This is a genomic window from Paenibacillus sp. CFBP13512, assembly GCF_005233705.1.
Lineage (GTDB): Bacteria > Bacillota > Bacilli > Paenibacillales > Paenibacillaceae > Saccharibacillus > Saccharibacillus nuruki.
In genome coordinates, this window is the sequence record NZ_QGAD01000002.1 from 173,014 (window position 1) to 288,356 (window position 115,343).

Annotated in this window: 98 protein-coding genes and 1 riboswitch (2 of these 99 only partly in view); of the genes, 28 read left to right on the forward strand and 70 right to left on the reverse strand. The window is 40.0% G+C overall.

The annotated features are described in order from the left end of the window. Together cysK and PaeCFBP13512_RS03115 are read right to left on the reverse strand one after the other, a co-directional pair. On the reverse strand, positions 1-756 hold the 5' portion of the coding sequence (gene cysK, locus PaeCFBP13512_RS03110; RefSeq protein ID WP_137221089.1) for a cysteine synthase A. The gene continues 165 nt to the left of window position 1, outside the view; only the first 756 of its 921 coding nucleotides appear in the window; it begins with the start codon at positions 754-756; its stop codon lies beyond the left edge, outside the window. A gap of 35 nt (positions 757-791) precedes the next feature. Beyond that, the gene (locus tag PaeCFBP13512_RS03115; protein WP_069326634.1) at positions 792-1,172 is read right to left on the reverse strand and encodes a MerR family transcriptional regulator; all 381 of its coding nucleotides are present in this window, start codon (positions 1,170-1,172) and stop codon (positions 792-794) included. Between the two features lie 146 nt (positions 1,173-1,318). On the opposite strand from PaeCFBP13512_RS03115, the gene PaeCFBP13512_RS03120 reads away from it, so the two are divergent. Beyond that, on the forward strand, positions 1,319-1,711 hold the full coding sequence (locus PaeCFBP13512_RS03120; RefSeq protein ID WP_137221091.1) for a carboxymuconolactone decarboxylase family protein: 393 nt from the start codon (positions 1,319-1,321) through the stop codon (positions 1,709-1,711). Positions 1,712-1,903: 192 nt separating this feature from the next. Here PaeCFBP13512_RS03120 and mnhG read toward each other — a convergent pair whose 3' ends face one another. The 8 genes from mnhG to PaeCFBP13512_RS03155 all read right to left on the reverse strand — a co-directional run bounded on the left by mnhG (position 1,904) and on the right by PaeCFBP13512_RS03155 (position 9,327). Further along, a complete protein-coding gene (gene mnhG, locus PaeCFBP13512_RS03125) occupies positions 1,904-2,317 on the reverse strand; it encodes a monovalent cation/H(+) antiporter subunit G (RefSeq protein WP_371748101.1) in 414 nt (137 codons plus the stop codon). Beyond that, on the reverse strand, positions 2,271-2,585 hold the full coding sequence (locus PaeCFBP13512_RS03130) for a Na(+)/H(+) antiporter subunit F1 (protein WP_069326637.1): 315 nt from the start codon (positions 2,583-2,585) through the stop codon (positions 2,271-2,273). The genes mnhG and PaeCFBP13512_RS03130 overlap by 47 nt, the downstream gene beginning before the upstream one ends. Next, positions 2,585-3,061, reverse strand: a complete 477-nt coding sequence (locus tag PaeCFBP13512_RS03135) for a Na+/H+ antiporter subunit E (protein WP_069326638.1) — start codon at positions 3,059-3,061, stop codon at positions 2,585-2,587. The genes PaeCFBP13512_RS03130 and PaeCFBP13512_RS03135 overlap by 1 nt, the downstream gene beginning before the upstream one ends. A gap of 8 nt (positions 3,062-3,069) precedes the next feature. Beyond that, complete coding sequence (locus tag PaeCFBP13512_RS03140; protein ID WP_069326851.1) at positions 3,070-4,584, reverse strand: Na+/H+ antiporter subunit D; 1,515 nt, start codon at positions 4,582-4,584, stop codon at positions 3,070-3,072. A 10-nt stretch (positions 4,585-4,594) separates the two neighbouring features. Next, positions 4,595-4,933 (reverse strand): Na(+)/H(+) antiporter subunit C, encoded by a 339-nt coding sequence (locus PaeCFBP13512_RS03145; RefSeq protein WP_069326639.1) that lies wholly within the window; start codon positions 4,931-4,933, stop codon positions 4,595-4,597. Between the two features lies 1 nt (position 4,934). Beyond that, positions 4,935-7,865: a Na+/H+ antiporter subunit A gene (locus tag PaeCFBP13512_RS03150; protein WP_137221093.1), complete on the reverse strand. Its 2,931-nt coding sequence runs from the start codon at positions 7,863-7,865 to the stop codon at positions 4,935-4,937. 193 nt (positions 7,866-8,058) lie between these two features. Beyond that, on the reverse strand, positions 8,059-8,226 hold the full coding sequence (locus tag PaeCFBP13512_RS23350) for a hypothetical protein (protein WP_175425127.1): 168 nt from the start codon (positions 8,224-8,226) through the stop codon (positions 8,059-8,061). 144 nt (positions 8,227-8,370) lie between these two features. Beyond that, positions 8,371-9,327 (reverse strand): helix-turn-helix transcriptional regulator, encoded by a 957-nt coding sequence (locus tag PaeCFBP13512_RS03155; RefSeq protein ID WP_137221095.1) that lies wholly within the window; start codon positions 9,325-9,327, stop codon positions 8,371-8,373. Positions 9,328-9,413: 86 nt separating this feature from the next. On the opposite strand from PaeCFBP13512_RS03155, the gene PaeCFBP13512_RS03160 reads away from it, so the two are divergent. Beyond that, positions 9,414-9,854 (forward strand): VOC family protein, encoded by a 441-nt coding sequence (locus PaeCFBP13512_RS03160; protein WP_137221097.1) that lies wholly within the window; start codon positions 9,414-9,416, stop codon positions 9,852-9,854. A 93-nt stretch (positions 9,855-9,947) separates the two neighbouring features. Here PaeCFBP13512_RS03160 and PaeCFBP13512_RS03165 read toward each other — a convergent pair whose 3' ends face one another. From PaeCFBP13512_RS03165 to PaeCFBP13512_RS23165, 25 genes are all read right to left on the reverse strand, one after another. Beyond that, positions 9,948-11,261, reverse strand: coding sequence for a response regulator transcription factor (locus PaeCFBP13512_RS03165; RefSeq protein WP_069326643.1), 1,314 nt, complete (start codon positions 11,259-11,261; stop codon positions 9,948-9,950). A gap of 41 nt (positions 11,262-11,302) precedes the next feature. Continuing rightward, complete coding sequence (locus PaeCFBP13512_RS03170) at positions 11,303-11,593, reverse strand: hypothetical protein (RefSeq protein WP_137221099.1); 291 nt, start codon at positions 11,591-11,593, stop codon at positions 11,303-11,305. Between the two features lie 4 nt (positions 11,594-11,597). Then, positions 11,598-13,472, reverse strand: a complete 1,875-nt coding sequence (locus tag PaeCFBP13512_RS03175; RefSeq protein WP_137221101.1) for a cache domain-containing sensor histidine kinase — start codon at positions 13,470-13,472, stop codon at positions 11,598-11,600. Further along, a complete protein-coding gene (locus PaeCFBP13512_RS03180; protein WP_137221103.1) occupies positions 13,462-14,472 on the reverse strand; it encodes a substrate-binding domain-containing protein in 1,011 nt (336 codons plus the stop codon). The genes PaeCFBP13512_RS03175 and PaeCFBP13512_RS03180 overlap by 11 nt, the downstream gene beginning before the upstream one ends. Before the next feature lie 231 nt (positions 14,473-14,703). Then, the gene (nikE, locus tag PaeCFBP13512_RS03185) at positions 14,704-15,513 is read right to left on the reverse strand and encodes a nickel import ATP-binding protein NikE (RefSeq protein ID WP_137221105.1); all 810 of its coding nucleotides are present in this window, start codon (positions 15,511-15,513) and stop codon (positions 14,704-14,706) included. 20 nt (positions 15,514-15,533) lie between these two features. After that, positions 15,534-16,370 carry an ABC transporter ATP-binding protein gene (locus tag PaeCFBP13512_RS03190; RefSeq protein ID WP_137221107.1) on the reverse strand — a complete coding sequence of 279 codons (837 nt, stop codon included), beginning with the start codon at positions 16,368-16,370 and terminating at the stop codon, positions 15,534-15,536. Between the two features lie 32 nt (positions 16,371-16,402). Next, on the reverse strand, positions 16,403-17,233 hold the full coding sequence (gene nikC / locus PaeCFBP13512_RS03195; RefSeq protein ID WP_137221109.1) for a nickel ABC transporter permease subunit NikC: 831 nt from the start codon (positions 17,231-17,233) through the stop codon (positions 16,403-16,405). Then, positions 17,230-18,174 (reverse strand): nickel ABC transporter permease subunit NikB, encoded by a 945-nt coding sequence (gene nikB, locus PaeCFBP13512_RS03200; protein ID WP_137221111.1) that lies wholly within the window; start codon positions 18,172-18,174, stop codon positions 17,230-17,232. Before nikB ends, nikC begins: the two co-directional genes overlap by 4 nt. Then, on the reverse strand, positions 18,171-19,760 hold the full coding sequence (nikA, locus tag PaeCFBP13512_RS03205) for a nickel ABC transporter substrate-binding protein (RefSeq protein ID WP_137221433.1): 1,590 nt from the start codon (positions 19,758-19,760) through the stop codon (positions 18,171-18,173). Before nikA ends, nikB begins: the two co-directional genes overlap by 4 nt. Positions 19,761-20,023: 263 nt before the next feature. Further along, positions 20,024-20,752, reverse strand: coding sequence for a nucleoside phosphorylase (locus PaeCFBP13512_RS03210; RefSeq protein WP_069326650.1), 729 nt, complete (start codon positions 20,750-20,752; stop codon positions 20,024-20,026). 4 nt (positions 20,753-20,756) lie between these two features. Then, entirely contained in the window at positions 20,757-21,431 is a 675-nt protein-coding gene (locus PaeCFBP13512_RS03215; RefSeq protein ID WP_137221113.1) for a sulfite oxidase-like oxidoreductase, read from the reverse strand. Positions 21,432-21,456: 25 nt separating this feature from the next. After that, complete coding sequence (locus PaeCFBP13512_RS03220; protein ID WP_137221115.1) at positions 21,457-22,380, reverse strand: ABC transporter permease; 924 nt, start codon at positions 22,378-22,380, stop codon at positions 21,457-21,459. Beyond that, complete coding sequence (locus tag PaeCFBP13512_RS03225) at positions 22,380-23,429, reverse strand: ABC transporter permease (RefSeq protein ID WP_137221117.1); 1,050 nt, start codon at positions 23,427-23,429, stop codon at positions 22,380-22,382. The genes PaeCFBP13512_RS03220 and PaeCFBP13512_RS03225 overlap by 1 nt, the downstream gene beginning before the upstream one ends. Beyond that, positions 23,426-24,934: an ABC transporter ATP-binding protein gene (locus PaeCFBP13512_RS03230; protein WP_193555932.1), complete on the reverse strand. Its 1,509-nt coding sequence runs from the start codon at positions 24,932-24,934 to the stop codon at positions 23,426-23,428. Before PaeCFBP13512_RS03230 ends, PaeCFBP13512_RS03225 begins: the two co-directional genes overlap by 4 nt. A gap of 105 nt (positions 24,935-25,039) precedes the next feature. Beyond that, complete coding sequence (locus tag PaeCFBP13512_RS03235; RefSeq protein ID WP_069326655.1) at positions 25,040-26,086, reverse strand: BMP family lipoprotein; 1,047 nt, start codon at positions 26,084-26,086, stop codon at positions 25,040-25,042. Between the two features lie 319 nt (positions 26,087-26,405). Beyond that, positions 26,406-27,452, reverse strand: a complete 1,047-nt coding sequence (locus tag PaeCFBP13512_RS03240; protein WP_206665593.1) for a pectinesterase family protein — start codon at positions 27,450-27,452, stop codon at positions 26,406-26,408. A gap of 16 nt (positions 27,453-27,468) precedes the next feature. Further along, positions 27,469-28,440, reverse strand: a complete 972-nt coding sequence (locus tag PaeCFBP13512_RS03245; protein WP_069326656.1) for a LacI family DNA-binding transcriptional regulator — start codon at positions 28,438-28,440, stop codon at positions 27,469-27,471. A 94-nt stretch (positions 28,441-28,534) separates the two neighbouring features. Then, entirely contained in the window at positions 28,535-30,124 is a 1,590-nt protein-coding gene (locus PaeCFBP13512_RS03250) for an extracellular solute-binding protein (RefSeq protein ID WP_137221119.1), read from the reverse strand. 67 nt (positions 30,125-30,191) lie between these two features. After that, a complete protein-coding gene (locus PaeCFBP13512_RS03255; protein WP_241669256.1) occupies positions 30,192-31,139 on the reverse strand; it encodes a carbohydrate ABC transporter permease in 948 nt (315 codons plus the stop codon). 44 nt (positions 31,140-31,183) lie between these two features. Then, a complete protein-coding gene (locus PaeCFBP13512_RS03260; protein ID WP_069326856.1) occupies positions 31,184-32,077 on the reverse strand; it encodes an ABC transporter permease in 894 nt (297 codons plus the stop codon). Positions 32,078-32,387: 310 nt separating this feature from the next. After that, entirely contained in the window at positions 32,388-33,554 is a 1,167-nt protein-coding gene (locus PaeCFBP13512_RS03265) for a pectate lyase family protein (protein ID WP_206665594.1), read from the reverse strand. Positions 33,555-34,093: 539 nt separating this feature from the next. Next, positions 34,094-35,380, reverse strand: coding sequence for an AAA family ATPase (locus PaeCFBP13512_RS03270; protein ID WP_069326858.1), 1,287 nt, complete (start codon positions 35,378-35,380; stop codon positions 34,094-34,096). Between the two features lie 42 nt (positions 35,381-35,422). After that, complete coding sequence (locus tag PaeCFBP13512_RS03275; protein ID WP_137221124.1) at positions 35,423-36,856, reverse strand: RtcB family protein; 1,434 nt, start codon at positions 36,854-36,856, stop codon at positions 35,423-35,425. Positions 36,857-36,929: 73 nt separating this feature from the next. Continuing rightward, positions 36,930-37,736 carry a nucleotidyltransferase domain-containing protein gene (locus PaeCFBP13512_RS03280; RefSeq protein WP_069326658.1) on the reverse strand — a complete coding sequence of 269 codons (807 nt, stop codon included), beginning with the start codon at positions 37,734-37,736 and terminating at the stop codon, positions 36,930-36,932. An 860-nt stretch (positions 37,737-38,596) separates the two neighbouring features. Next, entirely contained in the window at positions 38,597-38,749 is a 153-nt protein-coding gene (locus tag PaeCFBP13512_RS23165) for a hypothetical protein (RefSeq protein WP_161594197.1), read from the reverse strand. 304 nt (positions 38,750-39,053) lie between these two features. Between PaeCFBP13512_RS23165 and PaeCFBP13512_RS03285 the strand changes: the two genes are divergently transcribed. After that, the gene (locus tag PaeCFBP13512_RS03285; RefSeq protein WP_137221126.1) at positions 39,054-40,256 is read left to right on the forward strand and encodes an acyltransferase; all 1,203 of its coding nucleotides are present in this window, start codon (positions 39,054-39,056) and stop codon (positions 40,254-40,256) included. 147 nt (positions 40,257-40,403) lie between these two features. Here PaeCFBP13512_RS03285 and PaeCFBP13512_RS03290 read toward each other — a convergent pair whose 3' ends face one another. The 8 genes from PaeCFBP13512_RS03290 to PaeCFBP13512_RS03325 form a co-directional block, all read right to left on the reverse strand. Beyond that, positions 40,404-42,140, reverse strand: coding sequence for a sensor histidine kinase (locus PaeCFBP13512_RS03290; protein ID WP_069326660.1), 1,737 nt, complete (start codon positions 42,138-42,140; stop codon positions 40,404-40,406). A gap of 288 nt (positions 42,141-42,428) precedes the next feature. Next, a complete protein-coding gene (locus tag PaeCFBP13512_RS03295; protein WP_137221128.1) occupies positions 42,429-42,737 on the reverse strand; it encodes a hypothetical protein in 309 nt (102 codons plus the stop codon). Between the two features lie 12 nt (positions 42,738-42,749). Continuing rightward, entirely contained in the window at positions 42,750-43,208 is a 459-nt protein-coding gene (locus tag PaeCFBP13512_RS03300; RefSeq protein WP_137221130.1) for a cupin domain-containing protein, read from the reverse strand. Positions 43,209-43,247: 39 nt separating this feature from the next. Next, a complete protein-coding gene (locus tag PaeCFBP13512_RS03305; protein WP_137221132.1) occupies positions 43,248-43,691 on the reverse strand; it encodes an OsmC family protein in 444 nt (147 codons plus the stop codon). A gap of 166 nt (positions 43,692-43,857) precedes the next feature. Beyond that, positions 43,858-44,727, reverse strand: coding sequence for an ABC transporter permease subunit (locus PaeCFBP13512_RS03310; protein ID WP_083243380.1), 870 nt, complete (start codon positions 44,725-44,727; stop codon positions 43,858-43,860). After that, the gene (locus tag PaeCFBP13512_RS03315; RefSeq protein ID WP_137221134.1) at positions 44,727-45,707 is read right to left on the reverse strand and encodes an ABC transporter ATP-binding protein; all 981 of its coding nucleotides are present in this window, start codon (positions 45,705-45,707) and stop codon (positions 44,727-44,729) included. The genes PaeCFBP13512_RS03310 and PaeCFBP13512_RS03315 overlap by 1 nt, the downstream gene beginning before the upstream one ends. Continuing rightward, positions 45,704-46,852 carry a hypothetical protein gene (locus PaeCFBP13512_RS03320; protein ID WP_137221136.1) on the reverse strand — a complete coding sequence of 383 codons (1,149 nt, stop codon included), beginning with the start codon at positions 46,850-46,852 and terminating at the stop codon, positions 45,704-45,706. Before PaeCFBP13512_RS03320 ends, PaeCFBP13512_RS03315 begins: the two co-directional genes overlap by 4 nt. A 25-nt stretch (positions 46,853-46,877) precedes the next feature. Next, complete coding sequence (locus PaeCFBP13512_RS03325; protein ID WP_069326666.1) at positions 46,878-47,384, reverse strand: sigma-70 family RNA polymerase sigma factor; 507 nt, start codon at positions 47,382-47,384, stop codon at positions 46,878-46,880. Between the two features lie 288 nt (positions 47,385-47,672). Between PaeCFBP13512_RS03325 and PaeCFBP13512_RS03330 the strand changes: the two genes are divergently transcribed. Then, positions 47,673-48,698 (forward strand): hypothetical protein, encoded by a 1,026-nt coding sequence (locus PaeCFBP13512_RS03330; protein ID WP_137221138.1) that lies wholly within the window; start codon positions 47,673-47,675, stop codon positions 48,696-48,698. A gap of 65 nt (positions 48,699-48,763) precedes the next feature. Next, complete coding sequence (locus PaeCFBP13512_RS03335; protein ID WP_069326668.1) at positions 48,764-49,006, forward strand: NHLP leader peptide family RiPP precursor; 243 nt, start codon at positions 48,764-48,766, stop codon at positions 49,004-49,006. A gap of 94 nt (positions 49,007-49,100) precedes the next feature. On the opposite strand, the gene PaeCFBP13512_RS03340 is transcribed toward PaeCFBP13512_RS03335, so the two are convergent. After that, positions 49,101-50,996, reverse strand: a complete 1,896-nt coding sequence (locus PaeCFBP13512_RS03340; protein ID WP_137221140.1) for a sensor histidine kinase — start codon at positions 50,994-50,996, stop codon at positions 49,101-49,103. Between the two features lie 349 nt (positions 50,997-51,345). Between PaeCFBP13512_RS03340 and PaeCFBP13512_RS03345 the strand changes: the two genes are divergently transcribed. Further along, positions 51,346-51,606, forward strand: a complete 261-nt coding sequence (locus PaeCFBP13512_RS03345) for a hypothetical protein (RefSeq protein ID WP_137221142.1) — start codon at positions 51,346-51,348, stop codon at positions 51,604-51,606. A 115-nt stretch (positions 51,607-51,721) separates the two neighbouring features. Here the strand turns inward: PaeCFBP13512_RS03345 and rnhA are convergent, their stop codons facing one another. Together rnhA and PaeCFBP13512_RS03355 are read right to left on the reverse strand one after the other, a co-directional pair. Next, positions 51,722-52,393, reverse strand: coding sequence for a ribonuclease H (gene rnhA / locus PaeCFBP13512_RS03350; protein WP_137221144.1), 672 nt, complete (start codon positions 52,391-52,393; stop codon positions 51,722-51,724). A gap of 27 nt (positions 52,394-52,420) precedes the next feature. Then, positions 52,421-53,671 (reverse strand): MFS transporter, encoded by a 1,251-nt coding sequence (locus PaeCFBP13512_RS03355; RefSeq protein ID WP_241669258.1) that lies wholly within the window; start codon positions 53,669-53,671, stop codon positions 52,421-52,423. A gap of 190 nt (positions 53,672-53,861) precedes the next feature. Here PaeCFBP13512_RS03355 and PaeCFBP13512_RS03360 point away from each other — a divergent pair, with 190 nt between their 5' ends. Together PaeCFBP13512_RS03360 and PaeCFBP13512_RS03365 are read left to right on the forward strand one after the other, a co-directional pair. Then, the gene (locus PaeCFBP13512_RS03360; RefSeq protein WP_069326672.1) at positions 53,862-54,347 is read left to right on the forward strand and encodes a hypothetical protein; all 486 of its coding nucleotides are present in this window, start codon (positions 53,862-53,864) and stop codon (positions 54,345-54,347) included. A 15-nt stretch (positions 54,348-54,362) separates the two neighbouring features. After that, the gene (locus PaeCFBP13512_RS03365) at positions 54,363-54,572 is read left to right on the forward strand and encodes a hypothetical protein (RefSeq protein WP_069326673.1); all 210 of its coding nucleotides are present in this window, start codon (positions 54,363-54,365) and stop codon (positions 54,570-54,572) included. A gap of 95 nt (positions 54,573-54,667) precedes the next feature. On the opposite strand, the gene PaeCFBP13512_RS03370 is transcribed toward PaeCFBP13512_RS03365, so the two are convergent. The 4 genes from PaeCFBP13512_RS03370 to PaeCFBP13512_RS03385 form a co-directional block, all read right to left on the reverse strand. Then, positions 54,668-56,737 carry a class I SAM-dependent methyltransferase gene (locus tag PaeCFBP13512_RS03370; protein WP_137221146.1) on the reverse strand — a complete coding sequence of 690 codons (2,070 nt, stop codon included), beginning with the start codon at positions 56,735-56,737 and terminating at the stop codon, positions 54,668-54,670. A gap of 117 nt (positions 56,738-56,854) precedes the next feature. Continuing rightward, a complete protein-coding gene (locus PaeCFBP13512_RS03375; protein ID WP_069326675.1) occupies positions 56,855-58,021 on the reverse strand; it encodes a pectin acetylesterase-family hydrolase in 1,167 nt (388 codons plus the stop codon). Positions 58,022-58,041: 20 nt separating this feature from the next. After that, positions 58,042-59,406 (reverse strand): N-acyl-D-glucosamine 2-epimerase, encoded by a 1,365-nt coding sequence (locus PaeCFBP13512_RS03380; RefSeq protein WP_137221148.1) that lies wholly within the window; start codon positions 59,404-59,406, stop codon positions 58,042-58,044. Next, entirely contained in the window at positions 59,403-60,098 is a 696-nt protein-coding gene (locus tag PaeCFBP13512_RS03385; protein WP_137221150.1) for a M50 family metallopeptidase, read from the reverse strand. Before PaeCFBP13512_RS03385 ends, PaeCFBP13512_RS03380 begins: the two co-directional genes overlap by 4 nt. A gap of 132 nt (positions 60,099-60,230) precedes the next feature. Between PaeCFBP13512_RS03385 and PaeCFBP13512_RS03390 the strand changes: the two genes are divergently transcribed. The 5 genes from PaeCFBP13512_RS03390 to cysC all read left to right on the forward strand — a co-directional run bounded on the left by PaeCFBP13512_RS03390 (position 60,231) and on the right by cysC (position 65,984). After that, entirely contained in the window at positions 60,231-62,180 is a 1,950-nt protein-coding gene (locus tag PaeCFBP13512_RS03390) for a DUF2339 domain-containing protein (RefSeq protein WP_137221152.1), read from the forward strand. Between the two features lie 44 nt (positions 62,181-62,224). Continuing rightward, a complete protein-coding gene (locus PaeCFBP13512_RS03395; RefSeq protein WP_069326679.1) occupies positions 62,225-63,145 on the forward strand; it encodes an AEC family transporter in 921 nt (306 codons plus the stop codon). Positions 63,146-63,292: 147 nt separating this feature from the next. Beyond that, a complete protein-coding gene (locus tag PaeCFBP13512_RS03400) occupies positions 63,293-64,081 on the forward strand; it encodes a peptidylprolyl isomerase (RefSeq protein WP_137221154.1) in 789 nt (262 codons plus the stop codon). A 147-nt stretch (positions 64,082-64,228) separates the two neighbouring features. Beyond that, positions 64,229-64,323: riboswitch (cyclic di-GMP riboswitch) on the forward strand. 41 nt (positions 64,324-64,364) lie between these two features. Beyond that, positions 64,365-65,252, forward strand: a complete 888-nt coding sequence (locus PaeCFBP13512_RS03405) for a hypothetical protein (RefSeq protein ID WP_241669259.1) — start codon at positions 64,365-64,367, stop codon at positions 65,250-65,252. Between the two features lie 126 nt (positions 65,253-65,378). After that, the gene (gene cysC / locus PaeCFBP13512_RS03410; protein WP_137221156.1) at positions 65,379-65,984 is read left to right on the forward strand and encodes an adenylyl-sulfate kinase; all 606 of its coding nucleotides are present in this window, start codon (positions 65,379-65,381) and stop codon (positions 65,982-65,984) included. A gap of 59 nt (positions 65,985-66,043) precedes the next feature. Here cysC and PaeCFBP13512_RS03415 read toward each other — a convergent pair whose 3' ends face one another. The 11 genes from PaeCFBP13512_RS03415 to PaeCFBP13512_RS03465 all read right to left on the reverse strand — a co-directional run bounded on the left by PaeCFBP13512_RS03415 (position 66,044) and on the right by PaeCFBP13512_RS03465 (position 79,095). Continuing rightward, entirely contained in the window at positions 66,044-67,840 is a 1,797-nt protein-coding gene (locus PaeCFBP13512_RS03415) for an ABC transporter ATP-binding protein (protein ID WP_137221158.1), read from the reverse strand. Continuing rightward, positions 67,837-69,042 (reverse strand): nucleotidyltransferase domain-containing protein, encoded by a 1,206-nt coding sequence (locus tag PaeCFBP13512_RS03420; protein ID WP_137221160.1) that lies wholly within the window; start codon positions 69,040-69,042, stop codon positions 67,837-67,839. Before PaeCFBP13512_RS03420 ends, PaeCFBP13512_RS03415 begins: the two co-directional genes overlap by 4 nt. Before the next feature lie 144 nt (positions 69,043-69,186). Beyond that, on the reverse strand, positions 69,187-69,630 hold the full coding sequence (locus PaeCFBP13512_RS03425; protein ID WP_342671968.1) for a lasso peptide biosynthesis B2 protein: 444 nt from the start codon (positions 69,628-69,630) through the stop codon (positions 69,187-69,189). After that, positions 69,620-69,934, reverse strand: coding sequence for a lasso peptide biosynthesis PqqD family chaperone (locus tag PaeCFBP13512_RS03430; RefSeq protein ID WP_083243382.1), 315 nt, complete (start codon positions 69,932-69,934; stop codon positions 69,620-69,622). Before PaeCFBP13512_RS03430 ends, PaeCFBP13512_RS03425 begins: the two co-directional genes overlap by 11 nt. A gap of 26 nt (positions 69,935-69,960) precedes the next feature. Beyond that, positions 69,961-70,935, reverse strand: a complete 975-nt coding sequence (locus tag PaeCFBP13512_RS03435) for an aldolase (RefSeq protein ID WP_069326685.1) — start codon at positions 70,933-70,935, stop codon at positions 69,961-69,963. A gap of 145 nt (positions 70,936-71,080) precedes the next feature. Next, positions 71,081-71,215 carry a paeninodin family lasso peptide gene (locus tag PaeCFBP13512_RS03440; RefSeq protein WP_137221162.1) on the reverse strand — a complete coding sequence of 45 codons (135 nt, stop codon included), beginning with the start codon at positions 71,213-71,215 and terminating at the stop codon, positions 71,081-71,083. Positions 71,216-71,262: 47 nt separating this feature from the next. Beyond that, entirely contained in the window at positions 71,263-71,397 is a 135-nt protein-coding gene (locus PaeCFBP13512_RS03445; RefSeq protein WP_137221164.1) for a paeninodin family lasso peptide, read from the reverse strand. Between the two features lie 45 nt (positions 71,398-71,442). After that, positions 71,443-71,577 (reverse strand): paeninodin family lasso peptide, encoded by a 135-nt coding sequence (locus tag PaeCFBP13512_RS03450; protein WP_137221166.1) that lies wholly within the window; start codon positions 71,575-71,577, stop codon positions 71,443-71,445. A 33-nt stretch (positions 71,578-71,610) separates the two neighbouring features. Next, positions 71,611-73,554 carry an asparagine synthase-related protein gene (locus PaeCFBP13512_RS03455; protein WP_137221168.1) on the reverse strand — a complete coding sequence of 648 codons (1,944 nt, stop codon included), beginning with the start codon at positions 73,552-73,554 and terminating at the stop codon, positions 71,611-71,613. Then, a complete protein-coding gene (locus tag PaeCFBP13512_RS03460) occupies positions 73,551-74,822 on the reverse strand; it encodes a sulfotransferase family protein (RefSeq protein WP_069326687.1) in 1,272 nt (423 codons plus the stop codon). Before PaeCFBP13512_RS03460 ends, PaeCFBP13512_RS03455 begins: the two co-directional genes overlap by 4 nt. A gap of 439 nt (positions 74,823-75,261) precedes the next feature. Continuing rightward, complete coding sequence (locus PaeCFBP13512_RS03465) at positions 75,262-79,095, reverse strand: S-layer homology domain-containing protein (RefSeq protein ID WP_137221170.1); 3,834 nt, start codon at positions 79,093-79,095, stop codon at positions 75,262-75,264. 243 nt (positions 79,096-79,338) lie between these two features. Here PaeCFBP13512_RS03465 and PaeCFBP13512_RS03470 point away from each other — a divergent pair, with 243 nt between their 5' ends. After that, entirely contained in the window at positions 79,339-80,052 is a 714-nt protein-coding gene (locus PaeCFBP13512_RS03470) for an expansin EXLX1 family cellulose-binding protein (protein WP_069326689.1), read from the forward strand. A gap of 79 nt (positions 80,053-80,131) precedes the next feature. On the opposite strand, the gene PaeCFBP13512_RS03475 is transcribed toward PaeCFBP13512_RS03470, so the two are convergent. From PaeCFBP13512_RS03475 to PaeCFBP13512_RS03485, 3 genes are all read right to left on the reverse strand, one after another. Next, on the reverse strand, positions 80,132-81,112 hold the full coding sequence (locus PaeCFBP13512_RS03475; protein WP_137221172.1) for an aldo/keto reductase: 981 nt from the start codon (positions 81,110-81,112) through the stop codon (positions 80,132-80,134). A 182-nt stretch (positions 81,113-81,294) separates the two neighbouring features. After that, positions 81,295-82,275, reverse strand: a complete 981-nt coding sequence (locus PaeCFBP13512_RS03480) for a hypothetical protein (RefSeq protein WP_137221174.1) — start codon at positions 82,273-82,275, stop codon at positions 81,295-81,297. 597 nt (positions 82,276-82,872) lie between these two features. After that, positions 82,873-84,387, reverse strand: a complete 1,515-nt coding sequence (locus PaeCFBP13512_RS03485; protein WP_161594198.1) for a copper amine oxidase N-terminal domain-containing protein — start codon at positions 84,385-84,387, stop codon at positions 82,873-82,875. 137 nt (positions 84,388-84,524) lie between these two features. Between PaeCFBP13512_RS03485 and infC the strand changes: the two genes are divergently transcribed. Further along, positions 84,525-85,007, forward strand: a complete 483-nt coding sequence (gene infC, locus PaeCFBP13512_RS03490) for a translation initiation factor IF-3 (RefSeq protein WP_069326863.1) — start codon at positions 84,525-84,527, stop codon at positions 85,005-85,007. 84 nt (positions 85,008-85,091) lie between these two features. Here the strand turns inward: infC and PaeCFBP13512_RS03495 are convergent, their stop codons facing one another. The 3 genes from PaeCFBP13512_RS03495 to PaeCFBP13512_RS03505 form a co-directional block, all read right to left on the reverse strand. Next, a complete protein-coding gene (locus PaeCFBP13512_RS03495; RefSeq protein ID WP_137221178.1) occupies positions 85,092-88,607 on the reverse strand; it encodes a PAS domain S-box protein in 3,516 nt (1,171 codons plus the stop codon). A 28-nt stretch (positions 88,608-88,635) separates the two neighbouring features. Beyond that, positions 88,636-89,553 carry a PD-(D/E)XK nuclease family protein gene (locus tag PaeCFBP13512_RS03500; RefSeq protein ID WP_069326694.1) on the reverse strand — a complete coding sequence of 306 codons (918 nt, stop codon included), beginning with the start codon at positions 89,551-89,553 and terminating at the stop codon, positions 88,636-88,638. 178 nt (positions 89,554-89,731) lie between these two features. Continuing rightward, entirely contained in the window at positions 89,732-90,799 is a 1,068-nt protein-coding gene (locus PaeCFBP13512_RS03505; RefSeq protein WP_137221180.1) for an NAD(P)-dependent alcohol dehydrogenase, read from the reverse strand. Between the two features lie 234 nt (positions 90,800-91,033). On the opposite strand from PaeCFBP13512_RS03505, the gene PaeCFBP13512_RS03510 reads away from it, so the two are divergent. The 10 genes from PaeCFBP13512_RS03510 to PaeCFBP13512_RS03555 all read left to right on the forward strand — a co-directional run bounded on the left by PaeCFBP13512_RS03510 (position 91,034) and on the right by PaeCFBP13512_RS03555 (position 106,573). Beyond that, positions 91,034-92,044, forward strand: a complete 1,011-nt coding sequence (locus PaeCFBP13512_RS03510) for a LacI family DNA-binding transcriptional regulator (RefSeq protein WP_137221182.1) — start codon at positions 91,034-91,036, stop codon at positions 92,042-92,044. A 360-nt stretch (positions 92,045-92,404) separates the two neighbouring features. Continuing rightward, positions 92,405-93,331 carry an aldo/keto reductase gene (locus PaeCFBP13512_RS03515; RefSeq protein WP_137221184.1) on the forward strand — a complete coding sequence of 309 codons (927 nt, stop codon included), beginning with the start codon at positions 92,405-92,407 and terminating at the stop codon, positions 93,329-93,331. Further along, entirely contained in the window at positions 93,328-94,089 is a 762-nt protein-coding gene (locus PaeCFBP13512_RS03520) for a sugar phosphate isomerase/epimerase family protein (protein ID WP_241669260.1), read from the forward strand. Before PaeCFBP13512_RS03515 ends, PaeCFBP13512_RS03520 begins: the two co-directional genes overlap by 4 nt. A gap of 57 nt (positions 94,090-94,146) precedes the next feature. Continuing rightward, on the forward strand, positions 94,147-95,118 hold the full coding sequence (locus PaeCFBP13512_RS03525) for an ABC transporter permease (RefSeq protein WP_069326700.1): 972 nt from the start codon (positions 94,147-94,149) through the stop codon (positions 95,116-95,118). A gap of 56 nt (positions 95,119-95,174) precedes the next feature. Next, the gene (locus tag PaeCFBP13512_RS03530; protein ID WP_083243386.1) at positions 95,175-96,905 is read left to right on the forward strand and encodes an extracellular solute-binding protein; all 1,731 of its coding nucleotides are present in this window, start codon (positions 95,175-95,177) and stop codon (positions 96,903-96,905) included. A gap of 111 nt (positions 96,906-97,016) precedes the next feature. Beyond that, positions 97,017-97,913 (forward strand): carbohydrate ABC transporter permease, encoded by an 897-nt coding sequence (locus tag PaeCFBP13512_RS03535; RefSeq protein WP_137221186.1) that lies wholly within the window; start codon positions 97,017-97,019, stop codon positions 97,911-97,913. 98 nt (positions 97,914-98,011) lie between these two features. Beyond that, entirely contained in the window at positions 98,012-98,977 is a 966-nt protein-coding gene (locus PaeCFBP13512_RS03540; protein ID WP_069326702.1) for a carbohydrate kinase family protein, read from the forward strand. Between the two features lie 16 nt (positions 98,978-98,993). Continuing rightward, positions 98,994-102,164 carry an alpha-mannosidase gene (locus PaeCFBP13512_RS03545; protein WP_137221189.1) on the forward strand — a complete coding sequence of 1,057 codons (3,171 nt, stop codon included), beginning with the start codon at positions 98,994-98,996 and terminating at the stop codon, positions 102,162-102,164. Positions 102,165-102,167: 3 nt separating this feature from the next. Further along, positions 102,168-103,475: a glycoside hydrolase family 125 protein gene (locus PaeCFBP13512_RS03550; protein ID WP_441343313.1), complete on the forward strand. Its 1,308-nt coding sequence runs from the start codon at positions 102,168-102,170 to the stop codon at positions 103,473-103,475. Beyond that, positions 103,472-106,573, forward strand: a complete 3,102-nt coding sequence (locus PaeCFBP13512_RS03555; RefSeq protein ID WP_193555933.1) for a glycoside hydrolase family 2 TIM barrel-domain containing protein — start codon at positions 103,472-103,474, stop codon at positions 106,571-106,573. Before PaeCFBP13512_RS03550 ends, PaeCFBP13512_RS03555 begins: the two co-directional genes overlap by 4 nt. Before the next feature lie 517 nt (positions 106,574-107,090). Here PaeCFBP13512_RS03555 and PaeCFBP13512_RS03565 read toward each other — a convergent pair. Continuing rightward, positions 107,091-109,289: a glycoside hydrolase family 52 protein gene (locus tag PaeCFBP13512_RS03565; RefSeq protein WP_137221191.1), complete on the reverse strand. Its 2,199-nt coding sequence runs from the start codon at positions 109,287-109,289 to the stop codon at positions 107,091-107,093. Positions 109,290-109,449: 160 nt separating this feature from the next. On the opposite strand from PaeCFBP13512_RS03565, the gene PaeCFBP13512_RS03570 reads away from it, so the two are divergent. From PaeCFBP13512_RS03570 to PaeCFBP13512_RS03580, 3 genes are all read left to right on the forward strand, one after another. Then, entirely contained in the window at positions 109,450-110,379 is a 930-nt protein-coding gene (locus PaeCFBP13512_RS03570; RefSeq protein WP_069326706.1) for a helix-turn-helix domain-containing protein, read from the forward strand. A gap of 114 nt (positions 110,380-110,493) precedes the next feature. Next, positions 110,494-111,558 (forward strand): mannonate dehydratase, encoded by a 1,065-nt coding sequence (gene uxuA, locus PaeCFBP13512_RS03575; protein ID WP_069326867.1) that lies wholly within the window; start codon positions 110,494-110,496, stop codon positions 111,556-111,558. Positions 111,559-111,758: 200 nt separating this feature from the next. Continuing rightward, positions 111,759-112,661 (forward strand): SDR family oxidoreductase, encoded by a 903-nt coding sequence (locus PaeCFBP13512_RS03580; protein WP_069326868.1) that lies wholly within the window; start codon positions 111,759-111,761, stop codon positions 112,659-112,661. 151 nt (positions 112,662-112,812) lie between these two features. Here the strand turns inward: PaeCFBP13512_RS03580 and PaeCFBP13512_RS03585 are convergent, their stop codons facing one another. Next, a complete protein-coding gene (locus PaeCFBP13512_RS03585) occupies positions 112,813-114,123 on the reverse strand; it encodes an MFS transporter (protein WP_137221193.1) in 1,311 nt (436 codons plus the stop codon). Positions 114,124-114,449: 326 nt separating this feature from the next. Next, positions 114,450-115,343 carry the 3' portion of an RtcB family protein gene (locus PaeCFBP13512_RS03590; RefSeq protein ID WP_137221195.1) on the reverse strand. Its footprint extends 336 nt past the window's final position, so only the last 894 of its 1,230 coding nucleotides appear in the window; the start codon falls outside the window, past its right edge; the stop codon is at positions 114,450-114,452.

The following is a 115,343-nucleotide window of genomic DNA, read 5'->3' on the forward strand; positions in this document are numbered from 1 at the left end:
CTGAATCGCATTCTCATCAAATACCTGTACAATCTCATCGTAAATAGAGGTATTCAAAATCGCTGGCACAAATCCCGGACTGGTACCGACTAGCTTATGCGGTCCTGGCTGTCCACCAGACAATACAGGCGATCCTTGAGGTTCTACGACCAGAATACGCACATCTGGTAAATGCTCTCTTAAGGTCTCACCTGTACCTGTAATCGTTCCACCTGTACCTGCGGAAGCAACAAAGGTATCCAGTGTATATTCCATTTGCTCTAAGATTTCGATAGCGGTTGTCTGCCGATGGGCATCTGCATTGGCTGGATTATCGAATTGTCTGGGCATATAACTGTTTGGAATTTCAGTCAGCAATTGTTCAGCTTTACGAATCGCACCCGGCATTTTTTCAACAGCGGGTGTCAGAATCACTTCTGCTCCATAAGCTTGCAAAATCTGAATGCGCTCACGTGACATATTATCAGGCATAATCATTATCGCTTTATACCCTTTTGCCGCCGCATTCATCGCTAGTCCAATCCCTGTATTCCCGCTGGTCGGTTCAATAATCGTACTACCCGTATGAAGAAGCCCCTCTTGTTCAGCACGTACAATCAGATTGAGTGCTGCACGATCTTTTACACTGCCACTCGGATTAAAATATTCTAACTTTACATACACAGCCGCATGATCAGCATCTGTCAGCTGATGCAAACGTACCACTGGCGTATCGCCGACTAATTCAGATATATTTTGAACGACTTTTATACTCATGAGGAATAATCTCCTTTAGCAATCTATTGAAAAAGCTAATTTTGTTTCGCTTGCTCTTCTAATGTTGCATAATACTGTACTTTGTCCACAATCTTAGCTAGATGGTGTTGCTGTTGTCTAATCTGAGATTGTACATATTGATAATGATGTTCCAACAGTTCCTTCCTTAAGGATACCGTAGTCTCTCCTTCACTGCGTAAATCTGCAAATTTTTTCATTTCTCGTATAGGCATACCCGTTTCCTTAAGTCTTATCAAGAAATCCAACCATAATATATCTGTTTCTGTATATTGACGATACCCTTTAGCATCTCTATAAATATCTTGTACTAAGCCGATTTTTTCATAATAACGTAGCGTATGTGCAGATAATCCTGTAATCTCAGTGATCTGCTGAATCGAATATAAGGTGTCCATACCTCTAATTATACTATGATTGGCACCTTTTCTTGTACTTTTATAGCTAATTGATACGCCGAATAAAAAAAGATTTGCCTTAGAGCGCGCTCTAACGTGTAATGTTGCACTTGTACTTCATATCGAATCATAAAGGAGCAATCTATATGTCTAATGAACGCTATACTCAAGGGTGGAACAAATTGTTGGAAGTGGATGGTGAAGCAGGGCAACGAGTGATCGATTCTTTGGCTTCTATTGCACCTGATCTTGGCAACTATATTATAGAGTTTGCTTTTGGTGATATTTATTCCCGCCCTACCCTTACATTGCAACAACGCGAACTGATTACAATCTCTTCACTGATCACTCAAGGAAATTGTGAAGCCCAATTAAATGTTCACCTACATGGCAGTCTTAATGTAGGGATTACACCTGTTGAAATTATAGAAACGATGATTCATTGCTCGCCTTATATCGGTTTTCCCCGAGTATTAAATGCGATTGCTGTAGCTAAAGATGTATTCGCACAACGAGGAATAGAGATAGCTCAAGCTTAAGTAGCTACGATATTCGGTCTATCTTCCGTTGTCTCTTCACTATACTTAGATGATCTTTTCGTATAATCGCTTTACAGTAAACTAAAAACCCCTCACCTTGAGATCATTGATCAGGTAGGGGATTTTTAGGTTGTAGAAATATATTTTATAACTGTATTTCATATCGTATTCATACGAAGCTATTTTGAATACTTAATTCAAAGGCTCTTTTTTCGCTTTTTCGCGATCAATTCCTTTTTCTTTCAAGGCTGGTTTTAATTCATCTTTTTCTAGCTTCCATAAAGGGACACCGGTCCGATAAGCCGCTCTAGCATTCAAATGACCTGCCACAGGAGCAGTGATAAATACGAACACAATCCCTAACAACACACGAGCACTTATATAATGATCGTATATCCAGAAAAATAGAAATGCACTCGAAAGTACACATAATACGCCTAACGTTGCACTTTTGGTAGCCGCATGAGAGCGCAAATACACATCAGGGAAGCGAATAATACCAAATGCACTCAGTACACTCAATATAGCACCGATCAGAACAAGAACCGATACTACAGGCTCACCGATCCACTGAATCATCTCGATCATCTCTGTCTTCGTCTTCATGTTCGATAACCACTCCCCTTTCAATATACTTGGCAAATGCAACAGTTCCCAAAAACGCTAAAATTCCGACTAACAGCATTACTTCAAGATAGGCTTGTGTATCCATCATCATCGACAATACTGCAATAATGGCGATCAAGTTCACCCCGATGGTATCCAGTGCTGTAATTCGGTCAGCCATCGAAGGCCCTTTAAGCACTCGATACATACAACCCGCAATAGCAATAGATAACAGAATCAGTGCGATCAATAATGAGACTTGTAACATTACCGAGTCACCTCCTTGATCGCTTTTTCAAATGTTCCACGAATATGAGCAGATAACTCATCGGCATCTTGAATATCCATCGCATGAATATAGACCAGATGCTGATCACGTGAAATTTCAATCAAAATCGTTCCCGGCGTTAACGTCACCAGTGTCGACAATAAAGTCAGTTCCCAATCCGAAGTCAGTTCAGTCTGATATGTCAGAATACCTGGTTTGAATTTGAGACGTGGACTGATAATATGCTTGAGTACGACCACACTCGATACGATCAATTCTTTGATAAAAAGGACTAGCAATTTGATAACCGCCCATATTTTCTGCCCATAAAATTCTCTGGGAAAAAAGCGGCGCATCACGTAGATTAACAATAACCCGATCAGATAGCCAATCACGAAGTTTAAAGTATCCCAAGTCGTATGCAAGGACATCCAGATCAAAGCTATCAACAGATTAAGTATAATTTGAAAAGCCATAGCTTCACCTACTCCTTCAATACGGCTTGGATATACAGTGTTGGATGAACCAATACATCGGCTGCTTGTGCAACAAACGTCTGAATCCACCCTGCTCCAAGTCCTATCAGAATAACAAACGCAAACAATACAGAAGATGCAGCCATCAAGCGACGAGGACGGAAAGGCGACCATTCATGGTACACTTCTCGCTTCACTTCAGGGCTATCTTGAAATACAGCACGATCATCAATTAATGGACGATCTTTGCCCCAAAAGGCTAGCATAAAGATTCGCATCACTGAATAAAGCATTAACAAACTTGCGATAAGACTGATAATCGTCATCGTATACCAACCGCGCTCCATACCGCCTTGCACGATCAATAATTTTCCGATAAATCCACTTAGTGGAGGTACACCTGCTAACGCTAGACCGGTAATAAAGAACATCCAACCTGTAAATGGATATCGCTTAATTAAGCCGCTCATGTCTTTCAAATTCGTTGTCCCTAGTGCTCCAATCATAATCCCTGCCAATAAGAACAATAAAGCTTTGACGATCATATCATGTAGCATATAAAAGACAGCGCCTTCGATCCCAGCTACATTCGCAGTCGCTAATCCAAAAGCGATCAAGCCTACACCTGCGACAACATTATAGACAAGAATCTTATTCACATCTCGATAAGCGACCGCACCAATCACACCCAGTACCATCGAGGCGATTCCCATCCAACCAATCAATGTATATAAAAACCCGGTATCATGGTAAAAGATTAATGTAAATGTACGAATAATCGCATATAATCCGACCTTAGTTAATAAGCCTGCAAAAATCGCTGTAATGACTGAAGGTGGAGCGGCATACGAACCGGGTAACCAGAAGAATAAGAATAATCCTGCTTTGAGCCCGAATACAATTAGAAATAGAAACGCAATCACGCCGATAATCCCATCTTGTCCTGCTTCAGCTACACGCTGGGATAAATGAGCCATATTCAGTGTACCGACAGCGGCATACAGATAAGCCATCGAAGCGACAAATAAGGAAGACGATACAATATTAATTAGAATATATTTTAACGTCACTTGTAGTTGACGCTTCGTTCCACCCAATACAATCAGAGCATAAGAAGATACTAACATCACTTCAAAACAAACAAATAAGTTAAACAAATCGCCTGTCAAAAATGAACCGTAGACTCCTACTAATAAAAATTGGAAAAACGGATAAAAGTGATGCTTTTCACGTTCTTCTCCGATACTGGCAAAGGCGTAAAATAAACATACTGCTCCTAATATCGAAGTGGTTAGCACCAGCAAAGCAGCGAACATATCAGCTACAAATACAATGCCATAAGGTGCTGCCCAACCACCCATGGCTAGAGTCTGAATCCCTTCCACCCGTACAGTAATCACAATCCATACTGCTACACCTACATTGACAATTACAGCAATTCCACCTAGCCAGCGTTGGATCGGTACATGACGCATCCCGAATATCTGAAGTACAGCGGCAATCAAAGGAATCAGTAGTGGCATAATTAATAAATTATTCGTCACTTTCCATCTTCACCTCCTCCATATCATCGGTCTTCAGCTTAAGATACGAACGATAAGCGAGGACAAAGAAAAACGCTGTGACACCAAAATTAATCACGATTGATGTCAAAATCAAAGCTTGTGGCAGTGGATCAACATAAGAACCTGATTCTTCGCCTAATAACGGTGGCGCACCTGACTTGAGTCTTGACATCGTTAGCAACAATAAATGTACACCATGTGTCAAAATGGAAGTTCCCAAAATAATGCGTAGTAGACTTCTCGACAAGATCAGGTATACCGCGACTGCGAATAATATCCCAACAGCAATGGACATCCATACTTCCATATCAGCGATCCTCCCCAATCTGTAAAATAATTGTCATTGTCACACCAAGCACCGTTAAGAACACACCTAGATCAAATAGTGTTGCTGTAGCGAGTTCCGTTTTTCCCAAGAAAGGTAATTCGAAATAACCAAACGTCTGACTGAGAAAAGGAGCATCAAAGAAAAATGATCCTATTCCAGTGGCATACGCAATACTTAAGCCTACAGCTGTCACTGTCCGATAATCGACAGGTAATATCCGTCTAACCGTCTCTGCATTAAAAGCCAAAGCAAGTAAAATCAATGCTGAAGCGGTCATCAATCCACCGACAAATCCGCCACCTGGATTGTTATGACCTGCAAAGAATAGATACAGTGCAAACGTCAAAATAATAAACACGATTACTTTAGTGCTTGTTTCCAAAATGACATCGTTACTTTTGAATTGCGTCATATTTCGTTGAACGGTTGATGTCTCACGGCGAGTACGACCTACATCGACACGATGCGTCTGTACATCTTTATTACGTAGATAATGAATACGTGCACCTGCATCATTTCCTTTGACTTGCAGTTGAATCAAAGAGTAAATTCCGAGTGAAGCAATTGCCAATACGGTAATTTCTAACATCGTATCGAATCCACGGAAGTCGACCAGAATAACGTTAACGATATTATCGCCACCGCCTAGATCATGACTACCTTCCACAAAGAATGTAGCAATCGAATCAAAAGTACTACTACCACTTGCCGCTAAAGCAACAAAGGTCATCACAACTCCTACACCTACAGCTACAATAATATTTACGATCCGATAACGATTCGATACAATTTCACGCCGTAATTCAGGCATATGATAAAAGCACAGTAAAAATAAAGAGACGGAGACCGTTTCGACAATCATTTGGGTCAACGCTAGATCCGGTGCGCGGAAAAGAACAAAAAACAAGGTCACCAGATATCCAACAGCACCGGTCATAATAATAGCGGTTAATCTTTTACCTGCAAATGGAACAGCTACAGCAGTCGCTACCAAGCCGATCAACAGTATAATTTCATAAATACTGATCGGTGCAGCTCCTTGCGTCAGTAAAGACAATCCATCTGCTCGAATAAATACAGTTCCTATCAATACAATCATAAAAACAAAAATGTAGACGAGATAACTATGAACGGAACCGTTCATATATTTTTCAGTGAGCGCATTGGAACCTTTTTCGCCCCATTTTAAAGTACCGTCATACAGATTATTCCATGTTAAAGCTTGTGGATATTTGCTATATATCCCTTTCCAGCGTTTTAACAACAGATACATAATCGTTCCCAGTGCAATAATACCAATCGTCATTAAAAAGGCAGGTGTAATGCCATGCCAGAAGGAGATATGTACTTCAAAATGTTCTCCTGATGCGACCAGACTTGGTAATACTGCACGCATTGTTGGTTCGATAATGCTATGCGACAACACATTCGGGAACAATCCTAACCCTACAACACATAATCCCAAGACAATCGGTGAAATCAACATACCGATCGGTGCTTCATGAGGTGTACCGCCTAATTTATCCGGTTGAAGTGGTCCTCTGAATGTCTTGAACACCAGAATCATACTGTATACAAATGTAAATACACTACCGACAAAAGCCAGAATAGGGAACAAAATGCCCCATGTTTCTAAGCGGAACATTTCCATATGGCTTAGTTCTACCATCGCCTCTAGAAACAATTCTTTACTCAAAAATCCATTGAACGGTGGTATACCAGCCATAGCAAAAGCACTCACTCCTGCTACAGTAAAGGTAATCGGCATCACATTCATCAATCCGCCCAGACGACGCAGATCGCGTGTACCTGTTTCATGATCGACAATACCGGCTACCATAAATAGAGCGCCTTTGAAGGTGGCATGATTAATCAGATGGAAAATAGCCGCCATTGTAGCAGTCGTATATAACAAAGACTCATTGCCGTATCCATAATAAACAGCCGCTGAACCTGCTCCGAAAAGGGACATAATAAGTCCCAATTGCGAAATTGTCGAATACGCAAGCAACGCTTTGAGATCAGTCTGCTTCACAGCCAGTATCGATCCGTAACACATCGTGACTATACCTACCGTCGATACAATCCAGAACCATTCAGCTTGTCCTGCAAAAATAGGACTAAAGCGTGCCACTAGATAAATTCCTGCTTTTACCATCGTAGCGGAATGTAGATAAGCACTTACTGGAGTCGGTGCTTCCATCGCATCCGGTAACCAGATATGGAAAGGAAATTGTGCAGATTTGGTAAATGCACCAAGCAGAATCAACAACATCGCTGGCAAAAATAAAGATTGCCCTTGAATATCGCCTAATACAGCAATTGTCTCACGAATACTAAATGTACCTGTCATGGAATGTAGCAAAATGAAACCAGCTAACATCGCAAATCCACCAAGTACCGTGATCAGCATCGACTTAAGTGCTCCATAACGCGAACGATCTCGTTCATACCAGAAAGCAATCAGTAAGAATGAAGAAATACTGGTCAATTCCCAGAAGGTATACAATACGATCATATTGTCTGAAAGAACGATCCCGAGCATTGCACCCATAAAGATCATCAGATATAAATAAAATCGATGAATCGCTTCTTTGGCAGGATCGAGATAGAAGATAGAATACAGAACAACTAAAGCTCCAATCCCTGTAATCAACAATGCAAATAATAGACTTAATCCATCCAAATACACCGTAAAATTAATTCCTAATGAAGGAACCCAAGGTAGGCTGACTGATTGACTGGTATCTGACTGAATCACTGGTAAATAACGCAAAAAATTTGCAAAGAGTAAGGTTGGGATGGCTAAAACGATCCAACCTGTATGTACACGTGGCAATCCTTTACGGATCAGAGGCACGAAGATTGCAAATAAAAACGGAATGATAATAGCAGCATGCAATACATACACTCTTGTTGACACCCCCAATTTCTTTATCTATTTCTTTTATATTACCCAAAAACAATACCTTCTGCCCTTAAATTCATCATTTTAGGCTAAATTAGCTCAAAATAACCCAAAAAACAGCAAAAAGGAGCCTTGGTGACAGGCTCCTCCGTTTTTGTTGCGCTATAGTATGGATTGCTAATCCGATAAGATATGTTTATGAGAACATAGGGAAAATATACTTCACTAAGAACCATAACACAATTGCCAAAATAATAATATATGCAGCATATTTAATAAATGTCGACGCGACCATACTTGAATCCGATTTACGTTCTACACGTACCTCTTTTTTATCCACATCTACATTACGATTTTCGTCCATTGTCCGTGATCTCCTTTGAGCGCCCTGTACGGTACGCATTATCATCTTGTGAGCATTATTACACGGATATGTGATCGGTGAATCGCTATTTACTTGCACTCTTTAAAATTTTAGACAACCGAATAGACGACCTCTAATAAAGGACTACTCATACTGAGCTAATATGTTTTGAACATATTGCTGATACGAAGTTCGTAATAGAGATGGAGAAAGAATTTCAATATGTTGACCAAACCCCAAAAAGTACTCGACCAAAAAAGAAATCTCACTTTCGCCAAACGTTCCAACGATATAATGCTCTGTTGGTTCTAAATCATTTTCAGAATGAACCTGTTGCAAAGACATATTAGAATAGCTTTTTTTATGGAAGTGTTCGATACCGATTGCATTCACTTTAACTTTAAAAGTGAGCGGACGTTGGACGTTAAACTGCTCTGTCGCTAGGGTGTGAATCTGTTCTGCTGTCCAATCGATAGCTTGCTTCTCGGTGATATGTAGCTTTTGAATATAATCACATCTAAAATTTCGAAAAGCTTGTTTATTCAGATCCCAGCTCAAACAATACCAGTGCCCATCCCATATGGATAACCGTAGCGGTTGAATAACACGAATATCTTGCTGATACCGATGATAATCCACTTCAATCACCTGTCTGGCAATAATCGAAGCAAATAATTCTACAATCAACGGTACTTCTTGTTGCTGATCTACACCTACCCACTGAATCCATTGTTCGGCTTCGGTCATCTGCTCTTTTTGCTTGTCAGGTAAAGTCGCTAATAATTTGCTTTTGATTTCTTGGTAATCATATTGAAAAGGCGTTTTGACTAATCCTTTCAATAGTTGTAGCGAAAAGAAAATCGAATGTAATTCGTTAGTATTAAAATAAATCGGTGGTAATAGGGAATTGGATAATATGCGGTAACCGCCATGACTGCCTTTCTCCGAATACAATGGCACCCCTAGCTCTTCTAAAGAAGCAATATCCCGTAACGCTGTACTTCTTGATATCTCAAATGTTTCGATAAGATCGCTAAGATTAAATTGCTTTTTAGCATTAATATAGATCATCTGCTGAATCAAACGTTCATTTTTATTCATAAATGACTCCTTTCATTTTTAATAGTGTCATGTTTTGACACTATTCTACCATACACTAAAGATATTCAAATAAAGGAGTGAAACCTATGTCTCAATTAAAAGTAAGCACGTTTTTATCTCTACATGGTAAAGCCAAAGAAGCTATCTCTTTTTACCAAAATCATCTTCAAGCACAAGTTGTATTCTGCATTACCAATCAAGAAATTACAGAAAGGCTAGACCCTACGTATACGTATCCAGCAAGCGAGAACGATTGGATCGCTCATTCTGTATTAAATATCGGCAGCAGTCAGTTGATGATCGCAGATGAATTAATGAGTGATGCCAAGCAATTAGTCGTAGGTACCAACTTTTCATTATGTATTACTTCTGCTTCCCAAGAAGAGATCAGTACATTGTACAATCGACTTATTGAGCATCCGCAGACCCGTATTATTATTCCACTTGCGCCGAACTTATTTTCCACAGCGTATGCTATTGTCGAAGATCCGTATGGAGTGGTTATTCAACTGGTGAAAGAAAAATAAAAACTTTACCATTATCCGAAAACTAGAAAAAGCCAAAAGACCTTCAACGCATATACAGAAGGTCTTTTGGCTTACTATGATTGAGTAGCTCTTTCATTGATTCTCTACTTTTTCACGTCGATACTGATTAGGCGATACGCCGATCATTTTTTTAAAAGCCGTACTGAAATAATGTTGTGAATCATAACCTACTTGAAGTGCAATATCTAAAATAGAGTGATCGGTTTCTTTGAGCAAATGGACTGCTTTTTGTATGCGAACTTGTACCAGTACATGGATAAAAGAATGACCTAGTTCACGCTTCATCAGACGGCTTAGATATGTGGGAGATACTTGCAATACTTCTGCTAACTTTTCCAAGGTTAACTCGGGATTATGATAATGAGATTGAATATAGTCTCTTGCGCGTCTCACCAATGGAGATAAGCGAGATTGACCATCCAATTGTAATTTGGCATGTCGGTAAGCATGTGTCATCACTTGACTGTAATCTACAGATGGTTCTGAATAGACAGAAAGATCGGTTAGCCTATCTTCGACATGAATCTCTTGCTCTATTTTAGCTACAGGTTGTAGATGTACCTGAACATGTAGACCGATATAGTCTTTCACCGCAGTCATCATCTCATCGGCTTGTTGCTCATATTGATGGATCGATGGGGAATCATCATGTTCTTGCTCCACATTCCATGTACAGATCACCAGTAATCCTGATGATTCTCTACAAATGACAAGCGGAGCAGGCTGTAGCAGTTCAGCAGCAATATTGCCAATCGCAAACAGCATTAATTGTTTATCTTGTTCTTTGAGCATCGGTCTTCCTTCGGCATGACCAGACCAGCGAATTAATGTCAATGTATCCGGTAATCTTACGGGTAAATGCAAAAAGGATAACTGTTGCTTAATCTCATCATGATGAAGTCTGCCACTTAACCAATCCAGACAAAACTGTTCTTGCAACAATGACGTATTTTTCTGTATTTGATCGGTCGCTAACTTCAAATATTGTTCTTGATGTAAAGAGCCGTTCATTTCTGTGCGTATATGGTGAAGTACATCATACAGATGAAGAGGATCAACAGGCTTGAGAATATAATCTTTGACCCCTAACCGAATCGCTTCTTGCGCATATTTGAATTCATCATGTCCGGTAATAATCACAAATCGGCAATGTGGTCGTTCAGTACGTAATCGCTTCATCAGCGAAATCCCATCTAAAAAAGGCATGTTCATATCCACAAGCAAAATATCAATATGCTGTTCCATCGCCATTTCTAATGCTTCTTCTCCATCTTCTGCTTCTGCGGTAACGATCATCCCCAGACTGTTCCAATCGACGCAATCTCGAATCCCTTCACGAATAATCGGCTCATCATCAGCGATCAATACGTTATATACCGCACTCATTTATGCTCGTCTCCTTTACTTTCTATTTTGCTTTGCAAAAATCACTTTTTATTGGACTTGGTCGCACTTATGATGCCAAGCGCTTGCTGTAAGATATTTTGCTTTGCAAAAATCATTTTTTTATTGGACTTGGTCGCGCTTTTGATGCCAAGCGCTGACTGTAAGATATTTTGCTTTGCAAAAATCATTTTTTCATTGGACTTGGTCGCGCTTTTGATGCCAAGCGCTGACTGTAAGATATTTTGCTTTGCAAAAATCATTTTTTCATTGGACTTGGTCGCGCTTCTGGTGCCAAGCGCTGACTGTAAGATATTTTGCTTTGCAAAAATCATTTTTTCATTGGACTTGGTCGCGCTTCTGGTGCCAAGCGCTGGGCATATTCCATAACAGTGGTTGGGTGACTTGGATGGTTGTGCCGCCTTCTGGGCGTGGACAGATTTGGACACCGTAGCTTGTTCCATAGGCGAGGTGGATACGGGCTTGAATATTTAATAGTCCGTAGCTACCTGTCGGTTCTGGGCCTTGTTGTCCGATCCATGCGAGCGGTTCAGCCAGTTGGTGCTGTATCTGAATCAATCGTTCTTCACTAAATCCTGCACCATCATCGCTGATCGTGTAGACTAATTTATCTTCTTGTTGTTCAGCAGAAATATGAATTTTTCCAGGGCCACGTCTGGCTTTGATGCCGTGGTAGATTGCATTTTCTACAATGGGTTGTAGCAATAATTTCATCACATATACGTTATGAACAGATTCTTGTATATCGATATCATATTGCAGTCGATCACGATAACGAGTTTTCTGAATTTGGAGATAGCTGACGATGTGCTGTTCTTCTTCTGCAAGGGTGATCATATCACTACCACGACTTAGTCCAATACGGAAAAGTTTGGATAGTGCATCGACCATACTTGATACATCATCTGCACCTTTCTTTTGCGCCATCCAATGGATAGTGTCTAATGTATTGTATAGAAAATGTGGACGAATATGAGCTTGTAGACTACGTAATTCAGCTTCTCGTTTTTGTTGCTCTTTTTGCTGATTCAGTGAGATAAGATTACGAATCTCATTCATCATCCGGTTGAAGCTACGACCCAGCATTCCAACTTCATCTCGCCGATTACTGATATAACGAGACGTCATATCTCCTGATTCCGCTTTTTGCATTAACGAAGACAGTCGATAGATCGGTCTAGAAATTGAGCTGGCTAATCCATATGAAGCAGTAAGCCCTGTAAAGCACACACAAAATAGAAAAATAACGATATAAAAGCGAATCTTGCGCGCTTCGGCGACGGATTCACTAAATTGAAAAACGCCTACTGTTTTCCAACCGGTATATGATGATGTCCGATAAATAAATTGCAATTGCTGTCCTTGTATTTCTTCTGTAAATACATTCTCAGACTGGCGCAAGGAAGCAGCCAACTTCGCAGGAATACTCTGCATAAAAGTATCTGATGGTGCATAGATAACATGTCCACTCGGATCGGTTACCATCAGATATCCTGTTTTGCCAAGAGTGACATCTTTGGCGGCTTGAGCAATGACTCTTAATTTGAGATCGATCAAAATAACCCCTTTCACTTTACCTGTTGTGGGGTCATTGATTGAACGTACGACTGTGACTACTTCATCCTCACCATAATTAGCATGACTGGTAATATTACGACCGGATGGATGTCCGATAATGGTAAAAATCCCTTTTTGCTTGATCGCTTGTTGATACCATTCTTCTTGCGTCAGACTACGATTATATCTAGCGTACAGTTCATTACTAATATAATCGCCTTTGGTATTTACAATTAAGATCCCTGCAATCTCAGAATAAACAGTAGTGAATCCTTGTAAAAACTGTCGAATCTGATAGGTTGATGTATCGGAAGCATCATTTTTGTTTAACGATTGACCGGCTAGAAATTGATCGACATTACGGTCAAAGCTAATCAGATAAGTGATACTTTGCATATTTTCCATGTAAGTATCTAACGTTTGGTTGACTTTGTTAATTAATTGCATCGTATTGGCAGTTACCTGACGCTCAATAATTTGATTGGATGTCCAGTTCACCATGATACCTAGTAAAATAGCAGGCAAAATACCTACCATCAGAAACAAAACGATTAATTGATGGCGCAAAGGTAAATTTTCAGGATGCCAGTACCGCCAATCTTTTTGTAACCATCGACGTATCCATTTATTTCGCATAATAATCAGCCACATTTTCTTGAGTAACCACAGAGATTCCGGTATCTACACGAACAGGTACAGGGGATACAATTCCACTTAGCGAGCGAGCAGGAACCGTTAATCCATGATGCAAATGAAATAAGTATTGTAGCGACCAGTACCCCATATTCCATGTTCCTTGCGCGATCGTGGCATTGATTGTACCTGACTTGATCATATCTAACGTTTCTTTATTGGTATCAAAGCTAATAATGACAGGCTTACTTGAACCTGTACGTCCAGACTGTTCTACCGCTCGTCCTACCCCATAACTTCCGGTCGCTTCGGTAATAAATATACCTTTGAGATCAGGATATTGACGTAGCAATTGGGTCGTAATCTGTTCCGCTTTGACGGCATCTCCTTCATGATTTTCTACTGCAATAATCTTCATCTGAGGATAGCGATTTTTTATTTCTTGTTCAAATCCTTGTGTACGCTCTTTATGATTTTGTTGATTGGTTAACGTGATAATCGCTATTTTGCCTTGATGATTCGTTAATTTTGCCATTTGATCAGCAGCTGTCGTGCCTGCATTGGTATTGTCTGTCGCCAGAAAAGAGTACGCTTTACTGCCCGAAGCTTCTGCATCGAACATCACGACAGGAATACCTGCATCTACCGCTTTATTAACTGACTTTACAAGAGCTGGTGAATCGATAGCTGAGATAGCAATTCCTGCGGGCTTTTTGGCGATAATCTGATCCAAGACAAGCGCTTGCTCACGAGCATCATATTGAGTTGCTCCACGGTATTCAACCGATACATTTAGTGCTTCAGCGGCATCCTCAAATCCTTTGAGTCCACTTTTCCAGTATTCCATGCCTGATTGGAAAGTAACCATGACATAATTTTCGTCAATATTCCCCTTTAATCCCTGCTCTGTCCAAGCCGCAGATTTCTCGTCTAATCGATATTGCATAATATAAATAATCAGAGCGCCGATCAAAATCATATAGATCAACAGCATTTTACGCATAATTCGATATTCCCTCCAGATCCATTCCCTGAACAATCTTCATATGATCTAATATAACTCAAATCAATTATTAAGAAAACGCTTTAATTAGAAGTGCTTGCAACGATTAACTTTGTGTTCTCCCTATCATTCTTTATTTAAAAAAAGAGGCCACTCTTTCGCAATCATAACGAAAAAGTGACCTCTTCTATCTATATTCATTCTGTACTCTTTATTGCTGATTGATCTTTCTTACACTTGATGGTCAAATACAATACGCTCTGACGGATGTTCAGGCAAAATCGCAGCGATTAACTTTTGCACAGCCGGATGATTCGATTGCATCATGGATTGGTGCATATCATCTTGATAGACCAGTTCACCTTGATCGATTACCATCACACGATCACAGATTGTCATAGCTGCTCGAATATCATGAGTGACAAATAAGTACGATAATTGATGCGTTTTTTTCAATTCAGCTAATAAAGATAAAATCTGCATTTGATTGACCATATCTAGACTGCTCACCGACTCGTCTAACACGATTAACTTGGGATTCAGTGCAATGGCTCGAGCGATATTGATTCTTTGCAACTGCCCTCCACTAAACTGATGAGGACGCTTGTTACCATCTTCAGCATGAAGTCCAACCTGCTCCAGCAGTTGCGTCACTCGTTGCTTATGTTGTACAGATGTCAGCTTCTCGTAATTATCTAGCGGTTCACCAATAATCTGTGCAGCTGTCATCAATGGGTTCACCGCAGAATAACAATCTTGAAAAACAACCTGTAAGTCCCGTCGTATGCGGTGACGTGTGGGTGTATTCACACGATATAGATCCTGACCTTCAAATAAAATCTGTCCTTGTGTCGGCTTTTCCAGACCCAGTATAATGTTGCCCAGTGTACTTTTACCTGCTCCACTCATCCCAAGCAGACCCAGACAACAGCCTTTTTCTAAAGTGAAAGAGATGTTATTTAATACGGGAGTAGGTGGTGTTCGGCGCAACCAATGATTACGATTCGCATACTGATGGCTGATATTGGCTACTTCTAACAAGTCGTCCCCTCCTTTATCGTCTACAATTCAATAGGTGTTGAAGAAGACAAACGATCTATAATCGCTGTTGGACGTGACCGAAGCAACATCTGTGTGTACTCATGTTGAGGTTGGTCAAAGATCTGAGCCACTTCTCCTTGCTCTACAATCTGTCCTTTGTACATCACAACCACTTCATCAGCCAATTGAGAAATAACACCAAGATCATGAGATACCAGTACTATTGAAGTTCCACATTCATAACGAAGTCGATCCAGTTCACGCAGAACTTGCAACTGATTCACAACATCAAGCGCTGTAGTCGGTTCATCTGCAATAAGCAATGACGGTTTGAGACACATTGAGATAGCGATCATCACTCGTTGCAACATTCCTCCACTTAGTTGAAATGGATACTTTTTCAACAACTTATGCGGATCAGGAAGATTCATACTGGCTAACGCTTCGATAGCTTGCTGTATCGCCTGTTGCTTGGATATGCGAGTGTGAGTACGTAATGTTTCTACAAATTGCGATCCAATCGTATAGACAGGGGTAAAAGCATTCATAGGATTTTGCATAATAGATCCTATTTCTTTGCCACGTATCGTTCGCATTTCTTTATCTGACAAAGTCCCCAGATCACGTCCATTGAGCCGAACCGTACCTGACCATTCCATCTGTCGTGGTTGAAGTAAGCGTAAAATAGCATGACAGGTTAACGATTTACCACTACCACTTTCACCAACAATCCCAAGAATACGTCCTTTTTGAAGTTTAAAGTGAAGCGGCTCCAGTAAAGGGATAAGACCTGTATTTGACTTCAGTTGTACTTGTAAATGTTCCACTTCTAATACATGATCTGTGCCCGCTGTCATATGTGCCTCCTTCTGTATACCGCTATGCACGATTAACGTCTTTTGACCCCGTATTTTTCTGACAAAGCTTCACCGAGAATATTAAAAGTCACCACGACTGCAAGAATAAACATACCGGGATAGATCATTAATTCAGGATGACTACGAATATAGCTGGTTCCTTCATGAATCATAGCGCCCCATTCTGCATGAGGAGGTTGTATACCCAGCCCTAGAAAAGAAAGAGCAGAGATATCCATAATCGCCCAGCCCATTTCCAATGTACCGATCACAATAATAGGTCGCTGTATATTAGGAATAATGTGTTTGTAAATGATTTTCCATGAAGAAGATCCACTAATACGTGCGGCGGTTATAAAGTTTTGTTGCTTCAAACTAACGACCATATTTCGGCAAACCCTTGCATAATATACCCATTGTACTAACATCAGTGCCAGCAATACTTGCATCAGTCCGGGGCCGAAGATTCCCACCACTCCGAGCACAAGTACCAGATTGGGAAAAGCCATAATTCCTTCACACAGACGCATCAATATACTGTCGATCCAACCACCCATATAACCAGCCAATGCGCCTATAATAAGGCCAATGCCTAAAGAAGATATGAAGATCACCGTTGCAAATCCAAGAGAGATACGTGCACCGTACAACAGTCTAGATAAGGTATCTCTTCCTAGATGATCGGTACCTAGCAGATGTTCTGCTGAAGGGTCTTTGAGCTTTTGCAACAAATTTACTTTTATCGGATCATGAGGAGCAATCCATGGCGCTAACAATGCAGCTCCAAAAAAAATAATAATCAGTATAGAGCAGATCATAATCGCCTTTTGCCCTAAAAATATAGCTTTCCATCTTTTGATCAACGTTTCGCCCGTCCTTTCAATGAAATTCGCGGGTCCATATACAATTGCACTAGATCCACCAACAAATTGCATAGAATAAACAAACAAGCGGCAAAAAAGATATAACATTGAATAACCGGAATATCCCGATTAAAGATCGCTTCTACAAAGTAACGACCGAATCCAGGCCATGAAAATACCTGCTCTACAATAATGGTTCCAGTTAACAACTTGCCTAAATTGATGCCCATTCCGCTAATCAGAGGCATGATTGCCATTTTGAGAACATGTTTTAACATAATGACTCGTTCTCGCAGTCCTCTCATTCGTGCATATTGTACATATGTTTCTTGAAGCTGATCGAGCATACTTGCACGTAACAGCCTTGTGTATACTGCGATTAGCACCATAGATAATGTCATTGTTGGCAATACTAGATTTCTCCAATCCCCACGTCCCTCTACAGGTAACCAGTCTAACTTTACCGCGAAGAAGAAGATCAATAGATAACCTAGCCAGAATTGCGGAATCGAAGCACCGAGATAAGCAATAATACGACTTAACATATCGATCCAACTGTTTTTGTAGACAGCGGCTAATACTCCTAGTGGAATACTGACTAATGCTGAAAATAACATACTCCAAAAGGCTAATTCAGCAGTAGCAGGAAGCTTGGAGACCACTTCATTCCAGACAGGTTGATTGGTTAGATATGATTTGCCAAAATCAAGGGTAGCGATATTCCCTAAGGTATGGACATATTGCACAAGTAACGGACGATCCAGTCCAAATTCATGCCTTTTCTGCTGTAACAATTCATCTGTCGGATAGATATGAGCGGCTGTCAAATAAGCTTCGGCTGGATCAATAGGCGAAATATGAATTAAAGCAAATGTAATCAGTGTAGCGATAAAAACGATCGGTACAATAGCGACGATTCGTCTACCGATATAACCAATCATTGGGCATTCAATGTAATCCCAGAGAATGGATTCTCATCACGGTTAGCCGGGAATACGAATTGGGCAATATTTTTATGATAAACTGCTGTTTTCTTAATATACGAAATAGGTACGATCGCTGATTGTTCTTGTAATGTTGTCAAAATCGAACGATACAATTCTTGACGCTTGGTCTCATCTGTTGAAGATAATGTGGCACGAATCTGCTGATCCAATTCTTTTTTATTCGGTACAGCACTAAGCGTCTCCGAAATACCAAACCCGGGACTTGCTACTACATTAATAAATGAATGAGGATCATAAGGTGCACCATAGTTATACCAGAAATACAAATCAAAATCGTTCGCTTTTAAGCGCTTGATCTGTACCGTCAGTTCTAGACCGGAAAGATTGACTTTAGCGCCTAATGCTCCCCATTCCGCTTGAATCGTTTCTGCCATCGCTTTTTGAATAGGGTCTGTTTTGTCATAAATCAATTCAAATTCTAGGAGTTCCCCGTTTTTCTCACGTACGGTTCCACCTGCTGGCAATTTCCAACCAGCTTCATCCAGTAAAGCTTGAGATGACGCTACATTATATGTGACCGGTTTGAGATCAATATTGGTATACGGATAGTTTTTGGACAATATCGAATCCGCAGGTTCTTCTAAACCAGAAGTGATGCCTTCGACCATATCTTTTTTATTGAATCCTTGATTAAGCGCCGTTCGTACTCTAATATCCGCCAATTTGGGATTAGATGAATTTAACAATAGACTACGTGTACCTACAGGTTCAGATAACTGAGTGGTATACTCTTGATTTTCACGAAGTTGATTGAATGCATCCAGACTGATTACACCTTCACCATAGATCAGATCAAGATCACCTTTTTCAAAAGCAGCGACCCGTGTCTCTGCATCAGGAATGATTTTGATAGTAACTTGTTGGACGTCAGGAAGCGTTCCCCAGTAATTCGGATTCTGCTTAAACACAGCATATTCATCTTGCTTATATTCTGAAAGTAACCACGGTCCTGTTCCAACAGGTTCTTTGATGCCTTCAGCAGTATCACCGTTATCAGGGAATCCAGCTGCACCTAAGAAACGGAATGGACGTACAACCGATAAATCTTGCAGTACAGGATAATAAGGTTCAGTTAATGTTAAGCGGAACGTATGGTCATCCACCACTTCTGTCTGGTCAATCACACCTACAATTCCTAACCAGCTATGTGTATCTTTATGCTTTAAAACTGCATCAAAGTTTTTCTTTACGATGTCAGCATTAAACGGAGTCCCGTCTGAGAACTTCACATTTGGACGCAAATGAAATGTATAGACTTTACCGTCTTTGGAAATATCCCACGACTTCGCTAATGCCGGTGTTAGCTTCCCATTGGATTGATAGCTGACCAACGGCTCATACAGCATGGATTGGGCGAATAATTGAGAAGGATTATATGTATGCGGATTCATTGTTCCGATATCACGAGGCCATGACATGGTGATTGATTTGGGAACCGCTTTGTTATCCGTTGCAGTTGTACTGTTCTGATTGCTACTGCATCCAGCTACGACCAGAAGAATAGCAACCAATACGATCATGATCGGTGTAACTGATTTTTTAGAATAAAATGACTTCAATAATAAAACCCCTTTTCTCTCTTATCTATCAAACATGATAATGATTATCATATTCATTTAATAAGAATAGGGATGGTTAAATGTTTTGTCAATCTAATTGTTAGCGTATGTACAACGATTGACAATTTAACCCTAAATAATACCAAAAAAACCTGCACTCGTTATACGAGATACAGGTTTTCTTCATACTATATTGACATATTCTACGAATAATCATTCATCATTTATGCACGTTTTGCTAATTGTACGGTTGCTTGAATCGCTGCTTCAATTTCACGTTGAACAGCATTTGCAACTGTATCTGTATTAGGATCATATTCTTCAGCTAGATCGGCATCGGCATAACCATCTAGAGCTACAATTGCTCCTGCACGAATACCACGTAGTGAGGCGATAATGTATAGTGCTGAAATTTCCATTTCAACAGCTAAAGCGCCTGCTTGTTTATACTTTTTATGTGGAAATTCTTCGACTCCGTTGAAAAAGACATCCAGTGTAACTGTAATTCCCTTTTGTACAATGCCCTCACTTTGACGTGCCGCTTGATATAGCGCTTCGGTAACCTCGCTATCTGCTACAGCCGGGAACGCTTCAGGAACGAGCTGACGAGTTAAGCCGTCTGTACGGACTGCCGCTGTACTGACAATCAAGCTACCTGCTGGATGATCCGCAGAATATGAACCTGCTGTCCCTACACGAATAATGGTTTTGACACCCGCACGAATCAATTCTTCAAAACAAACCGCTGCTCCAGGAGAACCTACACCATGACTTACAACAGCAAGTTCGATCCCATCACGTGTACCGACAAAACTACGATATTCACGACTAAATGCTAATTCCCGTGTATTGTCTAACAATGAAGCGATATGAGCAGCACGCTTAGGATCACCACAGACAATGGCGTATTCAGGTACATCTTCACTATTGATTTGCAAAATAGGCATTAACATTGAATTAATCAAACTCCTTTTTTGTCCATTCATCTTCCGGTATCGGCAAAGCTTCACCAGAGAAACGTTGTTCGGCAAACGGATCAGCTTCATTATGAAAACCGTTTTGCTCCCAGAATCCGGGGCGGTCTTCTTTCATAAATTCAAGTCCTGTTATCCATTTGGCGCTTTTCCAAAAATACAAATGCGGTACCACTAGACGCACAGGATATCCATGCTTGGGTGTCAGTGGCTTATGATCATAATGATACGCTAGCAATACATGTTCAGACAATAGGTCAGCCAGTGGAACATTGGTCTCGTAATCGTTACCGCCATGTACCATAACATATTTTGCTTCTGGCTTGACTTGCAATACGTCTAACAGATCACGAAAACGTACCCCTTCCCACAGCGTATCAAATTTCGACCAACGGGTCACACAATGAATATCGCTCGTCATCTGTGACTTGGGCAAAGCTTGCAAATCAGCATAAGACAATATCTGTTCTTGCTCCACTTCGCCAAATATTTTCAACTGCCATGTGTCTGTATCCACATTCGGTACATCACCTTCATGAAGAATCGGAAACGTGTCTGTTAAAAACTGTCCGGGTGGCAAGCGATCGGCTTGTTCTGCTAATAGATTTTTGGAAAAAGGAACTTTAGCATTTTTGATCCGTTCTGCTTTATTTTTCAAACTATTCTCTCCTTTTCATTTCAAATTAACGCGAGCTTCCGTTGGCTCGTTGAGCATCTTTGAGATAACTACGATCTTTGAAAAAGAACATCGCGACCAGTGTCACAATATACGGTAACATTTGTGTAAATTGAGCAGGTAAAGCAAAACCTTGTAGACGAATACTAAATGCATCCATAAAGCCAAACAGTAGACTTGATGCAACTACACCAATTGGATTGGATTGACCTAACATCGTCGCCACCAACGCGATAAATCCACGTCCTGCAGTCATGCCTTCTGTAAACATAGTTACCTGTCCAAGCGATAATTGCGCTCCAGCTAGACCGCATAATACACCTGACATTAATACGGCTCCATATTGAATACGACGCACAGGAATACCCAGACTTTGAGCAGCAACAGGATTTTCACCTGCGGCACGTAAGCGGAATCCACTAACCGTTTTGAATAGATAAATTTGCATAAGAATAGCGGCAAAAAAAGCTAAATATACAAGTGGTGAATGACCGGATATAATGCCACCTAATACCGGAATGTCTTTGATCACCGGAATATCCCATTTCGGCAAGCCCATCATATTTTTATCGTAATAAGCGCCTTTCACATCGAAGATCGCTCGTAGACAGAATGTTGTTAATCCTGCGGCTAAAAAGTTCATCGAGATCCCGACCACAATTACATTTGCCCTCAGATTAATACTGATATAAGCAAAGATCAGCGAGAATAACATGACACATAAAATCGCAAAAATAATAGCCAACCACACATTGCCAAGCAAATGATTACCTAGTATTGCAGAAAAGGCTCCAACCAGTACCAGACCTTCCAAACCTACATTAAACAGTCCAACCCGAGCACAGATGGCTCCACCCAGAGCAGCGAGAAGAATTGGCGTCACAATACGCAACATGGAATTAAATAGAGACACATCGAATAACTGATCCATTATTTCTTCTCCTTTCTGCGTTTGAGGAACGCATAGCCAAACCGAGCCGATACAAATAGCGTCAATACCGCTTGAATAACGCTAGCTACTTCTAAAGGTACATTGGTATTACGTTCTACACCCATCGCACCTGTCTGTAATGCCGCCAGTAAGATACCTGCTACCGCTGTTCCTAACGGATTAGAAGAAGCTAACAGTGTCGCCATAATTCCGCTCCATCCATAATCTGCGGAAGCAAGTGCACCATCTAGATAGCGATGCTGGGTACCGAGTACTTCGCCTGCGCCTGCTAGTCCAGCCAGTGCTCCACTGGTTAACATCGCTACGACCATCATCCGCCCTCTTTTCACTCCACCATAAGCCGCAAAAAAAGGATTGTTTCCAAGCATCCGAATCTCATAACCGGATACACTTTTTTGTATAAAGATGTACAATGCTATTGCTGCTACTATCGCTAGAATAAAGCCAGCATGTAGACTCATACCGGAAAATAATTTGGGTAACCAGACACTTTTATCAATCATAGGTGTCTGCGCCATTGCTGCTGAACCACTTTGATCTTTCAACGGAAAAGCGACCATATAGCCAGCAAATAATGAAGCGATATAGTTCAATAACAAGGTAGAGATCAACAAGTTAATACCGAATTTGGCATCCATATAACCTGCAAATAGTGACCATAATCCACCGATTGCCATCCCTACAACGAGAGATACCACCAATACCATCCAACCCGGTCCGGGTAGATATAGAGCGGTAATCGCTGCGGCGAGTCCACCCAGTACCATCTGTCCGGTAGAACCCATATTGAAAAATCCCGCTCGAAAAGCAAGCGCAACACCCAATCCTGTTAAAATAATCGGTGTTGCCCGGGTTAATGTATTGGTTAAAAAGTAAAAACTTCCGAACGCACCATTCCACATTTCAGCATAAGTATCAATTACGGAATCGCCTAGTAAGACTATGGCTATCGCTCCTGCAAGCAAACCGATAATCACAGCGATAATCGGTTGTAGAAGCGCAAATAGATTTCGTTTGAGTCTGGTCATAGTTGGCGCTTCCCTCCTGCCATTAATAGACTGATCTGCTCTTCGGTGGCTTCTGCGGCAGATAATTCGCCTGCAATCGCACCTTCATACATCACCAGCACACGATCAGATAATTTAAGAATCTCGGTTAACTCGGAAGAGACTAACAAAATACCATCGCCTGCTTTGCACTTGGCAAGCAGTTCACCATGGATCGTCTCCATTGCGCCTACATCAACCCCACGAGTGGGTTCCGCTGCAATCAAAAACGGTTTATTTTGGGCAAATTCACGGGCGGCAATTAACTTCTGTAGATTACCACCGGATAGAAATTGAGCTTGAGTATCCAGTGATCCTGTTTTGATTGCAAAACGTTCTACCCATCCACTAACTACTTTACGAAGTTTATGGCTTTGAATAAGACCGCCTTTTTTGTACTGATGTTGATGCCCCATTAAGCCATTATCCAGTACAGTTGCTTCACGCGAAGCTCCCCACATATACCGATCTTCTGGAATATGAGCCATGCCTTGCTCTCTGATCGCCCGCACTGAATCTCCGGTGACATCTTTCCCATTAAGCTCTACAATTCCGCTATCTGGCTGAACAAGCCCTGATATAACCTGCAACAATTCAGATTGTCCGTTACCTGAAATGCCTGCAATCCCTACAATTTCACCTTGACGTACAGTTAGCGTGACATTATCTAGTAAGGGCTTAGAGCCTTTGGCTCCAGCAAGTGTTACATTTTGCACATGCATCACCGATGCACCCGGTTCATTCGCTACTCTGCTCATTGGAATCAGATCACGTCCAACCATAAGACGAGAAATCTGCTCTTCATCGGTCGTATTGGATTCCATATGTCCGGTGATCACACCATCACGTAGCACTGTAATCCGGTCTGCTGCTTCCATGACTTCATGTAGTTTGTGAGTAATTAGAATAAAGCTTTTCCCTTGCGCAGCCAGACGTTTAATCGACTGTAATAATTCTTTCACTTCACTAGGCGTCAGTACACCTGTAGGTTCATCCAGAATAATCACATCTGCGCCTTGATATAATACTTTCAAAATTTCAGTTCGTTGTTGCACACCAAGAGGACAATCTCCTGCTTTGCGCCACGGATCAACAGGCATACCATACATTTGTCCGAGTTCATTCACTTTATCTGCCGCCGCTTTGCGGTCGAATAATCCACTACGCTTTGGTTCTCCACCGATCACGATATTTTCAGCCAGTGTAAAACTTGGAAATAACATAAAATGCTGATGTACCATGCCAATCCCTTGCCGAATCGCTTCAGATGGATCATGAAAATGAACTTCTTTACCATTGATCATAATGCTACCAGAAGTCGGTTCTTCCATACCGTATAACATACGCATTAAGGTGGTTTTACCTGCACCATTTTCACCCACGAGGGCATGAATTTCACCTTTACGGACATCGAAATTGATATTGTGATTAGCGGTAAAATCGCCGTATTTTTTAGTTATATTTTTCATTTCTAATAACAACGTCATCGGTGTAAACCTCCATTCCAGATTACAAAGTACCTCAGATAACAACAAAACCGGCTGCTCGGTATAGCAGCCGGTTAGATCAACTTGCCGTGCTTATCATATCTACTATTTTTGTGCTAACGGATCTTTAACAACGATCTTACCTGCGATAATATCATCACTGATTTTTTTAACTTTAGTGATCACATCTTCACCGATAAAAGGACTCAGCTTCGATGTACTGTCTGTTGTGACAAAAGTAAGACCTACACCTTTTTCTTTCAATCCATAAGCAGTAGAACCAAATTTAAAGTTACCATCGACGAAATCTTTTACGGTTTCGTAAGCGACTGCATCTGTTCCTTTTAATTGAGACAATACCACATGGTCTGGATCTTCAACCGTACGGTCAGTATCTTGACCGGATGTGTATAAGTTTTTCTCTTTTGCGGCTTCAAATACACCTAAATCACTTGTTGCTGATGCGCCAGCTACAAAGTCAGCGCCTTGACCGTATTGTACTAATGCTAATTCTTTGGCTTTGGCTGGATCGTTAAAGCTACCTACATAACCGATTAAGAATTTGGCTTTCGGATTTACAGAAGCCAATCCTTCTTTGAAACCTTCACTATATTTTTTAAGCAATGGAACATCTTGCGCTGCTACCATACCTACTACATTTGTTTTTGTTGCTAGTCCTGCTGCTGCTCCTAATAGATAAGAAGCTTCATATTCACGGAATCCTACGCTACGTACGTTAGGAAGATCTACACTTGTATCAATGATAGCAAATGATTTGTCAGGATTTTCTTCAGCTACTTGTTTCAACACATCTTCTGCTTGGAAAGTCGCTGTAATGATCAGATCATAATCTTCTGCTACAGTTGCACGCATATTTTGTTCAAAAGCAGTAGGGTCAGAAGATTGGATGGTTTTAGTCTCTACACCAAACTCTTTTCCTGCTTTTTGGAAACCTTCATCCATTTGAACAAAAAACTGGTTAACCCCTATTTCTTCAGGAAGAACAAGAGCAATTTTCATCTTTTTACCTGTGCCTTCAGCACTGCTACCGTTGGACGCTGATTGTTCGGAATTAGACCCACCAGAACTACATGCTGCTAATAATGCGAACACCATAACCATAGTAATTACGAACATTAAACGCTTCTTCATTCTTTTTTATTCCCCATTCCATCCAAATTTAACGTATGTTTTCACTAATCCTAAGAAATTTGTCGCCTTTTGTCAAACCTTTTTTAGGTAATATGCGGAATAAACAATCATTTTATAACAAACTAATCTCTTATTCCGCCAAATCCGTTCTCAAACTTTTATATTACTTTAATATGGTTAAGACTGTTACACAAGGGTTTTCACTGATTTTTGACTTAAAATCAAATATAAAAAAAGCCCTGAACAATGATGTTCAAGACTTTACGTATCTATAAAATAATTTTTCGTATGTTTTTAAACGATTACTGTTTACACAGACTCATGATCCTGCTTCGGGTAGCCAGCTATCTTTTCCTGCTAAAATACATGCTACTGTATATTCTTCTACTTCGGTTCGATCTAATAGCGAACTCCAAGATACTCTTTGCTCTCTAGAAGCTCCTGCACCTTGATTACCATATTCTTTATAGATGACAGAAGATTCGGCTTCAGTCTTATTCCAGTTATGCCAACCTTCAGGATGAATATGCCCACCTATATCACATCGTACAAATGCTACTTTGGCATAATTGCGCCACGGTCTTCCCAAATAAAAGCTATGTGCTGGTGCATCGCTTGTTAACTGACAATCGATAAATACATATCCATACTTTACATCTTCCGGCGTAGAAGCCGCTGTTAACCATCCATGAATAGATGACTGCTCTGTAGCTTCTGGATTAGCAGAGACTTGAGACAGAAGCGCTCGCTTTCTAGCAAAAATCTCACACTGCTCAAACACAGCTGTTGCTGATCCAAAAATAAAATCGACATTTCCTTCTATATAACAGTGCTTATAATATTGACGTTGCTTACGGCGAGGCGCTCCTTCACGAGGTCCTCCAAAGGTACCACGATCTATCGGTTGAGGCGGTAACGGCCCGGTGAACAACGTATCTTGCTGTCCAATAAATCGACAATGACGAAAAACAGCTCGATCACTATCCACATACACCGCTAATGCTTGCCCTACTTGCTCCCCTGCACCAGCAGTATTGATAAAAGTTACATGTTCTGCACTAAAATCATCACTACCTACAAATACGGTATACGAATAAAAGGTGTGATACAACGATCCATCAGGAAAAGTTTTGCGTGCATAATCATTATACGTAATAACAGTAGGTTGATCAGAATCCCCAATCAATCGAACATAAGGCTTTTCAATATGAAGTTTCTCATTATAGATGCCTGCTTGAATATAAATAGTCGTCGGATATTCTCGATCAGGTGGTATCGCATCAATAGCACTCTGGATGCTAGTATAATCACCACTTCCATCTAACGATACTGTTATTTCCAATAATGAAGCTGGAATATACTGCACAGTGTACCCTCCTCACTTAAGTGGCTTGGTATAAAGCAACCGATTGACGATGATATAATTGCGGTTGGATTACTACAGGATATTGCACCTGTTCTCCCCGAATCAAAGCAACAATCAATTCAGCAGCTTGAATAGCGAGTTCATCTAATGGCGGTCCAATCGTAGTCAAAGCCACTTCTGCATATTGCATATCCGGCAGATCATCATAACCGATTAACGAAATATCGGAAGGCACTTTGTACCCTGCTTCCAATAAAGCTCGTAAAGCTCCACGTGTCACCATATTATTCAATCCGATAAAAGCAGTCGGTGCATGTGCAGTCCATTCATAATTGCGGATAGCAAAATAACCATCTTCCCATGAAGAATATGCAGGTAAAATATAATCTTCATTCCATTCCAATCCTGTACGCTGTAGAGCTTCACGATATCCCTCTAGCTTGATCGGTTGAGAATTGCCGATAAATCCAATCTGTGTATGACCGTTGTTTTTGAGATGCTCTACTGCTTTGTAAATGCCTTCTTTACGATCAATTTTGATATATGGAGAATTAGGCGAATCATCTGTTCCTAGTACAAAACAAGGAATCTGAATATTAGCAAATCGTTGCCAGAATGCGGCTCGATCAGTCATTTCATAATCCCAAAAAATACATCCATCTACTCGTAAATGATCTAAAACGTCCATGCCTTCATCGGCGACTACCAGAATCATCTGATATCCTAACTTTTTCAATTCGGCATGTAGATTACCCGATATATTAGCAAACAGTGGATTGTTCAGTTCGTCCAGTACGAATCCGATAATATTGCTTCTGCCTGAAGATAGCTGTTGTGCCATAATATTTTTGCGATAATGATGTTTTTCAGCTACAGCCAGTACTTTCTCACGTGTAGCTGGTTTGATTCGTGGATCATGATTTAATGCTTTGGACACCGTGCTATAGCTAACGCCCGCTAGCTTCGCAATGTCTTTGATCGTAATCATATAACACCTTCTTTTTCTTAAACGATGGATGACTATTCTATTATATAGGGTTGAGGAACCATTTTCTAAGTCGATAGCGCACAATAAGCATGGGTTACTTTTTCTGAGCAGCTAGATAACGATCGTATTGAGCTTGTTTGTTAGCAATCACTTGATCGATATTCATACTTTTGAGCGTATTGATATAATCATCGAATTGATCCAATCCTAGACTACCACTAACAAATTTGAAATTCATTTCTTCAACATAAGTCGTAATATCAGGCATCGACATACTATCTGTACTTGCTTCTTCCGGTAAAGCATAGACAAACGGGAACGGAGGATGAATATACGATTCTAACTTTTTATCTAATTCAGAATGCCATGCAGGCACTAACGCATCTGCGGATTCAGCCGATTGAATATTAGGTAAATTGACAGGACCTATGCCTAGCTTCTGAATATAGTCATTGTCTTGTCCTTTGGTTGTAAATTGTTTTTTGCCATCTTTTTCTGTATACGTATCGTCTTTGATTCCCCAGGTATAATACGTTTGTGCTTCTTCACTAACTGCATAATCTAGAAATTTAAATGCTAACGCAGGATTTTTACTATCTCTTGAAATACCGAAAATACCACTTACCGGTGTGCGTCCGACATAAAATTGATCTCCGTTGGGTCCTTTAAGCGGAAGAATACCTTTGAAGATCGGCTCTTTCGGATTGTAATCTTTGAATAATGGGCTATAGACCATCGACATATACCAGCTAAAATTAAACGTAGCTCCTGTTACATTCTGCGAAATTCTTGAAGTCACCTGATCGCTGGTTGTACTTGCATAATCGACCCCTAACAATCCTTCTTTGTATAGACTATTAAGGTAGGTTAAGTATTGCTTGTAAGCAGGTTCATTATAACTAAAATGCACTTTTCCTTGATCATCCGCATAAAATTGGTTCGACAAATCTAATCCAAATACAGGACCAAATGCCATTTCTAAAAACTTAGGTTCCATCGACATTGGAATTTCATCTGCTTTGCCATTTCCATTCGGATCTTTTGCTTTAAATTGGCGCAACATCTCGGTAAATTCATCCAGTGTAGTCGGTTCTTGTAACCCTAATGTTTGGAGCCATCGTTCATTCACCATAAACACAGGCATATAGTTTTTAGTGAGCGTCTGCTGCGGAACATAATACATTTTCCCACTTGGTGTAGTTAGACTTGCTTTGACATCTGGTGATTGGTCATAGATTTTTTTCAAATTCACACCATATTTTTCGTACAATTCATCAATCGGAATCACAATACCACTATTGATATATTTCATCAATTGATCTTGATCAGGCATATAAATAATATCAGGCAAGTCTACACCTGCGGCAAGTCTTGGATTTACTGCATCAGCATAGTTTTGAGGCGGAATAAGATCCCAATTGGCTTTGATACCAGCATTATCAGTAATTTTTTGTACGATTTGGGCATGTGCTAGATCGACATTGGTTGTCCACGCATTGGTGGCAAGTATCGATAACTCTGCATCCTTTATCGCTGTAACAGGTCCTTTCCCTGTATATGTAAAGTTCGGTTCTGCTTCCATTGGGGCACTGGTCTGTGCTCCATTCCCTGCGCTATTACAACCTGCTATCCCTGCTGCTAATACAGTCACCAGTACTAATTTGCCTACTTTTTTAGCCTTCATCCTTCTTGCCCCCTTTATGATCATCCATCTGTAGTGCATTCCACTTCATAACACATTGCTCATCTATTTATCCTTTGACTGCACCCAATGTAATCCCTTTAACAAAATAACGTTGAATAAATGGATAGATCGTTACAATAGGCAAAATACTGACCACGATAGACACATAACGTACTTGCAATGTCGATACTGCTAATGCACTAGTAGACATAGATCCGCCCATTTTCTGCATCACTTCAGGTGAAGCCATAATTAATACTCTGCGCAAAAACATCTGTAACGGTTGTAAGTCCTGTTTGCCCAGATATAACAGAGCCGAGAAAAAGTTGTTCCAGTGATAGACTGCATAATATAGCGTCAATACTGCCAGTGTAGGCTTAATGATCGGAATCGCTAATTTGAATAACATCGTAATATCGTTCGCTCCATCAATGTTAGCGCTCTCAAATATTTCATTCGGTATGCCTTCAAAAGCAGATCGGCAAATCATGACATTGAACGTGATCACCAGTACAGGTAGCACCATTGCCCAGCGTGTATTGTAGAGCCCTAATGAAGTAATCAACATATAGACTGGGATCAATCCACCGGAAAAGTACATTGTAAAAGCGATAAAGAAGTTCAATTTGCGGCGTAAAAAGAATCGAGGTCTGGATAAAGGAAAAGCCGCCAAACAGGTAAACAAAATATTCAGCACCGTACCTACAACCGTATACCAGAGCGTATTATAAAACGACACCCATAACTCTTGGTACTGCAATACCATTTTGTAGCCCGATAACGTGAACCCTACTGGAAATAAAATCACTTTCTGTTGATCTATCGCTTCGACCGAACTAAATGAAATACTCAGCACATACAAGAACGGATACAAAGTCACAATAATTGCGACAATCGTCATCAAGTAAATCAACCCGTAAAAGGTGCGATCACTTAATGATTTTCTAGTCGTAAAGGTGTTGCTGTTGATATTCACATACGGACGATGTGGACTGTCGAGCATAGACTTTTTCATGGGCGTCTCCTTTTGTCTATCTGGTGGCTAACCTGTATCAAAATCTACCAGAGAGACATATTGGTCATACGTCTTGTGATCCGGTTCACTGTGAATACAAGTACAAAAGTAATAATTGAATTAAACAAACCTACCGCTGTGGCAAATCCATAATTCTGTCCTTCTATTCCCATTCGATACACATAGGTGGATAATACATCTGCCGTCTCATACGTTGCACCGTTGTACAATAAATATACTTTTTCAAAACCTACACTCATAATGCCACCCAGAGATAACAGCAACAAAATAACAATCGTAGGCTTAATACTAGGTAACGTCAGATGCCACAATTCTTGAAATTTACTAACGCCATCAATCTTACCCGAATCATACATTTCAGGATCAATACTCATAATCGCAGCGATATAGATAATGGAACTGAATCCAAAACTTTGCCAGATTTCAGAACTGGTAAAAATCGTTCGAAACCAACCCGCTTCCATCATAAAATTAACTTTTTCCATACCGAATCTTGCTAACAATGTATTCACAATTCCATCAGCTGGGGATAAAAAATTAATTAACATACCTGCAACGACAACTGTGGATATAAAATGAGGTAAATACGTAATCGTTTGTGCGAATCGTTTGAAGACTTGATTTTTGATCTCGACGATACATACAGCGAACAAAATAGGAATACCAAATCCAAACAGTAGAGGTAAAAAAGCGAGTAAAAAGGTATTGCGTAACAACCGCCAGAAGTAGATCGAATGTACAAATTGAGCAAACCACTGTAGCCCTACCCAATCTCCACCGAAAATGCCATGTCCTGGTGTAAAGTTTTTGAAAGCAATCAGTACACCGGGCATAGGAATATACATAAAGATCACATAGTACACAAAAACAGGTGCAAACATAATCAATAAGTACTTATCACGCTTGATCAATTTCATCAGTGAGATTGATTTTTTACCCACTATATACCACTCCCTTTCACTACTTCAACCATTATAATTTCTCATAATCAACTTAATTACAACGTTGTAATTTTAGTATAAAAGATAAGAGTTATGAACAAAATATAAAAGGATTATCAATTTATCATGTATAAATATAATGACTCTCTTTTATCTTGTATATCTCTTTCACCTTTTAATTACAACGTTGTAATTTCAGTCTTTATGAATACGCTTACATTCGTTTTTGTTTATTCTAGCAGACTCTTTGTTTTTTGACAATCATTCTCTTTGAAATACATATTTATTATTTAGGACCTGCATTCGCTTGAACGATATTTGGTACATTAGCTGCTGGATCTAGTGAATAACTATACGGGAATGAAGTGCCACCCGGGAAGGCTGCTCCAGTAGCTGATGTGCCTGTGACTGCATTATACACATTATTGCGTTCATAGAATTTATAAGCATCTCCGTTGCTATCTAGACCGATCTGATTACTGTTATTCGTTTTGTAGAAATAGTTATTTTCCGAAAAAATATTGCCGCCACTACCGATCTGTGCTGCATTGTATTGTTGCTGTGAATAACCTTGTGCATTGTTGCCCGATGGTGTTGTACTGTTATCAAAATAGTTATCATACATATGCACATATCCACGTAACAACGGGCGTCCTTTCATATTCGGCCCGAACCAGTTATGATGCATAGTCACATGTAATTTGCCACCACCGTAAGTATAGGAATCATTTTTGTTCGAACCGATAATCAGTGCTAAACGTTCAGAAGCCAGATCTTGATTGCTTCCTACCCAGTTCCAGATCGGATTCGGATTCATATTCAACCAGCTGTCTGTAAAATAAAAGTGACTGTTCGACAAGGTAGCGTAATCTGAACCCTGTGAGATCACAAATAGATCATCACTGATATTATACATAGTGACATGATCGACTAAAATATTACTCGTGCGACGGAAAGAGACGCCCAAATAGTTAGTACCAATCCCGCCAGGCTGTGTATCTGCTCCGCTCAAATTTTGTAAATCTTTGATATTCCCATAAAACGTAATATTTTTGATGACTACATTTTCAATATTGGTTCCTGCCGGAAGATTTTCCCCACTAAATTTCAACTGAATATTTTGCAATACTGCACCACCACCGCTTGCGCCTTCAATCGTGGTATTATTCCAATTGGTTGTAGCAAACGTCAGTGTTAATGGTTTGGCTCCACCATAAATATTGCCTTTAATCACAATATGATGTTTACCTGCGTTAAACGCATTTTTCAATTCAGCAAGTGTAGTTACTGTAACAGCGGCTTCGTTCGATCCTGTTGTTGTTGCATAACCACCAGTCGATGCTGCATGTGTATAACTCATTGTGAATCCTGGAAATAACAATGTGGATAACATGATGACACTGAGTACGGACATCGTCATACCTGCGAAAGATTTTTTACTTCTTTTGGTCATTGTATACCCTCCTGAATGATGTATAGTGTTGCAGTTATACCCTGTCTGCTGAACTTTGTTCTATACCATTTCGCTACTTATCGTCTCCTTTCTATCGCTGATCCCATATTACTCTTTTGCGATGTATCCAATTATATATTTCTATGTATGTTTATTCCATATACGATTAACGATGTATTTTATGGTTCTATTTTCATATTCGATCTAATAAGAAATAGATTATTTAATTCAATAATTACATATAAGAATAGCGAAAATGATATCTTATCTTTATTTTTCAGTAAACGGTCAAATAAACTCGATGAAAGTGCAAAAAGAAAATGAGTTATCCACAATCTTAAAAACGTGTTTTTATAGAGGTCAAATTAAATTTTTACCCGCTTGTGGATATGAAAAACGAATACCAAATATCCTTATCTGTCTGATCGTCCATATTCACCAACGCACAAAAAAAGGATCAGAAAAGTATAGTTACATACTTTTCCAATCCTCTGGATCACACTATATTTACGGATGCTGGAATTACCTGTTCAACACTATTAGAAATGAAAGCCGACCCGACCTTCACTGTTTTGAAGCCAGACACCTTTACGACTCTTATCTAGCTCTCCACGTAGCCCTTGAATCAATTCTTTCATATCCAATTGACCATCTTCATGCCAGTGTAATGCTGCTGAGATATATAATTCGCCCAGTTGAGCAAAGGTAAATCCTTCGGTTAATTTGGCTGTTTCCTGTACAATCTCTTCTCCTGCAAATTCATGCAGACGTTTGCGATAGAAAAATTCAGAACGCAATTTCTCATCAGGTAGCACAATCTCATAAGCACGATCAAATCGTCCTGCACGATTCATCAAACCTGGATCGATTTTTTCAGGATAATTGGTTGTTCCAATCAGAAATACGCCTTCTTTGGAAGTAGCTCCATCCAGTGTATTTAAGAAGAACGAACGTGCGTCTTTGGGCATCGAGTCGATATCTTCGATCACCAGTACCATCGGTGTCATCCGAACAGCGGCATCGAACACTTCTTCGATCGATTCACTGCTTGTATACTCGGTAATCTGCCAGTATGCTACAGGTCCCGGCACGCTACCAGCGATTGATTTCACAAGGGTTGTTTTACCATTACCCGGATGCCCGTATAGTAAAATACCACGTTTATACGGAATATCATATGTTTTGTAAAAGGAACGATCTTCTGCAAAAAAGCGATCTAGCGAACGATAAATATCTTGTTTGATCTCTGGAGCCATAATCACATCATCACGAGAAACCGCACGACTCACCGGCTCCATTTGGCGATTAATGCCATGACGTGTATCTGTAAACACTGTCACACGGCGCAAACTTTGTTCACGTTGACGCACACGGACATCACCTAGAAATTTCAATAATGATTCATCACTTGTGGCGAAAACAAGATCTTCACTACTCACACCATGTGGACGAAATACAGGCATACGTGCTAATGCTACGCCTGCTTGCGCATACGCAAATACATTATTCATTACAGATGGATGTACACAATAATCTGGCTCTGTACGATCTCCATCATAGACAAAAGTACGTTCTTCCAAACGATCGTAAATACGAATCACATGTTCTACATCAGTACTGCTATGACGTAAATCTTCATCAAGCAACTCCCAATATTCGGTATTCGGATCACTGCTTGAATATAATTTATAAGTCACTCCATAACGCGATGTTAACGATTCTTCGATGCCTTTAATGACCCGTGCATAATCTGCATATTCGGTAGGTAATTTTTGTTCATCGGTTGTATAAATTACAATCGCTTCAGGAGTGTTTTCACTTTCAATCGGTTCTACATTTGTATGACTTGTCTGAAAAAGTGAATCCATTCATTTGGCCCCCTTGATTGCCGCAAGCGGCTTACATTTTGCCACGACAGAAGCAAGTCCTGCTCCTGTGACACTTTCAATAATTTGATCGACATCTTTATAGGCTTGTGGTGATTCATCTAATATCGATTCCAGTGAACGCTGATTGACGACGATCTCATCGGCTGTTCCTACTTTGAGTGAACTAGCAAATTGATCGACAGTCACTAATTTTTTGGTGGCTGAGCGAGAGCGGGCTCGTCCTGCTCCATGACAGATCGAATAATAGTTGTCATATCCACCGGGTTGACCCACCATAATATACGATGAGGTTCCCATCGAGCCGGGAATCAATGCTGGATGCCCTGTTGCTAGATATGGCTTCGGATTACCAGCATGACCAGCTGGCAGTGCACGAGTGGCGCCTTTACGATGGATAAATACAGCTCCTTCATCCCGTTCTTCTGCCCAAGCGTAATTGTGCATCAGATCATACAATGTACGCATCTCACATCCATTACCAAATACATCACGGAATGCTTCACGGATACTGTAAGCGATCAGATGACGATTCACTGTCGCATAATTAAGCGCAGAATACATCATATTGACGTAATACTGACCTTCTGGATGAGCTAACGGTAGAAAAGCCAGTCTAGGATCAGCAGTCCCTAGTCCCAAGCGTTGCATCTGCGACAGCATTACTTGATTGCTTTCCTGACTGATACTTCCTCCCCATGAACGAGAGCCTGAATGAATCATGACAACGATTTGTCCATCACTCATGCCCCATGCTTCAGCAATATGGCGATGTTCTTCATCAATCTCAAGCGCTTGAATCTCTGCAAAGTGATTGCCACCACCAAGTGTACCCAGTTGACGATGCGCTCTACCCCATGTCTGATCACGCACACCATTTAACACTTCTTCATTAAAAGAAAAACGACTTTCTTCTACATGCGTCAGTGATGTGGATTTCTTCGGTGTATAACTGTCAGGTATATATTTGTTAGGTAGACCGTGTAACCCTTTACGTACCACATGTTCCAATCTCAAATCTGCAAAATGTCCACGCTGTTGTGATTCCATCGGCAGATACTTTTCGATGGTTTTGACTAATTTACGACGCAATTTCACGTCTTGTAGATCATTACGATGCAGGTTGGTCAAATGCACACGCATCCCGCAGCCTATATCGCTTCCTACAATCGAAGGCGATACATAACCAGCACTCGCATCCCAGACCGCGGTTGTGCCAATACAGGTGCCGATGCCTACATGAACATCAGGTGTATACCCCATATACTGAATACCCGGGATTTGTAAATTGTTATTGGCCATATTAAATACTTTATAGTCCAATCCTGCAAATAATTCTGGATTGGCGTAAACATGTACACTTCCCGCAGGAAGCTTCACTTCATGAATATAAGAAGATGATATTGGAGTACTCATAATCGGTAAAACCTCTTTCAAGTCAGCCCCTCTAGTTCTAAAGGGGCTTCTTTATTATTGTAAACGAGTCTGCTTACAAAAGCGAAACTTCGTTTGGATAGGCATATTGCAATGCTTCGCGGAACAACTGATCCAGTAGATCATCTTGTAATTGTTCCGAAGTCGACATGTGCACGACCTGTTGTTCTAAAATATCGATCATATCGGTTAAAAAATACTGGATCGATGGAATTTGTTGCTCTAGATTAAGCTCTTCGCCTGCTTTTTTGCGAGTCAATAACTGATCAATATCACTACGTAATTGCCCCGGTGGCAACATCTCTTCAATCAACTCATCAAAGCTTACAGGTGGCATCGTTCCTTTTTGATCTATCCATAAGCAAGCTAAGATCGGACGCAATACATAAAAGTATTTTTTGATCTTAACGGTATCCCCTTGCAAATACCCACGGAAGTTCCCTTTTGCCATATGCAGGTAATGATACATGCAAGACCGAGGAGAAAAATGAGTCGGCGAAACGTTTCGAATTCGCTCAGCAAGTGAACCATTTTCAGCATATTGAATAGGAGAATGCAACCATTCCATCAATGGTGGATTGGATTTGCGGAACAGATTCAGTGCTTTGCGCAAGTCCCAACCGTTGATATCTAACTGCTCACTGATTGGATATTCGATAACGTCTCGCCTGTTGAAAATCGACAAATACCATTCTGGAGGATGCACATAAATAAAGCGCACATCATAATCGCTATCTTGAGAAGGGAACCCCCATGCACGGCTACCGGATTCACAAGCATATAAAATACGAACTTGTTGTTCTTGTTCAATACGTTTTAATTCAGTCTGAATGATAGAAGTCATGGCTTGAGTTACGGACATGATCGATCACTCCTTTCATATGAAGGGGATGGGTGAAAATTCACTTACATTTGGCGGTTGGTGATGAAGACCGCTACAGAAATAGAATGGTTCTTGTCGTCACGGGTGAAATGGAATCCCTTGATGAGACTGCAAGCAGCCTGGATTCCATCTCAAAGACGAGTGCTGCGCTCTTTCAGAATCCATTCTATTTCTTTCGCCCTGTGCTAGATGGTACTTTTCCGCTTGTGTAGAAACGATTGAGTTAGAGCGTTATTTATTTTCTCCTTTTGGGGGAGATAGCTGCTTTTAAGAATAGTTGATTATTTGTTAGTATTTCTTGGTTATGATTGGGTTGATGATAGAATTTAGTAATAGTCTAAATTTGGTATTGGTTCTATACATTGAAAAAGTTCAGTTTATTTTGAGATGTTGGATATTTTTATCGTTTATAAATAAGACGGTTGAGCGTTGGAAATGGTTTTATTTTTTCTTTTATGGTTTTGTCTATTTAATAGATTTTAGATATACATATATAAATGGTTATTGGGTTAACTGTTATGGATGATAGCTGAATGGTGTCATATCTTAACTTTATGTTTTAGATGTTATTTAAATCCTTTTTATAAACTTTATGGATGTTTATGACACAAAAAAACCGCGACCTCTGTAACGGTCTGCGGCTGGTGGTTTATAGGCAAATAGGTGTAACGGCACTATTTGCGATCGAATAAACCCTGCATATTTAATTAGATGCCTATTGAGATTAGGGGCACTGATTGAATAAGGAAATAGGTAGCTAGTTAGCATTGAATATACACAATATGCGTATAAGTAACTGGTTCAATATAGACTACGCTTAATGATTTCCGTATTGCAGTTTATGTCGTCCGTAAGAGATTGATGAACATGAAGCAAGAGTATGAAGTTTTCAAGCAGCGATTAATATGACGTTCATCCTGTGTTAACCCTAGATCATACTGCTGACCCGGTTGATAGGTATTCTGCATATTCATATCTTTACGTAAGATCATGTTCCTCAACCTCCTTCCTGTTTATAATATAGCCATCATACTCGGTATATTTTGAAATTGTCAATTCCATATTTGGAAAATAGGTCTATAGACATAACCTTTTTGGAATAGATGAAATTTCTATTTTCGGGTAATCCTCCATATTGATCATAGTGAAAAATGATAGTTTGTATGTAATTTACAATAAAAACATATATTGATGATTGATAAGTAGATGAGCAATATAATTCATCTTCTATTAACAAATGTCTGATATAATGCTTTATTAGTGTAAAGAATTGTTAGGGATAATTGGGGTGAATACATGTCTAAAGAACGGATCAATGAGTGGGCATTGCTACGTGGTTTTGCCTTTTTGGCGGTGGTGATGCAACATTCGATTGGTGAATATATTTATCGAAGTGGCATTATCCAAGCCGATTCTATCATGCTAGGTATGCTTTATCATTTTACACGGTTTGGTACATTAACGTTTGTATTTTTAGCAGGTGCGATTTTATTTTATCAATATGGAGATGGACGACCTTATCGTTCGGTGATCCTTCGGCGCATTGGTGATATCTATATTCCATTTGTTGTATGGACAATTATTTACTGGATTGTAATGCAATGGATATTCAAAGTTCCATTGTTACGAGCAGACAGTGTACAAGATATTGTAGGGCAGTTATTTGCTCCGACCAATGGATATCATCTGTGGTTTGTTATTATGATCTTTCAATTTTATCTGCTATTTCCGTTGTTCCGCTGGCTAGGTAAGCAATTTGGAACTCATGTACTCGCTCATCGTTCGTCACAACAGCAACAACGGCGTATTATCATAATGTTAGTGGTGATCGGAATCGTGTACGGATGGATCATGTGGTTATGCTATTATGCTATGCCTACATGGACAGTTGAAGGCATTTGGAAAATCGTTTTAGAACATCGTACCAGTGAATTTATATTTTACTTTTTTTATTTTGTACTTGGTGGGATCTGTGGTTCAGCGATTCAGCGCTGGAGAGCCCTTATGCTCAAAATATTGCCATGGACAGCTCTTGCTTTTGGAATCATGTATATCTGGTTAGGCTACGATCTGTTACGTTTTGATCCTGTAGCTATCAATCTTAATGTTTCTACGTATCTTAAACCGACTACTTTTATAGCTGTAGTCAGTCATATGTTGTTGATGTATGGATTAGCGTTAATACTGGTGGAACGAAAAGGCGTGATCGTACGCTTTTTACAGTGGTGTGGTCGTTACTCGTTCGGAGGTTATTTATCTCATGCACTGATTCTGATGGGCGTGTCTTATTTTACACGTCAGATTACAATGCCCGGGCTGAATCTAATCATGACGATACTGACTTTTATGGTTGTCGCTCCTACAGCGATAGTGTTAACGAGCTTTCTGTCACGATTACCGGGAGGGCAATGGTTAACCGGATCAGCTGGCAAAAAAAGCAAACCGGCTATCCCTTCTCATGCCACCAGACCTTCATCCACATTACCTCAAGACTCCTAAACAAACTAAAACCGCTATGCTCTCTATACTCAGAGAACGTAGCGGTTTTTTAGTTATACCATGGTAGTGATGCAGCACAATGCCATCACTATTTCATGCCGAAAACGGTGTTCAACTTCATCATTTCAAGCACAGGATAAGTCCCTATTAAAGGGGCAAACGAACAGAGAATTCTGTCCATTCTTCATCACTCTCAACCCGAATAATACCACGATGTTTGGCTAGAATTTTCTGCACAATCGCTAGACCTAACCCTGAATTTTTGCGGTTAAGCGGCTTCGTACTGAACCCTGCTTCAAAGATTTGCTGTTTTAATTTTTCGGGAATCGGATTGCCATTATTTCCGACTGTAAATGTTAGTTGTTCTCCACGAACACGTCCGGTCACTTTAACCATTTTCTCAGGACGGTCTGTTTCACTTACAGCATCAAAAGCATTATCGATCAAATTACTCACAATTTTGACCAATTCGGTGGACTTCACTGTTCCAAATTGTACCGATTTGAGATTACTGATATCGTATTCGAACTTAATACGACGATCATAGGCTTGTGTCGTCTTCGCTTGAATCAATGCCGATAATGCCGGTAGATTAATATTGATAATCTGATTCATGGCGATTGATTCGCCGACCAATTCAGCTGTATACGTAGATAGATCATCGTACTTTTTCATTTTGACCAATAATTGAATCGTATTCACATGATTATTGAAATCATGACGTTGTTCTTTGATCGAGTTAAATAGCGCATCTATATTTTCCAAATAGACGTTTTGTACACTTTGTGCCGCTGCTTCTGTACGACGATTCAGAATCGTAATCAATCCTAATACCAAAGCAATAATCGCAACCGAACAAGCAGAAATAGTCAGGGTTAACCTGATTAATTGCTCATTCAGTGTCTGTTGTACTTCAGTCAGATCAGACACTACGGTGATAATCGCCGGGTACGTCAGCTCCACGGGAATAAAGGTTTTGAGCACCGGAACATTATCAAATTCGTCGGTAATCGATATCGTATTTCCTGATTTATTAACTTGCTTAATATTTGTTTTGTCGGTTGCACTCTTATACGAATAATCGTTATATAATGTCTCATTGTCTGAATACCAGATGACACCGCGCGAATTGAATTGATTGGCTTGATCGAGAAAGATAGGTGGATTAAAAATAGCGATCCCCAATGTCTGTCGACTGCGCTCTCCATTCAATATTTCACGAATAATCGCTTCTACACCTGTATTTTCCTGATATTGCCGGACCGATTTGTCATTGGTATAGACGTTAATAACATAATTAGTAGATCCATCATAATAATAGCCCCACTTCTCACCCGCCGAGTTCGCATTATCTACTTTGGAGATCATCGGTGCTCCCCAATAATCAGGAAGCTTCTGCCCGATCTCAACCGTAGGTATTTTGCCAGCCAGCAATTCTTGAACCGCTTTGAGCCAATCGGCTCGCCATTCTTCTTTGACAGCTAGTTCACTAGGATCAGAAGATCGTACAGGTACAATATTATTACCAGAAGGAGCTAAGAGTGTAATTCGATCCACACCCACTTGTTTACTCACTTCAGCCAATTGCTTATTGGTAATATTGTTCATGTCTGTCCCAATTTTAGATTGTGCAGCCTGCGCTGCCATTCTCAAGTTCTCCCCGATCAAATCCTCTACAAAAGCTTCGCCACTTTGAGATAACTTGATAGACGATCTAATTTGATCTGTGATTGCACGCATATTTTGTTCCTGAACCGAAATTAATGCTTTTCGCGTTGTTACGTAATAGGTAGTATTCACAATAATCAAGACAACTGTCATAACAGCCAAAATATATACAGTCACCGGAAAAGGTTTGGGTAACAGGCTCTTACGTTGTTTCATTTTAGCAAATTAACCCCCATCTATATCAGCACTTACTCCATGCCTTTTAGCCATATTAAAATCTTAAATGTCCGAATATCGACAAATTTCGATTCTTTTTTTAGTATCATACCATGAACAGCATAGGACTACACCTAATTTTCACAAAACTATACTATTAATTTATGGAAAAGATACCTTTATTTATTGTAACTGAGTGAACTAAATAAATCCATAAATAAAGGTCCTGTAAGCACTATTAATGCTATTCAGGACCTTTGTGGATAGAACCCAATCTATATTTTATGGTTAAGACTGATCTTTTTGCTGTTTGCGTTCAGCCCACCATTCCATATACTGATTTTCAAGCATATGGTATTCCTGTTGTTCGTACTGCTGACGCTCAGATAAAGAGATGACACTATCTTCATCATCGTAAATACGCCATAAATCTGTAAATAAATAGTCTTGGATCGCAATACATTGTCCTTGTTGTCTACCATTGACCCAAATGATGCCTTTTGTTGTACGCCTAATGATACGTACTTCGTCTATTGTACTTGCTTTTTGCCCCAAACGAATCATAGCTATCATTTGTCCAAACGTATACCACTGCATAGATAGATCGTCCTAGCGTTGAATTAATTTGAAATCATCATAATGGAATCCTGGTGCTACCACGCAAGATACAAATACAGGATCATTGCCTAATGGACGTGCCATTTGCCATTCTCCTGCTGGAATTAACACTTGTGGTGTCTGCCCGACTTCAATATCCATACCCAGAATCATTTTCTTGCCTTCTACGGGTTGATCGCCTTTACCACCTAATGTTAATTCAAGTGGACTACCGGAGTGAATCAACCACAATTCGTCTGAATGCACAACATGCCAATCCGAGATTTCATCGCCGTGCAGGATAAAATAGATCGATGTTGCTGAGAAACGTGGCCCTGAATATTGTTCAGGCAAAATATCTTTTGGAATTTCAAAAGAAGCTTTCCACATTTCTTTGTACCAACCGCCTTCACGGTGTTCGTTCATATCGAGTAATTTCACTAATGGAGATAAAGGTAATTTCGTTCCCATGTGCAATAACCTTCTTTCATCAAAGTTTGGAGTGTTGTGTTAATCAGCAATACTAATCAGGGGTTGCGTTGTAATCGTTACATTGCCTGCAATAGCGCGTGAGATCATACACGATTGCTCTGCTTTATGTGCCAGTACAGTCGCTTTCTCTACCTGATCGGCTGACTCTGTGTGGAGTACAATTTCCGGGCGATGAATAATCTGTTCATACGTAAAGATATTATTGGTTACATCTACAATACCTTCAGATTTCATCGTTAACTGTGCAACCGTAATACTCGAACGTTCAAGCATCGCTGCAAGTGTAATAATATAACAGGTTGCTGCTGCACCCAAAAGCATCTCATCCGGATTGGTTCCTGTACCCGGTCCACCCATAGGTTGGGGGATAGAAATCGCAGTTTTGAGATTGCCTGACTCAATCGTACCTTCACTGTTCCGTCCGCCATACCAATTCGCATCCAGTACAAATTGATGTTTCATTATGCGTTCATCTCCTTGCTTTGCTTACACACTTGATCTTGAACATTTTACCATATTCTATCGTATGTATCATTTCCAAAATAAAAACGTTCTTTCAATAAGCGTATTTGCGTATTGAAGAACGTTCTATAGATTTTATAAAATAGAGCGTCTGCTGCTTGACCATTCAAAAGTCTTTTTTGTAAAAGCGACGCATTCCCCAGAAGAATAAAATAACCGTATAAATACCAGCATAAAAAATAAATGTAGCAGACGGTGCTTGTCCAATCCCCATACCACCACGCATCTGCTGATCAATATTAAACATCCCTGCTAATTGATCTACATTTAACATTACAGCTAACATTTTGCGTTGGATGGCGTCTGCTGGCATCACCAATGAAATCATTCCTGTAATATTGTACAGAGAACGAGCCATTTCGGGCTTCATATCAGCTCCAGCAGATAATTTTTCCACCATACCCCCTAACCAACCTGCTCCATATAACATCGTCATAAATACACCATTTCCAAGTGCTGAAAATAATGTAGCGCCCAGTAAAGTCACAGTAACTAGTAGAGGTACGGTAAGCGCAAATAATAAAAACGATTGTATATGTAAAACAAGACTTTGCGGTACAGTCGCATAGGTGTTTGCAACAGCAACGATAGCAATATACAAAACTAAAGCATACACGATGCCAAATAAAGTGTATCCGAGCCAGCGTCCCAAATACCATTTCCAACGCTGAATTGGACGGGTTAACATCGATTGCATCATGCTAATCTCAGCTTCCCCAGATATCGAAGAAAAAGAACTAAAAATAATTAAAAAAGCTAAAATAAAACTTCCAAAAAAGAAACCTAACGTCAAAATAGAAGCTCCATTTATAAACTGCATCACTAACTGTTGACTGGGATCTATACCCGATGATTCCCCGAGAATTCGGGCAATAAATGAAAAAACAATAATAAATAACACAGTCATAATCAGTGTCATCATTACCACTTTTTTGCGCATTAATTCTTTCCAGGTCATACCAATCACTGTTGTCATTATTGCTCCCCCCTGTGACTTAGACCGGATACAGCATCCATAAACCACTCTTCTAATCGTTCTTTCACTGGTTCTACATTGTATAAGGTCATCCCTTGATTTACTATCAATGTATTCAACCAACCAATCTGTTCTTCATTATCTATCGTTGCTTCTAACCAAACAGTCTCTTGTCCTACAGGCAATACCGAAGTAGCCGATGTTATAGATGGATTCATATATCGCTTTATCGCAATACCGCTCGTCTCGCTTAACCACGGTAGAATCTCCGGTGTGAATCCGCCAACTTTAAAACGCCATTTGGTCTGTGTGTATAACACCTGACTGACTTGTCCATGACGCAAAATCTGTCCATTATTCAGTAAGGCGATGCGTTCACATATACTTTCTACTTCTTCTAATAAATGTGAATTTAAAAAGATCGTTTTACCTTCATTTTTTAAATTTTTAAGCAGTTCACGTACCTCTGAGCGACCTATCGGATCTAATGCAGAAGAAGGTTCATCGAGAAATAAAATAGGTGGATCATTGACTAATGCGCAAGCCATACCTAGGCGTTGTTGCATCCCTTTAGAGTAATGTTTGACTCTGTCTATTCCACGCTTACCGATACCGACTTGATCTAACAATTGCTTAATCCGTGGCTTAATCGTACTCTGATCCATACCACACAGACGACTATGCAATCGAACCACTTCTTCACCGGTTAACCATTCTTGGTAACGATACAGCTCAGGCAAATAACCGACATGTTGCTTAGCGGCTAAAGAACCAATCGGTTCTCCAAATAATGTAGCTCTTCCTGAAGTCGGTGCTGTTAATCCAACTAGCATTTTGACCAACGTACTTTTGCCTGCACCATTGGGACCGAGGAAGCCAAAGGCTTCCCCTTTTCCCACACTAATCGTTACATTGCGACAACCTCGACCATTATCATATTCTTTGGTTAATTGCTGAATATCGATCGCTACTGTATTCATGATTGGATCAACTTCTCAATTTCTTTTGTAAATGTTTCTTTGGTGTTAGATTTGTCTGCACTATTCAATTCAAACGTAAATAATTCTCCATTGTGAATCCATGTTGCACCATAAGCTGCTGTTGTATCATCATGATAATTGTATGTTGTAACTAAAACAGGTACTCCTGCTATGGTTACACGTTCATTTGTGCCATCTGATACTACAGGTAATGGCAATGAACCATCAATAATTTTATCACTTTGCAATCCATCTTTAAGGGATTGCGGTAAGAAAGGTAAATTAGCAATAGCTTTAAACACTTCCTCTGTTGAAACAGAAGCATCAAATTGTACAGTTGGAACTTTAGTTTGAGTTAACATTGCAAATCGATCTTCTGTAGTCATAGTGTATTCAATAGTCTCTGGAAAATGCATTGTAATCGGAGTATTGTTCAACGATTGAGGTAACAAATCTGTACCTCCTAGACTTTGGATCGCTTTGTTAATCTCATCAACATTCATATTTAATGTCTCTGTTCTTGAGCTTCGTACGTAAGCCGTGCTTTCATCATTTTTAGAAGCTTCTTTGATTAATGTGTAATTTAATAGCGTAGCTGCTTTTGAAGGATTAAAGTCTCCCTCTACTTTGCCATATGTTGAAGTGAATGTTCCAAAACGATTTTCACTTTCTCCTAAGTCACCTTTGCTTCTGTATTGATCAAACATATCAGACAATTGCTGGTCATCTACAGTCGTTAATGTCTGTACACGGAATTGATCTAACAGTGCAGCCATTGCATTATTTCCAAATGGAGTGGATATGACTGCTCCAGCAATCACACAAGCAGCAACACCTGTAGTCCATCTTTTGCGAGCAGAACTCATTTTACGGCGACGCTTAACTGTTGGTTCTGTTGACGAAATATGAGATTGTTCTTCATTCGGTTTTTTCATAGTATTTACACTCCTTTGAGATTGTTGTGGTTGTGATGGATCATCTATTTGAAATAATTGCGGTTCATTTGCCCATTGTTGCCATTTCGGATGTGGTGTCTCCGTGACAAGGCGACGTTGTAGTTTTTTCCAGGCTTCATCCGTCGCATGAGATGAATCTGTGGGTTCTGTAGGCTGAATGACACTCGGTTCATGCGGAAATTTGCTCACGTCTATTCCTCCTTTTGTGATTGATTTACGTAGACCGTAACATCTTTTTACGTAATTTATTGGTCGCTCGATGTAGTAGTGTACCGACAAGCAGTGGTTTGAGTTGAAGCTCTTCCGCAATCTCTGCGTAACTGTAACCCGAGTATTTCATCAGTAAAGCTTGTCGATCTCGTAGCGGTAATTGTTCTAACCATTCTTGTACTTCCGCTTGTTCCATTTGTTGAATGACCACATCTTCACCAGAAGGTGGAGAATGTTGAAGATCATAGTATTGTTCTTGTTTATTTTGCAGTCGGCGTTCTCTAGCCTTTTTATCCATATAATCATAAGCAATCCGTGTTAATACGCGGTGTAACCATGCCCCTATCGCTTGAGGGTCATCGGGTGGATTGCGATATAAACGTAGAAAGACTTCTTGTGCCAGATCGTCTGCTATCGCTTCATCCCGTAGTAAAGCATAAAGCTTGCGTTTGACGATCGGATAATGTTCATAAAATATCTGTTGAAATTGTTCCGGTTCCGGAATGTCCATGTTTTGCATGCTCCTTTCCGCTGCAGCTATAAGAAAGACGAGCTGTGTTTGATTTTTGTATCTATTCTGTATTTATTTATTTTTTGAAATGATTGAATCCGTCTATTTGCATAGTCTATTGGCATGATTTTCGACAATATCATACATAAATAAAAAAGGAATTTGTTAGTCAACATGTACAAAGTTCGATATAATAGCAAATAATCATCCAATATATTCAAATCATGTCGTATACTACCTATAATGAAAAGTATTTGGGATCTAAACGAATTTGAGGAGCGGACGCTAATGCTTTGGTTACAACCATTTGAACTTCAATTAGATGCTGTTTTTGAGGAAGCGAAGCAAAAAGTAGCCCATTTTCCAAAGCCATTAAATGAATTAGGATTAACCTATTTAGCCAAATTCGATATTCGTCAAAAACACAGCACCAAAAATTATGTCTGCTATTTGTTACCTTTCTGGATTGCAGACACTCTTCAAGCGTATCCAGCTTCAAATCTACATTCTACGACTGTACCTGTCTCCAGATCTGTATCTTCCCTTCAATCATTGCCTGAATTATCTCATCGTATGGGCGTAGCCAATATATTTTGTATGCTTCATTTTTTTATTCAAGATGATCTGATGGATACGCCCAATCTACCTGCTGATCAATTACATGATCTTATCCCGCTCAGTCAGTTATTTTGGAATGAGTTTGTTAGTATCTGTGGCGAAAATCTAGGGGATCATTCTTTATTCTGGTCATATTACAAGCAATTTTTAGCACAATGGGCAAGCGCTGTCTACAATGAAGCAGAGTCAGATTATTTGTTCCAACAACCTGAAATGATTGCTGGTAAAGTCAGTCCGCTCAAAATTTCGCTTATTGCTATGTTGCTTCAGTCGGATCGTATGGATATGTTACCTGATCTATTACATCAACTGGATCAAGCACTTATCGTTCTGCAAATGAATGATGATCTTACGGATTGGGAAGAAGATATGGTCGAACGCAATTATAATTGTCTGCTTGCTTTTATTCGTCATGAGGCTGTTGAACAGAAACAAGCTTTATTTACAGATAAAGTGACTCCTACTCAAGTGCAGCAAGCAATTTATGATCAAGATGTGCTTCAGCGGTATGCTCAGTATGCTGAATCTTCTTTTACCGAGGACCCTTCATCCTTTGGTTCAGAGTCTTTAATCGCCTTTCGCAACTATTTAATTACACAACTATACCAAGCAGCATCTTCGGTAAATGACGCTCGAAATACCCTTTTACAGGGTAGCCTACTGTACTATATCCAAAAAGACCTGACATCTTCATAGATTTTTAGAATTAGACATGATACACTTATTAGGTAATTATAACCATTTGAGGGAGGAAGATTAATATGTCCAGCCAAGCTATTTTTCAAGCACAGGTTATTCAAAAGGCATGGGAAGACCCTAGTTTTATGGAGATGTTAAAAACCGATCCAAAAACAGCATTAAAAGATGTATTAGGTATTTCTTTCCCGGATCATGTGCAACTGAAAACGGTTGAAGAAAAAAGCGATGAGTTCTATTTGGTCATTCCTCCGAAGCCTTCATCTATGATGGCTGATGCTAAAGTGAAAGTTGATGCTGGTTGGTAATATTCCTCTTTGATACTTGTATGTTCTTTTATACTTAAAACACATAGGCTATTTCACACAAAAAAACTGTTAAACTCTTCTAACAGCGAACCCCTTAATCTTGCGGGTTCGCTGCTGGAAGATGAATAACAGCCTCTGTTCCTATATTCTTTTGACTTTTAAACTCTAACACTCCCCCGAGCGCTTCTATAATCCGGAAAGTCACCATAAGCCCCAAGCCTGTTCCTTTGGTTTTATTCGAAAAGTAAGGTTCTCCTAATCGTTTTAACTCTTCTTCTGTCATTCCACTTCCGTTATCTTGAATATGAATTTCAATTTCTTGATCTTGCTGTTCTGCCCAAATATGAATTTTGCCTTCTTCCGGTAAAGCTTCAATACTGTTTTTGACGATATTAATCAACGCTTGCTTAAACTTGGACGAGTTCCCTCGAATCTCAATATCTTCCGGTATATTGATACTGATCGTTCCGCCTGCTAATGTAGCCAGTGGTCGCATAATCCCTTCGATATGTTGGAATTCTTGCGATAAATTCAGTGTGTTTATTTTATCAAATTCAGGCTTCGCAAAGGTAAGAAAATCTGTAATAATCGCTGATGCCCGATCCAGTTCTTCTAAAGCGATTTTTAAATGTTCACGGCCTTTATCATCGGTATTCATCTGTAATAATTGCAAAAATCCTCGTGTGACTTGTAATGGATTACGTACCTCATGGGCGACAGAAGCAGCCAGTTCGCTAATAATATCCATTTTCTCTGAGCGTTGTAATTCGTTATTGAATAGTTCTAATCGGCTAGAGTAAAGCACCATTTGTTGATGATTTTGTGCAAATCGTCTTGCCATTACAGAGATCAACGATATCACAAAAATCATAACTCCCCATTTCCACAGGGTCACACTATAGGCGCCTCCTTGAATATAAAACCATGTTAATTCTCCACCGCTAATCAAAGCAAAAATAGAAAATCCAGAAGCAAACAAAATCGCATCTTTATTTTTACGGAAAGCATAAGTGATTGCGACTACCATCAAAATTAACAATTGCACAATCAGTAAAATGCCTAATATTTTGACAGAAATAAAGTAATAAATAGAGAAATAGCGTTCACTGGTCAAAATATTAAAAACCATTGCCATCACACAGATAAAAGAATACGCATATTGTATCTTTTTCATTTTGGTGATAATCCCTTTGTATCCACTACCAAATACACATTCAAAGAAATAAAGTAATGCAGGCAATAATATAAATAAGCTTAAATCCAGTAAAACCGAATACAATTTATAATACGTTGGATAAAAAGTAAACAAAAATGGCGAGTAAGTTACCACTAATATGCCCAAAGAAAGAATGATGGCTGCTAGACTAAGCCACATGCGTAATTGATCGCGGCGCAAGAATACAGAACAGATCACCATGACCAACGATATAAAGATACAAGCACTGCCCAGTACCACATCAATCAGATCCGAACTAACATACTGGATTAACATATCCTGATAATCGCCGACCATAATCCCTTGCTTGAGACTAATCTGCTCACGAGCGGACTCAACCCAGATATACAGCATCTTATAAGAATCTTGCTTCATCAGTGGAAGCAACAATTGATTTTGTTCATACGCATAACTTCGCTTAGATTCAAAAATCTTATCTTTATCCAAATAGACGATAATATGTTTACCATTTAATTCAGGAATCAATACACCTGCTGTGTTCCATGTAAGTTCAGGCAATGGTATACGAATCCATGCTGAGGAACTATTAACCGGTTTGCCATCTTTCATAATTTCGGAAGAGATCCATGAGCTATCTTGTTCACTTTCCCATGGTTTGGATGTGAGTGTATTTTGAGATTGCCATTTGATTTGCCAGTAATTAATAGACTGACCTGTTCGTTTTTCACTTTGAGTTGAAAATAAAGATAACGCCAGTACGACTACTATAACTGCGATTAAAACCCCTATTAAGGCTTTGGACAGAATCTTCATTTCAGCACCTCATTATAAATAAACTATCGAATACGTATTTCTTGGAAAATATACCCACCTCTATGTATTATACTTGCTCTCTCACTTCAGAGATACCATTAATTTCATAACCAGAAAAGGTCTACAAAACATGGCAAAAAGCCTGTTATATCGACTGTTTTTTCATTTGTTTAAGCTTTATTTTATGAAGTGGTGATTACGCTTTCGGAAACATGAACTATACTAGATACCTTATCAATAAATAACAAAAAAAGACAATACTATTCATAAAAATAAGCATTTATCGTTTGGTTATAGGCAGACTAGGGTAAGCACTACTCATATACGGACGTATTGGAGGGAATTAATAATGACAGACAAAGAACATTACGACGACGTATTTTGGAAAACACGCAACACTCTTTTAAATGATGAAGATTCACAAACTAACATCGATGATGAATTACCTGAAGATGCTAAAAAAGCAGTGATTTTACCTGAAAAGATGGATACACCTCTTTTTGGAGAACTTGCTGATGAAGAAGATGCAGGTCCGCATCCTAGCACTGACCCCGAAGATCCTGAATCTGATGCTGCTCATCTTAACCATGAGCCCAAAGATAAAGAATAATGTGATATTTTATATAAATTAAAATGTCACTTATTAAAAGAAACCTGTTCTCACGTAAATAGTGAAAACAGGTTTCTTTTTGTATTTTAAAATAGCAATATCCCCGGGATGATCATTATTTGCGACCATAATCGGCTTTGATTTCGCCCCAACTTTTCGTTTCCCATTTTAGAATTTTATTTTCATACTTGTGTGTCCGTAGCCATTGTTCAGCACGATCGACCAGATCCCAGATTTCAGCTGTAGAAGCATCACGAACCAATGTTGAAACTGCTTTTTTCTGTTTCACCCATTTTAGAGCATTGGCAGAATCACTATAGATCGTTCGGTTACTTCCTTGACGGTGAAGATACGCCAGCGCATGCACAATCGCTAGAAATTCACCCAAATTATTGGTTCCTTTGGCGATTGGACCGCAACTAAAGATCACTTTGCCTGTCTGTGTATCGACCCCTTGATACTCTACAGGCCCTGGATTGCCACGTGTGCCTACATCTACTGAGATGCTGTCATACTCTATTTGATCTTTGGAAATCGTAGAGGAAGACGAAGTGCGTTTGCTATAGCTATTCCCGCTACTGGAAGAACTGGAAGAGGAACTACTTTTTCCTTGTCCCCAATGCTTTTTCCATCCTTCTGCATATACTTTTTCAGCTTCAGCTAACGTTTCATACGATTTATATTTTGCATCTTTGTATCCATTGGTATTTTGCTGACAATCTGCCCAAGAGCTGTATATCCCCGGACGATGCCCTTCCCAGACTACATAATATTTTGACTTTGCCATACAGACCTCCGTATTTGTATTACATGTTTAATTTGAATGAGATGACTTTTCAAGAACAGGAATCTTCCAACTGCGCCGTTTGACAAAAATCGCACAGACCAACAACATCAGTCCATTGATTACAAATACCCAGCGAATATCGATCCAATGTCCAAGTAGACCACCGATAATGGGCCCTGCCATCGTTGCGATCTGGGAAGCGGATTGATTTAAGCCAAAAGCTCTACCGCGAAAATCAGACGGTGTGACTTTGACAATCATAGCGTTGATCGAAGGTAAGACTGCCGCATAAAATAAACCATATGCAAATCGCAATATACCAAATCCCCAAATATTCGTAAAGAAAAATTGCAGAAGATTACCAATCCCACTTCCTAATAAACCAATAAATAAAATTTTTCCATATCCTATTTTACCACCTATTTTGCCCCAGCGTGGAGCCATAATTAATGTGGCTACACCTACCGCAGAGAAGACGATTCCTGAACTTAAAGAAGCATTATTGCTGGATACGCCTATACTTTGCACATAGATAGTAATCAACGGTTCCAAAATCATAATCGAGAAGGTGCTAATCCCTGCAAGAGTGAGCAAAGCGACAAATATCGGATTACCAGCGGCTTGCTTGAGATCATCACGTACATGAGAACGCTTAGCAGAACGATTAAAGTTATGTTCTTTCGCCCAGAATGTAGCGATAAGAGCTGCAATCAATACAATACCTGCTGAAAATAAAAATGTATTTCGATTACCAAAATAGTAACTGACGACTCCACCGATCAGTGGACCTATGATCGTTCCTGTCGCTCCTGATGTTGCCATCACACCAAGCGCATAACCGGTTTTGTTCTCTGGTGTATTTGTTCCAACAAGAGCGATCGATGCAGGAACGAATCCAGCAAGCAACCCTTGAAAAATACGCACCACTAGAAATAAATACGGATCGGTCACAAAATAATTAATCAAATATAAAGCCGCTAGACTAAAGCCTGAACGAATCAACATCGGTTTCCGTCCATATTTATCCGATAATGATCCCCAAAACGGTGAAATCAAAGCACTGGCTAAAAAGGTAATGCCGAATGCGACCCCTGACCATATTTCCAAATTGCTTGTCACGCCCAAATCTGCTTTTAGAAAAATAGGTAAAAATGGGATCGAGATCGAATACGCTGTACTACAAAAAAATACACCTAACCACAGTACAACTAAATTTCGTTTCCATGAAAAGTCTTCGATAGCTACCACGTATGTCTGCACGCCCTTTCCAGTAGACAAGTCAAATATCTTACATTCTACTCTTGTTTAACCCAATATCCAAATTCATGATCTACAAATAAACAAAGTGATACCAATTTATAAGAGAGCGATTGCAATATTATAAATTCGGGTAAAGTACATGTAAGCCAAATCCATGATTAACGAAATCAAAATAGATGTACTTATAACCTAAGGGAGATGAATGATAATGAACAAACCATTTGACGATAATAGAGATGCTGCGGCACAAGAATATAACAGATACCGGACAACAGAACCAGTCACTTCCGATATAGAGGATGAATTACGTACGATTCCTGAAAATGATCTTGATATTATCAATCCTACTGCACGTGATGAAGAAGGTATTCAACCAATCACAGGTGAAGATGTAGCTGTACGTGAAGCAAATGCAGAACTTGAAAATGAACATGATGTGACTCCATACAGTATCGATCTAGATGTGGCAGAGACACCGATTGATACAGGTAATGATCTAAATAGTGATCCATTGACCGATTTGGAAGATGTAACACTGGATGATGAATTCCCTGATATTCCAGATGCAGATGTATTAGATGGTGAGACGCCTGTTGATCCAGCCGCTGTACCTTTGGAAGATCAAGATGCGCATGGAACCGATATATTAAACGGATCAACAGGTGAAGACGAACCCGATCGTTTTGGACGTTAATAAGGAGGAATAGATATGAGTACTCATGATAAAGATCAGGACAAAGAAAAGAAAAACTTGGTCACTGAACGCGATAATGATGATGAATTTGGATTGTTCAAAGAAGACTCTTTTCCCGATTCTGCTCCAGACGAGATTCAAAAAAGAGTGATCGATAATGAACTTCCTCACGATAACGAGTTACCACGTCATGAGAAAGATAAAGACAAGCCTGAAATCGAATAGAATGTGATTAAATAAAAAGAACCTTTCCTTATTCATCTTAGGAAAGGTTCTTTTTATTTTATATTAAATGTTATTCTATTCTCTACATATTCTACTTACGTCTTCTCAATAACGATAATACAAGTACTATCCGGTAAAGGAACCGATTCGCCCCATTCATCCATCATTTTGACTTTATCTTGCAAAGCTTCGGTATATCCTGCTTGTAAAAAAGATTCTGCATGAACTATATTTGCCGATGTTCCTAAAGTCTGTTCGATAAATGCACGATATTCAGATGGTGTTAAGTAGCCGAATTGTTCCTGTACTTCATGTACATATGCTTCTTCTCCCCATGTGTACGTATATAGAAATTCCATCGCATCGTTCACAGGCATCAATACTTCTTGTTCTCCGATCACTTCAAACTGAATCGAACGACCGGCAAAATCTTGAGCATATCGTTGTAATGTCGGTAGACCATCTTCTTGTAAAAATTGAATACGTCGCTTCTGCCCTGTCGGTTCTGTCATAATGCCATCTCGAATAATAATCCGTCCACCTGTGGATAACACATCGTACGCACTGGATAGTGCTGCTGCTACCGTTTCCAGATTGAACTTTTTGCCCTGAAATGGAATATACGAATATAACTCATGTAGAATCGACGAAAATAATACACTATCTACACTTCCCGGTTCGACGATATCTCGTAACGCTAGCGCATCGCCCTTTTTCACTTCCCACGAACGACCTTCTAACTGCTTTTTGCGCTGTAACGCTTCGATCACATTTTCAGAAATATCTATTCCGATTGCTCGCTTATCCGACCATTCTTCTTCGATCAAGTCTAGCATCACACCGCCACCCGGGCCGATATCAATAATCGTCTGACCGACAATATACTGAAGTAAGATTCGTTTGTAATCGACGGTCTGATTCATCATTTCCAGATAACTTTCTTCATTATGAAAACGATCATACGCATCCCGCCGTAATCCAAATAGATCGAATAATAACAATACTGCTTTTTCATATAATGGAGATTTCTCTGCTTCGATACAGAATTCGATTAATTTCTCTGCCGCTGGTGAAAAAACAAAGTTAAAAAAGACAGTATCCGCAATATGAGGTTCTTGTACACATTCATACTCCAAATGCGGACTATCTTGTACCCATTTACCGGAAGACAACTGATCCCATGACCAATCACCAAGTACTTTTTCGATGATTCGCTTTTTGTAGACATTCACTTTTTTGATCCCTTTATAATCGTAATACATCGTATTCATTAGTCGTTCAAAACTAATATGTCGTACCCCTTCAGGAATCATCCGACTGATCCATGTGAATATTTTGGCAAACTCTTCAAATGAAAAGTCTTGCAACGCCGCTTCTACATACCAGAATGTCTGATCGTGAAGACGTTCAAAAGAGGATACTACCGGAAAATCAGTATTCAACTGATGCAGACTTTCGGCAGTATTTTCCCCTTTGTTGATACTGGCAGTACGCAAACGCAGGATACGATCTTCTGTTGTCCACCCTACCGGTTGCTGGTCATACACGATCGGTTGAATTAAAGAAAGCACATCGTCTTGTACCTTTTGCCATAACTCTGGAGATACAGCTTCTATAATACAGCGATTCAAAACAAGCAATGTGCTTTTCATTTCTTCAGGAGACAAGATACCATGACTGACTTGATCGGTAAGCGGAAGATTTTCTGCAAAAGGTACTTCTCCACGCAGACATTGACCTATCAGTCCATGCGTACGAATCAATGTAGCTACCAGTTGTGTCCGTTCTTGCTCTGGATCGGCTGAAGCATGCAGATACAGTTCTGCTGAGCCTTCATTATGTACAAATAAATTAATCCCTTGTTCTTGCCAGCGTATCCGCTCACGTACTGTTCCACCTTTGGCTGTTTCCGACCAGATCAGTACTTCTTCGATCAGTTCTTTTTGCCAGAACGATACTCGTAATTGATCTAATATACGTAAAGTACGCTCTACATAATCAAGCACCGGATTCGCATGGCTTAATTCTTGTAAAGTCGTTACACGTTCCAGATTCACAATACGTTCTTCTGCGGATACCAAATATGTTAACCAGAGCTGTGGCTGTTCTACCGTCGGATATCCAAGTTCTCGGTAATGTTCTATTGCGGTTAATGAATGTAGCATCGGTTCACATCCTTATTTTCTCCAGAGTATAGGGTTTAGGGTTATTGTTAGTTTACCCGTTTTGACATCTATTGATCATAAAAAAAGCGTTGAACATGATGTTCAGCGCTCTTTATTTTATTTGCCCATAGGTGATTCGACGAATTCTTTACCTACCGAATATCGTTTATCTTTGTTAATAATATCTCCCAACCAACGGCTTAACTTCACACCACTCTCTTCTGCGGTATAGAAAACACGTGATGGAGATAACGTATGCGGAGTACTTCGCTTTTTGGTGCCCACTCCATAGTCGGTTACAAAGTAATAATAATTTTCTAATTCTTGATCCAATTGACCCGCTGAATCGAGCATACCTTGAGACCAACTTTGAGTCATCGTGTCGTCCCCACTCACCAGTCCAATCGTCTGTTGATTCAGCACTGCTTCATAAGAAGGTAATACTTTATCATATAACGTATTCGATTGTAGCAAAATCGTATTGGCTGGCAATTTCTGTGCATTATAACGAAAAGCAGCAGCAATAATATCTTCTTCAATCGGATAACCGAAATGTTGTTCGAACTTGGATTGCCAGACCTCATCCATAATATGATGCCACTGATGAGAGGATAAATACGAACCATCTGCATAATGATAAATCTGAGCATTAGGATACTGTTCAGCAATATGAGGTGCCCAGAAGGCTGATCCAAAACCGCCTGCACTGGCTCCTGCGATAAATAATTTGTCCGGCTCTGTCATATGATCGAATAACCAATCTAATCCTTTTAACGTATTCGGTCTGCCACTGTAATGAGCAGTAAAATGAATTTTACCTTTTCCTTTGTACTTCACTTTATTGTTACCAATATGGAAGTCTCCTGTGGCATAAGGAATATAGACAATCGTCCAATCGTAAAAAGGATTATCTTCACGATGATTATCGAGCATACCGCCTAATAAGTCAGTTTTGTAAAAAGGAATATTGGCAAAATAATAACCTAATTCTCGATTATGCAACAATGTACGTAGCCCAAATGGCTTGGAGGCTGTATTGCGATCCCAGCTAATCCCTCCACCTGAAAAATACACAACCACATTATTACTTCTTCCCCGCTTGGTCAGCAGGTAGTACGGTGATCCATCGCCTGCAACCACAATACCGCTTAGATCCACACGATTCCATTTGTATAATGGAGACTCTTCAAAGCTTACTACACGGGTAGGACGCTTAATTACAAATAAAATGACAACAACGACAACCGCTACAATAATCAACCATTCAATGGTGGTCAAAACCATGTTGATTCCTCTTTTCCCACTTACTCTTCCTGTACGATAAACACTTTGGTTTTGCGCGGTGTACGATTCGCCTTTTTACCTTTGAGTAGCCATAGATCTGGTGTATCACTTACATCTTTCACTTCTAATTGAAAAGAAGTATTCGGTAACGTTCGATTAAAACGCAAAAATAAGCGATTACCATCTACAGCTGATTGACTGACTTTCAACTCATAAGATTTACCCAATCCTGTGGCTGGATATAACGTTACTGTACCGATCGAATGAGGATCAATGCGCTTATTGTAAATGATCATCACTTCATCAGGCGCTATACGTAGACCTGATGAAGGTAACGGAGGCTCTGCATACATATACCCACCAATATGGTATTCATAAGCGGTCCAGTTCTGATATCCAAGTGAATACGCATGATGTTCCATCTCATCAATCCAGCGTCTTCCTTTGATCATACTGGATTTGGAGCCGATATCGGCTTGAATCCCGAGTGGTAATTTGGGATATAAAGCTCGTATAGGTGCAGCGATACTTTCATAATCTCGTATATAATTAGACGGTAGACCTCGCTTCATCCAATCCGGCCAGTGGGTCTGTAGCATATGCATATCTGGCTTCACTAAATCGATCATCGCTAGTGCATCCAACCCTTGCCATTCACGTAGTTTCTTTGTTGCTTCTGCATCACGTACAGCCAGTGACCATGTAGCGACTTTGATATCCGGGCGCACATCTCTTGCTCCATGTTCGCCATTAATAATTTCATGGATTAATCCATTGACTGCTTCTACACGCATCTCTACCCAGCGTTCGTAAATATAAGGAATCTTTGTATAATAATTGGCTGATGAAGAATGGGTAAAGTTCGGCATGTCCATACCATATTTATCTTTAAAAGCTTGCTGTGCAAGCGGTCCTACATCTCCATAGACTCCACGCTCAATCCCATTCCATTCTGGAAAATAAGGTTCGGCAATCTCAATGCCATCAAAAGGAACATTTTCGACTAAATAAGCAATCACTTCTTTTTTCCATTGAATATAATCGGTTGAAAAATGAGAAAAACGCTCAAATCCATCATTGATCGGCTTGATCAATTCCATACGCCAGGATGACCATGCTTCAGGAGCAAGTTCAACACTGAATGTACCGTTGCCTAGCACCAATGCCCAGACAGCGATTTCTCGCCGTTGTAAAGCTTCTACTAATAACACATCAACCTGCTGTTCATTAACAACAAAATAATGAACCGTTCGGTATCCGGCAAGTGCCAATTCATCTGCTATACTATCTGGCGAACGGTTCGCATAATACGGAAATAACGGATCAATCTGTATACTTGCACCATGCATTGCCCATGGACGATTACGCTGTAGAGGTGTATTCATCGTCTTGCTCCTCCTGCTCGGTATACCGGTGGTTTTCGTTTACGCCAGAACAACTGAAGAGATCGGTGTGCACACCACAATGAAAAGCCAGTAAAGATCACACCCCATATCACAGCTGGAATCCCAAATTGTTGGGCTAATCCTGCTGCATCTCCTGCTCCCGAAGGGCTGGTAATACTAAGCCAAAGAATCGTAATCGAAGATAATACGGATTCTTCTAGGGTCAAAAATAAAATCACTAAATAATACCCATTACGTAACCATTCCGGTGCAATCATCATCACACCACTTACAATCACAAATCCGATTAACCAGTATAGGCCGAACCCCTGATGCACATACAAGATCAGCATAATGAGTCCAATCATACCCGTTAGCAATATGCCTGCTTTTTGCTTGCGTTTGTGATACAGGTAAAATAAAACAATCACAAAAATCGAAGAACCCATATATCCTGCCAATCCGATCGGAAGTCCACTCCAGGTTGAACTTATCGTGGTATAAGTCACTCCACTATGGTCTGCATTGAGTTCTATACCACTTACTTGACCGGATGTAATCAACGTAATCATGGCATGCCCGAATTCATGAATCATCGTATTCAAATTACGAAATAACGAGGAAAATGGAATCAACCGCGTCAAAACAGCAGATGCGATTAACAGCAAAATCGTATTTAACCATTTATTCAAAAGGTCACACCCTTACTATATTAAGTTGCTATCTTAAATATATCGCTTTACGATCTTTAAATCCATCTTCAACCTTTACTCCTTATGGTATAATTTGTGAATCAAATCATTCCTAAAGGAGGCTCTATCACTGTGGAACATAACGATAAAGTGGAACAACTGGAACAGCGTATACGCAGGCTTGAGCATGAAGTTGCTGAATTGAAGCAATTTGAAATGCAGCGCAGACAGGCTTCAGCACCTCGTCCACCTGTTCCTCCCCAGCGAACAGCTCCACCATCTGGTTCACCTTTCACTCCGCCTCCGCCAGAACCTCACTGGCAAGGCGCTCACGTGAATGCACCACCACCTAATGCAAATTATGGCGTGAGACCACAACAGGGGCAGTATGCAGGTGCACAACGTCCATCTGCACAAGCACAGCAACCGCCTTATACGCCACCTGTTCCTAAGCCACCCAAAGACTGGGAACATCTGATTGCGCGTGTATGGTTACCACGTGTGTTTATCGTTGTCCTTATTCTCGGGATTGTATGGGGATTTATTGCTGTCGTCAAAGCAGGCTATTTGTCTGAACCGATTCGTTGCATTTTAGGCGTACTTGTAGCGGCTGTGCTGTACTGGTTAGGAGAACGTGAGGTCAGCAAAGAACGACCCGCACTTGGCAAAGTCTTATTAGGCGGCTCAATCGCTATTCTGATTTTGTCTATTGTCGCATCGTATCTATTATATGATCTGCTTCCGTTTATTTTTGCGTTTTTACTTTATATAGGCGCACTCGTTTTTGCTGTCTATATTGCTCTTAGTCAACGATCACAATCGATTGTTGGGATTACATTGGTTGCAGGTTATCTTGCACCCGTCTTAATTGCACCTACTCATCCGAATCTATGGATATTCGCTGGATTTGAAACGATTTTCTCAGCGGTCATGTTAGTTGTAGCTATGAAATATTCATTCCGGGTCAGTTATATCCTGGCATTTGCATTACTACATATTACGCTTGGATTGAGTATGATCTGGTATGGCTTCTCTGTGCAAAATGTAGTAGCCGTTTTGGTTCAGCATGCTGTGATTTTAGCGATTTCTGTACTCTGGAAACAACGCAATACTAGCATGCAACTCGGTGTTCTATTTACCAGCTTCGCCTTTGTCGGTGGCTGGCTTACGATTTATTATCTGGATGGCAGTGAGACAGGCGCTCGCTGGATGATTGCTATTCTATCGCTCATGTACAGCATTTTGTATGCTTCAGGTATTCAAAAGCGTACTCCTGTCGGAATCGCTTATCCTGCAATGGCAATCTTTGGCTGGTTCTTATTATTAAATATGATTCCCAATTTCCCGGCTCGTATGGCTGTGATTTTGGTAGAAGGTACACTTGCGTTCTTACTCGCTCTTCGATTCCGTAACAAATTGCAATTGGTGCTAGCTTGTATTGTATATGCTTATGCCTTTTTGGCAACGTTCCTTGTTCCGATTGAACGATTCTGGTCTGCACATACATTCAACTGGTTAATTTTACTGATTACGATTGCTGTGATCTATCGTATTATCGGCAAATTTGTACGTTCAGATGATAAGAACTATGGTTCACTGTATCGCAAACGTTATATCTTGATGTGGGCAGAAGCGATATTAGGATTGGTCTATATCAGCCAACTGGTACAGGTCGCTTCAATGTCGCAAAATGCAGATGTTCGTCATCTTAGCCTTTCCAGTGCATGGATTATCTATGCGATTCTGATTATCGTGATCGGGATGGTTGTTCAGAAATCCAAACTGCGGATTATCGGAATACTGTTTATCTTTTTCACATTACTCAAAATTATTTTTATCGATCTTCCTGATATTTCGATTGGTGTACGTGCGATTCTGTTTATTATATTAGGTGTGGTTGGACTCGGATTATCGCGTCTATTCTACAAACGTCGGGATACGAATGGACAACCTCCATTACAACAGCAAGAAATATCGAATCCTGCCGAGCATCACGGTACAGATCAACAACATACTGAAGGCAACAAGGATGATCATCCGCTAAACGATCCAAAACCTAAAAACAATGATGATCTTTCATAAATGAAAAGATCCAAAATGAATGCCTAGAGAAAGAAGTGGAGAGATTGATTTTTACGATTTTGTACAGTGTGGTTCTACCGATTTTTGTTCTGATTGCGGTCGGGTCCATATTACAGCGTGTTTTTCAGTTGGATCTGTATACACTCGCCAAAATCAACTTTTACTGTATTACACCTGCGGCTGTTTTTATGAGTCTGTATCATTCCGATATGTCTGCTCAATTACTTGGAAGTGTTATCTTTTTTTACGCACTGTATGTGTTGATTCTGTATCTTTTGGGATCAGCAACATCCAAAATCATGGGATATACAAAAGGCAAAAAAGCCGCTTTTAACAACAGCATTATGCTCGATAATTCGGGCAACTATGGATTGCCTATCAATGATCTAGTGTTCAAAGGTGATCCACTGGCTGCTTCGATGCAGGCTTTGATTATGTCTTTGCAAAGTCTACTCACATTTACGTATGGTGTGATTTCAATTCAAGGTTCCAAGTTAAATGGTAATTACCGAACGGTCATTATCGGATTTCTGAAAATGCCTGTGCCGTATGCGTTGTTATTGGGCCTACTTATGCATGCTTTTGCTATTCCTTTGCCTGTGATTCTGTCTCAACCATTAACCTATGCACAACAATCCATGGTAGCAATCGCCTTGATCACTCTTGGCGCGCAGATAGTGAAGTACCCATTACGTCTCTATCGTAAAGATATTTATCTGAGTATGGCATTACGCTTATTCGCAGGACCGGCTATCGGGCTTCTCCTGATCTATGTACTGGATATTCATGGCATACCTGCACAAGCGCTTTTGATTGCTTCTGCGATGCCTACAGGGGTGAATACATCGATCCTGGCGGAAGAGTATCGGAATGAACCTGACTTTGCTGCTCAAACGGTATTAGTATCGACTTTAGTCAATGTATTTACGATTACAGCAGTTATCGCTTTGTCTCATCATTTATAAGATAAATAGGATGATCAGGCATTAATATTCAATGGATGACTCTGATACAAACTTGTATGTTGTTCTGTAGACGTTTTATACTAATGATTGCTGATTAAAAAGGATTCAAAATTACAATCGATAACCCCAAAGGAGATGAATCGTCAGATGTTGCGTCAATCACGTAAAAATGTAGCCTTTTTGCTTATCTTCACAGCGTTATTTTTGATTATTGCAGGCTGTGGTAACAACGGGACAAGCAGTTCTACTACTGGACAAACAGGTATTTCAGGTACAACAACGGAAAGTAGCTCAACAAGTACTTCAACCGATCAAGCCGGTTCCACTACAGAATCGACAGGTACAGATAGCTCAGCTACAACAGGTACAACAGAAGAAGCTTCTGCAACTGATAATTCAGCAGATTTCAAACAAGCCAATGATCCAATCGTTACGATTGAAATGGACAACGGTAAAAAAGTTGAAATCGAACTGTTCCCTAAAGCAGCTCCAAATACAGTGAACAACTTTATTTCTTTGGTCAAATCAGGATTCTATGATGGTTTGACGTTCCACCGTGTTATTCCTGAATTTATGATTCAAGGTGGAGATCCTGATGGTGCAGGTACAGGCGGACCAGGATATAGTATTGCTGGTGAATTCAAATCCAACAATGTACAAAATGATCTAAAACATACACGTGGTATTCTTTCGATGGCACGTGCTGGCGACCCTAACTCGGGCGGTTCTCAATTCTTTATTATGGTTGCTGATTCTCCTCAATTGGATGGCGAATATGCTGCATTTGGTAAAGTGATCAGCGGTATGGATGCCGTAGATGAAGTGGTGAATCTACCAAGAGACGGACAAGATAAACCGAATACTCCTGCTGTAATGAAAAAAGTAACAGTAGATACAAAAGGCGTAACTTATCCGGAACCTGAAAAAGTAAAATAAGAGTACCCAAAAGCCATTATCTGATCCAAAGATAATGGCTTTTTTTATTGATTCACTTGGTTAGCTATTCATAAGTAACTTTTAGATTCCGATATCTATTGTGTACAATCTTTTTTGGATTGTATAATACTTTACTATCTAATTTCATATTTAATCAGGCAAATTTACTGAAAAGTAAAGACGCAAAGCCAAAGGGTCTAACACATGAATTGTAGGACATGTCATGACAGCCGGTTACCGAGGAATACCTGATGCGGTATGAATCGAAGGAGTCCGATGGATCATGCACACTAAGATATTGTTCTACTCTAAAATAGGACTAATCAGTCTGACAATGTTTATTTGGCTAGGAGTTTGTGATATAAAATCGATTCATGCACAATCGCTTCAAAAAGCAACGTGGCTATGGAATACAGCACTTATTGTTGATTCAACAGCAGATATTTTACAGTTTGCTTCTTCACAACAGATCACTAAGATCTACCTGCAAATCAATAGAGATCTGGATATATCGCAATATCAACGTTTTATTACAGCTGCTTCTGCACAGCATATTACCGTTGAAGCTCTGGATGGTGCACCCTCCTGGGCATTAGATCAGGATCGTTACCAATTGCAAGATGCTTTGCAATGGATTGTCTCTTATCAACATGCTTCTTCATCTACAGAGCAATTTAGTGGGATTCATATCGATATCGAACCTTATTTGCTTCCAAATTGGGCCAAAGAACAAGCCACTATTATTGCGCAATGGCAACGTAGTGTACAGATGATTACAGCAACTGCTCAATCGCTTCATCTATCATCCAGTGCAGATATTCCTTTCTGGTTGTATACCCTTCGTACCCCTGATGATCGTTCGACATTAAGTCAGTGGATGATTGAACAATATGATTCGCTAACCGTTATGGCTTATCGAGATTCAGGAACTGCTATCTATGATGTGGCGCAAGCTCAATTAAGTGAAGCTGATACAGCAGGTAAAGATATGTATATTGGCGTAGAAACGAATCGTTCTTCCGAAGGTGAGCATGTCAGCTTTTATGGAAAAGGAGCAACAGCGCTCACAACAGCACTAGGTGAAGTATCTGCTCAAGCTTCTACTCATTCTTCTTTTGCAGGGGTAGCTGTGCATGATTATGCAGGTTGGAGTCAAATCGTACAGCATTAAATAAAGACAATCTCATTCGTATATCTCCTTGCTCATGCTTGATATCTACAAAGCAACTTAGAGATTTAGCCAAATTGCTGATATAATTGGATCAATACCTATTGTCAGCAAAGGGGCGAAATAAAGATGGAATCTTCACGAAATATCACCTGGCAGTCTTCTAATATTACACGTAAAGAAAGAGAACAGCGGTATGGACAACGTAGTGTTGTGATCTGGTTAACAGGGCTTTCCGGTTCAGGGAAATCGACAATCGCTTTTGCGCTAGAAAAAGAATTATTTGCACATGAGCGTGCTTGTTATGTACTGGATGGCGATAATATCCGTCATGGACTCAATCGTGATCTAGGATTTTCTGAACAAGATCGCAAAGAAAATCTACGTCGCATTGGTGAAGTCGCCAAGTTATTTATGGATGCAGGCTCTATTGTCATTGCTGCTTTTATTTCTCCTCATGCGCAAGACCGTCAGATGGTTCGTGATTTATTTGAAGAAGGCGATTTTATCGAAGTCTATATCGACTGCTCGTTATCAGCTTGCGAAGAACGTGATCCCAAAGGATTATACAAAAAAGCTCGTGCAGGTGAGATTCCGAACTTTACAGGGGTCAGTGCTCCTTATGAAGCTCCGCAACAACCTGAATTGACGATAGACACTGAACATGAGTCTGTCGAACAATGTGTTGCCAAAGTTATTGCTGAACTTGAGCGCCGAGCAGATCAGACTCTATAAAAGAAAAACGGCTGTGCAGTCACTTTGTATTCACTGTTCCAATCATGGAATGATGAATATTAAGCGTTCTGTACAGCCGTTTGTTTTGCTAATAATTGATGGAATGTCCCTTTGGTTTCACGAGACAATGCACCGAATTCACCTTGTTGTACAATCTGTCCTTGATCTAGCACAACGACTTGATCGGCATCACGAATCGTAGATAGACGGTGAGCAATCACAATCAACGTCATTTTTCCTTTGAGCTTTTCAATCGCTGCTTGAATTTTCGCTTCATTCTCACTATCGAGTGAGCTGGTCGCTTCATCCAAGATCAGTACTTCAGGTTGACGTAGAATCGCGCGTGCCAACACAATCCGTTGACGTTCTCCTCCAGATAGACGTACTCCTCGATCACCAATGATCGTATCTAATCCTTCAGGCAATTTACGTACAAAATCTTCACAAGCTGCAAAAGATAAGGCTTCCCACAACTGTTCTTCTTTTGCACGTGGATCAACCAGTAATAGATTCTCACGAATACTGCTATGGAATAAGAACGGTTCTTGTGAAACGTATCCTATCGAATTACGCCATGTCTGTAGGCGTTCACCTGTTAAAGTTACACCATCTACAGTGACTTTGCCTTCTTGTGGCTCCATAAGTCCCATTAACAGATCAATCAATGTACTTTTCCCTGCTCCTGAACGTCCAACAATCGCTGTCATTTTGCCTATCGGAATAAACAAATTGATGTTATGAAGCGCATTGCCTTGATCTTCTTGATACCGGAAAGATACATCTTCACAGCTAAGCCCTTTGGTCATTTGAACTCGTTCGACTTGACCGGGTGCAATCGCTTTGTATGATTCTTCAGCTTGATCACATTCTTGTTGTAATGCTGTCACCGCATGAAAAGCAGGCACCAGTGCTCCAATATACTCTAGCGAAGATTGAATGCCTCCGAACCTTGGCCATAGACGAGCAAAGATCAAAATAATCAATACTGAACGTTCTGGTTGTAATTTAAACACTTGCGCAGATAGCACAACAAATAAAATAATAAACACAACCGAAATAATTTTATAAATAAATTGAGTCCCTGAATTGAGGCGTACCAATTGAATCGCATTCTGCTCTAACTTGCCGCACATGCTTCGAAACCATTCAAAATGCGAAGCTTCTAACATATTGCTTTTGATATCTTTGATCCCGCTTAAATGCTCTTGCATTCCCGAAAAGTACTCTTGAGATAAAAAAGTCGTACGATCGCCCATTCGTTTGGCCCGTCGTACAAATTTACGAGAATACAGCGTCAATAGTACGCCACCGACGATCACCAATAACGTCATTTGTACCGACAGAAACATAGCAAAAGCAATCTGAATCACCATAAAAATCAGCGAAGTTGATAATTGCATCACTAAATTGGTTCCTTGACTGACACGTGCTAATTCAGAAGTCAGTACATGACTTAGATCCGATTTGCGTTTACGTAAAAAGAATGTCCAGTTCGCACGCAGTATCGAACGGTAGGTACGGATTCTCAAGTTGTTGACGAATCCCTGCTGAATTTCGGTTCCCATGACTGCCTGTCTACGCTGGATTAATCCTTGTACAATCATCAGAACACTATACATGCCGAGTACTACAAATAAAGTCATACTGGCTGGAATACGTTGTAACGGTTCAAACAACCATGCCATCGGCATCGATCCCTGTGTACCGAATAATCCGACCAGACTCAATAAAGGCACTAGCAAGTAAATGCTTAACCCATCCAGACAACTGATCATGAGCATAAGAAATACATAGATATAGAGACGCTTACCTGCAAAGTCATGCAGTTGTCTCATATAAGCACGAATCGCATTCACTGACCCACCTCCCGTTCTAGAGCAGACCGCCTTTGAATACGGCGGTGTAATAATAAGAAAGGATGAAGTGGGTAATACAGAAAACGCAACGATTTGGGTAAAGGAAGTGTCTGTGTATCCCATGTATCCGGCACCATTTTACGAGCTAAGAAAATAGCTTTCTGTCCCGGCGTACGCAAAGAAAATAGATAATTACGATAAATTTGTGCGAGTATTTCACTTTCGGGTTCAGGGCACAGACTGACTTTTTCACGGATAAAAATAAGCACTCGACGTGCCAAATCTTGCGGACGATCGGTACTCATCAATGAAGCCATTTCCCGAGAAACCGGTGTATTAAGCATAGCAGCAGACAAGATTAACGCCTGACCGACTAAATGTGTGCATTTATAACGACGCAGTAAAGCTGTTAGTTTGTCCCAGTCCAGTTCCATACGTGCCAGGCGATCAATATCCGCTAACCAGCGTAATCGAAACCATGCATGACGGGCACCATGTGCCGTAAGGTAAAACATCAAATCTTCATTGCTCAGCATATGAACATCTGTACCTGCAAATTCTAATGTTTGACGACGATTCCATAATTCATAAAAGCTCGGTTCTGCTCCAGCATCTCCATTTAAACGCCAGTGTAGTTCAACTTCTGTACCTGTATCTGCATGAGTGAAAGACTCATGATTTTGACGCCATTTCCAATCGCTAACGATCCGCGATACTTCTTGTGTTTTGGTATATCCTAATTGCTCTAATACTTCTTCCGCTTGTTCAATATGATCTGGATGCACTAAAATATCCAAATCTTTCGATGTACGGCGAGATAGACTACCATACAGCGCTTCAGCAAGTGCAGGGCCTTTTAATTGCAAAGCGTAAATCCCTTTGTTATCAAGAGCTTCACTTACTTGTTTCATTTTACCGCTTAACTGCAACATCATCAGTGCATTACGACTATAGTCTACACTCAATTGTTGTACCATACCTTTGGGTAGACCGGATAATGGATGATGGCTGAGTCGTTCGTGAATCGTTGGATATACTCGGTGATGCCTTGTCAGTGAGTAAAAGCTTTGCCAGTTGATCTGACGACCCGAAGATTCAATCATAGCTTGAGCTTCTGCATCTGTTTCTACGTCTATCAATTCAAGCAATAACTTTAATTCCACAGGAAAATCCTGTACATCTAAATCCCAATCTATATTCATACCGAACTCCTTTGGATATAAACTGATCTGGATTGAATCATTCAGTCTATAGCGTTCATTCAGTGATTTTCAGATCATTTTGCAGTTGGTGATTATACACCCTTTTGTAAAGCACAAAATATATTCATATCCCGTTGATGCTTGCTAGTTTTTAGCAAATTTCCCCACAACCGTATATTGTTCAATTTCTTCAGCACCTGTGACATAAAAAGCACCACTTCGTACCCATGCATGCGCAGCAACTTTACCTGCTGGATTACGACGCATTCCTAAATACAACGTACTTGGCACTTTGCGTCTGGCTAACATTTTCATAGCTGCCATTCCCATCACCATACATTCCGTTTCCCAGAATACATGTCCGCTTACACGATGTAATGCTCTTGAGACTTGTACCCCTTGCCACTTCTGATCTCTGCTTAGGTCATTGTATGAAGTCTCTTCCATGTAAGTACCTAATGTTGGAGAAACTTTAGCAAAAGGTAACATTTTCAAGAACCTTGCCCATGCTAAATATACACATGCTTCAAGCATTAATTTACGCATCGGCATCGGGGTATTACGGAATTTGGCGACCTTACTCCACACGAAGTCCGTCCTTTTCAGCGACTACTTCGATTAATCCTTCTTTAAACATTTGCCCAGCAAATTCACTCACTTGCTCCAGACAAACATCATAAGTTACATCATATTCAGCAACCAGTGTGTTGACGATATTTTCCAATGAAACCGGAGAAGAACTAAGCTCCCAGATCCGTCCACCGACCATCCCTAAATTATAATATTTGCCAGACTCTACATTCATCATGACCGTTTCGCCATTCATATCACTAGCAATATATTGCTCATTTTGTACAACAACCTGATCGGATCCGATTAAGCTTTTGTTCATCATTATTCTCTCCTTTATTGTTCTTTTCAGTTGAAATGTTCTGTAGAGTAGATCGTATCCCCCTGCATTTCTTCTTGATAAATTTTGCGCATAATCTGATTCATTAATTCTGGTGCTGTAAAACCTGTGGTCGGGCGCAGAATTTGTAAAGCAAATAACTCTCCTGCTAGAGCAGCTGCACTTGAAAAATGCCATTGCTTCAATCCCAGTCTTGGAATCAAGGCTCCACGGTACGTGTGCAACATCATCGCATGTAATCTTTCCAAACGATTCATTTCACGCATCGCTACATATTCACTGTCCATTTTGACTAATTCAAATACACCTGCTAATGGAACAGTCTTATTATGAAAATGCTTGGTCACTGGAATGGCAAATTTGCTAACTTCATCATGAAGTGGCTTAAATTGATCTTCTGACATTCCAAACAAATCCAAGCTTTCTTTCCATAACTTTTGCTGTGGATAAGCAGGATGGACAACAGGCTCTCCATTTTCATAACTGACAGCAATCACATCATCACTTAACAATTGAAATCCAGATTGCACAAATGTAGACGCAAGTGTAGATTTACCTGCACCTGATTCTCCGACAAACGCATATGCTTTATTATTAATTACGACTGCACTGCCATGTAATGGTAAAATTCCTCGTTGTAACAACAATACACCCATACAAGTACCCAACACATACAGACGAATCTTGTCCATATCAGCATCAGGGAACGGATGAATACCGATCCGCTTGCCATCTTGAATACAAAACAAAGCTGTATTTGGAATTTCAAACATAAAGCCAATCGATTGCATCGTAAAATTATTTTCGCGTGTATTCACAACAGATCGCCATTCAGATAAATCCTGAATTTCGATGTTAACATCAGCCTCTTGAGTATCCTGGCGTTGTAACAATTCCGGTAGCAAAATTTCACTATCAAAATGTAATCCAAACGCTTGATAGATTGTTTTATTGATCGTCTTATTTACGGTAAAAATGGTCATTACCTCCCATAGAGCCTATGACTCTGCTTTCTCCGAATGATGTACAAAGAATTTATATATGAAAACAGAAAGCCCCTATACTAACTCGTATAAGGACTTTCTGAACTACTGCTTGCTGGTCTATCCCTTTGGTAGCCTTAAATACTCAGCTAGGGTTATATAGATCAGCATCTTGTTCAGATACCCAGTCAATTTGCTTGTAACCAATACCTGCCATTGTTTCATTAACATCCAAAACTTCTAATGTTGGAGTCTGCCATTGCATTTTTTGTTCTTTCATTATAGTAGCCTCCTTATATTAGAATGATCGATCATTATGTTAAATGCTCAGCTAGGGTTGTACAAATCAGCATCTTGTTCAGATACCCAGTCAATTTGCTTGTAACCGATACCTGCCATTGTTTCATTGACATCTAAAACTTCCAATACTGGAGCTTGCCATTTCATTTTCTCTTGGTTCATTAATATAACCTCCTTTTGATCGTGGAATTGCAGTTAAAAAATGCCTCAGCTAGGATTGTACAAATCAGCGTCTTGTTCAGATACCCAGTCAATTTGTCTCCAACCAATACCTGCCATTGTTTCGTTAACATCTAAAACTTCCAATGTTGGAGCCTGCCATTGCATTTTTTCTTTGTTCATGTTTTCACCTCCTCTATAAAATAATAGTCGTTGCTATGCTAAGTTGCGGATGAATCGCCCAACAATAAGGCTTCTCATCAGCATACGGGTAGCCGGATGGGCTGCTGCATTGGCTTGTGGATGTTCGCCTACTTTTTCTAAAGCTTTCATAATCGTAGTCGTATTCATCCATGCTGCCACTTTAGGGTCTTTACACAAATCTCGAAGCTCTCCTGTAAAGGAAGACCACTGAGGTTGCATGCGTTGTACCCAATCAGCGGGTTGCATGCCTCTGACTTTCTGATTCAGTCTTACTTTATCAGGCAAATCACCAGCCGTAGCACGTCTAATTAATGCGCGATCCATACCCTCTTGTACATATTGTCCAACAGGAATCGAAAGGCAGAATCGAACCACACGAGCATCGCTTGTAGGATCACGTTCCCAGACACCATAGTGTTCAGAAATTTTGGAGGTCATCGCTCCATTTTTATTTGCAATCGCTAGATTTTTAAATTTTTCTAATCGAATATCAAACGCATTCTGAACTTCACGACCAACTAACCATTCTTCTTGTTGCTGTACACGTTCCACCATACCCGTCTGACGCGCTAGTTCTGAATTGATCCAGACTAATGGATTCGGTCGATCTTTAGAAGCAGCAGTCTGATTCCATTTCGGAAAAGCTTTACTATGAATAATTGGCAAAAGACGAGAACGTCCTACACCTGTTTTGTGACCATACAATTTCAGTTCACGATACAATTTAGTCCATTGAAATTTTTTGAGTAGCACTGCATAGTAATCCAATGCAGGTCCCCACGAAATGGTAAAGTTCCCTCTAGCTCCTGTCAGTAGAACGCCTGCTCCTTGTTGTTGCGCTTGTTCAAATATCCCTCTAATCCAAAACGAATTTTCAAAATATTTGTACGGCATCTCCAAAAAGTCTAGCCATGAGTCTACTTCTGTTAAAGGATTCCGATCGGCAAAATCAAGATAGTTACCTTGAACATTACCGATATACTTTAACGTCTCCTCAATATACGGACGTTCATCAGGCACTAGGGTCGAAGAAGTCCAATCATCGAAACCGGCAATAGGCACATAACTGTAAGTCTGTAATGACTTTCCTTGCTCTGCCAGAATCTTAGCTGCATAGCTCACCACAGCACCGGAATCTAATCCTCCACTTAACGTTGAGGCGACTCCTAGACGAGTACGAACTTTAGATTTGACAGCTTGGGTGAACACATCACGAAAAGCTTCTTCATATTCTCCGTTTGAACGAAGATGAATTGGTTCCTCCGGTAATAACGTACCATATTGGAATATATGACTATGCTGCTCTGTGAGGATAATAGCGTGTGCAGGAGGCAACTGTAGAATGTCTTCATATACGGTACCTTTAATATCCAAAGATTCTGTCATACCAGCCATTGTCAGAAATTCGGCCATCCAGGGAGTACTCATTTTTTTCTGAATATCACCTGTCTGAAATAAAGGCTCCATCAATGTCGAAAATGCAAATTGAGAAGAGGTGTGATAATAATATAGAGTTCGATTGCCTGACCAGTCTCGCGCACCATAGAGCTGATGCTTTTTGGTATCCCAGATCATAAAAGCAAAATCGCCAACCAAATGTTGAGGAGTATGTTCCTCCCATTTCTGATATGCTCTCAAAATTAGCAATACATCGGACAATGTACTACCTTCTGCGCGGCTGATCCCCAACGCTTCGAATAGTTCTTCTCGATTATCAATAATGGCGTCTGCGGTGATCACAAGGCCACTGATAGGATCATGATAAGGAACGGTCTGATTCACCGATTCTTCTGTAATCCACCGATCATGACAACCTAGGAAGATATCTTCATCTTGCCAAACCGCTGAAGCATCTGAAGGATACATTCGCAGATTATTCATTAATCGTTGCCCTTGTAGAGCTAACGCTTCTGAACTCTGACGTTGAAAATTCCAAACACCTACAATCGTACTCATTTTTCGACGCCTTTACGAACAAGATAAGCGTTAAATACACGACCTAATGAGCGATTAAATGGAATTAACGATTTGATTCTATTCATTTTTTGCTTCATATCTTTGACTTCTTTACGAAGACGTTCACTTTCCTGATGAAGACGATCGCGTTCTGCATAATGCTGTTCCATTCTTTTTTCTAAAGATCGCAACGTCATTCGCATTCTTAGCAATTCATCTGCTTCAGCCTTATCTTTGTATTCTTGAGACAGCGCATTCGCAACTTCTGGTGAAGTTTCAGGTAGAACAGCCGATTGCATCTTGTACTCTGGCTCCCAGCGACAGCCGGTAGCCTCGGCGAACTGCTTCGTTTTGGCTTCAATCCACTTCATGTCTGGCTCCTCCTCAAACACGACGCCTGTAAGACGCTGTGCTTCTTCAAGCTCTGCTTCGTACCCTAACTCACGAAATAGTCTTGCACCTAGGATACGGCAGTAAGCTTCCACTTCCCGACGGTCTAGCATGGTACGCCAGTTACCGATAGACTTCATATGTGGTGTACGGTGTTCACTGAGATATGGATCACCTACACCCATGCTATAGAACAGTTCCGACTTGGCAGAATCCATATAATCGCCGTATTTTTCGATTCCTTCTTCGTACGAAATATCTAGAAAGCGACATACGTTCTGCATCTGTTCTTCTGGGTGCGCAGCCATTTCTTCATACTTCAACCAGAAAGCATTTTCGTTCTTTTGAGCAAAATATTGTTGATAACGGAATAATCCGACGGTGATATCGACCATCTTCATATTCAACGACGGGTCACTCAGCTGATCTGCCAAATTAAAATTGGGTGCAGAACGCTGATTTACTTTTTTATAAGAAGCCGCTACATCCAACGGGTTACGGAACAATCCGATCCGCTTGGACTGCGGGAATAAACGATCCAAAAATTCAAGAATATAATAGTAGCGTGGAGATTTATCTACGACCATATCTGCTTCACTTGTAGATAATAGTCCGTTATACACATTGGCTCCAAAGCTACGACATGCCTCATCATACACACTTTCAGGTAGAACGCCGTCAAAGAATTGATTTAGAATAGCTGTTCCACCGTATGCTCGCTTCTCTGGTTTCTTCAAATCATATAGACTCATAAGAAACCACATTTCTTGTGCAGCATAGATACGCGTGTGATTTTGTAGCATCACTGTTGCGAGTGAGCTACCACTGCGTGGCACACAGAGAAGAAAGATGAGTTTGTTACCATTTCTTTCAATCATCCGGTTTCCCCTGCCTTCCAAAACCTCTTTCATACATGTACCCAAAAGTTATTCGTTTTGAATAACAATAATCAGCTAAGTACATTATATATTTAAAAAGAAGAATTTACATGATAAATTTTCCAATTTTGAAAAAAAGTTTAGATAATTAGCTAATATCAAATAATGTTGATACGATAAGGTTTTACGTGATTCTTAATTTATATATTTTATATTTTGACTATTAGATAATGGAAAAACCTTGTCAGAACGCGAAAAAATCTGCATTCGCACTTTTGCGAGGAATGCAGATTTTTTCATTTTTTTCTTTAATTAAATTTGCAAAAAAAGTAAAAAATAAAATATTACATTTTGGTTACAAAACCTATTTTTCTGTCATCATTTAGTATATTTATCCCATAAAAGGAACATTTGTTCCCTATTTTGGATCATTTAAATTTTATTTATCTCTATTTATTTTCTGCAATATGCGACTTAACGCTACAATGCTATCAGCACGTGTTAGATTTTCCTTTGGCTGAAATTGTTGGGATGGATTCCCTTTTAAAATACCTTCATTACTTATCCGTTGTATTGCAGAACGTGACCATGAAGAAGCTTGATCTCTATCTTTAAAAGAAATGACTGGATTTGAAGACAACTCCGCTGGACTCTGACTGATAAATGATAAGGTTCTCTCCAAAATAACAGCTAGTTCTTCACGTGTCACTGCTGATTGTGGACGGAACGTACCTTTAGAATCACCCAACATCAATCCTGCTTTAACAGCTGTATTTACAGAATCAGAATACCAAGCTGTAGACTTCACATCAGTAAAGGGAGTTTGCGAAGTAGAAGTATTCATTTGGGCTAAACCCAGTGTTCTAGTTAATAATGTCGCCAGTTCAGCACGTGTAACCATACGCGCAGGTTCGAACTGATTATGCCCTGTGCCTGTGACAATCATCCGATCAACAAATGATTGAATATCGGCTTGTGCCCAGTGACCGGATATATCTTTTAATAAAGACTCACTTCGATTGAGAATCAGATACGTACTATTGCTACGGCTATAGATTGTTACTTCTCCATTAGCAATTGTAAATGGAACAGGTGTATACGAAATGTTTCCATTCACAGCTGATTCGGCGCGCACAACAGCGAGACGATTAGCGGCATTCACATTGGAACTGATGATCGAACGTTTGATATATTGATCAAATGACTGCATAGAATGTTTATTGTTCTGCCTATCTAAAATATATCCGTCAAAATCAACAGCTGTACGTACATCATAACCAGCTTGTTTTGCTTGATTGACTGCTGGACTAGCATTAGATAGATCTAGAATAAACTTCTCATTTGGAGCTAATGTCTGTTGCTCAATCATCGAGACAGGTAATTCATACGTACCAATCGGTGTAGATAGGATAATCTGATCGATTGTCGTTTGAGTGGTTAACGATTGTTGTACAGCAGCTTCCCACTGCAATTGATACGTAGTAGCTGCTTGATCTCCTTTGAGCGAAAGACGTAATGTATTGGCTCCATCGGTACGATTTAGCATATCATTGAGCATCGTCGCTGTTAATGTTGTAGAAGCTACGACAGTATTATTAGTGTTTGTATTCACTGTGGTAGGCATGCTCCAGCTGGCTATGGCTCGATTAGTAGATAGCCCTTCATATTCAGGTGCAGTCGGGATTGTTGGTAAAGTAGGATTATCAGTAGAAGGATTAGTTGTTCCTGATCCTCCGCTATTATTTCCACTGCTGTTATCGGATCCCGGTCTTGTTTTATCATCTTTGTCTGAATCTTTTTTACTAAAATCAATTCTAGCTAATAATGGATCATGATCACTTACTCGTCCATCGGCTTCCATAAAATCAGAATTGATATGCACAATGTCTAATTGAGCACGGTTAGCGATCTTTGAAGTCATTAGAATATGATCCAGTGTCTGCGAATTGCCTTCATATACATAGGAGTAACGTTCATTAGCAGGTAATGTATCTACAAGGTTGGTTAACTCTTTTCCTTTTAACACATCAAGTGTATTGGAAAATTGAAAATCATTAAAATCCCCTAACAATACAATATTAGCTTGACTGTTTTGAGCCAGTGTCTGCTTTACAAATTGATTTAATAGACTTGCTTGCTTGGCACGTTGAATTTCACTACTACGTACAGGTGGCTGAATACTACCATATAATGCCTGATCTCCACCTTTAGAGTTGAAATGATTCGCAATAACAATGACTTGTTCTCCATTAAATACAAATTGAGCGGCTAATGATTTGCGTGAACTGGCAAAAGCTTCATCGCTCGGCGCAATCCGTACTGGATTATAGTTCAGTCCATTAGCTGTATAAGTGGCAGCTGTTACTGAATTACCTGCACCATTTGAAGCTACAGGTAAGCTTACTCGTTCTGGATTATACAAAAATCCTACTCGAATATTCCCACCGGGTGCACCACCGTCTTGCTGATCTTGTGGAGATATACTGGCATATTGATAGGTCGGTCCACCTGCAAGCTGAATATCTTTGATCAATGCACCAAAGCTCTGACTCGCATCTGTTGTGCCATCATTGGTCTCTCCATTATTATCTTGAACTTCCATCAATCCCAGAATATCAGGATTACGAAGATGGTTGACAACATCATCTGCAATTCGTGCTGTTTTTTCTTGATCTTTGGGATTATTCCAAAAGTTCTCTACATTAAAAGAAGCGATCGTTAACTGTTTACTTCCACTTTGAAGAGTAGACACTTCACGTTGCAATCCATTATCGATCACAGGTGGTAATGCTCCTTCAGGTAATACTTTAAAATTGCTATAACTGTAACTCATAATTCCGTTTAGGGCTCCAGCAAATTGATCACCTGTACTCACCGTTTGTGTAGGCTTCGCACTAATGAGCAATCGTTTGGCATTCCATTGATTGTTATCGATCACAAGTCCGCCTGCTGGCGTTACCAGCGGAGAAGATTTCAAATCTACAGTGACAGGAATCTCATACGTATATGGCCCTATAATAGATGCATCATTTAACTGAATCCGCATCCCTTCTAGACTCTCATAAAAATCAATACTATATTGCGTCGGATCATATGCTGTTAATCCGTTGCTAGCAGCAATTTGATTTGGAATACTTCGTCCTTGTTGACCTAGAATGATCGGAGCAGGTAACGGTTGATTAGAAGCTTGCAGACGAATAGCGGATGCAACAATTTCTGTTGTGGTAAGATCAGCTGCATCTGCGTAGCCTAATTCTTGATACTCTTTAATACTTCCATCTACACTCACTTTATCGCCTACTTTTAGCCCATGAGCGGAACGATAGACTAATATGCCTTCAGAAGTGCCTTCATTTGTATCAACGTGATCATCCAATTCTTGTAGATAAAAGCTTGTTTTGCCTTTGACCATGGTTACGATACCTTCAACCTGCTGTACCTCTTTACCTTCATAAGGAGATCGCTGAGCAGCACCTTGAATATCATGAATACGTAATTGCAACGGAGGTTGAATAACCGGAGGTGTCCCTCCTTCAATATCTGCTGTAGAACGTGGTATCAATTCAAATGTATTATTGTAGCGAGACATCACGCCTGTAATACGGGTATAGACTTCACCTACTTCTAACCATGGATTAGCTGTATAGATAATAAATGTACCTGTAGCATCTTTTACCGTATAATTACTACCGCTTTTGCTAACGATCGTCACATTAGGCACACTGATTAATTGAGCTTCATATGTATTTCCTGTTACAAAATCAGTACCCACCACTGTTTGCGGAGCAGGTAACTGAATCGATGCATTCGTAATATTCACTGCGCTAGCAGACGCTTCGATTTGCAATAACGCTCTATAAGCCGTTAATTTACCACGAACTTCGATTTCTTGTCCTTCCGTACCCGGTAAATTCTGTCCACGTATCACAAGACCTGCTGTTCCATCTTGAAGATAGAGGTTGCTATACCCGCTACCCGTTTCTTCTCGATACGTAATCACTCCATGAGTAGATACAGTATCTCCTAAAGATTGAGTCCGCACCTCGTTAATCGGCATCACTGTATATACATTTTGACTCACAGTCTGACGAAGAGCATTTGTAAATACTACATTGGGATGGATTTGTTGTTGAACTACAGTATCTGATACCTGTTCACTTTGATCGGCTGCTGATGCGACATTATAACCACCAACAGATATTCCAGACCACAATGATGTGACCAATACACTTGTAGATACCCCTATACTTATTTTCTTTTTCCACTGCACCATACACTATATTCCCCATTTCATTTGTTAAAATTCTATGTACTACACTAAATTATCATAAAAGGATAAAGAATAATTCATTTAAATGTAAAATCAATATATTTATAGCGTGCACTTCCTTATTTTTATTTGTCGGATCATTTGTAACCTTCTGGAATTTATAGTATATTTATTCATAAAGTAAATGATATCTATTATTAAAATTATATTTTATAGGTATCAAGGATACTCTAAGGAGGAATACAAATGAATGTGCCACGGACAACACGCAAATGGAGCACAGCCAGTCTGTTGATTGTACTCGGTCTATTAGTATTTGCTTTACCAGCTTCAGCAGCATGGAACGATACCTATAAAGGATATGCCACTTACACAGGATCAGGATATTCAGGTGGAGCTGTTTTACTTGACCCTATTCCTTCCACTGCCTACATTACAGCCCTTAATCCTACTCAAATGAATTATGGTGGGGTCAAAGCTGCATTAGCCGGTGCTTACTTAGAAGTGCAAGGACCACTCGGTAAAACAACCGTCTATGTGACTGATCTTTACCCTGAAGGACCTAGCGGAGCTTTAGATTTATCACACAATGCCTTTGCAGCAATCGGAGATATGTCTAAAGGCAAAATCGATATTCAATGGAAAGTAGTTAAAGCGCCAATTACAGGTAACTTTAGCTATCGGATCAAAGAAGGAAGTAGCCAGTGGTGGGCAGCTATTCAAGTTCGCAATCACAAATACCCAGTCATGAAATTTGAATATGAAAAAGCAGGTCAATGGATCAGCTTACCCAAAACGGATTACAACCATTTTGTCGGTGAGCAAATGGGGAATCAACCTCTAAACGTACGTATAACCGATATCCGTGGCAAAGTCGTAACTGATACCTTACAAGCATTGCCTAGCGAAGCGACATCTAGCCCTTATATCGTAGCGGGTAAAGCTCAATTTCCTGATTGATCTTTGGCAAAAAAATAAGCGCAGGAATGACCGCCTGTAAAGGAGATCATCACTGCGCTTAATAATCATTGAACCAAATTTAAGGTAATAATGTTCCGCGTGCACTTACATATAAAGTATACCATTCATCCCGTGTCATCAGGCTTGCTTGACGTTCTGCATCTGCACAAGCTTTGATGCGTTCTGGATTAGATGTACCAATAATCGGTTGAATCATAGCTGGATGATACATTAACCATCCTAATACTATCGCTTCTGCTGTTGTTTCTTTGTCTGCTGCCATTTGTTGTACCAATTGAGCTGTTTGTTGAATATGTTTAGGCTCATCTTTGATATCACGGCCAGAGAATTTACCTTGTGCTAGTGGACTCCAAGCTTGCAATTGAATATCTTCTGTCCGGCAGTATTCCATTAATCCTTCAGCAAAGTTCACTTCTGTACCTGCTTGTTGATTCACATGCACCACATGATCCACAAAATGAAGATGATTTAGACTCATTTCCAATTGATTGACTGCAAAGGAATCAGGAATCGCTTGTTGTAAAAATTTGATCTGAGAAGCGCTCATGTTGGATACACCAAAATAACGTACTTTACCTGAAGATTTTAATTTGGCAAAAGCTTCTGCCACTTCTTCCGGTTCAACCAATGGATCAGGACGATGTAACAACAATACATCTAGATAATCAATGCCTAAGCGCTCCAAATTACCATCTACGGAATGAAGAATATGCTCTTTCGAAAAGTTAAATCGACCCGGTAGATCGCCTTCACCCAATTGAATACCACATTTAGATTGAATGACGATTTGTTCACGTAGATCAGGTCTAGATTGCAGTACACGTCCAAAAACTTGCTCTGCTTTCCCTTTAGTATAGATATCAGCGTGATCGAACATCGTAATTCCGATCGATAAAGCCGCTTCAACGGCTGATTCCGCTTCTTTCACATGTTGCTCTGTAAAAGGTTCTGCATCCCAGCCTCCACCAAACGGCATACACCCTAAGGCAAGACGGCTATTTGAAATTCCACGTTTAGCAAGTGGCATTACTTTAGTCATTGTTATGTTCCTCCTATCAAATGATAGCGCTTTTAACACATCTATACTCTCATACTTGTGATGCTAAATACAATAGCAATCTCTTCTGATCGTCCCTATGATATGCAAAGATATGCAAAAAAGAAGAGATTCTAAAAACGAATCCCTTCTTTTGCTTACCATCTATGCTATTGTTATTTAATTTATTGGAATAATTCAAATTCACTTACAGCTACTGTAGAAGGTCCTGAATTACGATCAAAAATCACTTTGTACGTCTTGTAAGCTTTGGTATTGTCTATTTCGTAGATTTTTTTCTGACCGACTTCCCAGCGATAAGAAGATTTAACATCATGCAAGATTTCTTCCCACTGTTCACCATCGTTACTACCTACCAGTGTCCAAAACACAGGAGCAGTCGATTTGTTCGCCAGTGTTAATGAATACCCTTTAACAACTTGAGGAGCATCAAACGTATATTGAAGTGTTGCATCTATAAAGTTATCGTTGTCTGATTCCCAGTAACTATCTGATCCTGTATTATGATCAAATGCTTTCCATGCTGTATCTTCATTCACTGAAGCATATGCTCCACCTTCGACAGATACCATAGAGTTAGCGGCAGGTACCAGATTCGCATTATCTCCAAATTCGTATAATTCTAATTCGCTAACGGCTACAGATGATCCACCGTTGTTGGAAGAAATAAATAGAGCGTATGCTGTATAAGCTGTATCATTAGAAATCGTATACGACTTGGTCTGACCTGGTTGCCACTGAGTCTGATTCGACTGTTCGTCTAGCACAAGCCAGTTCTTACCGATCTTACCTGCTAACTGCCATTTTTTTGGTGCTTCAGATGTATCGTACGTATCTGCTTGCACTGTATATTGAGTGATTACTTTTTTAGTGTTAAATTGATAAATCAACTGAGAGGATGAACCAGCAGGAGCTTTCCATGTGCTTTCTGGAGTAGAATTATCGTCAAATGCTTTCCATGCTTCATGACCAACTTCTTCAGCACTTGCACTTGCTGTACCATTTGTTCCAGTATTTGAACTTAATACAGGTACTACATCATTGCTGTAATTTAGCGCATGTGCCGTTCCGCCTTGATATACAGTCCCCATCAATAATGCACCAAGTAATACCGCACCCGTTTTTTTCAATTTAAGCAATCCCATTGTTCAATCTCCCCTTTAAAATATTAGTCTTACGTGGGATAGCTAGACGTAGAAATGATCTATTCAGAATACTGGTAGTACACAGTTCTGCGGGCTGTGCATAGAGTACAATTATTGTTTAGAATCTACTTCTTTGTTTCCCCCAAAAAACGATCTGTTGGACATCTAATTAAGTTACATATTCATAAGTGGTTAATAACCGTTTTTCCAAACTTTGACACATTTATCATAAAAAAAGTTTTTATAGTTAAATTTTACTAGGTAATAAGTAATTAAAAAATAGTGTTATTGAATACAAATTTATCTGTACTCCTCCTTTCTTACCCCATTTAGAATACAACTAATAAATAAGACATAGTACTTGTGGCGTCTATTATTATATTATGTAGTTTGTATATTACTACCAAATAACCACTATTTACTAATTAACTTATTAAGATGTTGACGCTTTATTCTATAGTCAGTGTGAACACTTTTGCAATACTTTTTTTGGAAAAAATAGGGATTTGATTCTTTTGACTCATATAAGAAGACCAAAAAAGGATATTCTACATAAGTAGAATATCCTTCTTCTCATAACTATTTATTGAGTAACTATTATTTACGTTCGACAACAACATAAGAAGATTCAGAAGTAACTTTAGCTCCCAAAATCTCAGCTACAGAACGTACCGGTACATAAGTAACGCCTTTAATTTTGACCACTTTATGTGTCATTGTTTTCGTAGTTCCATCAGTTACAGCTTTGTTGGAATTCAAGTGAAGTGTAGTCACAGCGCCAGTAATATCATCAGTCAGTGTGATTGTTTTGGTTGTTGGGTTCCATGTGAACTTAGCATCAAATTCTTCAGCTAACTGTTTAACTGACATTAGTAACACACGATCTTTAGTCACTACATCGTATGAAGAATAAGATGAATCTTTATCGATATAGATCGATTTGTTAGCAATCCCTGCGACATCATGTAATAACAAATACACAGGTGAAGTCGTATCGAAGCTGCGCAATAACGCACCTGGTGTAAAATCTTTGGAAGTGACATCTAGAACACCATTAGGTGTTGCAATCGGATCAGCGACAATATTTCCATCTACATTCCAGTTTTCATTTTCGGTATGCAGATTAAACATACTGTAAGGCACATACTCAGAACTAGGCAAAGCGACTGTTAAGTCTACAATTTGCTTACGGGTATGCATATCTTTATCAAAATAAAGATCTAATGTAAGACGTGTATTTGTACCGAAAATCGTTTTGAATTCAGGCTCAGCAGAGACTTCTTTCAAATATTTATCATATTCAGACAATACATCTTTCAAAAACGATTGAACCTCAGCATACGATTCGTTAACAAATTCAGCTTTTGTCTGATCCAAAGTGAAGTAAGATACAGAATCTTTTTCTTCATCACTCATTTGTGATTCCGCATACGTGATAAAGTCATACAACGTAGCTAACAGATCACGCCAGCCCGCTTCATCCGTAGAGATACTTGTTAAGAAAGGCTTAACCAATCCGATAAATTCTTCACCGGTAAGTTCAATATGCAAATGAGTCAAATCTACAGACTCTCCATACACTTCTTGAGTCACAGAATCAACAGTGACATTGGATGGGTTAGGAGCATGTTTGAAAAATAAGCTAGCTGATTTGGTAATCAACTCTTTCGCTTGATCTTCAATTTGTTTCATTGTTAGACTAGCAGGTAAAAAAGCCATTTGTTCTTCTGTAGTTAGAGGTATGTATAATGGCTTTTGCGCACCAGACAACGCAATCGTGACTCCTTTCGTATCCATAAACATTTGGAAAGGTAATGTCATTCCGCTGTAAGCGATACCACCTTCAACCGAAACATTTCCGTTTTCTTGAAGTTTGGCATGATTGATGTTCAATTGCATTCCGTTCAAAACGGTTGCTATTTTGCGCTCTTCTGCCGACGCTGTTGAAACAGGTGTTAATTGAACTGCAAGCGATTGTTTGGTTTCGATCGATTTTACATTAAGATCACCAACCATGGCACTATTGATGTCTAGATTACCTACAGCCTGACAACCTGACAACAGGACAAGGAGCAGTACTAGCGGCATGATAACCCATTTTCTATTTTTCATAATGTTCCCCTTTCGATAATATATTTCTTTTTCATTATCCCAGTTAAAGTTATATTTGTAAAACCTCAATATCGTCATCAAATGATGCTATTGTATACTAAGTAGGACGAATAAATATGGTTTTGGAGGATAAAAAAGTGATTAAAAATGAAAAAATTAAAGCAATTGAAGTGCAGTTAACAGGAATCAACGGAGAAGACCTGGGGATTGTACCTACAGCTGAAGCTTTGCAAATGGCTAAACAACTAAAAGTTGATCTTGTCTGTACTTCTCTTTATAGTAGCCCACCTCCTTGTCAATTGATCTCAGCAGGTGCCGCTAAACAAAATAAACAACAATCCAAAAAAAGTGATAAACCCGTTAAAATCAAAGAAATTCGCTTAACCGCTAATATCGAAGATCACGATTATGAAACGAAAAAGAATCAGGCTGAACGTATCCTACAATCGCATAATGCTGTATTACTGGTTGTCAAAACACAAGGTAGTAAAGAATCGGCTAAAGCTAAAACGATTATTGAAGAATTATTGCGTGATCTTCAATCATCAGGTAAAGCTAAAACAGGGATTCAGGTCAGTGGTAAGCAATCTATGGTACAAATTGATCCTTTAAACGAATAAACGGATTTAAGAAATAACAAAAAAGCGTATTCTCCTGATCTATAGGAGAATTACGCTCTTTTATTAGCTTGAGTGTGCCTGTTTTTATTCTTGATGATCTTTTTCAAACTGTAAAGAAGATTGAGAACGAGCAGCAAATGAATCTACACGATGATGAATATGCTGACTCCATTGAGATAAGACTCTTTGTAGATCCGCAGTGATAACCGGCTTACTGATAAAATCATTCATTCCTGCTGTCAGGCAACGTTCCCGATCTTCTTTTCTTGCAAAAGCAGTAACTCCAATAATGATCGGCATGTCTTGAGCTGTATAATAATTATGAATGTGCTGAGTCGCTTCTATTCCGTTCATATTCGGCATCTGCACATCCATAAAAATAAGATCATAATGGGATTCTGTGGCTTGCTGTACCGCTTGTTGTCCATCGGTTACCAGATCAGCTTCATAACCATATTTACTTAGCATGGCAAGTAATACTCTCTGATTCGCCACATAATCTTCTGCCACTAGAATACGCATAGGATAATATTCGGAAGTGACCTGTACATCTTCTAATAATCGAATCGGGTTAGAGCGTGATTCTATATCTAAAGGCAAAACAGCGAGATCGTTCAATTCAGCAGATACTTCTAATTTCAATACAAAGTAGAATGTAGCGCCCCTATTCTCGTCACTGGTTACATCGATACTTCCACCCATCAACTCAACTAGCTTTTTACAAATAGATAATCCTAAGCCTGTTCCTCCATACTTCCGATTTAACACAGGATGCAATTGGGAGAACGGTTGAAATAACTGGGATTGCTGATGAATGGGAATCCCGATTCCTGTATCTTTAACTGAGAATTCTAACCATAACTCTTCACAAATCGCAGACTGTCCTTCTTCACGTTCTAACGGACGAACATGTACAGTAACTGAACCTGTCTCTGTAAATTTAATCGCATTTCCAACCAGATTCACAAGCACTTGTCGGATACGACCTGCATCTCCTACCATCCAGTGTGGTATCGACTCATCCATCTCAAATACCAAATCCAACTGCTTATCTTGTGCTTTAAATGTAAATAATTCTTGTACATTATCCAAAATCGATCGTAAATTAAAGGGCTCTGTATTCAGTGTCATTTTCCCAGCTTCGACTTTACTGAAATCCAGAATTTCGTTTAACAAATGCAATAATGTCTCGCTACTGTTGCAGACAATATCCAGATACCCTTGCTGTTGTTCATCCAATTCTGTATCTGCAAGCAGTCCACTCATGCCAATAATGCCATTCATCGGTGTACGTAATTCATGACTCATCACAGACAAAAACTCAGACTTCGCTCGATCTGCGCGTTCTGCTGATTCTTTGGCTCGAATAATTTCTTTTTCCCCTGTAATATCACGGAATACAATTACTGCCCCCCGTTGTTCTCCATGATCTATAACAGGTGTCACCTGATAAGCAGCCAGAAAGCTAGACCCATCTTTTTTCCAAAAGACTGTTTCTTCTTCTTGATTGGGTTTACCTTGGCGGATTGCTTGAATAATAGAAGATTCTTCACCTAACACATCATCATCTTGAATACCCCAGTTACGAATTTGATTCGTACGTGTAGAATCGGATAAATGATCTTCAATATCCAGCCCTAGCATCATTGCACCAGCGTGGTTAATAAACATTCCTTCGCCTTCGCTATTGATACTAAAGATACCTTCGGATACTGCATTTAAAATAAGAGAATGCTCATTACTTAAGCGTTCAATCTGATGAATATATTGCTTTAATTCTGTAATTTCAGTCACGATTCCGTATAATCCGATAACTTCCCCATGAGCTACAATCGGTACATTGGTAATGTTGGCAGGAAATAGTGAACCATCTTGACGATATACATTTAATTCATACGTCTGCGGGATTCCTTGTCTTGCTAATTTAGCATGATGGATGACACGCTTAATACTACTTTCTTCAAATAAAGACAATATCGGTTGCCCGATTAAGTGATACCGAGAATACCCTGTAATTTCTTCCAGACTACTATTTACCGAGATAAAATGCCCTTTGAGATCAACTGCACATACACCGGAAGGATTATTTTCAAATAAAGAACGGTAGCGATGTTCATTATCTTGAAGAACCATTTCTAAATGTTTGCGTTCGGTAATATCTCTGGAGACTGCTGTATATCCATAGGCATCTCCCTCTGGGCTGTACACATACCGGCTTGTCGTTTCTAACCAGACATAATGTCCTTTTTTGTGACGGCAACGAAAAACAACCGTTTCTTTTTCATTTTTTTGCTCTCGTACACCTTTAAGAAAATGAACAAATAACGGTAAATCTTCTTTGTGAATATGACTATACCCCGGGCCTCCGATCAATTCTTCTGCTTCATAGCCAAGAATCAATCGACAAGCAGGAGAGACATATAGAAAAGTCGAGTGTTCATCATCAGCATGACGGGAAATCATATCTAATGAATGCTCGGTAATGATACGGTATTTCTGTTCGCTTTCACGCAATTGCTCGCTAATCAGGTAATGTTCTGTAATATCTTGAGCCAGTCCTATCAACTGCAATGGTTGCTGAGTCTCTTTATCAAGCGTCGCTTCCCAGTATCCATGAATCACTTTCTGTACATTGCCGGGTAACCGAATCCGGTAGCGCATTTCTTCGCTTGTTTTTTGGTGAATAGCCTTTTCGATACAATACTTTACTTGCTCTACATCTTTGGGATGAACAACCGCCAGATACGAATCAAGATTATCTTCAACGGCTTTTATACTTTTGGCATAGATTCGGCGAATATCTTTCGAAAAGTGAATCGTATTTCCTTGTAGATCCCAATTCCATGCACCCAGTAAAGCCATCCGATGCGCATGAGCAATAATATCTTCTTCTGACTTTTGCTTGGTGACATCTTGAGCGATAGCCAGTACTTTTTCTACTTCACCCTGATCATTTCGCATTAATTGTGTAAAAATTTCTAACCACATATAATGACCATCTTTATGTTTGACACGTCTTATAAATGTTCTGTCATCTGCATACATACTTCCAGGTTGGTACATTTCTTGTGCGTCTTCTTCATGGTAGTATTCCATTCTCATTCGAGAAACCATTTCAGACGGTTCATATCCCAAAATCTTTTTGACTGAAGGCGAGACATATTGAATATTGCCATCGGCCCCACTCACAGAAACAATACTGGAAGAATTACGTACAATCATCGAATATAAATCTTCGGCTTCCCGATCTTGCACGACTGTAATGTACATCATCATGTATTGTAACTGCTGTTCCTGATCTGAGAATACATAAGAAACATGTATAGATAACCACACAGGGACATGGTCAGCGTTCATCCAACGACGTTCTACTTTTTCTGTGGTGGTGCTATGTTTTACTTGATCTGTTAGCCATTCATCAGCTACATTCCATATTGTTAAAAGATTCCGTAATTCGGACTCTTCATATTTTAATATTCGGCATAATGCAGGATTGGCTTGTACGCATTGCCCTTGCGCAGAAAATATCGCAATACCTTCGGGGGTATTGGCATACATATGGGCTAGTACAGATTCTTCTGGGGTAGAAGCATTAAACACAAACCCATCCTCCTTTAATCATCACTATTCATACCGCCCTAAATTCGCAAATTTCACGAAAATTGCAGTCTTTACACTTTCGCTGTGAAGGCATCGGTGTAAAAAAGGATTCTGGCTTGGGACGATTGTAATAATCATCATCCAAACAAGACTTCATTTCTTCAATATATCGACCAATACTTTGTTCCACTTTAATAATATCTTCCGAAGTAATCCGATATTCTTTATATTCGCCTGTTACCAGATATTCAACACGAATCTGGATTTTCTCCAGTGGCATATTGTACTTTTCTTTTACATACGAAGCATACAGATACAGTTGATCTGAGAAATCGTCTTCACGTCCTGTTTTCCAATCAACAATCACTACGGTACCATCCGGTTTACGATACAATAAATCCATTTTCACATAGACTTTAGTATCGAATAATATCATCGTATCCCATTTTTCAATTTCTAAAATCTTCATATCCGACCGTGTAACTTCTTTCCATGTCAACGTATCGTATAAATGACGAATACATTCTTCTTGCCGCTGCTTAATCGTAGCTATTCGGCTATTCAATGTATCGTCACCGTAATATATTTCGGAAAGCATTGTATGGTATTTAGGATTATTCAACCAAGCTTCTACATCTTGAGATTGAATATATGCTTCATTCAATAATTTACGCATTTGCTCTAACAAAAATGCTTGTCTTGGAGCCGTTTGTGATTCTTCCCATTGGCGAAGTGCTGATTCACACATCCGATGAGCCAGATCACCAAATAATAGATAGAAGTTGCGTAATTGTTTTAAACGATAAGCATGGACTTGTTCTTCTGAGCCCAGCTTTTCACTCCAACCATTATGAGCAGCATAGTAGTGAAAATAATATTTGCGTAAACATTCATCGAACATATTTGCTCGAGATTGAGAATAAGACCATTGCGGGTATTTTGCCATGCCATACAGCCTTTCTATGACTTTGAACTATAGATTGTCATCATAGTTTAAATTATAACAAATATTGAGCTAATAACGAGGCTATTCTAGTTATTTTATCAGAAGAATTATAGAGTTTTTCTAATGACAAAAAAATCGGTAGCACCTATAGGCACTACCGATTTTTATGAAGTATTATTCACTCATTTGGATAAACAATAATTTTGAGGCTGGCATTTTTGTGATGGATCGCTCGTTCCATGGCTTCTTGAGTTTGAGATAATGGATATTTGTCTGTAATTATGATGTTGGCATCCACTTTACCTGAAGAGAGAAATTCAATTCCCATCGGGTATGTATTGGCATAACGGAACACACCATAGATATCGATCTCATTATCCGCAATCGCAGGCACATTAATAGGAATCTGATCTTGTGGAGGCAATCCAACAATCACTAATTTCCCACCACGGCGAATAGATGATAACGCACTTTGTAATGCTTTAGGATTTCCTGCTGTTTCCCATGCGACATCGACGCCTCTGCCACCCGTTAACTCTTTGATCTTGGCAACAGCATCTTCTTCTCTGACATTGATCACTTCAGTTGCACCCATTTTGCGAGCAGCTTCTAGTCGTACCGGTTCTAGATCAGTGACGATAATACGTGTAGCTCCAAAACATTTGGCAGCAGCCACAGCCATTAATCCAACAGGTCCCATTCCCATAATGGCTATTGTAGAACCGGGCTGTAGATGACAACGTCTAGCGGCATGAATTCCTACTGAAAAAGGTTCATTCATAGCGGCTTCTTCAAAAGAAAGATTTTCTGGAATAGGAAAAACAAAGTCCTGACGCATCACAATATATTGAACAAATGCTCCATCAACAGGCGGTGTCGCCAAAAATTGCACCTCTGGACACAAATTATAACGTCCTTCTTTGCAATATTCACAATGTCCACACGTTACTCCCGGTTCGATAGCGACTCGATCTCCGACGTTAAAACGTGACACTTTTTCACCTGTACTCACTACTATTCCTGCACATTCATGTCCCAAAATAATAGGCTTTTCAACCACGTAAGGACCTATACGTCCATGCTCATAATAATGTACATCTGATCCGCATACGCCTACAGCAATTACTTGAATTAATACTTCATCTGGCTGAGGTCTAGGAACCGGAATTTCTTCGATAATGATGTGACCTGGCTCTGTCATAACAGCTGCTTTCATCGTTTTGGGAATCTCAACATGATTCGACATAAAATTTTTTCCTCCCTCTAGCAATCTGCAAAATTTCGTGATATGATAGCGCTTACTTACAGATATAGTTTAACATTTAATAGCTGGAAGTTAAAATGATTGGCTATCCATCTCTTCGCTAATTTCAGGGAATGATTGACGAAAATGCAGGGATTCGTCAATATATGGTAAAGAGCGATTGTACTTTTTGATACAAATACTCTTACTTTTTTTCCAGTTGAGGGAGTTGGCGATATGACTGTCAAAATCAAAGATGTTGCAAAAAGAGCCGGCGTATCCGTCACCAGTGTATCCAGAGTATTGAACGGTGAGAAATATGTTAGCGAAGATGTACTGGCACGAGTAAATGAAGCAATTGAAGAACTCAAATATTCCCCTAGCCATATTGCTCGTAGTCTCAAAAAACAAAAAACAAATACGATTGGTGTTATCGTTCCCGATCTTACCTCCAACTTCTACTCGACCATTTTGAGTAGTATTGAAGAAAATGCAAGTAAATATGGTTATAACTTGATCGTCTGCAATATTGCAGAGAACCTGAGTAAAGAACTCAAGTACCTGTATATTTTTCAGGAAATGAGAGTAGAAGGCATTATTATTATGCATGAAAAAACAAATGATGATATTGTGTCGTTTGTGCAAAATGCAACGATGCCGATTTTATTTTCCAGTGTAAAATCTCCTGATCCTACGTTTATGTCTGTATTGATCGATGATTATCAGGCGGCTTTTGATGCTACAGAGTACTTAATTGATGCAGGTCACACAGCTATTTCTTATCTGGGTGGTGATCTACAGGATATTACTTCAGGGCAGAGTCGATACAATGGATTTCGTGACGCTTTGATCAAACATGAGATCGCTATCAATCCTGATTATATTAAGTTTGGTGATTATAAGCTTCCTAGCGGACAAGCATTGATGAAAGAACTACTTGCACTTCCAAATCGCCCCACAGTTGTGTTTGCAGCAAGTGATGATATGGCTGTAGGTGCTTTGAACTGTGCACTCGATCAAGGATTACATGTTCCTGATGATATTTCGATTATCGGCTTTGATGGTAGTACAATCACTAATATTGTTCGTCCAGCAATCACATCGATGCAACAACCCATTTATGAAATGGGACAGATTTCATTAGAAAGTCTACACAAATTAATTACACGTCCTAAAACACAACAAAAAACAGATATCGTTTTACAGCATGAGCTAGTCATAAGAGATAGTTGTAAAAAAATAAATTAAATTCATTTCAAATTTGTACTTGTTATTTGTAAAAGATACGTAATATAATGTCTCATATCAAAACGATTTCAACATAAATCTTCTTCTAAGACACTTCATAAGTTAGTTAACCTCACATTATTTATCAATTTAACAGCTTTATCTTCCTTTTCTCAGTCCCAAGTCATTCATTGTATATGCAAAGTTAGGTTCACAATGTGGTATCGATTCCAGATAACAGATATCACATTTCTTAACTTTCTGGAATCGATACCATATTATAGAAATTGTTGTTTGTCTCACTTGTTTCTCATTATAGTTGTTCTTATAAAATGGCTTAGACATCCGTATGGTATCGATTCCATAAAAGGAGGAATTCAGTTGAAAACAATTATTGTCGATGAAATAACCGTTTCACCCTTGATTATAGGCACAGGTGATTTATCGAAAATGAATGGTACATGGATTTTGGATGAATTTGTAGCTGCTGGCGGTACTACTATTGATATGGCATACCAATACACCAATAGCGAAGTCATTATTGGACAATGGATGAAAGAGAACAACAATCGTGATCAATTGGTATTACTTAGCAAATGTGTTCATCCTCTCAAGGGTGAGACCACTGCCAGAGTCAATCCCGAATCGATCACCCATGATCTACTGATTAGTCTTGAGCGGTTAGGTACCGATTATATTGATCTGTATGCGTTACATCGAGATGATGAATCGGTTGCTGTCGAACCCATTATCAATATCCTTAACGAACATTTATCTCAAGGTCGGATTCGTACATTTGGTGCTTCGAACTGGAGTTATCAACGAATTCAACAAGCGAATGATTATGCAGAACGACAAGGGTTAAAAGGATTCACATTCAACAGCCCTAACCTTTCTCTTGCTATTGCTTTAGAAGCACGTTGGCCGGGTTGCGTATCGGCGGATGAAAATACTGCTTTATGGCATGATAACAACCAGCTACCACTACTCTCTTGGTCAGCACAAGCAGGCGGATTTTTCTCCGGTGCTTTTTCTCCAGAAGATCGATCTAATGAAGAAATGGTACGTGTGTATTACAGCGAACCGAATTGGGAACGTTATCGTCGCGCTGTCATCTTAGCAGATGAGAAAAAAGTTACCCCTACGCAAATTGCACTTTATTTTGTTCTTCATCGTCCATTTCCAACTGCCGCCATCATCGGCCCTCGTACTTCGGATGAATTGGCTCAATCTTTTGCAGTGTTGTCGTTGGATATCAACGAATCTGATCTACAATGGCTTAATTTGGAAAGGGATGAACGATCATGATCCAACATAAATTAGCTGCTCAATTGTTCACAGTACGCAATGAACTCAAACAGGACTTTATTTACACGCTCAAAGAACTTCGCAAAATGGGTTGGACAGCCGTCCAGATTGATGGGCTACATGGTAATGATCCTGCCGAGATCGCCGCTGTTATGCAAGAAATAGGTCTTCGCACTGCCGGGATGCATGTGGGTTTAGAACGAATGAAAAATGATCTTGATCAAGTCATCATTGAAGCTGATCTTTTTGGTACACCGGATATGATCTGTCACTCTCTACCTGATGAGCACAAAAATGAAGAAGGCTATCTCTATGTGAGACGTGAGCTACGCAAAGTATCTGCTATTGTATCGCCAAAAGGTTATCGAGTGGGATTTCATAATCATGATTGGGAATTTCATACGATGATGGAAGGTCAATATGCACTGCAATATTTACTTGAATATGATGAAGCGACACCTGTCTATGCAGAGATTGATACGTATTGGGTCAAAAAAGCTGATCTTGATCCGCTCACTATTATTCGTCAATATGCTCACCGTATGCCGATCTTACATTTCAAAGATATGACAAACGATGAACAGCGCTATTTCGCTGAAATAGGTAGCGGTACCATCGATTTTGCTCCTCTTTTACAATGGGGCGAACAGAATGGGGTCGAGTGGTACGCTGTCGAACAGGATTATTGCCCAGGTTCACCGATGGATAGTCTGGAATCCAGTCTGAATTATTTAAATACATTAATCAAAATGCTCTAATCTACCCGTATCATTTCGCTATACATGTGTATTCGCCAGTATGAAAGGAGTAGTGCCATGCAAGCCGAACTTGATTCCGTTCCGAAAAAATCAACGAAGAGCAAAAAAGCATCTTCGGCAGGACTATGGAAAACGATTGTTGTTAACCGCTACTTGTACCTGATGTTGCTACCGTGTCTTATCTTTTTTGTTATCTTCTCCTATCTTCCTATGGCAGGACTGGTGATGGCATTTAAAGAATTTCGATTCAATGCAGGGATGTTCGGTGGGCCGTGGGTAGGGCTTCGCTACTTCAAATTATTCTTCTCTTACCCGGATGCCACACAGCTAATTCTCAATACGTTTATTGTTGGATTCCTCAAAATTATTGTGTATTTCCCTTTCCCGATCTTGCTTGCTTTAATGCTAAATGAAGTTCGCTCCAAACGTTTCAAATCGATCACCCAAACGATCTCCTATCTACCTTACTTCCTCTCCTGGGTGGTTGTTGCCGCATTTACCAATAAAATTCTAGCTCCTGATGATGGTATTTTCAATCAATTTATGGCTGCTCTCGGTGGCGACGGTAGTATTTTCTACATGATGGATGGTCATTATTTCTATCTCATTATGTTTCTGACGTATCTCTGGAAAAATATCGGTTGGGGTTCTATTATCTATCTAGCTTCGATGGCTGGAATCGATCCTACCCTTTATGAAGCCGCTGAAATGGATGGCGCAAGCAAATGGCGTAAAATCTGGCATATTACACTCCCTTCTATTCGTCCTACCATTGCCATCCTGTTTATTTTGGATATTGGTAGTCTGTTAACTACAGGATATGAGCAAAACTATTTGCTTCGTACTGCGGGTAACTCGGATTATTCCGATATTCTAGACACCTATGTATTACGTGTAGGTATGATGCAAGGACAATATGGATATGGTGCAGCAGTTGGTCTTTTACAAGGTCTTGTCGGCTTAATCCTCGTTGTGGTAACCAACTATCTAGTCAAACGCTTTAGTAAAAATGAAGCCAGTCTCTGGTAGTCCTAACTCAATCGGTAACTCCCCTGTAATTCAATAAACCATTTGGAGTGATTTCATTGAAAACGATCAAACGCCAAACTTCACTTACACTTTGTCTCTTATTGTTCATGGTTGTGTTGTTGTCTGCTTGTTCTTCAGACAGTAGTGGTAGTGAAGCGACTAGCCAAGTAGCTGCGGATGGTCGCAAAAGCGGTGAAGGTGGATTTATCGCCAATCGTGATTTGACCGGACGTATTTTTCTTGAAGGTGATGGTGCACAATTACCTGATGATCAAGTGGGGAACCCGATAGCCCTCAAAATCAAAGAAAAAACAGGCATGACGATCAACTGGCAATCCAGTGGTGCAGCAGATGGACTACAAGAATTAACGGTAGCACTAGCGACTGGAGATTTACCTGATGTGATTGAAGCTTATCTCGATCATGGTGGTCGCCCTGAAATGAATGTACTTCTCAAAGGTGCTCGTGAAGGTCTATTCACAGACTTAAGCCCTTACCTCAAAAATACCAAAGTGCTCAAAAACTATCTCGACCCAGATTTCTTACCTCGTGATACTAAAGAAAACGTGATGTTCCGCCCAGAGTTTGGCGGCAAAGTGTACTTTATTCATATGAATATCCCTGCTAAAAATACAACCGATGCTGACCGTATTCACTACCGTGGTGGATTATGGCTTCGCGCAGATATTGCAAAAGCATTAAATGTTGATCCTTCTACCATCAAAACACAAGATGATCTATACAATCTAGCAATCAAAATCAAAGCTGGAAACTTTAAAGATAATAATGGTAAACCAATCACTGTGATTGGCCCACGTAAATGGGGCGGTCAAGTCACCAGTACACTGTTCAAAAACTTCGATTTCGGTAATGGTACACAATTTGATGTTGATAATGGACAAGTGAAACATGTAGCTGAAACCGATTACGCACTAAAAAGTATTGAATTTGTACAAAAATTGCTTAGAGAAGGTCTACTCGACAAAGAAGCTTTCAATATGGATGGTGTTCGTGCAGAAGAAGCTTACAATAATGGTTCTTACGCCATCTCTTCCTATATGAATATCGCTCCTGATTCATTAACGATGTTTGAAAAAACAAAATATTTACCAATGGATCAAATGGAAAATTATAAAGGCGAAACTGCTATTTATGAAAAAGAAAAATCAGGTAGCCAAGTGGTCGCTATCCCTTCAACTACCAAAAATCCAGAACAAATTATTCAATACATGGACTACCTAGCCAGTAAAGAAGGTAAAACGCTATGGAATTATGGCGTTGAAGGCGAAGATTACAAGGTCAATGATAAAGGGCAATATATCTATACAGACAAAGTACTTGATGTCATGAAAAATAATCCAGGTGAAGAACGCAATACAATTCCTTATTTCTGGGGAAGTCTACTTGGCAAAACCGATGTGAACAATAACAAAGATTTCGGTGAATTGATCCGTAGTGCGAATTCCCAACCGGATCGTTACAAACTGTATTTTGAATTGATGAATTATGGTAATCCGAAATACAAATACTGGGATGGTTATACCGCAGCTTCTTATTTAGCAGAAGTTCCTGATATTGAAGCATCGCTCAAACCGGTACTGGATTCGTACAAAGATGTGCTTGTACAAGCCTTTTTCGCTAAAGATATGACTGAAGCTACAAAACTACTTGATGATTATCGTCAACAGCTCAAAGATGCTGGAGTCGAACAATACGAGAAATATTTACAAGAGAAATACAATGCCGATCCTTCTTCTGTCGTGTTCTATATTGATGCCTTTTTCTAAAAACAATTCGTAAGTATCCTCAATGATCTGATCATGTTGTACCACTGAACTGCTCAGGGGATGTGATGTTCAAGCATCCCCTATCAAATTAAAACTGCGGAGGTTATGCAGATGGATAAAGCAGTAGGCAACGCACCGCTCAATGAGCGCATCGCTATTGTGATCAACTATATGTTATTGGTGGTATTGTGTCTGGTTATTCTGATGCCACTTGTTAATATTCTGGCGCTTTCTTTAAATGACGGTAAAGATGCTTCGCTCGGTGGTATTGCATTCTGGCCTCGTGTCTTCTCTGTCTCTAACTATATTGAAGTCTTCAAAAATCCAGCGGTATTGCAAGGTATGGAAGTCACTTTATTTCGTACGATTATAGGAACTTTTCTAAGTGTATTGCTTACATCGATGGCGGCTTTTGCACTTAAAAATAAAAACCTACCCGGTGTCGGTATAGCTAGTATTTTTATCGTCTTCACTATGTTGTTTAATGGCGGTATTATTCCTTACTTTATGGTTTTGAAAATGTTCAACTTGAACAATACCATCTGGGTATACATTATCCCTACCCTATATAGCGCATGGAATCTAATACTGGTTCGTACCTTTTTCCAATCGATTGATCAAAGTATGGAAGAATCTGCAAAGATCGATGGTGCTCATGATTTTCAAGTGTTATTCCGTATCTATATTCCGCTTAGTATGCCGGTCTTATCCGTGATCTGTCTTTTTAATGGAGTTATGCACTGGAATGATTGGTTCTCTGGCGCATTCTATGTCACAGATGAGAAATTAAGACCTTTGCAGACGATATTACAACAAATGTTAACTGCTGCTGAGGCGATGCGTAAAAACTTATCCATGAATGCGATGATGAGCGCCGGTAACTCGGTCACTACCGAATCGATGAAAATGGCGATGGTGATGATCTCTGTTGTGCCGATTGCTACCGTTTATCCGTTTATTCAGAAGTATTTTGTCCAAGGGATTATGGTCGGATCGGTCAAAGGATAATTCCAATATCTCAACCGATGGGCGATTACCATTACCCTACAGAAATAGAGTACACAAATCGGGATGCGCTATGTCCTTAAATAAATGAGGGATTATCATTGAACGAAAAACAATACGATGTTGTCTCTATCGGTGATGCTAATATTGATCTGATTGTGGCAGGCAGTGATCAGATGCCACTTCCAGGTCAAGAAGTTTTCGTCAAAAATATGCTGATTCATATTGGCGGTGGTGCTGCTCTATTCTCGATGGCACTCGCTAAAATGGGACTCAAAGTCGCTTTTAATGGCGTTTTGGGAAGTGATTATTACGGTCGTTTTATTTTGGATGAGTTCAGTGAATTGAATATTGATACCTCTTATATTCGTCAAAGTGAACATAATAACACTGGAATTTCAATTGCGATTAACCCTGAACAAGATCGTTCTTTTATCACCTATATGGGTTCTAATGCTGAAGTTCGGATGGAAGACTTGAATGAAAACAGTATGCGATACGGTCGGCATGTGCATTTGACCGGTTATCAAGGTAGTCGTAATCATGATGCGTATATTCAAATGATCAAAAAGATTAAATCTTTTGGCGCTACGATTTCTTTTGATGTAGGTTGGGACGATAGCGGTGAATGGTACAGCGGTATTTTTGAAATTATGAGTGAAGTTGATATTTTCTTTCTTAATGAACTGGAAGCATTACATTACACAGGTTGTAGCGAAATTCGTGAGTCGATTAACAAAATGTCGCAACACGCTGAACATTTGGTTGTTAAAATGGGCTCACGTGGTGCCGTTTCTGTACAGAATCATCAAATGGTCTACCGCTCTGCGTACACGATTACAGCAGTCGATACAACAGGTGCTGGAGATAGTTTTAATGCGGGGTACATGTATGGTGTATTAACCGGACACGATACAGGAGAATGTCTGCAATATGGCAATGCGTGCGGAGCCCTTTCAGTATCGGCTTATGGTGGCAATACAGGGATACCGGATCAAGCAGGAGTCGAAGATTTTATCGCCAAACAAGCTGGACATATTGCAGACGATTGGGAAGTCATTGTCTGATTAAGGGAGGCACACTATGTTTTTCACAGAAGATAAATTAAAAAAACGTCTTGAGCAACTTGAACCACTCCGTTATCGGGAGGCTTTCGAGGTATCCGAATACATCGCAATCGAAGATATCACAGGTGAAAATGGGATGCGCCCCCCAACAGCAACACTAGATCATCCGAATACAGTGATGCGTACAGGCGATTTTTGGAAAGGTAGAGACCGTTATCTATGGCTCTCTGCCTCTGTTAACGTTCCTGTGGCATGGTGTAACCATACTGTAGTTGGACTGTTCGACTTTGGTATCACCGAAGGCGGTAACAATGGTGGATTTGAATCATTAGCGTACTGGAACAATCAGCCTTATCAAGGTGTAGATAGCAATCATATCGAGATGATTCTTCCCGTGGGATACTCTGGTGAAGCACGACTTGATTTCCGCTTATGGTCAGGGCTTGAAGGTGGTGGCATTCCTCGTGAAATGAATCATCAACTCAAACGCTCACAGATCGCATGGTTGGATCAACAAGTGGATACCTTTTTTTATACTGCTAAAGCCATCTTACAAGCGATCACGATTCTACCAGCAACGGTGTATGAACGTTCTGCTTTGACCACATGTCTGGATCAATCGTTCCAGCTGATCAATTGGTCGAAGCCTGGCTCAGACCTTTTCTATGAATCAGTCTACGCTGCTGCTAAGCAGTTAGATCAACAATTAGATACGATGAAGCAGACTCATCCTGTCACTGTGACCGCTCTTGGACATACACATATTGATGTCGCTTGGTTATGGCGCTTAAAACATACCCGTGAAAAAGCAGCACGCTCCTTCTCCACTGTACTGCGCTTAATGGAACATGATCCTGATTATATTTTTCTTCAGACACAACCTCAATTGTATGACTATATTAAGCAAGATTATCCTGATATTTATGAAAAGATTAAAGCACGTATTGCCGAAGGTCGCTGGGAAGCTGGCGGTGGCATGTGGGTAGAAGCGGATTGTAATTTAACTTCTGGCGAATCGCTTGTACGACAATTTTTATTCGGAACGCGCTTTTTCGAACAAGAATTTGGTGTATCCAGTAGTTATTTGTGGTTACCCGACGTATTCGGTTACAGCTGGGCATTGCCACAAATTTTGAAAAAATCAGGTTTTGATACATTTATGACGACCAAAATCAGTTGGAATCAAGTCAATCGGATGCCGCATGATACATTCCAATGGCGTGGTATTGATGGTTCAGAAGTACTGACTCATTTTATTACGACACCAGATGATTGGGAAGGCGGTAATTCTTTCTTTTATACGTATAATGGGTTGATTGAAGCTCAGACTGTTCAAGGCATCTGGAATAGTTATCAGAACAAAGAAGTCAATCAGAACTTACTCTTATCCTATGGATATGGAGATGGCGGCGGTGGCGTAAATCGTGAAATGTTAGAACTTCGTCGTCAATTGGATCGTATACCCGGTGTTCCTCATGTAACCACTGGACGGGCTGACGATTATTTCGAACAGTTGCATCAGTCGTTCGATCAGACGGATCTTTATGTGCATACATGGGATGGGGAATTGTATCTGGAATATCACCGTGGTACGTATACCAGTCAGGCATATAACAAAAAAATGAATCGCAAATTAGAGTTATTTTATCGGGAAACTGAATGGCTACAGACGATGAGTAGCGTCCTTCAGTCCGACTGGTCAAACTACAATCAGCAAGAATTAAATGAAGGCTGGAAAATCATTTTGCGTAATCAATTCCATGATATTATTCCAGGCTCTTCGATTGCAGAAGTCTATGAAGATAGCACCAAAGAATATGCCGAAGCTCAGCAGATCGGTGAACAAGCATGGACATCTGCTTCAACAGTATTAACAACAACAGATGATCACACCATCACTGTATTCAATAGTTCTTCATGGGCAGTCTCGTCTACGGTTCAGATTCCATTTGCATTATGTGGAGCCGATGCGTACACATGGACAGACGATCAGCAACATCCTTTACAAGTGCAACGTGCAAGCGATCACTGGATTGTTCACACACCTCTCCTTCCATCAATGGGAGTACGTACGATTCACTATCAGCCTGTTGTTGATTCCGACGATACGACAACAGTAGATTCTGTACCTTTCTTATATGAAGAAGGCAAATTAGTGACTCCTTATTATGAACTGCAATGGAATGAACAAGGACAACTGATTCAAATTATGGATTTGGAAAATTTACGTCAAGTGCTTGCTCCAGAAGCTCGGGGCAATGTATTGCAATTGTTTGAAGACAAACCGATGAACTTTGATTCATGGGATATCGATATTTTTTATCAAGAAAAAATGGAAGAAATCAATCATCTCATCTCTGTACGTTTACTGGAAACAGGAACGCTTCAGACTATAGTAGAATTTGTCTGGCAGTATGATGAGACTGTGATCACACAGCAATTAATCGTGTATGCTCATAGTCGCCGAATCGACTTCAAAACACATGTCGATTGGAAAGAACGTCAAAAATTACTCAAAGTCGCTTTCCCTGTACAGATTCGTTCTACAGAAGCTACCTATGATATCCAGTTCGGTAATGTGAAGCGTCCTACTCACTGGAATACAAGCTGGGATTGGGCACGATTTGAAAGTGTAGGTCATCAATGGGCTGATTTGTCTGAACGTAATTATGGTGTGAGTCTGCTGAACGATTGCAAATATGGATATGATATTAAAGACAATGTGATGCGTCTGTCGCTTCTCAAATCTGCGATCTACCCTGATCCGCAAGCAGATTACGGGCAACACGAGTTTACGTATTCACTTTACCCTCATGCTGGAGATTGGTTAGATGGGCATACCGTTCAAGAAGCATGGTTATTAAATCAACCTTTTCAGATCGCTTCAGGTACATCACGCGTCTTAAGTACACAGCCTTCTTCATTCTCTATGTTCACTCTGTCTGCTTCACATGTCATGATTGATGCAGTCAAAAAAGCAGAAGATCACGATCTGGTTGTACTTCGTGTTCATGAATATGGTGGTATCCGTTCAGCACTTCAGATCACTAGCGATCTAAAAATCACTAGCTGGCAAGAATGTAATCTGATGGAACAACCGATTGGTGAACAACATCATTCTCCATTGTCGATAGACATTGCACCTTATGAAATTCGTACATTCCTAATCTCTCTTCAAGAGGTGTAACCTATGACTTCTCAACCTTTGCAACTCACGACAGCTATGCATGATTATATTCAGCACGTTGAACAACAATTGGAACATTTCCCTGAACTTCAGGGGATGTTCCGGAATTGTTATGCCAATACGTATGAGACAACATTACAGGTATTAGAAGATGGTAGTACATTTGTGATTACAGGAGATATTCCAGCCATGTGGTTACGAGATTCTACTGCTCAAGTTCGTCATTACTTACCTGTGGCATCTACGGATCCTAAAGTAGCTGATATCATTGCAGGTGTGATTCGTCGCCAGATTTTCTATATCGGTATTGATCCATATGGGAATGCTTTTAACTGTGAAGATAATGATAATCGCTACGATATCGATCTTACTGAATTGAATGCATGGGTATGGGAACGTAAGTATGAGATTGATTCGCTCTGTTACCCGATTCAACTCAGTTATTTATTTTGGAAAATGACAGGTCGTACCGACTTGTTTGATGAATCTTTTCGCATCGTGATGCATCGTATTATAGATCTCTGGCGTTGTGAACAATACCATGATGACCATTCTCCTTATACATTTATGCGTGAAGATTGTCCTCCTTCCGATACACTTCGTAATCAGGGCAAAGGTATGCCTACGTCATATACAGGTATGACATGGTCAGGGTTTCGCCCTAGTGATGATGCTTGTACATTTGGTTATCTGATTCCATCCAATATGTTTGCTTCTGTCGTGCTTGGTTATATGGCAGAAATAGCGATCGAGCTTTACAATGATGAGCGTCTCGCTTCTAAAGCACTGCGTTTACAAGAAGAAATCAATTTTGGTATCGAAAATTATGGAACAGTGATCCATCCTCAATATGGCAAAATCTATGCGTATGAAACAGATGGTCAAGGCAATCACAATCTAATGGACGATGCGAATGTGCCCAGTCTTTTATCAATTCCTTATTTGGGTTATCGCCCTGTCGATGATATCGTATATCAAAATACACGTTCATTTGTATTAAGCGAACACAATCCGTATTATTTTACAGGTACAGCAGCCAGTGGAATCGGTAGCCCACATACGCCGACCGATTATATCTGGCATATCGCATTGTGTATGCAAGGATTAACTTCTACCGATCCTGGCGAAATAGAATCTATCCTTCATGTGCTGTCTACTACCCATGCAAGTACAGGATTTATGCATGAAGGATTTCATAAAGACGACCCTACTCTATTTACTCGTCCGTGGTTTGCATGGGCAAATAGTTTATTCGCTGAATTTGTTAGTCAGTACGCACTTCAATCCAGTAAGGAGCCATCTTCCCTATGAATACGATCATTCCTAGCTATTGGAAAGACCTGAATGTATTGCAAGTGAATCGTGAGCCTGCCCGAGCGTATTATATTCCATATGCAGATATGCCAAGCGCACGTACACGTCAACGTGGTAAATCTCCTTTTTATCAGTCGCTAAATGGAGGCTGGCAATTCCGTTATTATGATGCTGTACGTGATGTAGAACCTGCTTTTTTTATGCCTGAATATGATGTACAGACATGGGACTCTTTGCTTGTTCCTTCTTGCTGGCAGACAAATGGCTATGACCAACAACATTATACGAATCTAAGTTATCCATTTCCATGTGATCCGCCATTTATTCCTGATCAGAATCCAGCTGGCGCTTATGTCAAAGAAATACGATTACAGCATGGTTGGCAAGATCGAGAATCGTATCTTGTATTTGAAGGTGTTCAATCTTGTCTGTATCTATGGGTAAATGGACAGTTTGTCGGTTACAGTCAGGGCAGTCGTGTCCCTGCTGAATTCTGTGTAAGCCCTTATTTGCAAGAAGGAATCAATCGTATCGCTGTGTTGGTTCTCAAATGGTGTGAAGGTTCTTATCTGGAAGATCAGGATATGTGGCGTTATAACGGCATCTTCCGTGATGTGTATCTACTTACTCGTGATCGTCAGCATATTCGGGATATATTTATCGAGCAGTCTTTGGATTATGACCATGATCACTACCATCAAGCTAGACTGAATATCCAATTGGACTGCTCCACATCATCACAAGAGAACGAACATCTGGAAGTTCAAGCGATTCTATTATCACCTGACGGCACCGAACTGTTAACGACAACCGCTTTATTGGATCAAAGGGGATCTTTAGACATGGAGATCACCCATCCAATTCTTTGGAATGCGGAATCTCCTGCGCTGTACAGCTTATATCTCAAAGCAGGCAGAGAAGTTTTACGATTTGCAGTAGGTCTGCGTCAGATTGAAGTGACACCTGAAGGTGTATTTCAGATTAATAAAAAGCCTATTAAGCTTAAAGGTGTTAATCGTCATGATTCTCATCCAGAACTTGGACAGACGATTCCTGTACAACATATGCTGACTGATCTGCAATTAATGAAGCAACATAATATCAATACGATTCGTACTTCTCATTATCCGAATGATCCTAAATTTATGGAATATTGTGATGAATACGGATTCTATGTGATTGATGAAGTGGATCTGGAGTGTCATGGTATCGGTATACCTGAAGATTTTGCAGAAGGTGCTTTTCATCAACTATCTGTCAATCCAGACTGGCAAGAAGCTTTTGTTGAACGTGCTGTTCGCTTGGTGGAACGAGACAAAAATTTTGCATCAGTGATTATGTGGTCGATGGGAAATGAGTCGGGTTATGATATCAATCATATTGCGATGGCACAATCGACAAGAGAACGTGATCCTTCTCGCCTTGTTCATTATGAAGGTGCGGCTCCTGGTTATAAAGGACATGAAGATGTAAGTGTCTTAGATGTGGAAAGTCGTATGTATTCTTCTCCTGCGGATATTATTGCTTACGCGAATGATGATACTACTACTAAACCTTTATTTTTATGCGAATACAGTCATGCTATGGGTAACGGCCCGGGTGATCTCAAGTCATACTGGGACGCGATCTATGCTTATCCCAAATTAATGGGTGGTTGCGTGTGGGAATGGGTTGATCACGGAATAGCTCAAGTTAGTGCAACAGGTCAATCTTATTATGCGTATGGTGGAGATTTTGGAGATCAACCGAATGATAGCAATTTCTGTATCGATGGTCTAGTTTCACCAGATCGTAAGCCACATTCCGGGTTATTAGAATTGAAAGAAATCATGGCTCCTGTACGAATCGAAGCTTTAATTACAGTCGAAGGAAGAACAGATACTGCAATAGGGAATCAATTTAGCATTACTAATCTATACGATTTCACCGATGTATCTCACTTGATATTACACTGGAAAATCGAAGATGAAGGTCTACTTATCGAGCAAGGTACATTGTCGATGCCTACTATTGCTCCACAAGATTCAGCTACAATTACTTTGCCGACTTTAGCTTTGCAACATCATCATCCGCTTCGTTATCTTACCTTCTCTATACGGACGGCTACAGAAACAGTATGGGCTCCAATTGGTTATGAGATTGCTTTTACTCAATTCTATATTCCTGCTGATGCTATAGCGATAGACGAAATTTTAACAGAGCGTTACTCTTTAGATTCACTTCGATATCCACTACAGACTACTGAACATCAGGGGCGCTTAGTGATCGAAGGATTGGATTTCCGCTATGTCTATGATCTGGAACGTGGACAATTTACAGAATGGAGCAAATCGGGGGTTCCTTTACTTCAACAACCTACCGAATTTACAATCTGGAGAGCACCGATCGATAACGATATGCATATCAAAGAAAAATGGTTAGATATTGGATATGATCATATATCGACCAAAGTATACAACAGCCACTGGTCATGTGCAGAAGAACAATCGGTGATCATTACGACTTCTTTCTCGCTTGCTCCGTATAGTAAATATCCTGTGCTGCGTGGTCAAGCATGGTGGACGATTCAGAGTGATGGAAAGATCGAATTGAAAGTAAAAGTGACTGTGTTAGATACCAGCCCATTTTTACCGAGATTTGGTCTAATGTTTGCAATGCCAGCAGGTACCGAATATATAGATTATTTTGGACGTGGACCGCATGAAAGTTATATTGATAAGCATCATAGTACACGTTTTGGTAAATATGAGAAAACGGTCGATGCCCTTTTTTACAATTATATTATGCCTCAAGAAAATGGATCTCGCTTTGAAACGCATTGGATGAGTGCTACACAAGCGATGGGTGCAGGGCTTCATTTCAAAGGTTCCCAACCGTTCTCATTTAATGCCTCTCATTACACTACAGCCGACTTGATGCATGCAACACACACGTATGAACTGGTGCGTCGCCCGGAAACGTTTATCCATCTGGATTACAAAATGAGCGGTGTTGGCTCGAATTCGTGTGGCCCTCAACTTGCTGAAAAGTATCAATTACATGAAAAAGAATTTGTTTTTGATATGGAGATTATGCCTTTTTTCAAAGAAGAATAGTTGAGGTAGGAGTTACAGCGCTGCGTTCATACTGTTGTTCTTGTCGTCGCTTGTTGTGGATGAATCCCTTGATTAACCGCTATGCGGTAGGGATTCATCCACAAAGGCGATCGCTTCGCTCTTTCAGAACAACAGGATGCCTTTCGCTACTGCAAGGGTGGTTATGGGGCAGGAAAGATGAACAACCTAGAGATAAACTCCTTGAATAGATTAAATCTTTTAGGCTGGTTAAACCCGTTAAGTCCGTTAAATTCATTAAACCAGTTAAACCCATTAAACCTGTTGAACCTGTTGAACCTGTTGAACCTGTTGAACCTGTTGAACCTGTTGAACCCGTTGAACCCGTTGAACCCGTTGAACCCGTTGAACCCGTTGAACCCGTTGAACCCGTTGAACCCGTTGAACCTAACGATTTTGTGTATGGAAAAGGATTAAATCTTGTCTCTGTTGGTGGTACGCAGAGGTGTAAGATTTAATCCTTTTTGTATGGATAATGAAATTTGTGAGTCTTTAATTTCTATACATGAACTGATGCTATGGGGTGGGCTAAGGCTTCAGGTGTACGCAGTTTACCATCGCCTTTTTCCCATAACCAGAGAATTGACGTGACACCGCGTGGATAATATTTGCTACCGCTAGCAATGCCCGATATAATCTGGTCACTCCAGCACCAGTAAGAATATTCAGGGTGAGTCAGCCATTCGACATGAGCAGCATCGGCTGTTTGCCCTTGTTCATCCCAAGTTAGTCCCATAATTTCACGTGCGATAAATTGAGATAGATAGATTTTGCTTAACCACGAGTTGTTGCTTGTGGATGATAATTTCCAAGCTCCATTTTCAAATAAACAGATTCCTTTAACCAGTACTGTATTTAAATGTGTATGCAGAGCATTCAAGTAATCAGCGAATCGTCCATCACGCTCCAGTGCTTCAGAACAACCGGTAAAGTAAGGAAATACCAAGCCTTCGATCGCAGGAATAATCTGCGAATCATTGCCTTCGCCAATAACGGCCGGAATATATCCTTGATCGTTCAACTGTGCAGTTACTGTAGCTGCGCAGCGATCTGATTGTGCTCCTGCTTGTTCTGCGTATTCGGTCTGTCCTTCTTGGGAAAATAATTTCTCTAGTGCCAAATAGACTGCCCAGCATTTACCTGCTAGATAAATATTGTTACGAGATTGACCCAGAGACACATCCAGACTATCGTAGGTGGTAATCTCAGCCCCACCTTCTGTACGATGACTATCCAGTCCCATTAGACCGTTACGCTGTTCTGCTTCAGGATGATCACGATTGAGCATACTTTGTAGTCCATCTTGCAATATATTCATATATTTGTCTTTAAATTCATGGTCTTGTGTCTGCTCGATATAGGTTAATGCACAGCAGAGCCAGTTTACCAATTCTTCATGACTCATATATGAAAAGCAATCATCAATTCCTGCTAGCTCATAAGCCGAATATTGTGGACGGGAAAAATGATTGGCGATGCCCACATCATGTGTAAATGATAACCCACCTGGATATCTAGTCTGATCTTTAGGAAAACGAACTTCATCATAATAACTATACCGATTTACAAACAGTTCCAGTTCACTACGCACTGTCCACGGATTCATAATCAATTCGTAATACAATTGATCTGCTGTAAGATCGAGTGTATTCATCATTCGATATTCTCCTTCATTCACGATCCAAAGCGGTTGCTGATCCTCAGTCTGCAACAACTGCGTACTGCCATAATAACTATGAATCGACTGTGCTACCATAAAATGCTGATCTTGATTCAATGCTTGATGATTACCAATCCAAGTATTGGCATCTTCACATGCTTGAGTTAAGGCATCCCAATGAGTTAACGCATATGTACCGACTTCTTCGATACGTTTGAAATAACGAGTGTAATAGTAAGACGTATCTATCCCTGTGGTGACAATGCCTTCTTTATAAAAGCAGATCGCAAAACGGAATGTACGTGTTTGTCCTGCGGGAACATCCATCAGTAACGCACCTACAATGCCCAAGCCAAAATACAAATTGTTTGCATACTTTTCTTGTAATATTTTTTCGAGAGCAAATCCAAGTGCAGGTGTAACATCGGGGTCATCACATAAGATGGCTGTCTGTCTGCCTTGTCCAACGCCTGCGTAAGCATTGGATTGCATTTGCTCTACCGATTCATCTTCTTTTTTGATAATCCGCATCGAACGATAAGGATCGCTACCTTCATAACCGAAAAAGGCACGTCTACTCACTTCACCTGCTGTATTATCAATCGTCATTTCGGCAAATACAGCAGGCACAATCGCTGATTTGAGTTCTTCTTCACTAGCCTGTGCAGGATCAGGAACAGGGCGAACAGAAGAATAGATTTTGAACGTTAGATCACCTGCTGTCCATGTATCTGTAGCTACATCTAATGTACGCTCAATCTCATCATCCTGATAATAGACTATTTCTGTAGAAGTCTGGTCGGTCGGTTTCTCCTTTTCTACATCGTAACGAAAGCTTTCATCATTCAATGAAGTAAAAAAAGGAAGCGCTTCATACCGCTTGCCATCTCTCGATTGTAAGCCGATATAGATATTCTCATCTGCTGGTTTGCCCAGTTCTAACCCGAGTCCTCCTTTAGCACCTTTGAATCCTAAGGTAAAGCTAGCAAATGCGCCAATCGGAGAATGTTGTACATTATAAAATGAATTTTTTTTCATTTCTTGTAACCCCTTTCATTTTGATAGGTATCCGTGTATGCTATCAGTAATTACCTTAATAGTTCAGATTTATCCTATCAAAGTATATTCTGTAAGACCATTTCCAAATCGCTCATCTATTTACCCAAATCAAGCATTATAGTGAGATTGGAGGTTGTCCATGTCTACTTCCTTTATTCCACCCGAATGGGGACAAAGTCTAGCTGAGACCATTTTTCCAGATGTGCAGACAACAATGAATTTGTTCGGTATTCATTTGCGTACAGTCAGTACAGATTGGCAATATCCGATTCACGATCATCCACAGTATGAGATTAATTATGTATTACAAGGGCAACAACTCATGACGGTTGGCTCGCAAAGTTATGTTCAGCAAGAAGGCGATCTGATGATCCTTTCACCCGGTACTTCTCATTCCAGTCGTACGATTGATGGACAGTCTTTTACGTATTTTTGTATCCATTTTGATATTGATGATCGGTTGTTTTTATCATTATTGGAACGGTTGAATCAAGTGATTTTTAGACAATCCAGTGCAGTGGCTCAAGCGTTACGCCCTCATTTGCTCAAAATTGCCCAGCCGATTGATCATACCGATGAACATATTATTACCCGTCGAATGCGTCTGCAAGCTGCGGTATTTGAATTGTTTGGCGTGCTCTGGGAAGCGATATCCAATGAAGCTGCTGGTCTAGCGCCTGCAAGTTATGCCCATGTCGAAATGGCGCATCAGATTGCTGCTCGATTGCAAGGCATCGCCAATCGCAATATTGTGCAGCTGGAAGCCACGTCTGATTCCCATTATGGGATTGACGATATTGCAGCCGAACTAGGGATCAGCCCTTCTCATTGCAATCGAATTTTCCATCAAGTATTTGCGATTTCTCCGCGCAGTTACTTATCTAATCTAGTCCTTCACAAATCCAAATTATTACTGTCCGATCAACGCATGTCGATACAAGATATTGCTTCGATTCTAGGTTATCGTGATATTGCTCATTTTAGCAGGCAATTTAAGCGCTGGTCTGGCATATCGCCCAGTCATTATCGCAAAAATCAAATGGTGATGCCTTCCGAATGTAAAGCCTAATATCGAACTTGCTCTCCTACTGGCGGGCAAGTTCGTTGTTGTGTAATGAATATTCTTCCTTTATTGTTATAGTTATACTTATTTATAATTTGGGATGATGGAGGTGTTATGGTTGTGAAAATGGTATTCCGATGGTTTGGAGAACATAATGATACGGTCACATTAGAGCAGATTCGGCAGATTCCCGGAGTTGAAGGGATCGTCTGGGCACTGCATGATGTACCTGTCGGCGAAGTATGGTCGCAAGAGCGAATCCATGAGATCCAAGCTACTGCTGATCGTTACGGTCTACATACGCACGTTGTTGAGAGCGTCAACATTCATGAAGATATTAAGCTAGGCTTACCTTCTCGTGATCAGTATATTGCCAATTATAAGCAGACGATTATCCATCTAGCAGAAATTGGTGTTCAGGTGATTTGTTATAATTTCATGCCTATTTTCGATTGGTTACGTACCGATCTGCACCGCCCTGCGTCAGACGGCTCTACTTCTCTTTTTTATGAGAAAAGCAAAATCGAACATATTGATCCGTTGGAATTAGTAGCTCAGATCAATGCCAATTCTGCATTAACAATGCCCGGCTGGGAGCCTGAACGGTTAGCTCATTTAACTGAATTATTCAAAGCTTATGAAGGATTCACTGAAGATCATTTATGGAGCAATTTGCAGTACTTTTTAGATGAAATTATTCCGGTTGCTGAAGCAAATGGTATCCAAATGGCGATCCATCCCGATGATCCACCATGGTCGATTTTTGGTCTACCTCGTATTATTCGTAGCCAAGATAATATCAGACGCTTTTTGAATATGTATAACAGTCCAGCACATGGGATCACTTTGTGCAGTGGCTCATTAGGAGCGAATCCAGACAACGATATTGTCGCTATGGTACATGAATTTGCCGATCGGATTCCTTTTACCCATTTGCGTAATGTGAAAGTCGAAGAAAATGGCGATTTCGCTGAAACGTCTCATCGTACACAAGATGGAACTGTCAATCTAACTGGCATTGTACAAGCGTATCACGAAGAAGGATTCACTGGATATTGTCGACCAGATCATGGCAGACATATCTGGAATGAAGAATGTCGCCCGGGTTACGGGTTGTATGACCGTGCTTTGGGTATTATGTATCTATGGGGATTATGGGATTCATTTCAATATAAACGTACTTGAACATCCTCACACTCCAAAAAGCACTATTGTGAAAGGAAGGGATAACTTTGAGCCAATCTTTTACAGGAAAAGATGATCATCAACATCAGCATACAACCGAATTAGAAGCAGATCCATTATTAGCAGCAGATGTCCCTCCTACCGCACCCAAAGCCCCTTCAACAGGGAATGCACTGGTAGACAAAACATTACGTGAAGTGATCCGTTCTGCTGAAAAAACAGCAGGTGAACCACCTACAGAAACCGAAGAAAATGCACTTCCACTTCACTCTCATCTTCGAGGTAAAGTCGTTGTAATTACAGGTGGAGCAGGTGTATTGTGCCGCTCGATGGCTTATGAATTAGGACGACAGGGTTGTAAAATCGCTATTTTAAATCGTACATTAGCCAAAGGTGAAATGGTGGCTGCCGAGATTCGTGATGCAGGTGGTGAAGCGATTGCTGTAGGCTGTGATGTGACCAAAGAAGATAGCGTGATTCTAGCCGAAGCTACGGTGATGGCTGAATTTGGTGCTTGCGATATTCTGATTAATGGTGCTGGTGGTAATCATCCCGATGCCAATACAACAGAAGAAGCTTTTCGTGAAGAACATCTGAATGATGTCTCCAAGCAGACTTTTTATGATATTGGACTCAATGGATTCCGTGATGTATTCGACCTGAATATGATTGGTACATTGATTCCTACACAAATTTTTTCACGGAATATGATCCACCGTGAAGGTGCCACAGTCATCAATATTTCATCTATGAGTGCCTATTCTCCAATGACCAAAGTACCTGCTTATAGTGCTGCCAAAGCGGCAATCAATAACTTTACACAATGGTTAGCTGTTCATTTTGCCGATGCAGGCATTCGAATTAATGCGATCGCACCTGGATTTTTCTTAACCGATCAGAATGCCAAAATGCTCAAACACGAAGATGGTTCGTACAATGAACGTTCTGAGAAAATTATCGCTCATACACCGATGCGTCGATTCGGCGAACCCAATGATCTACTAGGAACACTGTTATGGCTTGCTGATTCGCAGGCTTCTGGATTTGTAACCGGAATAACAGTTCCTGTAGATGGTGGATTTATGGCGTATTCAGGCGTTTAGTATTTAACCCTACTATCTAATGCATCCTATATATGTTCATCATATACAATCAATCAAAAAGCCTGTTCTTTATCCCTGTATAACCATGGGAAAAGAACAGGCTTTGATCATGTGCGTTAACATTTCACAAATCAGCACTTTGTATCATCTACTACTTTGAAGCCGCCAACTTTTTATCTTGTACATAACCTTCATAATCTTCGCGGAAAATAGCCCGACTGACAAAGCCCATAACAATAGCAGCAAGCGTTAACAAGCCTGCAAGTAAATACATATTACTCATCCCAAATGTATCGGCAAACCAGCTTAACAATAACATCGCTATCGCAAAAGTCAGATTACTAAGTACACTCCATGCAGACATCACATTCGGCGTTTCGGTAGGAGTTAGATTCTGCTGAATCAGTGTTCGGCGAATCACGCCTGCAATCTGTACAGGTAAGCCGGATAATCCAATCAAGATCAAGGCTATCCACGGCACTACATTGTATGCAAAAAATAAGGTGATAATCACATACGCGAGCAAGCTAATTAACATGACTGGAAAAGCATTTTTTTGTAGTTTTTTTACACGGGCGACTACAAATATTCCACCTGCAATCGAACCTACAAAAAAGGAAGCATTCATAAATCCCCACCAGCGTGCATCTTGATGTAACACCTGTACCACAAAAGCCAGTACAAATGCACCGATCCAAGCTGCTCCGCCCAGTGTATCTATATTATCAATAATCGCTAACATTCGAATACGCCGATTGCGTCCCAGTACTTTCCAACCTTCCGATAATTGCTCCCAACGTGAAACTGGCTGTTGTGCTGGCGATTCAGAGACCACTTCTGTGACAAGCGTATCCTCATCTGTAATAGCAACCACAGCAGGTTCTTTACGTGGAGAAGCATAAGGATCTCGGATAAAAGCAGTAAAGATCATCGCTAACAAATAACAAACGGCTGCAATCCACATCGTTGGAATCGCACCAATAATCGCCACGATAAGACCACTCAAAGCCCAACCTGCACATTTGATAATCTGATCGCTAATCGACATGAATCCATTTGCTTTCATTAATCCTTCATCATAAGCTAATCGTGGAATCAAAGCATTGCGTGCTGGATCTGTCCAACCATCTAGAAAAGACATACCAAACACAATAAGAAAAATAATCACATAAGCAGGAGTAACTGTACTATTTAAATAAAAAATTAAACTTGCAAATAATACGAACTGCCCGAATTGCGATCCTATTAATATAGAAGTCAGACGATATTTCGATAATACCAATGGAGCAATCAACCCACTAACAATTTTGGATAACATGCGAAATAAAGGAATCAGTATAGTGGTCACAAGCGAACCTGTAGCGGTAAAAACCAGTGTAATCAGACTCAGTAAATAAACAATATCTGCGATATTAGAGACCGTCTGTGTCCCCCATAACATATAAAATGATTTTCTTATCAACAACTTCGCTTCCTTTCATATCATATTGTATGTATATTCAATTTTCATTATAAATAATGTATAAAATAAATTTAACTAATTGTAAAAATGTCCATTATTTAGTATATGATTTTCTTTTTTAATTTGTCAATTTTAAGTATCACAACCATGTGTTATATTATGCTACATTCATAAACGACTTACAAGAACATATTAGACTATTTTACACTTATTTTCTATATAAAAATAACGTAATTAAGTAATACAAAGAAATAAAAAAGACTTTTACTGCTCTGATGGCAGTAAAAGTCCTTTTTGGTATATCTTAATGATGGTTAAGCTAGGGATTAATCTTTATACGGATCAAATTCATTCGCACCTGCCATACAGACACCGATCGGTCGAAGTACATGCAGAATATCTAATGTCTCATGATGAGCATCCAGTACAGTTTGCAATTGACGGTAAGCAAACGGACTTTCATCTGTGTCAGCTCCACGCAATTCAACACCGAAATCATCGACAGCGGCTTTCATCTGTTCACGGCTAATTTGTCCACCTGAACGTGTACGTGTTTTCCAGTTCATTTTCCCTGCGGCTTGTGTACGACTCATGACTCGCCCAGCTCCATGAACTGTACTATAGAAGGAATCTTTATTTTCAAGACTATCTTTACCACGTACAATCACCGAGATATCCGCCATACTTCCACCGATAAATCCTAATTGACCTGGCGCTGAAGGCGTAGCACCTTTACGAATCACAATCGTTTCTTGATCGTTATGCACTTCTTTCCATGCGAAATTATGATGATTATGCACTTCAAAATCAGCTTCTGCACCCAACACATTCAGCACTTCTTGAATCACATAATCACGACCTGCATACGCATAACGCCCTGCAAGCTTCATCGCGCGGTAATACATATCTCCTAATTCATCATTCATATTTAGCAGTACAGGCGGTTGATCCATATGTTCACCTGGTGCTTTGGCTAGAAACTCTCGTCCTGCCGCTAAATTAAGAAATCCACTAGCCGTTTTGTGACCGAATCCACGACTTCCAAAGTGATTCCCGATCCATAATTTTCCCGTTACCGGTTCAACAAATAGATCGACATAATGATTACCACTGCCTACCGTACCTAATTGATTACGAGCTAATTCTTTTAATAGATTATGGGTTTTAAGATCACCTGCTGTTTTGTACACATCCCAATTGGGATCATCGAACAGTTCATG

What these genes read in the sequence shown, in the direction of transcription:
- PaeCFBP13512_RS03310 (WP_083243380.1), bottom strand. Translation starts at nt 44,727, where the DNA reads ATGACAACAGTGATTGGTATGACCTGGAAAGAATTAATGCGCAAAAAA.
- PaeCFBP13512_RS03500 (WP_069326694.1), bottom strand. Translation starts at nt 89,553, where the DNA reads ATGGCAAAATACCCGCAATGGTCTTATTCTCAATCTCGAGCAAATATG.
- PaeCFBP13512_RS03520 (WP_241669260.1), top strand. Translation starts at nt 93,328, where the DNA reads ATGATCCAACATAAATTAGCTGCTCAATTGTTCACAGTACGCAATGAA.
- PaeCFBP13512_RS03170 (WP_137221099.1), bottom strand. Translation starts at nt 11,593, where the DNA reads ATGATTTTTGCAAAGCAAAATATCTTACAGTCAGCGCTTGGCACCAGA.
- PaeCFBP13512_RS03330 (WP_137221138.1), top strand. Translation starts at nt 47,673, where the DNA reads ATGCTTTGGTTACAACCATTTGAACTTCAATTAGATGCTGTTTTTGAG.
- PaeCFBP13512_RS03115 (WP_069326634.1), bottom strand. Translation starts at nt 1,172, where the DNA reads ATGGACACCTTATATTCGATTCAGCAGATCACTGAGATTACAGGATTA.
- PaeCFBP13512_RS03470 (WP_069326689.1), top strand. Translation starts at nt 79,339, where the DNA reads ATGAATGTGCCACGGACAACACGCAAATGGAGCACAGCCAGTCTGTTG.
- rnhA (WP_137221144.1), bottom strand. Translation starts at nt 52,393, where the DNA reads ATGGCAAAGTCAAAATATTATGTAGTCTGGGAAGGGCATCGTCCGGGG.
- PaeCFBP13512_RS03120 (WP_137221091.1), top strand. Translation starts at nt 1,319, where the DNA reads ATGTCTAATGAACGCTATACTCAAGGGTGGAACAAATTGTTGGAAGTG.
- PaeCFBP13512_RS03315 (WP_137221134.1), bottom strand. Translation starts at nt 45,707, where the DNA reads ATGAATACAGTAGCGATCGATATTCAGCAATTAACCAAAGAATATGAT.
- PaeCFBP13512_RS03365 (WP_069326673.1), top strand. Translation starts at nt 54,363, where the DNA reads ATGAGTACTCATGATAAAGATCAGGACAAAGAAAAGAAAAACTTGGTC.
- mnhG (WP_371748101.1), bottom strand. Translation starts at nt 2,317, where the DNA reads ATGAAGACGAAGACAGAGATGATCGAGATGATTCAGTGGATCGGTGAG.
- PaeCFBP13512_RS03535 (WP_137221186.1), top strand. Translation starts at nt 97,017, where the DNA reads ATGGATAAAGCAGTAGGCAACGCACCGCTCAATGAGCGCATCGCTATT.
- PaeCFBP13512_RS03225 (WP_137221117.1), bottom strand. Translation starts at nt 23,429, where the DNA reads ATGACCAGACTCAAACGAAATCTATTTGCGCTTCTACAACCGATTATC.
- PaeCFBP13512_RS03485 (WP_161594198.1), bottom strand. Translation starts at nt 84,387, where the DNA reads ATGAAAAATAGAAAATGGGTTATCATGCCGCTAGTACTGCTCCTTGTC.
- PaeCFBP13512_RS03550 (WP_441343313.1), top strand. Translation starts at nt 102,168, where the DNA reads ATGACTTCTCAACCTTTGCAACTCACGACAGCTATGCATGATTATATT.
- PaeCFBP13512_RS03455 (WP_137221168.1), bottom strand. Translation starts at nt 73,554, where the DNA reads ATGAGTACGATTGTAGGTGTTTGGAATTTTCAACGTCAGAGTTCAGAA.
- PaeCFBP13512_RS03460 (WP_069326687.1), bottom strand. Translation starts at nt 74,822, where the DNA reads ATGATTGAAAGAAATGGTAACAAACTCATCTTTCTTCTCTGTGTGCCA.
- PaeCFBP13512_RS03440 (WP_137221162.1), bottom strand. Translation starts at nt 71,215, where the DNA reads ATGAAAGAACAAAAAATGCAATGGCAGACTCCAACATTAGAAGTTTTG.
- PaeCFBP13512_RS03370 (WP_137221146.1), bottom strand. Translation starts at nt 56,737, where the DNA reads ATGCTACATTCATTAACCGCAATAGAACATTACCGAGAACTTGGATAT.
- PaeCFBP13512_RS03475 (WP_137221172.1), bottom strand. Translation starts at nt 81,112, where the DNA reads ATGACTAAAGTAATGCCACTTGCTAAACGTGGAATTTCAAATAGCCGT.
- PaeCFBP13512_RS03565 (WP_137221191.1), bottom strand. Translation starts at nt 109,289, where the DNA reads ATGAAAAAAAATTCATTTTATAATGTACAACATTCTCCGATTGGCGCA.
- PaeCFBP13512_RS03210 (WP_069326650.1), bottom strand. Translation starts at nt 20,752, where the DNA reads ATGTTAATGCCTATTTTGCAAATCAATAGTGAAGATGTACCTGAATAC.
- PaeCFBP13512_RS03175 (WP_137221101.1), bottom strand. Translation starts at nt 13,472, where the DNA reads ATGCGAAATAAATGGATACGTCGATGGTTACAAAAAGATTGGCGGTAC.
- PaeCFBP13512_RS03435 (WP_069326685.1), bottom strand. Translation starts at nt 70,935, where the DNA reads ATGACCATTTTTACCGTAAATAAGACGATCAATAAAACAATCTATCAA.
- PaeCFBP13512_RS03420 (WP_137221160.1), bottom strand. Translation starts at nt 69,042, where the DNA reads ATGAATATAGATTGGGATTTAGATGTACAGGATTTTCCTGTGGAATTA.
- nikB (WP_137221111.1), bottom strand. Translation starts at nt 18,174, where the DNA reads ATGATTGGTTATATCGGTAGACGAATCGTCGCTATTGTACCGATCGTT.
- PaeCFBP13512_RS03340 (WP_137221140.1), bottom strand. Translation starts at nt 50,996, where the DNA reads ATGAAGATTCTGTCCAAAGCCTTAATAGGGGTTTTAATCGCAGTTATA.
- PaeCFBP13512_RS03480 (WP_137221174.1), bottom strand. Translation starts at nt 82,275, where the DNA reads ATGGGATTGCTTAAATTGAAAAAAACGGGTGCGGTATTACTTGGTGCA.
- cysC (WP_137221156.1), top strand. Translation starts at nt 65,379, where the DNA reads ATGGAATCTTCACGAAATATCACCTGGCAGTCTTCTAATATTACACGT.
- PaeCFBP13512_RS03145 (WP_069326639.1), bottom strand. Translation starts at nt 4,933, where the DNA reads ATGGAAGTATGGATGTCCATTGCTGTTGGGATATTATTCGCAGTCGCG.
- PaeCFBP13512_RS03375 (WP_069326675.1), bottom strand. Translation starts at nt 58,021, where the DNA reads ATGGTTTTGACCACCATTGAATGGTTGATTATTGTAGCGGTTGTCGTT.
- PaeCFBP13512_RS03300 (WP_137221130.1), bottom strand. Translation starts at nt 43,208, where the DNA reads ATGGGAACGAAATTACCTTTATCTCCATTAGTGAAATTACTCGATATG.
- PaeCFBP13512_RS03260 (WP_069326856.1), bottom strand. Translation starts at nt 32,077, where the DNA reads ATGAAATTGATCAAGCGTGATAAGTACTTATTGATTATGTTTGCACCT.
- PaeCFBP13512_RS03295 (WP_137221128.1), bottom strand. Translation starts at nt 42,737, where the DNA reads ATGCAGTGGTATACGTTTGGACAAATGATAGCTATGATTCGTTTGGGG.
- PaeCFBP13512_RS03245 (WP_069326656.1), bottom strand. Translation starts at nt 28,440, where the DNA reads ATGATTACGATCAAAGACATTGCGAAGCTAGCGGGCGTTAGCTATAGC.
- PaeCFBP13512_RS03220 (WP_137221115.1), bottom strand. Translation starts at nt 22,380, where the DNA reads ATGGATCAGTTATTCGATGTGTCTCTATTTAATTCCATGTTGCGTATT.
- PaeCFBP13512_RS03525 (WP_069326700.1), top strand. Translation starts at nt 94,147, where the DNA reads ATGCAAGCCGAACTTGATTCCGTTCCGAAAAAATCAACGAAGAGCAAA.
- PaeCFBP13512_RS03265 (WP_206665594.1), bottom strand. Translation starts at nt 33,554, where the DNA reads ATGACCAAAAGAAGTAAAAAATCTTTCGCAGGTATGACGATGTCCGTA.
- PaeCFBP13512_RS03510 (WP_137221182.1), top strand. Translation starts at nt 91,034, where the DNA reads ATGACTGTCAAAATCAAAGATGTTGCAAAAAGAGCCGGCGTATCCGTC.
- PaeCFBP13512_RS03360 (WP_069326672.1), top strand. Translation starts at nt 53,862, where the DNA reads ATGAACAAACCATTTGACGATAATAGAGATGCTGCGGCACAAGAATAT.
- PaeCFBP13512_RS03465 (WP_137221170.1), bottom strand. Translation starts at nt 79,095, where the DNA reads ATGGTGCAGTGGAAAAAGAAAATAAGTATAGGGGTATCTACAAGTGTA.
- PaeCFBP13512_RS03555 (WP_193555933.1), top strand. Translation starts at nt 103,472, where the DNA reads ATGAATACGATCATTCCTAGCTATTGGAAAGACCTGAATGTATTGCAA.
- PaeCFBP13512_RS03570 (WP_069326706.1), top strand. Translation starts at nt 109,450, where the DNA reads ATGTCTACTTCCTTTATTCCACCCGAATGGGGACAAAGTCTAGCTGAG.
- PaeCFBP13512_RS03505 (WP_137221180.1), bottom strand. Translation starts at nt 90,799, where the DNA reads ATGTCGAATCATGTTGAGATTCCCAAAACGATGAAAGCAGCTGTTATG.
- PaeCFBP13512_RS03275 (WP_137221124.1), bottom strand. Translation starts at nt 36,856, where the DNA reads ATGAGTACTCCAATATCATCTTCTTATATTCATGAAGTGAAGCTTCCT.
- PaeCFBP13512_RS03155 (WP_137221095.1), bottom strand. Translation starts at nt 9,327, where the DNA reads ATGAATAAAAATGAACGTTTGATTCAGCAGATGATCTATATTAATGCT.
- PaeCFBP13512_RS03335 (WP_069326668.1), top strand. Translation starts at nt 48,764, where the DNA reads ATGTCCAGCCAAGCTATTTTTCAAGCACAGGTTATTCAAAAGGCATGG.
- PaeCFBP13512_RS03450 (WP_137221166.1), bottom strand. Translation starts at nt 71,577, where the DNA reads ATGAACAAAGAAAAAATGCAATGGCAGGCTCCAACATTGGAAGTTTTA.
- PaeCFBP13512_RS03235 (WP_069326655.1), bottom strand. Translation starts at nt 26,086, where the DNA reads ATGAAGAAGCGTTTAATGTTCGTAATTACTATGGTTATGGTGTTCGCA.
- PaeCFBP13512_RS03345 (WP_137221142.1), top strand. Translation starts at nt 51,346, where the DNA reads ATGACAGACAAAGAACATTACGACGACGTATTTTGGAAAACACGCAAC.
- PaeCFBP13512_RS03445 (WP_137221164.1), bottom strand. Translation starts at nt 71,397, where the DNA reads ATGAACCAAGAGAAAATGAAATGGCAAGCTCCAGTATTGGAAGTTTTA.
- PaeCFBP13512_RS03165 (WP_069326643.1), bottom strand. Translation starts at nt 11,261, where the DNA reads ATGAGTGCGGTATATAACGTATTGATCGCTGATGATGAGCCGATTATT.
- PaeCFBP13512_RS03325 (WP_069326666.1), bottom strand. Translation starts at nt 47,384, where the DNA reads ATGGACATTCCGGAACCGGAACAATTTCAACAGATATTTTATGAACAT.
- PaeCFBP13512_RS03255 (WP_241669256.1), bottom strand. Translation starts at nt 31,139, where the DNA reads ATGAAAAAGTCTATGCTCGACAGTCCACATCGTCCGTATGTGAATATC.
- PaeCFBP13512_RS03190 (WP_137221107.1), bottom strand. Translation starts at nt 16,370, where the DNA reads ATGACAGCGGGCACAGATCATGTATTAGAAGTGGAACATTTACAAGTA.
- PaeCFBP13512_RS03405 (WP_241669259.1), top strand. Translation starts at nt 64,365, where the DNA reads ATGCACACTAAGATATTGTTCTACTCTAAAATAGGACTAATCAGTCTG.
- PaeCFBP13512_RS03140 (WP_069326851.1), bottom strand. Translation starts at nt 4,584, where the DNA reads ATGCCACTACTGATTCCTTTGATTGCCGCTGTACTTCAGATATTCGGG.
- PaeCFBP13512_RS03135 (WP_069326638.1), bottom strand. Translation starts at nt 3,061, where the DNA reads ATGGCTTTTCAAATTATACTTAATCTGTTGATAGCTTTGATCTGGATG.
- PaeCFBP13512_RS23165 (WP_161594197.1), bottom strand. Translation starts at nt 38,749, where the DNA reads ATGATCTTACGTAAAGATATGAATATGCAGAATACCTATCAACCGGGT.
- PaeCFBP13512_RS23350 (WP_175425127.1), bottom strand. Translation starts at nt 8,226, where the DNA reads ATGGACGAAAATCGTAATGTAGATGTGGATAAAAAAGAGGTACGTGTA.
- PaeCFBP13512_RS03380 (WP_137221148.1), bottom strand. Translation starts at nt 59,406, where the DNA reads ATGAATACACCTCTACAGCGTAATCGTCCATGGGCAATGCATGGTGCA.
- PaeCFBP13512_RS03180 (WP_137221103.1), bottom strand. Translation starts at nt 14,472, where the DNA reads ATGCGTAAAATGCTGTTGATCTATATGATTTTGATCGGCGCTCTGATT.
- PaeCFBP13512_RS03130 (WP_069326637.1), bottom strand. Translation starts at nt 2,585, where the DNA reads ATGTTACAAGTCTCATTATTGATCGCACTGATTCTGTTATCTATTGCT.
- PaeCFBP13512_RS03430 (WP_083243382.1), bottom strand. Translation starts at nt 69,934, where the DNA reads ATGAACAAAAGCTTAATCGGATCCGATCAGGTTGTTGTACAAAATGAG.
- PaeCFBP13512_RS03545 (WP_137221189.1), top strand. Translation starts at nt 98,994, where the DNA reads ATGTTTTTCACAGAAGATAAATTAAAAAAACGTCTTGAGCAACTTGAA.
- PaeCFBP13512_RS03280 (WP_069326658.1), bottom strand. Translation starts at nt 37,736, where the DNA reads ATGTCCGTAACTCAAGCCATGACTTCTATCATTCAGACTGAATTAAAA.
- PaeCFBP13512_RS03400 (WP_137221154.1), top strand. Translation starts at nt 63,293, where the DNA reads ATGTTGCGTCAATCACGTAAAAATGTAGCCTTTTTGCTTATCTTCACA.
- nikA (WP_137221433.1), bottom strand. Translation starts at nt 19,760, where the DNA reads ATGATCGTATTGGTTGCTATTCTTCTGGTCGTAGCTGGATGCAGTAGC.
- PaeCFBP13512_RS03230 (WP_193555932.1), bottom strand. Translation starts at nt 24,934, where the DNA reads ATGACGTTGTTATTAGAAATGAAAAATATAACTAAAAAATACGGCGAT.
- PaeCFBP13512_RS03250 (WP_137221119.1), bottom strand. Translation starts at nt 30,124, where the DNA reads ATGAAGGCTAAAAAAGTAGGCAAATTAGTACTGGTGACTGTATTAGCA.
- PaeCFBP13512_RS03285 (WP_137221126.1), top strand. Translation starts at nt 39,054, where the DNA reads ATGTCTAAAGAACGGATCAATGAGTGGGCATTGCTACGTGGTTTTGCC.
- PaeCFBP13512_RS03290 (WP_069326660.1), bottom strand. Translation starts at nt 42,140, where the DNA reads ATGAAACAACGTAAGAGCCTGTTACCCAAACCTTTTCCGGTGACTGTA.
- PaeCFBP13512_RS03160 (WP_137221097.1), top strand. Translation starts at nt 9,414, where the DNA reads ATGTCTCAATTAAAAGTAAGCACGTTTTTATCTCTACATGGTAAAGCC.
- PaeCFBP13512_RS03305 (WP_137221132.1), bottom strand. Translation starts at nt 43,691, where the DNA reads ATGAAACATCAATTTGTACTGGATGCGAATTGGTATGGCGGACGGAAC.